A 115343-nucleotide genomic window follows, 5' to 3' on the forward strand; every position below is an offset into this window, starting at 1 on the left:
TCGGCGGCGTTGACCCACAGGTAGACGCCGTCCGGCAGCTCGGCGCGCAGCCGGCGGGCGGGCGCCAGGTGGTCCGGCTCGCCGACCACGCCGACGCTGTACCGCACGCCGAGCGCGGTCAGTTCCCGGCACTTGGCCAGGAAGCGCTCCTGGCTCACCTGGCCCGGGTGGTAGGTGACCCAGAACGCCAGCCGCTCCGGGTCGCCCTCGGCCACCCAGTCGCTGCGGCAGCTGAAGTTGGTCTGGATCGCCACCCGCCGCAGGTGCGGCAGCCGGCTCAGCTCCACCATCGCCCGCCGGTACCAGGAGCGGACCAGCCCCTCGCCCCACGGGGTGAACAGCACCGACAGCTCGCCGTCCCGGTACGCCGCCGCCCAGGCCGCGAAGCGCTCCAGTGCGGCCCGGTCGGCCCGCAGCTGCTCCGGGCTGTCGCGCCGCTTGGCGAACGGGCAGTACGGGCAGTCGTAGTCGCAGGAGGCGAGCGGGCCGCGGTAGAGCACGGTCAGATGCGGCGTCATTTCGGCAGGTACCCCGCCATCCGCTCGGCCACCCGCGGCGAGAACAGCCGCGGGCCGATGGCGTCCGAGTGCGCCAGGCCCTCCGGGGTGAGCACCAGGTGCGGCCCCTGCTCGGCCAGCCAGCCGCGGGCGGCGAACTCGGCCAGCTCGACCGGGAAGTCCTCGGCCGGGGTGGTGCCGAACCGCCGCCGGTAGCCGTCCACCTCGACCCCGTCGGCCTGCAGCAGCGACTGGATCAGGTGGCGCCGGCGCTGCTCCCCGGCGTCCATCTCCCAGCCCAGCTCGGCCCGGGAGAACTCCTCGGTGGCCACGTAGTCGTCGATGATGCCGCGCACCTCGCGGGCGTCCACCGCGTAGTCGAAGGAGTAGTGCAGCCGGGAGGTGTAGGAGCGGGCGCCGCAGCCGAGGCCGACCATGCCGTCGGTCTGGCAGGCGTACTCCCCGGCGCTCGCCGATTCTGCGCCGATCCGGCGGAACATCCGCATCGACACCTGCTGGTAGCCCTCGGCCAAGAGGTGGTCGCGGCCGGCCCGGTAGAGGGCGAGGCGCTGGGCGTCCCACTCGGGTGAGGGTTGGTCGGCCCGGCGGCCGAGGCCGGTCAGCGGCCGGACGTACAGCGGGTAGAGGTACAGCTCCTCCGGCCGCCAGGCCAGGGCGGCGTCCAGCGAGCGCAGCCAGCTGGCCTCGGTCTGGCCGTCGATGCCGTAGATCAGGTCGATGTTGAGCACCGGGAAGCCGGCCGTGCGGATCCGGCCGAGCGCGGCCTCCACCGCCGCCCGCTTCTGCGGGCGGACGGCCGAGCGGGCCTCCTCGTCCAGGAAGGACTGCACGCCGAGGCTGAGCCGGGTGGTGCCGCGCTCGGCCAGGACCGCGAGCCGGTCGGCGGTCGCGGTCTCCGGCGAGGCCTCCACCGAGAGCGGCACCGCCCGCAGGTCGGCGCCCATCCGCCGCTCGGCGATGTCGCACAACCGCTCCAGCTCGCCGGCGGTCAGAAAGGTCGGGGTGCCGCCGCCGAACGCGGCCAGCGCGAACCGGGCGTCCTCGTCCAACGCTGCCCGGACGGCCACGGCCTGGCGCTCCAGCGCGTCCAGGTAGGCGGTGGTCAGCCCGTCCGGCGCGCCGATCCGGGTGAACAGGTTGCAGAAGCCGCAGCGCACCTCGCAGAACGGGATGTGCAGGTAGAGCGAGAGCGCGTGCTGCCGCTCGCCCGCCCACAGCCCGTCCAGCGCCGGCCGGTCGGGCAGCGGGCGGTACGCGGTCTTGTGCGGGTAGGCGTAGACGTAGGAGCGGTACGGGGAGTCGGCCGTCGCGGCGGTCATGCGTCGCCTCCCTGCTGCGGGACGGTGAAGTGCGCGTACGGGACCGTCCAGACCACCTCGTGGCCGATCCGGTGGCCGGTCCAGCCGTCCTCGCCGTACGCGGTGCCGTGGTCGGAGCAGACGATCGCGAAGCACGGACGGCGCCGGCTCATCGCGGTGAACAGCCGGCCGATGTGCGCGTCCACGTACTCCAGCGCGGCCGCGTGGCTGGCCCGGCTGTCGCCGTGCTCGCGGGTGGCGCCGGGCAGGTGGAACCAGTTGGGCTGGTGCAGCGCCGAGACGTTGACGAAGAGGAACAGCGGCTGGTCCGCCGCCTGCTCGGCGGCCACCCGCTCGGCGCGGGCCACCTGTGCCTCGAACGAGGTGGGGGAGGGCACGCCCATCTCGGGCTCCCAGTGGCTCTCCTGGAACATCCCGGGCAGCACCGAGCCGAGCGGGCCCTGCTTGTTGAAGAAGCCGACCCCGCCGATGCAGACCGTCCGGTACCCGGCCGCGGCCAGCGCGCCCGGAAGGTCCGGGGCATCGAACACCCAGGTGCGCGACTCGGTGCTCTCCGAGCCGGCGAAGCGGGCCGCGAACAGCCGGGGGTGCGGGCCGTCCGGCGAGGCCGGGGTGGGCAGGAAGCCCGCCAGCATCGCCTGGTGCGAGGCGTACGTGAAGCTGCCGGGTGAGTGCCGGCGCTCCCAGCGGCCGCCGGGCAGCCAGGCCGCCAGGTTCGGCAGCCGGCCGTCCGCGGCCAGCTCCTCGGCCACGTCGAAGCGCAGCGTGTCGAGGGTGACCAGCAGCAGGTCGTGGCTGCCCACGACGGCGTTCATGTCGGGTATCGGGTGGCTCATCGGGCGGCTTCCGGGTGGTGCGGGAGGGGGACGGGGACGGTGACCCGGGACGGGTCGGCGAGCAGGAGCAGGTCGCTGAGCAGGGCGGCGATCTGGGCACCGTACGTGTCCAGCCCGGCGGCGGGGCCGCCGGGCAGGCCGGTGAGGTTCGGCAGCAGGTCGCCGAAGGCGTTGACCTCGCCGACCAGCGCCCGGCGCCACCCGGCGGCGGGCAGCACGTCCACCCCGACCATCGGGGCGTGCGGGAAGCAGGCGGCGGCCCGCTCGGCGGTCTCCAGCAGCGCCGGCCAGGCCGGTCCGGCGGCGGCGCGGGCCAGGTCCAGGTCGCCACGGGCCCCGCCGAGGTGCAGGTTGGTCATCGGGTGGCTGCTGGTGCGGACCACCGCGTGGGTGGCACGGCCGGCGACCACCACCACCCGCAGGTCCGCCGCCCGGCCGGACAGCCCGGCCTTCGGCACCCACTGCTCGACGTGCAGCCCGTCCGGCGCCAGCCGGTCGACCAGCGCGGCGACCTCCGCCTCCGAGCGGTAGCGGCGCACCCGCAGCGAGTTGTGCAGCCCGTCCGGGCCGAGCTCGACCGAGGTGGTGGCCTGGACCCGGCCGAGCGGCCCGAACTCCACGGCGAGCACCCCGGAGGCCGAGGAACCGTGCGCGGGCTTCACGAACACCCGGCGCAGCCCGGCCGCGCCGAGCCGCTCCCGCAGCTGTGACCAGTCCCGCGGCGGCGGGCCGCCGAGCGCCCGCGGCACCGGGACGCCCGCTGCGGAGAGCAGTGCGTGCGCCCGCGGCTTGTCGAACATCACCGCGATCTCCGCCGGATCGCCGAGCAGCCGGACGCCCGGGCGGGCCGCCAGAGCGCGCAGTGCCGCCGTCACCCCGGCGTACCAGGCGGCGCCGCCCTCGACCCGGGTCGGCGCGTACCCGGCGCCGAGCACCGGGCCGCGCAGCAGCTCGTCCACCGCCGCGTCCTCGCCGGGCGACTCGATCCGCAGCAGCGTGCCGGGCGGCAGCTCGTACCGGCCGCGCAGCACGTCGAGCCAGGGCAGCACGGCCGGTTCCGGCAGCCCGGCGGCCTGGGCGGCGGCGGCGAACAGCGTCACCCGCCGGTGGCCCGGGCTGCCGAGGACGGTCAGCGCGAGGGACACCGGCTACTCGGCGACCGCGACGTAGCGCCAGTTGTCGTCCGGCTTCTGCTGGTCGGACAGGTCGACGGCCACCCCGGGCAGCGCCTCGCGCAGCCGCTGCTGCATCTCCTCGCTCAGGTAGTGGTGGTGCAGGTCGAGGGTGGCCAGGTGGGTGAGCGGCTGGCCGGCCAGCAGGGCGGCGGCGCCCTCGTCGGTGAGCGCGCCCATCGACAGTGCCAGCCCGGTCAGCCGGGCGACCACCGGCGCCTGCGCGGCCAGCGCGGCGATCTCGTCCTGCTGCTCGGCGTTCTGCAGGCCGAGGTGGCGCAGCGCGGGCAGGGACGCGCCGCTGAGGAAGGGAGCGAGGTCGGCGGTCGTCCAGTCGCCGCCGTAGTTCGCCACGCCGAGCCACAGCTCCAGCCGCTCCAGGGCCGGGAAGTCGCACGCCGCGACCGCCCGGACGACGGTGCTGGGCAGACCGCCGGCCTCGAAGCGCAGCGCCCGCAGCCGCTCGTGCCGCAGCGGGGTCAGCGACAGGCCGCCCGCGCCCTCCCAGTCCGGGGCGGCGCCGCGCACCACCAGCTCCTCCAGCTCCGGGAAGCTCCGGAAGACCGGGGTGATGTCGCACATCTGGAGCCAGGAGATCTCGCACTCCTCGTACGTGATGTCGCCGATGAACAGCGCCCGCAGGGCGGGCAGCCGGTCGGCGGCGGCGAGCACCGCGGCGAGCGGCTCGGCGAGGGAGTCCGGCTCCTCCGGCGCCCAGTTGCCGATCACCACGGCCGTCACCTCGGCGACGTCGACCGTGTCGAGGAACTCCTGCCAGGCCTGGGCGAAGTCCAGCGGGGAGTCGTACTCCAGCCCGATCTTCCAGGCGACGGCGGACGCGGCGGGCAGCTCGGTGCCCTCCGCCCGGCCGGCCAGGAAGTCGTGGACCGGGAGGCCGTGGAACTCCCCGATGTGCTCGTTGACCGTCATGCGCTGCTCCTCGCGAGGTGTGGGGCCGCCCTCTGTCTACCAGGCCGGTCCGACAGCGGCTCGAACGGGGGACGCGCTGTCAGAGCCGCCTCCTAGCTTTCGAATCGGGCGTCCGACAGGGGTCGGGCCGAGGACGGAGGAGGTCCGCCGTGTACCGCCAGGGCGATGTGCTGATCGTGCCGGTCGAGGAGACCGCGGTGCCGGCCGCGGTGGTCGCGCCGGCCCCGCAGCCGCGGGACGGCCGGGGCCGGCTGGTGCTGGCGCTCGGCGAGGTGACCGGGCACGCCCACGCCGTGGTGGGGCCCGGCGAGCTGCGACGGGAGGCCGGTCCGTTCGGCCCGGCCTGGCTGCACCTGCCGGAGGGCGGGCGGGTGGTGCACGAGGAGCACGCGGTGATCGCGCTGCCGCGCGGCTGGTACCGCGTGGTGCGGCAGCGGGAGTACGTGCCCGGTGCGGTGCGCATGGTCGCGGACTGACGGGAGCGGGCGGTGGCGGCGACGAGTGGCACGGCGACCGGTGGGACGGCGATCGGTGGGACGGCGGAAGTGGCGGAGACGGTGGACGGTGTGATGACGGACAGTGCGGCGGAAGCGGCGGCGGACGGTACGGCGCCCGGCGAGGTGGCGGCCCGGTGGCGGAGGGCGGCGGTGGCGACCGGGCCGGCCGACCGCGCCGCGGTGGAACGGGCGGTGCGCGCCGCGTACCGGGCGGCCGGACTGGCCGAGCCCGAGCGGGTGGTGTGGTTCGACTCGCCGCTGGCGGCGCTCGGCGAGGTGGCGCGGATCCGGGCCGGCGGCGCGCAGGCCGCGGCGGCCGGGGCGAGCGTGCGCGAGGCGGTGCGCACCCGCCCGTGGGAGCGGGCCAGGCAGCGGGCGTACGGGCGGCTCGGTGCGGTGGGCTGGGCCGAGCTGTGGGCGCTGACCGGCGCCGAGCTGGTGCCGACCGCGCAGCTGCCGGCCGACCGGATCCGGGCCGCGCTGCTCGACCGGCTGGCCCCGGAGGCGGAGGCGGCCGCCGCCCGCGAGGAGCGCGCGGCGGCCGCCTCCGCCCGGGCGGCGGTCCGGGTGGCGTTGCTGGACGCGGTGCTCGGCCAGCACGACGCGCCGTGGCTGGCCGCGTTCGAGGCGGCGGGCGAGCTGTCCGGGCCGTCCGCGGGGGCCGGGCTCGCCGCGCTGGCCGAGGTGGCGCGCGGGGCGGGCTGGTGGTGGCCGTACGAGCGGGTGGCGCTGGTCAGCGAGCGCCCGCTGGAACTGCACCGGGACGAGGCGGGCCGGCTGGACCGGGCCGACGGCCCGGCGCTGGCGTACGGCGACGGCTTCGCGCTGCACGCGTGGCGCGGCATGCCGGTGCCGCCGGACTTCCTGGCCGGGCTGGTCGGCCTGACCCCGGAGCGGATCCGCGCCGAGGAGAACGCCGAGCTGCGCCGGGTGATGCTGGAGCACTACGGCTTCGACCGCTACCTCGCCGACTCGGGGGCCGAGCCGGTGCACCGGGACGACACCGGCGTGCTGTGGCGGGTGGTCCTGCCGGACGACGAGCCGGTGGTGATGGTGGAGGTGGTCAACGCCACCGCCGAGCCGGACGGCACCTTCCGTACGTACTGGCTGCGGGTGCCGCCGGCCACCCGGACGGCGCGGGCCGGGGTGGCCTGGACGTTCGGGGTGGGGGAGCAGGAGTACCGGCCGCTGCAGGAGACCTGAGCGGCGCCCGGCTCGCCGGAGCGGTTCCGTCGCGGGACCCACGCCCGGCGGGCGTTGTCAACGGTGCGGGCGGCCGATTCGACCGCGGTCGGGCCTGGGTGAATTGATAGAAATTCCACCAGGTGAGACCACTGTTCCGCAGGGCGGAAGAGTTGATATACCTCGGACCCTATGACGGGTGAGGTGTGCGCCTCGCCCGCCCTGCGACGAACCAGGTGGTGATGGGCAGTGAAGCTCCTCCGTGTGGGACCCGCGGGTGCCGAGCGTCCGGTCGTGCTGGCCGCGGACGGCACCGCGTACGACCTCTCCGGCCGTACCCGGGACATCGACGGCGCCTTCCTCGCGGGCCTGGACGCGGCCGAGCTGGCCGCGGCGGTCGCCGCCGGCGAGCTGCCGCCGACCGACATCGACGGGCTGCGGATCGGCGCGCCGGTGGTCCGGCCCGGCAAGGTGGTCGGCATCGGCCTGAACTACCGCGACCACGCCGCCGAGGCCGGTGCCCAGATCCCCGCCGAGCCGGTGGTCTTCCTCAAGCCGAGCAACACCGTGGTCGGCCCGAACGACGAGGTGCTGGTACCGCGCGGCAGCGAGAAGACCGACTACGAGGTCGAGCTCGCCGTGGTGATCGGCCGTCAGGCCCGCTACCTGGACGGCCACCCGGAGGCCGCCGCGGTGATCGCCGGCTACGCGGCGGTCAACGACGTCACCGAGCGCGCCTTCCAGTTCGAGCGCGGCGGCCAGTGGGACAAGGGCAAGTCCGCGGAGACCTTCACCCCGCTCGGGCCCTGGCTGGTCACCGCCGACGAGGTGGCCGACCCGCAGGCCCTGGCCCTGCGGCTGTGGGTCAACAGCGAGCTGCGGCAGAACGGCAGCACCGCCGAGATGATCTTCCCGGTGCTGGAGATCGTCCGCTACCTCAGCCACTTCATGGTGCTGGAGCCCGGCGACGTGATCGTCACCGGCACCCCGGCCGGCGTCACCCTCGGCCACCCCGGCACGCCGTTCCTCCGCCCGACCGACGTGGTCGAGCTGGAGGTCGAGGGCCTCGGCCGGCAGCGGCAGGTGCTCGGCAAGGCCTGACCGCCACCCGGGGCGCGGGTGCACATGGGTGTCCGCGTGCGCCCGCGCCCCGGGTGCGCCGCCGTCAGCCCCAGACCGCCCGCAGCCGGGCCAGCAGCACACCGGCCGGACTCTCCGCGGTCTCCAGGGCGAGCAGCGCGTGCAGCACCTCCGCCGTCTGCGGGTCGTGCACCGCGGCCGCTCCGGCCATCGCCACGAACTGGTCGACCAGCCAGGCGCACAGCGCCTCCGGCGGGATCTGCCGGCCCTCGTCCAGCCAGCTCAGCGCGGACGCCTCGACCACTGATATCCACGAGCGGACCAGCAGGGTCAGCCGCGGCCCCGCCGTCCGCACGCCGAACTGCCGCAGCGTGCGGCGCAGCGCTTTCCGGCGGACCTCGTCGATGATCGCCGAGGTCCGGGACGTCTCCACCACCGAGCCGCCGCGCAGCAGCGCGCCGTACCCGGCGTCGTGCTCGGCGACGAACGCGAAGTAGCGGGCGAGCACCTGGGTCAGCTGCTCGGTCGGGGTACCGGTCCCGGCCACCGAGAAACGGCCGATCAGCTCCTCGGCGGCGCTGCGCAGCGCCGCCTCGTACAACTGCTGCTTGCCGCCCGCGAAGTAGCGGTAGACCAGCGGCCGGGAGGCGCCGGCCGCCTCGGCCACGTCGTCCAGGGTGACCGCCTCGGGCGGTCGGGAGCCGAAGAGTTCCAGGGCCACCGAGATGAGCTGTTCGCGCCGCTGCTGCACGGGCAGCCGCCGGTAGCCGGCGCGGCGGGGCCGCTCCGGGCCGGCAGCGGGGCGCGCTGGGGAACCGGGGGCCTGGTCGGCGGCCCGGGACCGGTCGGCGGTGGGGGACGCCTGGTCGGTGCTGGGGGTGGAGCTCGCTGCCATGGCGGTCAGCGTAATCGTCCTGCGCCGATCCGGAACCGGTCGTGCGCCGGCGCTTCCACCGGGGTACCCTCCGGTCGCGTCCCGGCGGGTCGCTCCGGGCCGATCGCCGGACCGGCCCATGATGTGACCGTGGCTCAGGGCCCGGGGCGCGATCGGAGCGGCGAGGTGCGGCAGGACGTGCGGCGGACGGCCAAGGGGGCGGCCAGGGGGACGGCCCGGACGGGGAGCGCCTCGCGGGCCGCCCGCGCACGGCACGCCGTGTGGGCCTGGATCGGGGCGGCGCCCGGCACCTACCTGTGGCTGCTGGTGCTGGCCGGCACCAGCTTCGTCGTCTCCCGGCTCAGCCCCGAGACGCTGGAGTGGTTCCTGGCCAAGCGCAGCACCAACATCGACCAGCTCACCTCGCGGCCGGTCCACGCCCTGCTGGCCAGTCTGATCTGGACCGAGCAGGCGAACTTCCTGTTCTACTTCGTGGTCTTCCACCTGTTCCACGTCCCGGCCGAACGCTGGCTGGGCACCGGCCGCTGGCTGACCGTCGCGCTCACCGCCCACGTGCTGGCCACCTACGCCAGCGAGGGCGTGGTCGCCTGGGGCGTCCACCGGGGTGCGCTGCCGGCGAACATGGCCGACACCGTGGACGTCGGCGTCTCGTACGCGCTGGCCGGAGTGGAGGGCGTGCTGACGTACCGTCTGACCCGCCCCTGGCGCTGGATCTACGGCGGCGCGCTGCTGGTCTTCTACACGGTGCCGCTGGTCGCCTCGCACACCTTCACCGACCTCGGGCACTTCTGCGCGGTGCTGATCGGCCTGGCCTTCCAGCCGATCACCCGGGGGCTTCCGACCTGGGATCCGGTACACGCCGTGCGCGACCGACTGCAGCGCCGTCGCTCCAGCGCGTGAGCCTGGCCAAAGGGGCTTGAATTCGCACCGCGCTGCGACAGGATGGCCGAATGGCTCATGAACTGATCACGACGGACACAGCCGGCACCACCCCGCGCCGCATTGCCGACTCCTACGTCCACGCCCTCGCCGAACTGGACCCGCTGACCGCGGTCTACCTCGGGCTCAACCCGGAGGACGACCGGATCACGGACCTCTCGCCGGCCGGCTACGAAGCGCTCGCCGACCTCGCCCGGCGCACCCTCGCCGACCTGGACGCCGCCGAGGCCGCCGGCGCCGCGGACAGCGAGGCCGAGCGCCGCTGCGCCCGCCTGCTGCGCGAGCGCCTGACCGCCGAACTCGCCGTGCACGAGGCGGGCGAGGACTTCGTCTCGGTGCGCAACCTCGGCTCCCCGGTGCACAACGTGCGCGAGGTCTTCCCCCTCATGCCGACCGAGACCGAGGAGCAGTGGCGGCTGGTCGGCCGTCGGCTGGCCCGTGTCCCGGAGGCGATGGCGCAGTACCGCGAGACGCTGACCGAGGGCATCGCGCGCGGGCTGCTCTCCGGTCCCCGGCAGGTCACCACCGTGGTCGGCCAGATCGCCGAGTGGCTGGAGGGCGACGCGCCCGGCGGCTGGTTCGGCGCCTTCGTGCAGGACGCCCCCGAGTCCGTCCGCGCCGAGCTGGACGAGGCCGCCGCGGTGGCCGGCACCGCCCTCGCCGAGCTGCGCGACTGGCTCCGCGACGTGTACGGCCCGGCCGCCGCCGCCACCCCCGACACCGTGGGCCGCGAGCGCTACGTCCGCTGGGTCCGCTACTGGACCGGCGCCGAGCTGGACCTGGACGAGGCCTACCGCTGGGCCTGGGAGCAGTTCCACGACCTGGACGCCCAGATGCGGGTGGAGGCCGAGAAGGTCCTGCCGGGCTCGACCCCGATGCAGGCGATGAAGTGGCTGGAGACCGACGGCCCCGCCATCGAGGGCGCCGAGGCGGTCCGGGAGTACCTCCAGGGTCTGATGGACCAGGCGATCACCGACCTCCAGGGCACCCACTTCGACCTGGCCGAGCCGCTGCTCAAGGTGGAGTCACGGCTCGCCCCCTCCGGCAGCGCCGCCGCGCCGTACTACACCCAGCCCTCGCTCGACTTCTCCCGTCCGGGCCGCACCTGGCTGCCCACCCTCGGCCGCGAGTCCTTCCCGGTCTGGGACCTGGTCTCCACCTGGTACCACGAGGGTGTCCCCGGTCACCACCTGCAGCTCGCGCAGTGGACGTACGTCGCCGACAAGCTCTCCACCTACCAGGTCACCCTGGGCGGCGTCAGTGCCAACCTGGAGGGCTGGGCGCTGTACGCCGAGCGCCTGATGGACGAGCTGGGCTACCTGACCGACCCCGGTCAGCGGCTCGGCTACCTCAACGCCCAGATGATGCGCGCGCTGCGGGTCATCGTGGACATCGGCATGCACGCCGGCCTGGAGTTCCCGGCCGACTCGCCGTTCCGGCCCGGTGAGTCGATGGAGCCGGACGCCGCCCGCGAGTTCTTCGGCCTCTACTGCGGCCTGTCCGCCGACTTCCTGGACAGCGAGCTGGTCCGCTATCTGGGCATGCCCGGCCAGGCGATCGGCTACAAGCTGGGCGAGCGGGCCTGGCTGCGTGGCCGGGCCGCCGCCCGGGCCGCCGCCGAGGCGCGCGGCGAGGAGTTCGACCTCAAGGCCTGGCACATGGCCGCGCTCTCCCAGGGCTCGCTGGGCCTGGATGACCTGGTCGAGGAACTGGCCGCACTCTGAGCCGGTCCGTCGGTCGGCCGGTCCGCTGGTCGGCCTGGGTCCCGGGACCCAGGCCGACCAGGACATTCGTCCCAAATCGTGCCGTACCGGCACAAACCGCCTTGTGCGTCCCCGGCTCGCGGGTTTCCCTGGAGAGAGCGCTGCGTGCGCGCAGCCCGTCCCCGAGTCCCCGAGGAAGGCGGCCCACGGTGACCTCCCAGCACGCCCCCGACGACACCGCGGCGGACCCCCGCCGGTGGTGGGCCCTGGCGGTCATCGCCATCGCCCAACTGATGATCGTCCTCGACGCGACCATCGTGAACATCGCCCTCCCGTCCGCGCAGAAGGACCTGGGCATCTCCGACGCCAACCGCCAGTGGGTGATCACCGCCTACCTGCTGGCCTTCGGCGGACTGCTGCTGCTCGGCGGCCGGATCGGCGACCTCTACGGCCGCAAGCGCACCTTCATGGTCGGCCTGCTCGGCTTCGCCCTCGCCTCCGCCCTCGGCGGGTTCGCCTCCGGCGGCGGGATGCTGTTCGCCGCCCGCGCCCTCCAGGGCGCCTTCGGCGCACTGCTCGCCCCCTCGGCGCTCTCGCTCCTCTCCAACACCTTCGGCGACCCGCGCGAGCGCGCCACCGCCTTCGGCGTCTTCGGCGCCCTGGCCGGCGGCGGCGCGGCGATCGGCCTGATCACCGGCGGCCTGCTGACCGAGTACCTGAGCTGGCGCTGGTGCCTGTTCGTCAACGTCCCGATCGCCCTCGTCACCGCCGTCGGCGCGTCCTACGTGCTCACCCGCGACCACATCGACAAACGCCACCGCATCCCACTCGACCTGCCCGGCGCCGTCCTCGGCTGCGGCGGCCTGCTCGCCATCGTCTACGGCACCTCCGAGGCCTCCACCCGCGGCTGGAGCGACTGGCTGGTGCTGACCTTCCTCTGCCTCGGCGCGGCCCTGCTCGCCGCCTTCGTCCTGGTCGAACGGCGCACCACCCACGCGCTGCTGCCCCTGCACCTGATCCGCGACCGCAACCGCGGCGGCGGAGCGCTCGCGGTCGGCCTGGCGATCATCGGCATGTACGGGCTGTTCCTGTTCCTCACGTACTACCTGCAGGGGATCAAGGGGTACTCGCCGGTGATGGCCGGCGTCTCCTTCCTGCCGATGACCGTCGCCATCATCCTCAGCGCCACCGGCATCGCCTCCCGGCTGATGACCCGGGTGCCCTCCCGCAACCTGGTCGTCCCCGGCCTGCTGCTGGCCGCCACCGGCATGATCCTGCTGACCCAGCTCAAGGTGGACAGCTCGTACGCCGCCCTGGTGCTGCCCGCCGAACTGCTGCTCGGCGCCGGCATGGGCCTGGTCTTCATGCCGACCATGAGCCTGGCCACCCTCGGCGTCGCCCCCGACGAGACCGGCGCCGCGTCCGCCATCATCAACAGCGCCCAGCAGGTCGGCGGCTCCATCGGCACCGCCCTGCTCAACACCATCGCCGCCAGCGCCACCGCCACCTGGCTCGCAACCGCCGGCCGCGACCCCGGCAACCCGGCGATCCAGGCCCAGGGCGCGGTGCACGGGTACGCGGTCGCCACCGTGGTGGCCGCGGGCATCCTGCTGCTCGCCGCCGTCATCGCCTACCTGATGATCGACCACCGGCCGGCACCCGGGGAGTCCACCGGGGAAGGCGCGGAGGCCACCGCCCGCGCCGTGGTGTGAAGGAACCGCGGCAGCGCGGCACGGCGCGGCGCGATGCGGAACGGCACGACGCGGAACGGCACGACGCGGAACGGCGCGGCACAGCGCGGCACAGCGTGGCGCAGTCGGAAATCTCACGAGTCTCTCAGGGGCACATCACCCCGTTTCCAGCCCGGCACCGCATAGTTTGAGTGTTCACGTCGACTCGGCCCGGCTCGGCGTGGGTAACCGAACGACTGGTGGGCAGGAACGAGGCACCCGATGGGACGTCACCGCAGGAGGCGAGTACGGCTCGCACTCCGACCCGTAGCCGTCACCTCCGTGCTCGCCGTCGGCCTGATCGGCGCGATAGCCGGTGCCACCGAACTGACCACGCACTTCGCGCTCGCCGACCGCCCCACCGCCGAACTCCCGGTCACCGCCTCGGTGCTCCCCGGGGCCACCGCCACCGCCCCGCCGTCCGCCACCCCCACCCCGGAGGCGACCGCCAGCGCCAGCGCCACCGCCACCGCCACCGCCGGCGACGGTACGGTCGTGAGGTCGACCGCGACCGTGGACCCGCACCTGGCCACCGTCCCCTCGTACTCGCCGCCCCCCGAACTCGGGAAGACCGCGACCGCCCCCGACGGAGCCGAATCCGCCCGGGTCGGCGCCCTGTTCACCGGCAGCGTCGCCGCCGGCAACCACTTCTGCACCGCCTCCGTGCTGCACAGCACCGGCAAGGACCTGATCCTCACCGCCGCACACTGCCTCTCCAGCACCGACAACGTCCGGTTCGTCCCCGGCTACCGCGACGGCCAGGCCCCGTACGGCAGTTGGAAGGTCACCCGGATCTTCACCGCCGACGGCTGGCAGAACGGCTCCGACCCCGACGAGGACTTCGCCATCCTCCAGGTCGCCCAGAACGGCGGACGCGACATCGAGGACGTCGTCGGCGCCAACACCCTCGGCCTGAACGCCGGTTGGAGCGACCAGGTGCGGCTCTACGGCTACCCCGGCGACACCGAGATGCCGATCCTGTGCACCAACGCCACCACCAAGCAGGACACCTTCCAGCGCACCATCTCCTGCCCCGCCTTCCCGGGCGGTACCAGCGGCGGCCCGTGGATCGACACCACCACCGGGCAGGTGATCGGCATCATCGGCGGCTACGAGCAGGGCGGCGACAGCGACGACGTCTCGTACAGCGCCTACTTCGACCACACCATCGGCGACCTCTACCGCAAGGCGGACGCCGCGACCTCGTGACCGGCCCGGTCACGCCCGGCCGGCGTCGTAGATCTCCAGCGGGTCGGTCATCCGGCTCTCCCGGCCCTTCCCGTCCGCCGGGACGGTGATCACCGAGGTGCGGACCGCCTTCGACTTCCAGGCGATCCTGAGCCGGTGCGGCTGCGCACAGCGGTTGTGGAAGTACACCGTGGCCTCCCACAGCCAGTCGTCGCCCCAACTCCAGGCGAAGCATCCGTTCACGCCGCGGTGGACGTGCGGGTCCGCGGCGCCCGGCGCTCCGGGGTGCGCCGGTTTCGGCGGTGCGGACGGTGCCGCGTCTGCCGGTACGGCCGGCCCCGCCGCCGCGAGGAGCACCGCCGCCAGCGCCACCGCCGCACCCCGCGGACCCCGTCCGCCGTACCGTCCCCGCATCGGACCCTCCTCGTTCCTGTACGCCCTTGCCCCCGTACGCCCTCGCACGCACAACCGGCCCGCCCCGCACCCCGTTCCGCCGATTCACCCGGCCGGACGCCCACCGGCCGGTGTTCCCGCCGACGGCGGGCAGGCGCAGAATGATCCCGTCGTCTGCAGTGATGGTCCGTGCGTGGGGTCGGAGGCCTGGTGTTTCGCCGCTGGTGGTTCGTCAGACTGCTGTCCGCCCCGCCGGACGAGCCCGGTCGGCGCCTCCCCGAGCGGGAACGGCGCGAACTGGTGCTGCGCGAGTGGGAGGTCCTGCGCGAACGGCTCGCCCGGATCGCCGCAGAACGGGTCACCGCCGCCGGCGAACTCTTCCGCGCCGCCGAACTCCGCCTCCCCGCCGAGGCGTCCGCCTCCGGCGCCGAGTCCCCGGCCGACTCCGCCGCCCGCACCGCGTACCTCTGGGCCCTGGAGGCGTACGAGGCCGCCGGCCGCCTGCTCGACCAGGCCGACGACCCGCACACCGACCTCCCCGACCTCGCGGCCGCCGTCGTCCTCGCCGAACAGGCCGTCGAACGCCTCGCCGCAGCCCACACCCTCTACGCCGGGGCCCGCCCCGCGCCCCTGGCCGTCCGCTGCTTCTACAACCCGCTGCACGGCCCGGCCGTCCCTGCTGCCGCCCCCGACCGGCCCGGGAAGAAACAGCGCCAGCGCCCCACCCGCGGCGCCCGCGAGGCAGCCGCCGACCGCCGTCCCGCCTGCCGGTCCTGCCGCCGCGCCATCCTGGCCGGCGAGACCCCCGACGTACTGCCCGCCCTGCTCCCCGCCAAGGCCGCCGGCCGCCGCACCGGGCCCGTCCTGGTGCCCTACTACACCATCCCCCAGCAGTGGTCCCCCTGGTCCGCCACCGCCTGCGGCGCCTACGACCCCGACGCCCCCGCCCTCGTCCTCCGCGGCGCCCACCACCGCCACCCACCCCACTGACCCCGCCAGTCGGCGTGGCCACCGCCCCCGCAGGGCTCGCCCGTCGGCTACCGGCCGAACAGCCCGCGCAGCCCGCGGCGGCGAGGCGGCTCCACCGGCTCCGCCGGCTGTGTCTCCGGCTCGGGCTCCGGCCGCGGTCCCGTCCGCGCGTACGGCTCGGCCGGCTCGGTGAGCAGGACCTCCACCGCCGCGACGAAGGCGTCGCGCTGCGCGGCGGGGCCGGGGCCGAGGTTGATGTGGCTGCGGTCGGCCCACTCGGCGAGCACCGTGTACGCCTGCCCGTCGAGCGGGCTCACGCCGTGCTCCAGGGTGAAGCAGCGGCAGTGGTCGGCCCCGGCCGGCTGGGCGACGGCGACGAGGTACGCCTCGGCCGGGGCCGACGGGCGCGGCAGTTCCACCAGCAGCATCCGGTGGCCGCCCCGGTCGACCAACTCGGCGGACAGCCCGTCGCCCGGCAGCCGTTCACCCTCGGGCAGCGTCTCGCCCAGCCCCTGCCAGAGCGAAGCCAACCCGGTGGTGAAGCCGCCCCGGGGCTCGTTGTCGAGCATCTGCGGACCGAGGTCCCGGGCCAGCCCGGGCAGCACCTGGTGGGCGAAGCGGTAGTGGTGGGCGCGCGGGCCGTCGGGCCGGGCGGTGTCGGTAGTCATGCGTCGCAGTATGACGATCATGTCGCCCGCCCCGCCGCGGCTTTCCCGGCTGTTCGCCCCGCCGTCTACAGCCGGACCAGCACCGCCGTCGCGTCGTCCTGCGCCTTGCCGCGCGGGTGGGCCCGGCCGAGCGGGTCGGCCGCCTCGGCCCGCCGAACCTCGGCGATCAGCGCCGCCGGCCCGCGCTCCCGCAGCAGGGCGAGCGCCCCCGTCCAGTCGGCCAGCGCAAAGGTGTCGACCAGACGCGAGGCACCGTCGCTGAGCAGCGCAAAGCCGGTGACGTCGGCGAGCGGCACGCTGCCGGTCAGCGCGGCGTACGCGGCGGCCGGGTCGGCAGCCGCCACCCAGAAGCCGTCCGCGCGGTTGCGCCGTCCCCGCATCGCCTCGACATAGCCGAGCAGCGCCGCCGCATGCTCCGGCGTTCCGGCGTCCAGCCGGTCGAGTCCGCCGCGCAGCGGCCCGCCGACCACCGCCTCGCGGTCGTCCGTGATCGCCACCGGCGGCACCCCGCCGACGTGGTCCAGCACCAGCACGGAGTCGGCCAGCACCAGGTACTCCAACACCTCGGCGGTCACCCGGACGGCGACCACCGTCGCGGACGGAGTGCCGGGGTGGCCGAGGTCGCAGCCGCCGCCGTGCGCCTCGGCGGTCGCCGCGACGGCGTCCGCCAGGCAGTCGGTCAGCGCCCGGTCCGGCTCGCGCACCGCGCGGGCCAGCAACTCGACGCCGAGCCGAGCGCTGAACCACGCCACGCCGTGGTCGCAGCCCGACTCCGCGCCGTCCGGCGTACCGGCGCCGTCCAGCAGCACCACCACACCGGGCGCCGCGCCCACGAAATCCTCGTTGCCCCGCCCCGGCCGGGCCGGCTCACTCGCGATCGCCCACTCCACCCGGTCAGTCTGCCCGCCGGCACCGTCCCGCCACCGGCGACACTCCCCGAACTCCCGCTGCACAGCGAATGACCGGCCGGCACCGCCGCCGGACCACTACCGCTCCGCCGCCGGACCGCCACGCGTGACGCCGCGCGTCAGCGTGCGCTCGCCACGAACCCACCCCGTGCCCGACCACCGGTGAACAGCTCGCTCCAGTCGAAGCCGTCCGCCAACCCGTCGACCGACACCACCACCGCGCCGCCCGCCTCCTCGACCGCCGAGCACCAGGCGCCGATCTCGTCCAGCCCGTCCGCCCCGCCCACCGTGGGCACCACGCACCCGTGCTCGCCCGGACCGTCCACCACGCAGAACGTCAACTGCGCCACGACCTGCCACCCCTCCACGACCGGCATCAGCCCGTCCACCAGCCGCAGTTCCGGCAACACGTCATGGATCGGCGGCCGGTCCAGCACCAGGATCGGGTGGGGGTTCAGCACGAACCGGGCGTTCTCACGGGGCACCAACATGCCCGCCAGCATTCCAGACCGCCCCGGCCCGTCCGGCCCTGGCCCTCCTCCCGCTGCCTGCGGCAGGATGACCGCATGACGAGCGACCGAAAGGCCCATGCCGCGTAGGCGTCCCGGCGCACTCCGCGCCGCCCGTGACCTCGAACCGCACCGGATCGCCTCCTGGCAGCGCGACCTGCCGCCGATCGACCGGCTGTCCCGCACGACGAGCGCCCTGGTCCGCAACGCCGAGGCCGCCCGGCCCGGCTACCACGTGCACCCCGGCAGCGTCCGCACCAATCTCGCCCGCTACCGGGCGTTCCTGCGACTGCCCGGCGAGAAGCTGCGCCTACCGACGTCCGGGTGCCTCTCCTGCCCCGGCTGCCAGTACGACGACATCGCGTACGTCCGGGACGCCCTGCAGGACGCGCTGATGCTCCTCCCCCTCCCCGCCCGCACCGAACTACGCCGCCTGCTCGACACCCTCGACACCCGATTCCGTCGGCGCACCATCCCCGACCGCTGGTCCTCCCGGACCGACTGGCTCGGCGAATCGCTGCCCTGGTGGCACCGCCGCGTCTACACCGACGTCCGCGGCGCGGAGTGACGGGATGCTTGGGACTCAGCGATCCCCGCCTCTCCTGCCGCGACTGACTGATGCGGTCCTGGGGCGGCCTGGGCGGCCCCAGTCCAACTGCAGCCGGAGGGTTGCCTCGGCCCGTGTTCGCCGACCGCATCAACCCGAAACCCCTGGCGTCGGTTGCCCTCTGCTTCGGGGAAAGTACGGCGAGTCGCTTCGCGGTGACTCTCCGGGCAGCCAGACAATGCGGCTTCAGAGCGACATACCCCGCAGCAGGCGAGCAAGGGCGGCCATGAGCAGCGCAACCGAACGAGACGGCCGGCCCGTGCACCGGGGAAAGACGATGAGCTGGCTGTCGAAGGTGTTCGAGCTCAACCGCGCGGGCGTGAACTGGCGGCGAGCGGTGGTGTTCCTGGACGTCGGGCTGGTGCCGCTGATCGTCTTCTGGGCGATCGGGCATGAGCAGTATCTGCTCAGCGCCCTGTTCGGCATGCTGTTCACGTCGCTGGCCGACCCGGGCGGCGGGTTCGGGTACCGCGCGTCGCGCACCGCCGGCTTCGCGCTGATCGGCGCGGGGATCACTGCGCTGGCGTTCGGGATCGGGGGCGAGGCCTGGGGATGGCTGGCGTTCGCGGCCTTCGTGGTCACGCTGGTGGCCGGCCTGTGCCTCACGTTCGGGGTGCACAGGTTCGTCAACGCCATGCTGCTCAACGTCTGGTTCATCGTCGCCGTCGGGCTCGCGTTCAACCTCCACCATGCCGCCCGCATCACCAACTACGCCTGGGCCCAGGTGGTCGCCTGGGCGGGCGGGGCAGCGCTGTGGATCCTGATGACGTTCGTGGAATGGCTGATCCGCGGCCGCCAGGACCTGCCCCAGCCGTTCGCCGAGATCCCCGGAGACACCTCGCGCAAGCAGCTGACCCCACCGATCATCGTGTTCGTGGCGCTCCGCGCCCTGGTCATCGCCGGCACCGTCGCCCTCGCGTTCGGGCTGGACCTGCAGTACGGCTACTGGATCCCGATCGCGGCCATCATCGCGATGAAGCCGAATCTGGAGCAGAGCACCCTCGTCTCCGCCCAGCGCCTCTCGGGCGCGTTCATCGGCGCCATCGCGGCCGCGCTGCTGCTCCTGCTGCCTGCCAGTGAGACCGGTCTCCGACTGTTCGCGATGACGCGCGGACTGGAAGTCGTCGCACTCGTCCTGTTCGTGCACGCCGTCGGGATCCGCTTCCTGAACTACGCCGTCTACTCCGCCGCCATCGCCGCCGGCGCGCTCATCCTGGCCGACCTGCCGCAGCCCTCCCACTACGCCGCCGAGGGCTACCGGGTGCTGTGGACGGTGTGCGGCGCCGGTATCAGCCTGCTCGTCCTGCTGCTGGCCGGCCTGCTCGCCAAGCGCACTGCCAAGCAGCCGCAACGACCGACCTGAATGCGCCGGCCTCCGGCCCGGTCGCAAGCGGATCCCTGGCCCGCGCGCCGGTTTGCCTTCTGCGCCGCCGTCCGCTGTGTCCGCTCCGGCAACGACGAAGGCCCATTACCGACTTCGCGATGAAGCACCCCCGGTAGGAGTCGAACGAACGCACCCGCCTCTGGAGGGCAGCAGGTACTTGCCCTGCGTGACCTGCGCCGATGCCACCAGCGAACCGGCCCGCTGGTGCCCGGCCGACTGGGTGTCGGCGACGCAGCCCGCTGCTGATGTGTCCCGATTGGCCGTGGTTCACCGCTCGCCACCGCTGGTTATGGCACGGAAGGGGCACTGTTCAGGCAATGCCACATGACTGCGACGTTGCTTCGCTCGGCGTCTCCAGAGGCTTGATCGGTTGGGTAACGGCCGGGGAATTCGGGTCCGCCTCGGGTCTGACCGACTCCCACCAGGCCTTGATCGCCGCCGCCTGCTGATCAAAGTCGGGGTTGACCTGCTTCGAGACTCCATCGATCGGGGTGGCGAGATAGATCTTCCGCCCACCCTTGACCGTGACTCTGACCTGTCGGCGCCGTTGAACCTTTCCCCTTCGCACAACCACGACTCGGTCGACCTTCGCCCACGGGATCGTGTACCCCACCCCGGGCCATCTCTGAGTGATCCCTTTCGGGCCGACCATTGTCGATCCGCACATTCCCCACAGCACGAGTAGGCCCAATGCGCCGGCCGCGAAGCCGAACCCGTGGACCAGCACGCCGTACGGGTTGAATACGTCCGGCACGCCGAATGGATTGAACACGTCCGTCGTGATCAGGACAGCGGCGACTGCCCTGCAGGACAGTGCGTAGACCGCACTGATGACACGGCGGCGCGTCGCAAGCTTGATCGTTATCGGCTGCATGCGCAGATCCTAGGGATGGCCGCTCATCCTCTGGAACTGTCGAGGAGGGGGCCACCTGCGCCCCGACCGCGATCCCCTGATTGCCCGTGGGACAGACGCCGAGACTCGAAGGCCCGGCGACGGAAACCGCCGGCCGAACTGTGAGCAGGAGCGGCCACCGAACGTGTCTGGCACGGGTTGAACTCCGGCCCCGGGAACGACGAAGGCCCAGGGCTGTGGATGAACTCCACTGGCCTGGGCCTTTGTTGGCGCTTCTTGCGAAGTGCCCCCGGTAGGATTCGAACCTACGCACCCGCCTCCGGAGGGCGGTGCTCTATCCCCTGAGCTACGGGGGCCTGCTCGGTGTCGCGTTGTTGCTCGGTGCGACGTGGAGAACACTACCAGGCCACACAGGCGGTCCGTGCATGGGTTTCGGGCGGGCGGGTCGGTGGGGGTGGCGCGACCGTGGCGCGGGGGTGGGCGGCGGGGGAGCGCGGAAGTGGGGAAAGGCCGGACGGGGTGGTGGGTGCGCGGCTACCCTCGGTGATGTGCCGGGAATGTCCGGGCGGGTCCTCGTGGTGGACGACAGCGAGGTGATCCGCCAGCTGATCAGAGTCAACCTGGAGCTCGAGGGCTTCGAGGTGGTGACTGCCGCTGATGGCGCCGAGTGTCTGGAGGTGGTCCGGCGGGTCGCTCCGGACGTGGTGACGCTGGATGTGGTGATGCCGCGGTTGGACGGTCTGCGGACGGCGGCGCGGCTGCGTGCGGCGCCGGACACCGCGCGGTTGCCGATCGCGATAGTGAGTGCGTGCACCCCGGCGGACCTGGTCCGCGGCGAGTCGGTGGGCGTGGACGGGTATCTGGCGAAGCCGTTCGATCCGGCGGATCTGGTGACGCTGGTCCACCGGTTGATGACCTTGGGTGATGCCGCGGGCGAGCGGGGCGGTGCGGGTGGTCGCGGCTACGCGTACGGGTTCGGTGCGCCGGTGTGGCAGGGCCCGGGACCCGAGCGGCCGATTCAGCTCTGAGCGAACGCGGCGTCGATGATCCCGACGTTCACCCTGATACGCGCCGTCTCAACGGGTAAACCGGGTGGCGGCCGGGTACCCCGTCTCGCCTACGCTTGGCGTCGTGACACCCGCAGAACTCTCCCAGGCAGTCCTGGTCGCCGTGAGCGCCGCCGTCGAGGCGGGCGAGCTGACCGTCGCCGTGCCCGAGCACGTGACGGTCGAGCGACCCAAGAACAGGGACCACGGCGACTACGCCACCAACGTGGCCCTCCAGCTCGCGAAGCCGGCCGGTATGCCGCCGCGAGCCGTCGCGGAACTGCTGGCCGCCCGCCTGCGAGAGATCACCGGCGTCGCCAAGGTCGACATCGCCGGTCCGGGCTTCATGAACATCACGCTGGACGCTGCCACGCAGGGCGAGCTGGCCCGCACCATCGTGGAGGCCGGCGAGGCGTACGGCCGCAACGAGGCGCTCAAGGGTCTGAAGATCAACCTGGAGTTCGTCTCGGCCAACCCGACCGGCCCGATCCACATCGGCGGCGTCCGCTGGGCGGCCGTCGGCGACTCCCTCGGCCGGATCCTCAAGGCGACCGGTGCCGACGTCACCACTGAGTACTACCTCAACGACGCCGGCGTGCAGATCACCAAGTTCGCCGCCTCGCTGCAGGCCGCCGCCAACGGGCGCGAGGTGCCCGAGGGCGGGTACGTCGGCGAGTACATCGTCGACATCGCCAAGGCGATCACCGAGGGCGCTCCGGGCGTGCTCGACCTGCCCGAGGACGAGCAGCTCCAGGTCTTCCGCACCGAGGGCCTCAAGCTCATGGTCGCCGAGATCAAGCGGTCGATGGACGAGTTCGGCGTCCACTTCGACACCTACTTCTCCGAGAAGACGCTGCACGACTCGGGCGCCGTGGAGCAGGCCATCACCCGGCTGCGCGAGCAGGGGCACGTCTTCGACCAGGACGGCGCCATCTGGCTGCGCACCACGGACTTCGGTGACGACAAGGACCGGGTCCTGATCAAGGCCGACGGAGAGACCACCTACTTCGCCGCCGACGCCGCGTACTACCTGAGCAAGCGCGACCGGGGCAGCGAGGTCTCGGTCTACATGCTCGGCGCCGACCACCACGGCTACGTCAACCGGCTCAAGGCCATCGCGGCCTGCGCGGGTGACGACATGGACCGCAACATCGAGGTCAAGATCGGCCAGTTCGTGAAGATGCTTCGCGACGGCGAAGAGGTCCGCATGTCCAAGCGGGCCGGCAACATCATCACCATCGACGACGTCGTCGACTGGATCGGCGTGGACGCCGCCCGCTACACGCTGGCGCGCTCCTCCACCGACTCCACGATCACGCTGGACATCAACATCCTGACCAGCCAGACCAACGAGAACCGCGTCTTCTACGTCCAGTACGCGCACGCTCGGATGTCCTCGCTCCACCGCAAGGCGGAGGAGCTCGGCATCACGCGGTCCACGGAGTTCAAACCGGAGCTGCTCGCCACGGAGTGGGAGGCCGACCTGCTCGGCCAGCTCGGCGAGTTCCCGCGAGTGATCGCCGCCGCCGGCGAGCTGCGGGAGCCGCACCGGGTCGCCCGTTACCTGGAGGACCTGGCCGGTGCGTACCACCGGTTCTGGGACAACTGCCAGGTCCTGCCCAAGGGCGACGAGGAGGTCACGGACCTCACGCACGCCCGGCTCTGGCTCGTGGAGGCGACGCGAACGGTGCTCGCCAACGGGCTGGACCTGCTCGGCGTCTCCGCCCCCGAGCGGATGTAGGAAACACCCCCATGCGCACAGCGGGGGCGGCGGACCGGTCGACGGAGACCGGTCGCCGCCCCTCGCCATAAGCCAAGGAAGTCGCAACGATGAGTCGCTCCGCACACCCCGCAGGCCCCCGGCACGGAGACGTGCTGCCCGAGGGGCACTACCTGGCCCCGCCGAGCGACCTGAACGCGCTCGACCCCAAGGTCTGGTCGCAGACCGTGTCCCGCAACGGCGAGGGTGTCGTGACCGTGGGCGGGGTGGACGTGCAGTCCCTCGCCGCGGAGTTCGGCACCCCGGCGTACGTGATGGACGAGGACGACTTCCGGGCCCGGGCCCGGGCCTGGCGGGACGCCTTCGGCGCCGACGCGGACGTGTACTACGCGGGCAAGGCGTTCCTGTCGAAGGCGATCGTGCGCTGGCTGCACGAGGAGGGGCTGAACGTCGACGTCTGCAGCGCGGGCGAGCTGCACGTGGCGCTGACCGCGGGGATGCCGGCCGAGCGGATCGCGCTGCACGGCAACAACAAGTCGATGCACGAGCTGGAGCAGGCCGTGAAGGCCGGGGTCGGGCACATCGTGGTCGACTCGTACCAGGAGATCGAGCGGCTGGCGGCGATCGCCGGGGCGCAGGGCGTGCGGCAGCCGGTGCTGATCCGGATCACGGTCGGCGTGGAGGCGCACACCCACGAGTTCATCGCCACCGCGCACGAGGACCAGAAGTTCGGCCTCTCGCTGAACGGCGGCGCGGCCGCCGAGGCGGTCCGCCGGGTGCTGGCGCACCCCGCGAGCCTGGAGCTGCGCGGCATCCACTCGCACATCGGCTCGCAGATCTTCGACACCGCCGGTTTCGAGGTGGCGGCCCGCCGGGTGGTCGGCCTGCTGGCCGAGATCCGGGACGAGCACGGGGTCGAGCTGCCGGAGATCGACCTGGGTGGCGGCCTGGGCATCGCGTACACCAGCGAGGACGACCCGAGGGAGCCGTCCGAGATCGCCGTCTCGCTGGCCGAGATCGTCCGCCGGGAGTGCGCGGCCGCGAACCTGCGGGCCCCGCGGCTGTCGGTGGAGCCGGGCCGGGCGATCGTCGGTCCGACCGCGTTCACGCTGTACGAGGTCGGCACGGTCAAGCCGCTGGACGGGCTGCGCACGTACGTGAGCGTGGACGGCGGCATGTCGGACAACATCCGCACCGCGCTGTACGACGCCGAGTACTCGGTGGCGCTGGTCTCCCGGACCAGCGACGCGGAGCCGATGCTGGTCCGGGTGGTGGGCAAGCACTGCGAGTCGGGCGACATCGTGGTCCGGGACGCCTTCCTGCCGGCCGACCTGGTGCCGGGCGACCTGATCGCGGTGCCGGCCACCGGCGCGTACTGCCGCTCGATGGCCAGCAACTACAACCACGCCCTCAAGCCCCCCGTGCTGGCCGTCCGCGACGGTTCGGCGCGGGTCGTCGTCAGGCGCGAGACGGAGGAGGATCTCCTGCGGCTCGATATCGGCTGACGAAATTCTTGTCTCATACCGTGGACCGGCCGTAGATCCGGCCGAAAAGTCCCGGAGACTGGTAGTGACCGAATGCCGTCGGGGCCGCCCCAGGCCCCGCCGGGGACCGAAGAATGCAGAGCGGAGTCGGATGATGCGTACGCGCCCGCTGAAGGTGGCGTTGCTGGGTTGTGGTGTGGTGGGCTCCGAGGTGGCGCGCATCATGACGACGACGGCCGACGACCTCGCCGCGCGGATCGGCGCCCCGGTCGAGCTCGCCGGGATCGCGGTCCGCCGGGCCGGCCGCCCGCGCCCGGGGGTGCCCGAGCACCTGCTCACCACCGACGCCGAGGCCCTGGTCGGCCGCGGCGACATCGACGTGGTGGTCGAGGTGGTGGGCGGCATCGAGCCGTCCAAACACCTCATCCTGAAGGCGTTCGAGAACGGTGCCGCGGTCGTCTCGGCCAACAAGGCGCTGCTCGCCAAGGACGGCGCCGAGCTGCACGCCGCGGCCGAGCAGGCCGGCGTGGACCTCTACTACGAGGCCGCGGTGGCCGGCGCGATCCCGCTGATCCGCCCGCTGCGCGAGTCGCTGGCCGGCGACAAGGTCAACCGGGTGCTGGGCATCGTCAACGGCACCACCAACTTCATCCTGGACAAGATGGACACCACCGGCGCCGGGTACTCCGAGGCGCTGGAGGAGGCCACCGCGCTGGGTTACGCCGAGGCCGACCCGACCGCCGACGTCGAGGGCTTCGACGCCGCCGCCAAGGCCGCGATCCTGGCCGGCATCGCCTTCCACACCCGGGTGACCGCGGCCGAGGTGTACCGCGAGGGCATCACCGAGGTGACCGCCGCCGACATCGCCTCCGCCAAGCAGATGGGCTGCGTGGTCAAGCTGCTGGCGATCTGCGAGCGCTCCGCCGACGGCGAGTCGGTCACCGCCCGGGTGCACCCGGCGATGATCCCGCTGTCGCACCCGCTGGCCTCGGTCCGCGAGGCGTACAACGCGGTGTTCGTCGAGGCCGAGGCGGCCGGGCGGCTGATGTTCTACGGCCCGGGCGCCGGCGGCTCGCCGACCGCCTCCGCGGTGCTGGGCGACCTGGTCGCGGTCTGCCGCAACCGGATCAACGGTGCCACCGGTCCGGCCGACTCGGTGTACACCAAGCTGCCGGCCAAGCCGATGGACGAGGTCGTCACCCGCTACCACGTCAGCCTGGACGTGGACGACCGCGCGGGTGTGCTCGCCCAGGTGGCGTCCGTCTTCGCCGAGCACGGGGTGTCCATCGACACCGTGCGCCAGCAGGGCCGCGACGGCGACGCCTCGCTCGTCGTGGTCACCCACCGCGCCACCGACGCCGCGCTGTCGGCGACCGTGGACAAGCTCCGCGCACTGGACAGCGTGCGCGACGTGGCCAGCATCATGCGGGTCGAAGGGGAGTAGAGAGAGCCATGAACGCCGTCATCTCCAGGGGTGCCCACACCCACCAGTGGCGCGGTCTCATCGAGGAGTACCGCGACCGGCTGCCGGTCAGCGACACCACGCCCGTGGTCACCCTCCTCGAGGGCGGTACGCCCCTCGTGCCGGCCCAGGTGCTCTCCGAGCGCACCGGCTGCGAGGTCTACCTCAAGGTGGAGGGCGCCAACCCGACCGGGTCCTTCAAGGACCGCGGCATGACGATGGCGATCTCCAAGGCCAAGGAGGACGGCGCCCAGGCCGTCATCTGCGCCTCCACCGGCAACACCTCGGCCTCGGCCGCCGCGTACGCGGTGCGGGCCGGGATGGTCTCGGCGGTGCTGGTCCCGCAGGGCAAGATCGCGCTCGGCAAGATGGGCCAGGCGCTGGTGCACGGCGCGAAGATCCTCCAGGTGGACGGGAACTTCGACGACTGCCTCACGCTGGCGCGCGAACTGTCCGAGAAGTACCCGGTCGCGCTGGTCAACTCGGTGAACCCGGTTCGGATCGAGGGCCAGAAGACCGCCGCCTTCGAGATCGTCGACATGCTCGGCGACGCCCCCGACATCCACGTCCTGCCGGTCGGCAACGCGGGCAACATCACCGCGTACTGGAAGGGCTATCGGGAGTACGCCGCGGACGGGCTGGCCGCCCGCACCCCGCGGATGTGGGGCTTCCAGGCGTCCGGCTCGGCCCCGATCGTGGACGGCGCCCCGGTGCTCAAGCCGCAGACCATCGCCACCGCGATCCGGATCGGCAACCCGGCCTCCTGGGACTTCGCGCTCGCCGCGCGGGACGAGTCCGGCGGCCTGATCGACAAGGTGACCGACCGTCAGATCCTCGCCGCCTACCGGCTGTTGGCCGCGCAGGAGGGCGTCTTCGTGGAGCCCGCCTCGGCCGCCTCGGTGGCCGGCCTGCTGGCCAAGGCGGAGGCCGGCCTGGTCGACCCGGGCCAGCGGATCGTCTGCACCGTCACCGGCAACGGCCTCAAGGACCCGGACTGGGCCGTGGCGGGCGCGCCGCAGCCGCAGGTCGTCCCGGTCGACCCGGAGGCCGCTGCCCTGCGCCTCGGGCTGCTGGGCTGACGGAGCGTCACCGACGGGCCGGCTCCCTTTCCCGGGGGTCGGCCCGCGTCCGTCGATTATCCGCACCATTCCCGTCAATTCCCTGACGGGACGGCGTCCGTTTTCCGGCCACAATTGGCAACACGGGCGATCGAAGGGGAGCGGGGTGTACCGCTCTGGAACCTCTCTTCGATACTCTGGTCTTCGGCGGGCCGCGCCTTCGCAGTCGTGCGCGCATTCTGTCCCGCCGCCGTACCACCCCAGGCCCGCCCCACGTCCGGGCCTTCCTCACTCCCAGGAGAGTTCACCGCATGGCCGGTCCCGCGTTCCGCGCCGCCGCCGTCCGGGTCCGGGTTCCCGCGACCAGCGCCAACCTCGGCCCCGGCTTCGACGCCTTCGGACTCGCCCTGGGTCTCTACGACGACGTCGTGGTCCGGGTCGCCGACACCGGGCTGACGGTGGACATCGCCGGCGAGGGCGCCGACAACCTCGCCCGCGACGAGCGCCACCTGGTGGTCCGCTCGATGCGCGCCGCCTTCGACCGCCTCGGCGGACAGCCGCGCGGCCTCGAGGTGGTCTGCGCCAACCGCATACCGCACGGCCGGGGCCTCGGCTCCTCGTCCGCCGCCATCTGCGCCGGCATCGTCGCCGCCCGCGCCGTCACCATCGGCGGCGCCTCCGCGCTGGACGACGACGCCGTGCTCGCCCTCGCCTCCGAGCTGGAGGGCCACCCCGACAACGTCGCCGCCTGTCTGCGCGGCAACTTCACCGTCGCCTGGACGGAGGAGGACGGCGCCCGCACCATCACGCTGGAGCCCTCCGACCGGGTCGTCGCGGTCGTCTTCATCCCGTCCACCGAGGTGCTCACCGAGACCGCCCGCGGCCTGCTGCCGAAGACCGTGCCGCTGGCCGACGCCGCGCTCAACGCCGGCCGGGCCGCCCTGCTGGTCGAGGCCCTCACCCGCCGTCCCGAGCTGCTGCTCACCGCCACCGAGGACCGGCTCCACCAGGACTACCGCGCCTCGGCCATGCCCGACAGCGCCGCCCTGGTGGCCGCGCTGCGCAACGAGGGCGTGGCGGCCGTCATCTCCGGCGCCGGTCCGACCGTGCTGGCGCTGACCGACGAGGCCGGCGCCGACAAGGTTCTGAACTTCGCGGGTCCGCAGTTCGCGGCGCACCGCCTGGAGCTCGACCGCGCCGGCGCGACCGTCCTCCCTCTCGACATGTGAGACGGACACGATTGACAAGGACAGGGCTGGGGAATGTGTCAGGGGGTCGGTAGTGTTAACCTCATTGCTGCACCAGATGCCCTCCGGGGCCCGGTGCGACGCGTCCCGATCCCGATCCCCCGTCCACGCGGGGGCCGGAAGCACGGGACCACGATTCTCCGGGAGTCCGCCACACCGCGTACGCAGCCTGCCTGCGCGATTGCGGCCCATCCCGAAGCCGTGACGGCACCAGACTCCCCCCGGCGGCAGCCTCCCAGTTGAGGCACGGCCGGGCAGGGGCCCGAGGTTCCGGCATGCGGCGGGGGCCCGGGTATCAAGGCGCAGCGGGGTCGGCACGAGAACCGGCCATCCGCGCCAACTTCGCACCACAGTGCACATCCAGCACTTCGCAGCTCTCCCGACGGGATCAGCCTTTCGGGGGAATCCAGCCCCTGACCAGCGCGAAGAGACGTTGATCAGGACAGCACAACCGGTCGCCGAGCCAGACAGGCCGACGTCCGCTCCAGGGAAGGACCCTTAGTGAGCGACACCACCGATCTGATGGGCGCGCGCCCGGACGCAGAGGCGTCGGACGCAGCCGCCACCCCTGCGGCTCCGGCGCGACGCCGTCGTACCGCTGCCGCCGGCCTGGACGGCCTGGTTCTGGCCGAGCTCCAGAAGCTCGCCTCGACCCTCGGGATCAGCGGTACCGGACGCATGCGCAAGAGCCAGCTGATCGAGGCCATCAAGGAGAAGAGCGGCGGAGACCCGCTGCTCGCCGGTGCCGCCGCGCCCGCCGCGCCGGCCGCCAAGCGTGCGACCAAGGCCGCCGCCCCGGCCGAGACCGCCGAGGCCCCGGCCGAGGCCGCCGAGACCAAGCCGGCCCGCCGCACCCGTGCCGCCGCCGCCACCGAGCCGCAGCCGCAGGCCCAGATCGAGATCCCGGTCCAGGCTGCCGCCGAGGCCGCCGCGACCGTGCCGGCGCGTGCCGAGCGCACCCGCCGCCGGGCCACGTCCGCCGCGGGCGCCCCGACCGCCGAGGCCGCCGCCGCCGAGCCGGCCGCCGCCGAGGCCAAGGCGGACACCCGCCAGGCCGAGCGCACCGCGGACGGCGAGGCCCGTACCGAGCGCCGTGACCGTCGGGACCGCCGCGACCGCCGCGAGGGCACCGTCGAGCAGCGCGCCGAGGGCACCGAGAGCGACGCCGAGGTCCGCGAGTCCCGCCGTGACCGCCGCAACCGCCGTGAGCGCGACCGCCAGGGCGGTCAGGGCGGTCAGGGCGGCGGCCAGCAGCAGGGCGGCCAGGAGGCCCAGCAGCCCCGCCAGGGCGGCGGCCAGCAGCCGGCCGCCCAGCAGCAGCAGGGCGGATTCGACGACGACGAGTTCGGCGACGGACGCCGCGGCCGGCGCGGCCGCTACCGCGACCGCCGTGGCCGTCGCCGCGAGGGCTTCGAGGGCGCCGGCCCCGAGGTCCCGCTGGCCGACGACGACGTGCTGATCCCGGTCGCCGGCATCCTGGACATCCTGGACAACTACGCCTTCGTCCGGACCTCCGGCTACCTGCCGGGCCAGAACGACGTCTACGTCTCGCTGGCCCAGGTCCGCAAGCACGGCCTGCGCAAGGGCGACGCCATCACCGGTGCCGTCCGCCAGCCGCGGGACGGCGAGCGCCGCGAGAAGTTCAACGCGCTGGTCCGCCTGGACTCGGTCAACGGCATGGACCCGGACAGCGGCCGCGGCCGTCCCGAGTTCGGCAAGTTGACCCCGCTGTACCCGCAGGAGCGCCTGCGCCTGGAGACCGACCCGGGCGTGCTGACCACGCGGATCATCGACCTGGTGTCGCCGATCGGCAAGGGCCAGCGCGGTCTGATCGTCGCCCCGCCGAAGACCGGCAAGACGATGATCATGCAGTCGATCGCCAACGCGATCACGCACAACAACCCCGAGTGCCACCTGATGGTCGTCCTGGTCGACGAGCGTCCGGAAGAGGTCACCGACATGCAGCGGTCGGTGAAGGGCGAGGTCATCTCCTCGACCTTCGACCGCCCGGCGGAGGACCACACCACCGTCGCGGAGCTGGCCATCGAGCGCGCCAAGCGCCTGGTGGAGCTGGGCCACGACGTGGTGATCCTGCTGGACTCGATCACCCGCCTGGGCCGCGCCTACAACCTGGCGGCGCCCGCCTCCGGCCGCATCCTGTCCGGTGGTGTCGACTCGACCGCGCTGTACCCGCCGAAGAAGTTCTTCGGTGCCGCGCGCAACATCGAGAACGGCGGCTCGCTGACCATCCTGGCCACCGCGCTGGTCGAGACCGGCTCGCGGATGGACGAGGTGATCTTCGAGGAGTTCAAGGGCACCGGCAACATGGAGCTCAAGCTCGACCGGAAGCTCTCGGACAAGCGCATCTTCCCCTCCGTCGACGTGGACGCCTCCGGCACCCGCAAGGAGGAGATCCTGCTCGGCAACGAGGAGCTGGCGATCGTCTGGAAGCTCCGTCGCGTGCTGCACGCGCTGGACTCGCAGCAGGCGATCGAGCTGCTGCTGGACAAGATGAAGCAGACCAAGTCCAACGCCGAGTTCCTGATGCAGATCGCCAAGACCACCCCCGGTTCCAGCGACTGACGCCGACCCGGCACCTGACGGAGCCCCGGACCGCACCCGCGGTCCGGGGCTCCGGCGTTTCCCGCCGCCCCACCAGGCCGCCCACCAGGTGGTTCTCATCCGCCCCGCCGAACCGTCGAGGCCGTCCCGGGCGTCACTTATGCTCGAATGGGCGCACAGCGGGAGAAATGGGGCGATATGGCAGAGCAGGAGAAGGTCCGCAGTCCGCGGCGCCGGGCGCTGCGCATCGCGCTGTTCACGCTGTCCGGCCTGGTCCTGCTCGCGGCCGGGGTCGGCGGCTACGCGTACTGGAAGCTCAACAGCAACCTCAAGAGCGTCGACATCAACGGCCAGCTGGGCAGTGCCCGGCCGCCCGCGGCCACCGACGGCTCGTTCAACGTGCTGGTGCTCGGCTCCGACTCCCGGGCCGGCTCCAACGGCAGCCTGGCCGGCGGCGACACCGGCGCCACCGCCCGCTCGGACACCGCGATGGTGGTCCACGTCAACCAGTCGCACAGCGCCGCGTCGGTGGTCTCCATCCCGCGCGACACCCTGGTCACCAGGCCCGTCTGCACCGGGAGCGACGGCAAGACCGTGCCCGCGGCACGCAGCGCGATGTACAACTCCGCCTTCGAGGTCGGCGGACCGGCCTGCGCGGTGAAGACCACCGAGCAGCTCACCGGACTGCGGATGGACCACTACGTCCAGATCGACTTCGCCGGGTTCGCCGGCCTGATAGACGCGATCGGCGGGGTGGACGTGACCACCACGGTGCCGATCGACGACAAGGACAGCGGCCTGCACCTCGCGGCCGGCACCCACCACCTGGGCGGCGCCCAGGCGCTCGCGTTCGTCCGCACCCGGCACGGCGTCGGCGACGGCAGCGACCTGGGCCGGATCGAGCTGCAGAAGCAGATGATGAAGTCGATCATGGCGCAGATCGGCTCGATCGGGCTGACCTCCAACCCGGCCACCCTCTGGTCGGTCGGCGACAAGCTCACCAAGGCCCTGACCACCGACTCCGACCTGGGCTCGGTCAACGCGCTGGTCGGGCTCGCGGAGCGGCTCAAGGGCATCGGCCCGAACCAGATGACCATGGTCACCCTGCCGGTGGTCACCGCGGCGGCCGACGCCAACCGGGTGGTCGAGAAGAAGCCCGAGGCCGACCAGCTCTGGGCCGCCCTGCGGGCCGACCAGGGCGTCCCGCGGACCGTGGTCGCCTCCCAGCCCGCCAACCCCGCGGAGGCCACTCCGGGGGCCACCGCGGGGGCCAGGGCGGGGGCCGTCGCGAGCCCCGCGAGCCCGGCGCCGACCGCCTCGGCCGGCCGCAGGTAGGGCCGCCGTGGCCGTGGAATAACGACGGGCGGCCGCCGGTTTGGGAAGAAGCGGTCAGTGCTGGCACACTGGTCCGTCGGTCCCGGTTCACGCGTGGCTGCCCGGCCACCGACCCGGTGCCCTCCCGAACATCTAGGAGAACCCCTTGAAGCCCAACGTTCACCCCGAGTACGTGGTCACCAAGGTGACCTGCACCTGCGGCGCCGAGTTCACCACCCGCTCGACCGAGACCAGCGGCGAGATCCGCGCCGAGGTCTGCTCGCAGTGCCACCCGTTCTACACCGGCAAGCAGAAGATCCTCGACACCGGTGGCCGCGTGGCCCGCTTCGAGGCCCGCTTCGGCAAGAAGCTCAGCGGCAACAAGGCCTAGCGCTTCCGCGGCGCCGGTCTCAGGCGTCCCCGCGTACTCGTGGGGGCGTTTGGGCCGGCGCCGTTCGCATCCCCCCGCACCACCGCGGTCCCCCTCGCAGTCCCCGCCCCTCTCTCCGGGAAGTAGGCCCCCCAATGTTCGAGGCAGTCGAAGAGCTCCTCGTCGAGCACGCCGACCTCGAGAAGCGGCTGGCCGACCCGTCGGTCCACGCCGACCAGGCCAACGCCCGCAAGCTCGCCAAGCGCTACGCCGAGCTCACCCCGATCACCCGCACCTACCTGGCCTGGCGCCAGGCCGGCGAGGACATCGAGGCGGCCCGTGAACTCGCCGCCGAGGACCCGGACTTCATCGCCGAGGTGAAGGACGGCGAGGCCCGCCGCGAGGTGCTGACCGAGGAGCTGCGGCTGCTGCTGGTGCCGCGCGACCCCAATGACGACAAGGACGTCATCCTGGAGGTCAAGGCGGGCGAGGGCGGCGAGGAGTCCGCGCTGTTCGCCGGTGACCTGCTCCGGATGTACCTGCGCTTCGCCGAGCGGGTGGGCTGGAAGACCGAGCTCATCGACGCCAACGAGTCCGACCTCGGCGGCTACAAGGACGTCTCGGTCGCCGTGAAGACCAGGGGCAGCACCGAGCCCGGCCAGGGCGTCTGGGCCCGGCTGAAGTACGAGGGCGGCGTGCACCGCGTGCAGCGCGTCCCGGCCACCGAGTCGCAGGGCCGGATCCACACCTCCGCCGCCGGCGTGCTGGTCACCCCGGAGGCCGAGGAGGTCGAGGTGGAGATCCACGCCAACGACCTGCGGATCGACGTGTACCGCTCGTCCGGCCCGGGCGGCCAGTCCGTCAACACCACCGACTCCGCGGTCCGGATCACCCACCTGCCGACCGGTATCGTGGCCTCCTGCCAGAACGAGAAGAGCCAGCTGCAGAACAAGGAGCAGGCGATGCGCATCCTGCGTTCGCGGCTGCTGGCCGCCGCGCAGGAGGAGGCCGAGCGGGAGGCCTCGGACGCCCGTCGCAGCCAGGTCCGCACGGTCGACCGCTCCGAGCGGATCCGGACCTACAACTTCCCGGAGAACCGCATCTCGGACCACCGCACCGGCTTCAAGTCGTACAACCTGGACCAGGTCCTGGACGGCGACCTGAACGCGGTGATCCAGTCCTGCGTGGACGCCGACGCCGCGGCCAAGCTGGCCGCCGCGCAGGAGAACTGATCCTGTAAGGGGATGTACGGATGAACCTGCTGCTCGCCGAGGTGGCCCAGGCCACCCAGCGGTTGGCCGCGGCCGGCGTACCGTCGCCGCGCTTCGACGCGGAGGAGCTGGCGGCCCACATCCACAACGTCAAGCGCAGCCAGCTGCACACCGTCCAGGACGGCGACTTCGACGCGCGCTACTGGGAGGCGATCTCCCGCCGCGAGCAGCGCGAGCCGCTGCAGCACATCACCGGGCGGGCCTTCTTCCGCTACCTGGAGCTGGAGGTCGGCCCGGGCGTCTTCGTGCCCCGGCCGGAGACCGAGTCGGTGGTCGAGTGGGCGATAAACGCGGTCCGCGACATGGACGTCGCCGAGCCGCTGGTGGTCGACCTGTGCTCCGGCTCGGGAGCGATCGCCCTCGCCCTGGCGCAGGAGCTGCCGCGCTCCACCGTGCACGCCTTCGAGCTCGACGAGGGCGCGCTGCCGTACACCCGCCGCAACATCGCCGCCTCGCCGGACCGCGGCCGGGTCACCCTGCACGAGGGCGACGCCACCCGTGCGTTCGAGCACGAGCACGGCTGGGACGGCCGCTTCGACCTGGTGATCAGCAACCCGCCGTACATCCCGCTCACCGAGTGGGAGTACGTCGCGCCCGAGGCCCGCGACCACGACCCGCAGATCGCGCTGTTCAGCGGCGAGGACGGGCTGGACACCATCCGCGGCATCGAGCGGGTGGCCGCCCGGCTGCTGCGGCCCGGCGGCGTGGTGGTCATCGAGCACGCCGACACCCAGGGCGGCCAGGTGCCGTGGATCTTCCGCGAGGAAGCCGGCTGGACCGACGCCGCCGACCACCGCGACCTGAACAACCGGCCCAGGTTCACCACTGCCCGCAGGGCTTCACTGTGACTTCCGGAAGGGGACTGCACCGATGAGCCGCCGTTACGACTGCTCCGACGCCGGGGACCGCGCGAGCGGCCTGCGTGAGGCCGCCTCGGCCATCCGCCGCGGCGAACTCGTCGTGCTGCCCACCGACACCCTGTACGGCGTCGGCGCCGACGCCTTCTCGCCGGAGGCGGTCGCCGCCCTGCTGGACGCCAAGGGCCGCGGTCGCAACATGCCCTCGCCGGTGCTGGTCGGCTCGCCGACCACGCTGCACGGCCTGGTCACCGACTTCTCCGAGCAGGCCTGGGAGCTGGTCGACGCGTTCTGGCCCGGCGGGCTGACCCTGGTCGCCAAGCACCAGCCCTCGCTGCGCTGGGACCTGGGCGAGACCCGGGGCACCGTCGCGGTCCGGATGCCGCTGCACCCGGTCGCACTGGAGCTGCTGAACACCACCGGGCCGCTGGCCGTCTCCAGCGCCAACAAGACCGGCGGCCCCTCCCCGGCGACCTGTGACGAGGCCGAGGGCCAGCTGGGCGACGCGATCGCCGTCTACCTCGACGGCGGCACGGCCGACCACGCGACCGCGTCGACCATCGTCGACGTCACCGGGAAGGTGCCGGTCGTGCTGCGGGCGGGCGCGGTCACCGTCGAGCAGCTGAGGGAGGTCGTTCCGGACGTGGAGGCCGGCAGTTGACAGCCGCCTCGCTGTACGCGGCCGACCCCGGCATAGCCGGGTCGGTGGCGGTGGTGTCACGTCCGCTCGACACGTTCCGGATCCTCTTCGTCTGCACCGGCAACATCTGCCGCTCGCCGATCGCCGAGCGGCTGACCCGGCTCGAGCTGGAGTCCCGGCTCGGCCGGGACCTGGCCGGACGGATCGTGGTGGAGAGCGCCGGCACCTGGGGGCACGAGGGCGCGCCGATGGAGGCGCACGCGGCGACGGTGCTGGGGGAGTACGGCGCGGACAGCGCGGACTTCATCGGCCGGGAACTGCTGGACGAGCACGTCGTCGAGGCCGACCTGGTGCTCACCGCCACCCTCGACCACCGCGCCCAGGTGATCTCCATGGGCCACTCCGCGGGGCTGCGCACCTTCACGCTGAAGGAGTTCACCCGCCTGGTCGCCCGGGTCGACCCGCGGACCCTGCCCGACCCCCGGGACGGCGCGCGGCTCACCGAGCGCGCCCGCGCACTGGTCCGGGCGGCCGCTGCGCTGCGCGGGTGGTTGTTGGCCTCGACCCCGGAGTCGGACGAGCTGCACGACCCCTACGGCGCGCCGATCGGGATGTTCCGCAACTGCGGCGAGGAGATATTCGACGCCCTCGACCCGGTCGTCACCGCGCTGACCGGGGTGTCCCGGTGAACCCATGGTGAAGACTGTGTGATGAACCCGTGCTCGGGCAGTGCCGGTTGGTCGGGCGTGCTCTGACGGCGGTACGCCGGTGTGTGCGGACGGGCCGCAGGCCCGGTGCGGACCTACCCTGGGAGGTGCCCCAAGCCCGCCGCTGCCCGGGAGCCACGCGATGACGGTCACCGATGCCGTGCAGACCCACTGGGAGGCCTCCGCGGCCCTGAGGCAGGCGGATCCGCTGGTCGCCGACCTGCTGTCCGCCGAGGCCGAGCGCCGCGCCGACAGCGTCCAGCTGCTGGCCGGCGAGAACCTGGTGAGCCCCGCCGTCCTGGCCGCGCTCGGCGGCCCGCTGGTCGACAAGTACGCCGAGGGCTACCCCGGCCACCGCCACCACACCGGCTGCGCCCCGGCCGACACCGTGGAGGTGCTCGCGGTCGACCGGGCCTGCCAGCTGTTCGACGCCCCGCACGCCAACGTCCAGCCCCGGTCCGGGACTTCGGCGATGCTGGCGGCCTACGCGGCGCTGCTGCGGCCGGGCGACGCGGTGCTGGCGCTCTCGCTGGAGCACGGCGGACACCTCAGCGCCGGCTCGCGGTCCAACTTCTCCGGACGCTGGTTCGACTTCGTCGGCTACGGGGTGCGCGAGGACGACGGCCTGATCGACCTCGACCAGGTGCGCGAACTGGCCCACCGGCACCGCCCGAAGGCGATCATCGCCGGCGGCATCTCCTACCCCCGGCACTGGGACTGGGCGGCCTTCCGGGAGATCGCCGACGAGGTGGACGCCTATCTGATCGCCTCCGCCGCGCAGACCACCGGCCTGGTCGCGGCCGGCGCCGCGCCGTCGCCGGTGCCGTACGCCGACGTCACCGTCGCCGCCACCCACAAGCTGCTGCGCGGCCCGCGCGGCGGCCTGCTGCTGTGCACCGCCGAACTGGCCGACCGGATCGACCGGGCGGTGTTCCCGTTCTGCCAGGGCGGCGCGGCGATGAACGAGGTGGCCGGGAAGGCCGTCGCGCTGGCCGAGGCGGCCACCCCCGAGTTCGCCGCCTACATCGGGCGCGCGGTGGACGGCGCCCGGGCGCTGGCGGCGGCGCTGGGGGAGTCCGGCGCCCGGCCGATGACCGGCGGCACCGACACCCACCTGGTGACCGTGGACGTCAGCCCGCTCGGCCTGAGCGGCCTGGAGGCCGAGCGGCGGTGCGCGGCGGCCGGGGTGATGCTCGGCAAGTGCGCGCTGCCGTACGACCCGGCGCCGCCCACCGAGGCGTCCGGCATCCGGCTCGGCACCGGGACGGCCGCCGCCCAGGGCATGGGGGAGGAGGAGCTCGGCGAGATCGGTCGGCTGGTCGGCGGGTTGCTCGGGGACGGGACGGACGGCGCCGTCCGGTCCCGGATCCAGGAGCTGGCCAGGGCGTTCGCGGGCCGGCGATGAGCACGCCGCCGCCTTGCTTCCCGTATTGCCTCCGGTCCGGGGCGAACCGCGATGCGCGCGGGGAGCGTCGGACTCAATAAGGTGTGCTCCGTGGCGACGCACCTCGAACCCCGAAACACGACGGGAGTACCCTGCGTACTCGACTGTCGGAGCGTGAACCAGGAGGCCAGTGGTGCGTGAGTATCTGCTGGTCCTGTTCGTGTCCGCAGCGGTGACCTACCTGCTGGTCAGCCCGGTCCGGAAGTTCGCCATCGCGGCCGGTGCGATGCCGGCGGTGCGCGCCCGTGACGTCCACCGGGAGCCCACCCCGCGGCTCGGCGGCATCGCCATGTTCGGCGGTCTGCTCGCCGGTCTGCTGGCCGCCTCGCAGCTGACCAACCTCGGTCGCCTGTTCGACCAGACCGCCGACGTGAAGGCGCTGCTCTCCGGCGCCGGGATCATGTTCGTGCTGGGTGTGCTGGACGACAAGTGGGGCGTGGACGCCCTGGTGAAGCTGGGCGGCCAGATGGTCGCCGCCGGTGTGATGGTCTGGCAGGGCGTGACGGTCATCTCGATCCCGGTGCCCGGCTACGGCCAGGTCGCGCTCACCCCGACCCAGGGCATGCTGATCGCGGTCGCCCTGGTGGTCGTCATGGTGAACGCGGTGAACTTCATCGACGGCCTGGACGGCCTGGCGGCCGGCATGGTCTGCATCGCCGCGATGGCCTTCTTCCTGTACTCCTACCGCCTCTGGCTCGGGTACGGGATCAACGACGCGGCGCCCGCGGCGCTGTTCAGCGCGGTGCTGATCGGGATGTGCCTGGGCTTCCTGCCGCACAACCTGCACCCGGCGCGGATCTTCATGGGCGACTCGGGCTCGATGATGCTCGGCCTGATGCTGGCGGTCAGCGCCATCTCGATCACCGGCCGCGTCGACCCCGACCTGATCACCTACCAGACCGGGTCCAAGACGGCCACCGTCCACGCCCTGGTGCCGATCTACATCCCGCTGGTGCTCCCGCTGACCGTGATCGCGCTGCCGCTGGCCGACCTGCTGCTGGCCGTGGTCCGCCGCACCTGGGCCGGCAAGTCGCCGTTCGCCGCGGACAAGCAGCACCTGCACCACCGCCTGCTGGAGGTCGGCCACTCGCACAGCCGGGCCGTCCTGATCATGTACTTCTGGGCGGCGCTGATCGCCTTCGGCACCGTCGCGGTCTCGGTCACCAACACCGGCCGCGCGGTGGTGCTCACCATGGCCGGGCTCTGCCTGGTCGGCATCGTGGTGCTGCTGATGCCGCGCTTCCGTCCGCACGCGCCCCGGGCCGTGCAGGCCTTCGTGCCGCCGCGCTACCGCAAGGGCGAGCCGGCCGTCGCGGAGCGGGCCGAGGTGCTCGCGGAGACCGCCGGGGCGACCGTCGAGGACGCCCCGCAGACCCCGGCGATGGCCGAGCTCTCGGCCGAGGACAAGGCCCTGCTGGGCCGGCTGGGCACCGGCGCGCACGCGGTCGGCCCGCGCGTCGACCAGAAGGGCTGACCGTACGTCAACTGGCTTCGCCCGTACGGCGGGCACTGCTGGGCCGTTGGTGTGACAGGTACCACACGTTCATGGTAAAGCTCTCATCAAATAGTTTGTGATACCGTTCACGAGTACCGAGAACACGCCGAAGACCTCTAGTGGCCGGCCGTTCACGTTCTCGGCCTTCCCCCGTCACTACGACATGCCGCCGGAGTTGCCGACATGCCGTCCCACGACGCCCGGATCCTCCGCGGCGCCGCAATCCCCACTGCGGTCGCCGGACTGATCGCCATGGCGATCTCCACCGGAGTGGTGGGGTCGAAGGGGCTGCTTGGCGCGCTCTTCGCGACACTGCTGGTGATCGTGTTCTTCGGGTCCGGTCTGATCGCCCTCGACCGGCTGACGAGGAACAACCCGCAGATGCTGATGCCTGCGGCGCTGATGGTCTACACGACGCAGATCCTGCTGGTCGGCATCGTCCTCGCGCTGTTCAAGGACACCACGCTCTTCGACACCAAGGTGTTCGGCTTCACCCTTCTCGGTCTGGTGCTGATCTGGACGGCGTTCCAGGTCAGGGGTGCGTTGAAGGCGAAGATCTCCTACGTCCAGCCGGACGTCGACCGCGACGACAAGCCGAAATCCGGGCGTCAATCGTGAGCGGGGCGCACCGTCCCTCTCGCGAGGGGGGCGGTGTTTATGCCCCTCTGACGGACTGCTATCGTCCGTCCCAACGGCGGAGTACGGGAAGCGGCCAGGTCCCTCCGATGATCGGACGGATCGCCCCCCGACTCCACGAAGTCTTCGAAGATCCCGCAGCGGCGATAGCGGCCGCGCGGGGTCAGCGAGAAATCCAACAAGTCCCAGTGCCGCACCGTGGCCGCAGGCCACGCCGACACACCGAGGTTGCCGTAACCATGCGTCATGACGAAGGAGTCTGTGGTGGGTGCTGACTTCCAGCTCGCCTCCGAGGCCGGGTGCCACCTGAACTCCGGCTGCGGCTTCCCGGCCCCTGGCCTGAACGAGTTCGACTTCAAGCCGATCTTCACCGTCGGCGGGGTCGACTTCACCAAGCCGATGCTGCTGTCGATCATCTGCGCGGTTCTGGTGGTCGTCTTCTTCTGGGCCGCCTTCGCCAAGCCGAAGATCCTCCCCGGCAAGCTGCAGCTGGTCGGCGAGATCGGCTACGACTTCGTCAAGCGCAGCATCGTGCTGGAGACGATCGGCAAGAAGGGCGAGAAGTACGTCCCGATGCTGGTCTCGATGTTCTTCTTCGTGTGGATCATGAACATCATGTCCATCATCCCGTTCGCCCAGTTCCCGGTGATGGCGAAGATCGCCTTCCCGGTGGGCCTCGCGGCGGTTGTATGGGTCACGTACATGACCCTGACGTTCAAGAAGCACGGCTTCGTCGGCGGTCTGAAGAACCTCTGCTGGCCCTCGGGCATCCCCGGCTGGGTCATGTTCATCCTGGTCCCGATCGAGTTCATCTCGAACATCTTCGTGCGCCCGTTCACCCTCGCGGTCCGAGCCTTCGCGAACATGTTCGCCGGCCACCTGCTGATCGTGGTGTTCTCGGTCGCCTCCTGGTACCTGCTCAGCCCGAGCATCGGCGCCCTCTACGGCTCCGTCTCCTTCGTGGTCGCCGTCGCGCTGACCGGCTTCGAGCTGCTGGTCCAGTTCCTGCAGGCCTACATCTTCGTGATGCTCGCCAGCAGCTACATCGCCGGTGCCCTCGAAGAGGCTCACTGAGCACCGCAGCCCAACGGCTGCGCCCCGAACTCCCGGTGGCCAACACCCACCGGTACTCCATCCCGCAAAGGATTAGCTGAGATGTCCGTTCTCGCCGAAGGTGTCCACGGTTCCGTCGCGTCCATCGGTTACGGCCTCGCCGCGATCGGCCCCGGCATCGGTGTCGGCCTGATCTTCGGTAACGGTGTGCAGGCCATGGCCCGTCAGCCCGAGGCTGCCGGCCTGATCCGTTCCAACATGTTCATCGGCTTCGCGCTGACCGAGGCGCTCGCGCTCATCGGCATCGTCATGCCGTTCGTCTACGGCAAGTAAGTCTGGCCCACCGGTAGCCAGTTTCGACGAAAGGTTCTGATATGTACCCCGAGGTCATCCTCGCGGCGGAGGAGCAGATGAACCCGCTCCTCCCCGCGTGGCCCGAGGTCATCATCGGCCTGCTCTGCTTCTTCATCGTCTTCGGCCTTCTCGGTAAGAAGCTCCTCCCCAGCATCGAGAACGTGCTGGCGGAGCGCCGTGACGCCATCGAGGGCGGCATGAAGCGCGCGGAAGCTGCTCAGGAGGAGGCTCAGGCCCTTCTCGAGCAGTACCGCGGCGAGCTGGCCGAGGCGCGTCACGAGGCCGCTCGGATCACCGAGCACGCCCGTGAGCAGGGTGCCGCCCTGATCGCAGAGATGCGCGAGGAGGGCCAGCGTCAGCGCGAGTCCATCGTCGCCGCCGGCCACGCCCAGATCGAGGCCGACAAGAAGCAGGCGACTGCCGCCCTGCGCCAGGACGTGGGTTCGCTGGCCTCCCAGCTGGCCTCCCGCATCGTGGGTGAGTCCCTCGAGGACCACGCCCGGCAGAGCGGCGTGATCGACCGCTTCCTCACCGAGCTCGAGGCCAAGGCCGCTGCCTCGGCGGGCGCCAAGTGATCGGCGCCAGCCGTGAGGCGCTGGCCGCCGGCCGCGAGAACCTCGAGAGCCTGACCGACAACACCTCGGTGGACGCGGCCAAGCTCGCCGAGGAACTCGCCGCGGTCACCGTGCTGCTGGACCGCGAGGTCTCGCTGCGCCGGGTGCTGACCGACCCGTCCCGGTCGGGCCAGGACAAGGCCCAGCTGGCCGGCTCGCTGCTGTCCGGCCAGGTCTCCGGCGAGACCGTCGACCTGGTCTCCGGCCTGGTCCGCTCCCGCTGGTCGGGCGCGCGTGACCTGGTCGACGCGGTCGAGGAGCTCGGCGCCTACGCCGAGGTCATCGCCGCCGACAAGGCCGGCTCGCTGGACGACCTCGAGGACGAGCTGTTCCGGTTCGGCCGCGTGGTCGCCGGCTCGCACGAGCTGCGCGCCGCGCTCACCGAGCCGAAGGCCGGCACCGCCGCCAAGGCGGAGCTGATCAAGAAGCTGCTCGGCGGCCGCGCCAACGCGGGCACCGTCCGCCTGGTCACCGCCCTGGTCACCAACCCGCGTGGCCGTAGCCTGGAAGGCGGCCTGGAGTCCTACTCCAAGCTCGCCGCCGCCCGTCGCGGGCGCGTGGTGGCCCTGGTCACCACCGCGATCCCGCTCTCGGACCGGCAGAAGGAGCGGCTCGCCGCCGCCCTGGCCGGCCTCTACGGGCGCCAGGTGCACCTGAACATCGACGTGGACCCCGCGGTCCAGGGCGGTGTGCGGGTGCAGATCGGTGACGAGATCATCGACGGCACCGTCGCGAGCCGCCTCGAGGGCGCTCGCCAGGGCCTCGAAGGCTGAGCACCAAGCACCATCCGACCCTCGGTCGGGCGTCGGTTCACACCGAGTGAACCGGCAAAACGTACGGCCGGTTCACCCGACCCGGCCGAGAGTCGAGTACTTGCGGCCCTCAATGGCGGGCCGAGGATCGCAAACTAGGAGAGCAGGGAAGCCTGATGGCGGAGCTTACGATCCGTCCGGAGGAGATCCGGGACGCGCTGGCCGACTTTGTCCAGTCGTACCAGCCGGACGCGGCCTCGCGTGAAGAGGTCGGCACGGTCACCGAGGCCATGGACGGCATTGCCAAGGTCGAGGGTCTGCCCTCGGTCATGGCCAACGAGCTGCTGAAGTTCGAGGACGGCACCCTCGGCCTCGCGCTGAACCTCGACACCCGCGAGATCGGTGTCGTCGTCCTCGGTGAGTTCTCGGGCATCGAGGAGGGCCAGACGGTGCAGCGCACCGGCGAGGTCCTCTCCGTCCCGGTCGGCGACGGCTACCTCGGCCGCGTCGTGGACCCGCTGGGCAACCCGATCGACGGCCTGGGCGACATCGCCACCACCGGCCGCCGCGCCCTGGAGCTGCAGGCCCCCGGCGTCATGGTCCGCAAGTCGGTCCACGAGCCGATGCAGACCGGCATCAAGGCCATCGACGCGATGACCCCGATCGGCCGCGGCCAGCGCCAGCTGATCATCGGCGACCGCCAGACCGGCAAGACCGCCGTCGCGATCGACACCATCATCAACCAGCGTGACAACTGGCGCTCGGGCGACCCGAAGAAGCAGGTCCGCTGCATCTACGTCGCCGTGGGCCAGAAGGGCTCCACCATCGCGTCCGTCCGCGGCGCCCTGGAGGAGGCCGGCGCGCTGGAGTACACCACCATCGTGGCTGCTCCCGCCTCCGACCCGGCCGGCTTCAAGTACCTCGCCCCGTACACCGGCTCGGCCATCGGCCAGGAGTGGATGTACGACGGCAAGCACGTCCTGATCATCTTCGACGACCTGTCGAAGCAGGCCGAGGCCTACCGCTCCGTCTCCCTGCTGCTCCGCCGCCCGCCGGGCCGCGAGGCCTACCCGGGTGACGTCTTCTACCTGCACTCCCGCCTGCTGGAGCGCTGCGCGAAGCTCTCCGACGAGCTGGGCGCCGGCTCGATGACCGGTCTGCCGATCATCGAGACCAAGGCCAACGACGTCTCGGCGTACATCCCGACCAACGTCATCTCCATCACCGACGGCCAGTGCTTCCTGGAGTCCGACCTGTTCAACGCCGGCATCCGCCCGGCCGTGAACGTCGGTATCTCGGTCTCCCGCGTCGGTGGCTCCGCCCAGATCAAGGCCATGAAGTCGGTCGCCGGCCGCCTGCGCCTGGACCTGGCCCAGTACCGTGAGCTGGAGGCGTTCGCCGCCTTCGGTTCCGACCTGGACCCGGCCTCCAAGGCCCAGCTGGAGCGCGGTGCGCGCATGGTCGAGCTGCTGAAGCAGGGCCAGTACCAGCCGTTCCCCGTCGAGGAGCAGGTCGTCTCCATCTGGGCCGGCACCACCGGCAAGCTGGACGACGTCCCGGTCGCCGAGATCCGTCGCTTCGAGCGCGAGTTCCTCGACCACCTGCGCCTGGAGCACAAGGGCATCCTCGCCGGCATCGTCGAGACCCAGAAGCTCGAGGACGGCACCATCGACGCGCTGACCAGCGCGATCGAGGGCTTCAAGCAGGGCTTCACCACGGCTGACGGCAAGCTCCTGTCCGAGCAGGCCTGAGTCCGGTAACGAGGGAAAGGACGTAACGACCCATGGGAGCACAGCTTCGGGTCTACAAGCGCCGGATCCGCTCTGTCACCGCGACGAAGAAGATCACCAAGGCGATGGAGATGATCTCCGCGTCGCGCATCGTCAAGGCGCAGCGCGCGGTGGCCGCCTCCACTCCGTACGCCGATGAGCTCACCCGGGCGGTGACGGCGGTGGCCACCCGGTCCAACGCCAAGCACCCGCTCACCACCGAGAACCCGAACGCCACCAAGGCCGCCGTGCTGCTGATCACGGCGGACCGCGGTCTGGCGGGCGGTTACTCGACCAACGCCATCAAGCAGGCCATCGCGCTCAGCGCGAAGCTCCGCGACGAGGGCAAGGACGTGGTGACGTACATCGTCGGCCGCAAGGGCGTCTCGTACTACAACTTCCGCAACCTGTCGGTCGCGGGGTCGTACACGGGGTTCTCGGACAAGCCGACCTACGGTGACGCGAAGGCTGTCGCGGCCGAGCTGATCGAGGCCTTCACGGCCGAGACCGGCGGCGTGGACGAGCTGCACCTGGTGTCGACCAAGTTCGAGTCGATGCTGACGCAGACCGCCCAGGACGCCCGGCTGCTGCCGCTGAAGCTGGACGAGGTCCAGCTCAGCGACGAGACGCCGGCCAAGCACCAGATCTTCCCGCTGTACGACTTCGAGCCGTCGGCGGAGGGCGTCCTCGACGCGCTGCTGCCGCGGTACGTCGAGAGCCGGATCTACAACGCGCTGCTGCAGTCGGCCGCTTCCGAGCACGCCGCCCGCCGCCGCGCGATGAAGAGCGCGACGGACAACGCCGGCGAGCTCATCAAGTCGCTCACGCGGCTTGCCAACTCGGCCCGTCAGGCCGAGATCACCCAGGAAATCAGCGAGATCGTCGGCGGTGCCAACGCGCTCGCAGACGCTAGCCGCGGGAGCGAATGAGTATGACCACCACTGTTGAGCCGACCACGGCGACGGGCCGCGTCGCGCGGGTCATCGGCCCGGTCGTCGACGTGGAGTTCCCCGTCGACGCGATTCCCGACATGTTCAACGCCCTGCACGTCGAGGTGGACAACCCCGACGGCACGGGCAAGAAGACCCTGACCCTCGAGGTTGCCCAGCACCTCGGCGACGGCCTGGTCCGCGGCATCTCGATGCAGCCGACCGACGGCCTGGTCCGTGGCGCGACCGTGACCGACCTCGGCGAGGCCATCTCCGTCCCCGTCGGCCAGATCACCAAGGGCAAGGTCTTCAACGCCCTCGGTGAGGTGCTGAACGTCGACAAGGCCGAGTTCGAGTCGCAGGTCGAGGTCCGCTGGCCGATCCACCGCAAGGCGCCGGAGTTCAAGGACCTCGAGTCGAAGACCGAGATGTTCGAGACCGGCATCAAGGTCATCGACCTGCTCACCCCGTACGTGACCGGTGGCAAGATCGGTCTGTTCGGTGGTGCCGGTGTCGGCAAGACCGTTCTGATCCAGGAGATGATCTACCGCGTCGCCGAGAACTTCGGTGGTGTGTCGGTCTTCGCCGGTGTCGGTGAGCGGACCCGTGAGGGCAACGACCTCATCCACGAGATGGTGGACTCGGGCGTTCTGGACAAGACCGCGCTGGTCTTCGGCCAGATGGACGAGCCGCCGGGCACCCGTCTGCGGGTCGCGCTCTCCGCGCTGACCATGGCGGAGTACTTCCGCGACGTCGAGAAGCAGGACGTGCTCCTCTTCATCGACAACATCTTCCGGTTCACCCAGGCCGGTTCCGAGGTGTCGACCCTGCTCGGCCGTATGCCCTCCGCGGTGGGCTACCAGCCGAACCTGGCCGACGAGATGGGCCTCCTCCAGGAGCGCATCACCTCGACCCGCGGTCACTCGATCACCTCGATGCAGGCGATCTACGTCCCCGCGGACGACCTGACCGACCCGGCGCCGGCCACCACCTTCGCCCACCTGGACGCGACCACCGTTCTGTCGCGCCCGATCTCGGAGAAGGGCATCTACCCGGCCGTCGACCCGCTGGACTCCACGTCCCGCATCCTCGACCCGCGGTACATCACGCAGCTCCACTACGACACGGCCGTCCGTATCAAGGGGATCCTGCAGAAGTACAAGGACCTGCAGGACATCATCGCGATCCTCGGTATCGACGAGCTGTCCGAGGACGACAAGATCACGGTGCACCGCGCCCGTCGCATCGAGCGCTTCCTCTCGCAGAACACCTACGTGGCGAAGCAGTTCACCGGTGTCGAGGGTTCGACCGTGCCGCTGTCGGAGACCATCGAGGCCTTCAACAGCATCGCGGACGGCAAGTACGACGCCGTTCCGGAGCAGGCCTTCTTCATGTGCGGTGGCATCGAGGACCTCGAGCGCAACGCCGCCGAGCTGGCCAAGAAGTAATCGCCCGGCCGGCTGACGGCTGACCGAACCGTTGAGGGGTGGTCCCCGGCACCTGGGGGCCACCCCTCACGGTCAGGTACGGCTGTGATCCCGGTCATTTCCGAGCCCTTGGTTTCATTCCGGGGGCACGGGCCCGTTATTCTTACCGAAACTGTCGAGAAATTGGCGCCAGTGTCGATGTCTCGGCAAGAGCCTAGGAGCCCACGTTGGCTGAGCTGCACGTCGAGCTGGTCGCAGCCGACCGCAAGGTGTGGTCCGGTGCGGCCACCATCGTTGTCGCCCGTACGGCCTCCGGTGACACCGGCATCATGCCGGGCCACACCCCGGTGCTGAGCGTGCTGGAGACCGGTCCGGTCACCATCCGCACCACCGATGGCGGCACCGTCATCGCCGCGGTGCACGGCGGCTTCATCTCCTTCGCCGACAACAAGCTCTCGATCCTCGCCGAGATCGCCGAGCTGGCGGACGAGATCGACGTCGCGCGCGCCGAGCGGGCGCTCGAGCTGGCCCAGTCCGAGCTCGACGCGCACGCCGAGCGTCGCGCCGAGGTTCGCCTGCTGGCCGTCCGCGGCCTCAAGGCGCACGTCTGAGCGTAGCTTCACCGACGGTCCCGGGGACGCGTGAGCGTGACCCCGGGACTGTCGTATCAGTTGGTAGGACAGTGCGGTCGCCTCGGTCGTCGAGACGGTCGGCAACGGGGATGAAGGTAGCGAGGAGGTCGGTGAGCATGGTCCTCGCCCTTGTGGTGTGCGCGGTGGTCGTCGCCGTCGGCGTGGCCGGGTTGGTCGGATTCGCCGTACGACGCCGCCTCATCCAGCGCGTCGGCGGGACCTTCGACTGTTCCCTCCGCCTCAAAATGCCCGCCGACGCGTCCACGCAGCCCGACCTCGACGAGCACGGACAGCCCACCTCCGCCCCGGTCCCGGTGACCGACGGCAAGGGGTGGGTTTTTGGTATCGGGCGGTACAGCGGCGACTCCATCGAGTGGTTCCGGGTCTTCTCGTACGCGCCCCGCCCGCGACGCACCCTGCCCCGCACCGACATCGAGGTGCTCGGCCGCCGCTACCCCGAGGGCCAGGAAGAGCTCGCCCTGCTCTCCGGCTCCGTCGTCCTGCGCTGCCTCCACCACGGCGCCCCCCTCGAGCTCGCCATGAGCGAGGACGCCCTCACCGGCTTCCTCGCCTGGCTCGAAGCCGCACCCCCCGGCCAGCGCGTCAACGTCGCCTGACCCGATCACCCGTTCCGGTGGTTCGCCTGTGAACCACCGCCGCCCGCCTGGCTCGTTGTGCAGACTCGCCTCGGCCGTTCAAACTGGCGGAGGAGGTGGGTTCCGCATGACCGCTCTGGCCCATGAGGCAGATCTCGACTTCGAAGACGCTCCCGACCTCGACGAGGTGCTGTGGCAGGCGTGGAAAACCCTCGAACTCCCCGAAGGCTTCCGAGCCGAGATCGTGGAGGGGTGCATCGAGGTGTCACCGACTGGCGGAGGCGAGCACGCGCTGGTCGCCAACATGCTGCGGCGAGAACTGGACCGGTTCCTGTCGGGGGGAGAGGCAGCGGCCTACCAGGACACCAATGCGATCTTCGGGCGCAAGGTTTGGATCCCGGATGTGCTCGTCACCGCCGCTGACCTGCGCTCGGTACTCGATGGCGACAGGCTCGGCGCGTTGGCCGAGCACATCGGGCTGATGGCCGAGGTGGTCTCTCCCGGACACGACGCTCGCAAGCGCGACCTGGTGCGCAAGCGCCGGGCGTACGCGCGGGCCGGTGTCCCGGTGTACGTGATCATCGACGACTTCGACGGGGTGGGGCACGTGACGGTGCTGTCCGCGCCGAACGCCGAGAAGGCGAGCTACGAGGCCGAGGTGCGGATGCCGTACGGGACGGAGGTCGTCGTGCCGGACGGGCCGGCGAAGGGGTTTGTGATCGGCGTCGCAATCACGGGTGAGCCGCGCGGGGCGTGAGTACGCTGCGGGCATGGTGAATCTGACGCGTATCTACACCCGGACCGGGGACGACGGCACGACGGCGCTGGGCGACATGAGCCGGACGACCAAGACCGACCCGCGACTGATCGCCTATGCGGACACCAACGAGGCCAATGCCGCGCTGGGTGTCGCGATCGCGGCGGGCGGGCTGCCGGAGGACGTCTCGGTGGTGCTGACCCGGATCCAGAACGACCTCTTCGATGTGGGCGCGGACCTGGCGACGCCGGTGGTGGAGAACCCGGAGTACCCGCCGCTGCGGGTGGTGCAGTCGTACATCGACCGGCTCGAGGCGGACTGCGACCACTACCTGGCGTCGCTGGAGAAGCTCCGCAGCTTCATCCTGCCGGGCGGCACCGCCGGTGCGGCCTACCTGCACCTGGCGTGCACGGTGGTCCGCCGGGCCGAGCGCGCCACCTGGGCGGCGATCGAGACGCACGGCGACACCGTCAACCCGCTGACCGCGAAGTACCTGAACCGCCTCTCCGACCTGCTGTTCATCCTGGCCCGGACGGCCAACAAGGAGCGCGGCGACGTCCTGTGGGTGCCCGGCGAGAACCGCTAGGACCTACGCCTTCGGGCGCTTGGGGAAGAGCGTGTAGCTGGCGGCGATCGCCAGGTTGATGCCGGCGACCAGGGCCATCCGCGGGTACCAGGGGTCGAGGCCGGCGGTGCGGGCCGGGGCGTCGACCAGCCACTGGATGGCGGCGATCAGGGCGACGGTGATGGCGCAGGCCAGCGTGGTGAGGCCGGCGACGGTCCACTCATGGGCGGCGCGGGGCCGCCCGTAGCGCGGGGCGCGGGGCGGCTTCGGGCCGCCGGCGAGGCGGTGGGCGGCGTGGGCGTCGGCGCGGGTGACCAGGCGGTGGCCGAAGACGACGGTGAAGCCGACGTACGAGGCGGCGAGGCCGTGGGTCCAGTCGGCGGTCGCGCCGGCGCGCAGGTCGGCGACGGTGGCGACGAGGACGGCGAGGTCGACCGCGGGCAGCAGCAGGAGCAGGGCGGCGCCGACCCGCCGCCACTTCAGCAGGTAGCGGGCGGCCAGTCCGAGCGCGAGGACGACCCAGAAGCCGACCTCTCCGGCGACGATCAGGGAGACCATGGCTCCGATCGTGCCGGGAGCGGGGGCGCGGGTCGTCGTCCGCGGCGGCGGACCGGGGTGCGACCTTCGATGTACGGCGGCTCGTTCCCGGGGTCGGTCCGGCCCGGGGCGACGGATGGTGGGATGGGGGAATGACGCTCTCCCCCCGGCAGCAGGACCTGGCGATCGCGCTGGCCGGTCTGCTCGCCGGCCTGCTGCTGGTGTCGGTCGGCGCCTACGACCGGAACGAGGACGTGCCGGCGTGGCTGGCGATGGTGCCGGTGGTGGTGATGGCGGGGCTGGAGGTGATGCGGCGCTCGCACACCGTGTGGACGGTCAGCGTCGGCGGGGTGGTGTTCGGCGTCGGGGTGTTCTACGGCTCGGTGCTGGCCATGGTGGTGATGTACACGGACCTGCTGTACGCGGGCGTGCTGTACGGGCGGCCGCGGATGGGCAAGGTGCTGCACCTGACCGGCGGCGCCACCACGCTGGTGCTCTCCAGCCTGACGCTGCTCTACGCGGACGTGCCGAACGCGCTGGTGGTGGCGGGCTTCTGCGGTCTGATCTTCATCGCGCCGGTGTGGACGGCCGACCTGGTGCGCCGCCACCGGGACCGGGCCGAGACGGAGCGGCTGCGCGCCGAGCAGACCGCGCTGCTGGCGGAGCTGGACCGGCGCGGCGCGGTGGTGGCGGAGCGGGCCCGGATGGCCCGCGAGCTGCACGACGTGATCGCCAACCACCTGTCGGCGATCGCGATCCACGCCACCGGCGCGCAGTCGGTGGCCCGGCGGCAGGAGCGGACGGCGGACGATCCGCTGGTGGAGGCGCTGGCGGTGATCCGGGAGAACAGCGTGCAGGGGCTGGCCGAGATGCGCCGGATGATCGGCCTGCTGCGCGAGGACAGCCCGGAGGGCCCGTACGCGGCGCCGCGGCTGGACGCCCTGGACACCCTGCTGGCGCAGGCCCGGACGACGGGTCGGGGCGCCGGGCTGGCCTTCGAGGCGTACGAGGAGGGCGAGCGTGGCGAGCTGCCGGCGCCGGTGGAACTGGCCGCCTACCGGATCGTCCAGGAGTCGCTGACCAACGCGCTCAAGCACGCCGCGCCGGGCACGGTGCGGCTGCGCATCGGATACCGTCCGGACGAGGTGGAGATCACCGCGGAGAGCCCGCACCGGGAGGGGCAGGGCCGGAAGCTGCAGGGAGCGGGGGCGGGACTGGTGGGCATGGGGGAGCGGGCGCAGCTGCTCGGCGGCAGCTTCACGGCCGGGCCGGCGGACGGGTTGTGGCGGGTGCGGGCGGTGCTGCCGCGCGAGGCGAAGGGGGAGCAGCCGTGATCCGGGTGCTGGTGGCGGAGGACCAGGCGGCCGTCCGGGCGGCGCTGGTGATGATCCTGCGGTCGGAGCCGGGCCTGGACGTGGTGGGGGAGGCCGCGGACGGCGAGGAGGCGGTGCGCCTGGCCCTGGAGCTGCGGCCGGACGTGGTGCTGATGGATGTTCAGATGCCCCGGCTGGACGGGGTGGCGGCGACCCGGCAGGTGGTGGCGGCCGGGGCGGCGCAGGTGCTGGTGCTGACCACCTTCGACCTGGACGAGTACGTGTGGGGGGCGCTGCGGGCGGGGGCGGCCGGCTTCCTGCTGAAGGACCTGGAGGCGGACGCGCTGGTGGAGGGGATCCGGACGGTCGCCCGCGGGGACGGCATGCTGGCCCCCTCGGTGACCCGCCGGCTGATCTCCTCCTTCGCCCGTCCGGAGCAGGCCCCGCCGCCGCACGACCTGGCCGGGCTCACGCCGCGGGAGCGGGAGGTGCTGGGCTGCCTCGGTGCGGGCCTGTCCAACGGGGAGATCGCCGCCCGGCTGGACATGGCGGAGGCCACCACCAAGACCCACGTCAGTCGGATCCTGGCCAAGCTGGCGCTGCGCAGCCGGGTGCAGGCGGCGATCCTGGCGCAGGAGCTCGGCGTACGCCCACCCGACTGACCGTCAGGTGACGACGCAGATCACACCGCCGAATGGCACCACGCGGGCGCTTCGGGCACTAAAGTCCCGTGCACGAGCGGCGCGGCTCCGGGGGTGACCCCTGCCCGGGGCCGCATTTCGGACGGCACTCGGGAGACCCAGTCATGAGCAACGCAGCCCCCCAGCAGATCGCCGTGGTCGGTGCCGGCCTCATGGGCGCGGGCATCGCCCAGGTGTCGGCGCAGGCGGGCCACGCCGTGGTGCTGCGGGACGTGACCGACGCCGCCCTGCAGCGCGGCCTGGACGGCATCAAGGCCTCGTACGACAAGTTCGTGGCCAAGGGGAAGCTGACCGCCGAGGACGCGGCGGCGGCGCTGGGCCGGATCACCACCACCACCGACCTGGGCGCGGTCTCCGAGGCCGACATCGTGATCGAGGCCGTCTTCGAGAAGCTCGAGGTCAAGGAGGGCGTCTTCCGCGAGCTCGACAAGCTGGCGAAGGACGGTGCGGTGCTGGGCTCCAACACCTCCGCCATCCCGATCACCCGGATCGCCGCGGTCACCGAGCGCCCGGAGTCCGTGGTCGGTGTGCACTTCTTCTCGCCGGTGCCGCTGATGAAGCTGGTCGAGCTGGTCCGCGGCTACAAGACCAGCGACGAGACGCTGGCCCGCGCCCGCGCCTTCGCCGAGGGCGTCGGCAAGGAGGTCGTGGTGGTCAACCGCGACGTGGCCGGCTTCGTCACCACCCGCCTGATCACCGCGCTGGTGGTCGAGGCGGCCAAGCTGTACGAGTCGGGCGTGGCCTCGGCCGAGGACATCGACACCGCCTGCCGACTGGGCTTCGGTCACCCGATGGGCCCGCTGCAGACCGCCGACCTGACCGGGGTGGACATCCTGCTGCACGCCGCGCGCAACATCTACGCGGAGACCCAGGACGAGAAGTTCGCCGCCCCGGAGGTCATGGCCCGCATGGTCACCGCCGGCGACCTCGGCCGCAAGAGCGGCCGCGGCTTCTACGGCTACGAGGGCTGAGCGGCTCGTCCGTGTCCGTCCGTGTCCGGGTGGTGGACGCGCCGTCCGTCACCCGGACGCCCGCCCGGGCGGCCGCCGGCCGGGTGAGTTTGCTCACGGTCACGCCCCGGACGGGTGATTTGGGCGGGAATCGAGCGTGGGTATGGGCACTTCCTGCGTATATTCCCTCGGACGGGTGAAGTTGGTTCAGAGTCCGCCGGGTGGCAGCAACCTGCGGAGATGGTTCACCGTCAGATGAGGGGGGGCAGGGCCGTTCGGCGGGCCCGGCCGCGCGTGACGCGGCACCGCGCCGGGACGGGTGACTCCCGCCCGAGCAGGATCCCCGGAACACCCGGCAGACGGCCGAGGAGGAGGACAGCGTGCGTATCACCGGCGACCACACCGGCCTGGCCATCGAGGGCCGCCTCGACGTCCGCAGCGCCGCCGACGCCCGCGCCCGCCTGCACGCCGCCGTCGACGGCGGCCAGGGCGACCTGGTCCTGGACCTCGGCCGCCTCGAGTTCTGGGACGCCACCGGCCTCGGCGTCATCATGGGCACCCACCGCCGGGCCGGCCGGCTCGGCCGCCGCCTGGTCCTGCGCGACGTCCCGCTGCAGTTGCAGCGCCTGCTGGTCGCCACCCGGCTGCACCGCATCCTCGCCGTCGAGGGCGCCGTCCCCGACGCGTACGGCACCACCCTCCCGGCGCTCGGCTGACCCGTCGCGCCCCGCCGCGACCCGGCGCGGAGCCGGTGCATGACACCCACCTGTTGACCTCGTCACAAGGTGTGGGAAAGTCTGCGCTCAGGAACCGGTGGTGATGAGACGGGGAGCAACGACGTGGAACAGCCAGGCGGCGACTTCCGGCAGGACGGCGTGCGCCCGCGGACCGGTGAACTGGTAAGCGGCGAAAGGCTGCTGACCGTCGGAGGCCCCGACGGCTCGGAGGCCCGGCCGTGCCCCGAGGACTGGCGGCCCGCCCCGCGCCGGATCCGCAGCCTGGTCCAGGCCCGCCCGCAGCTCGGCCCCACCCCTGCGGTCGGCCCGCTCGCCCTGGGCAGCGGCCCCGGCGACCTGCCGCTGCTGGACCGCGAGGCCGACGTCGCCCAACTGCTCGCCCTGCTCGCCGAGGGCCGCTCGGTCCGTCTGGTCGGCCAGCCCGGCTCCGGCCGCAGCGCCCTGCTGGCCGCCGTCGCCGAAGCCGCCACCGAACTCGCGCCGGACGGCGTGGTCCGCCTCAGCGGCCACCGCCGCGGCGTCGACGACCTGCTCCAGGACCTGTTCGCCGCCACCCATCACGCCCCCGAGTTCCGCCCCGACCGGCGCCAACTCGCCGGGCTGCTGGGCGGCGTCGGCGCGGTCGTCGTCATCGACGACGTCGAACCGGCCGGCGACGAGCTGGAGGAACTGCTCGCCGCCGCACCCGAGTGCGCCTTCCTGATCGCCGACCGCCCCGGCAACGCCCAGCCCGCACCCGGCTCCCGGCTGCGCGACCACCTGGTGGCCGGTCTCTCCCGGTCCGCCTGCCTCACCCTGGCCGCCCGGCTGGCCGGCCGCGCCCTGGACGAGGCCGAGCGCGCCTGGGCGGTGGACCTCTGGTTCGAGTCGGAGGGCCTGCCGCTGCGGTTCGTCCGCGCCGCCGCCCTGCTGCGCCACCGGGACGTCACGGTCGACGCCCTGGTCGCCGCCCAGGAGGACCGGGTCGACCTGTTCGGCTCGGTCCAGCACGTCCCCGAACCGGACGACCCCGCCCTGCTGGAGGCGGAGCTGCGCCGCGGGGTGCCGCTGCCCTCCGTCGCGGCGAGCGCCGCACCCGCCGTGCTGCTCGCCGAGGGCCTCGGCGAGCAGGCCCAGGAGGTGCTGCGGCTCGCCCTCGCCCTGGACGGCGAGTGCCCGACCGCCCCGCACCTGCCCGCCCTGATCGACGTCAGCCACGGCGAGAGCGCCCTGCAGGAACTGATCGACTGCGGCCTGGCCGTCTCCGTCGGCGGCCACCACCGCCTCACCGAGGGCGTCACCGCCCAACTCGCCCCGCACTGGCCGCTCGGCGACATCGCGTACGGCGCCGCCGAGCACTTCTCCTGGTGGGTGGGGCACAGCTCGGTCTCCACCCGGCAGATCGCCGCCGAGGGCGAGGTCCTGGTCGCCGCGCTGCGCGCGGACCGCGACGCCGGACGCCCCGAGGCGGTCCTGCGCCTGGCCCGGGCGGCCGCGCCCGCGCTGGCCCTGTCCCTGCGCTGGGGCGCCTGGGAGCGGGTGCTGCAGCTCGGCCTGGAGGCCGCCCGGACGCTCGGCGCCAGCGCCGACGAGGCCTGGTTCCACCACGAGTTGGGCGTGCTGGCGCTGTGCGTCGGCGCCCCGCAGCGGGCCTCGACCGAACTGGACGCGGCGGTGGCGCTGCGCGCCGCCCTCGGCGAGCCGCGCGGCAACGCCTCGGCCCGCCGGATGCTCGACCTGCTGAAGGCGGACATCATGCCGGTCGTCGCGCCCGCGGAGCTGCCGGCGGTCGGGCGGCGGCCGGTGATCCGGGCGATCGCCCAGGTGCCGTATCGTTTCCGCGCCATGCCGCGGACCAGCGGGGACACCCGGCGCACGGTGCTGGCCGCATCCGCGGCGGTGCTCGCGGTCGGGGTGCTCGGCGCCGCGATCGGGCTGAGCGTCACCGGCACCCACGGCTCCTCGGGCGGCGGCCTCCACCCGGGCAACTCGGTCGAGGACGGCGCCGTCCCGGGCGACATGTCCTTCTCGGCCACGCCGTCGGACACCCCGACCGACGCCACCACCGACTCGGGCACCCCGAGCGCCACCGACTCGCCGAGCGCCACCGCGACGACCACCCGCAAGCCCACCCCGAGCAAGTCGCCGACGGCGAAGACCACCACGACGGCCCCGGCGACCACGCCGCCGGTCACGAGCACGACGCCTGCGGGGACACCGACCGCGCCGACCTCGACGGCCACGACGCCCACGGCCACGCCGTCGACCGCAACTCCGACGACGACGGGGCCGACGACGCCCTAGAAGAGCTTCAGCTTGTCGTCGTCGATGCCGCGCAGCTCGTCGTAGTCCAGCACCACGCAGCCGATCCCACGGTCGGTCGCGAGGACGCGGGCCTGCGGCTTGATCTCCTGCGCGGCGAAGACGCCCTTCACCGGCGCGAGCAGCGGGTCGCGGTTGAGCAGTTCCAGGTACCGGGTGAGCTGCTCGACGCCGTCGATCTCGCCGCGCCGCTTGATCTCGACGGCGACCGTGGCGCCGTCGGAGTCGCGGCACAGGATGTCGACGGGACCGATCGCGGTCGGGTACTCGCGGCGGATCAGCTGCCAGCCGGAGCCCAGCACCTCCATCCGGTCGGCGAGCAACTCCTGCAGGTGGGCTTCGACGCCGTCCTTCACCAGTCCGGGGTCGACGCCGAGTTCGTGCGAGGAGTCGTGCAGCACCTCCTCCAGCGTGATGATCAGCTTTTCGCCGGCCTTGTTGGTCACCGTCCAGGTCCCGTCGGCCTCCTTGAGGCTGCACGGCGGGGACATCCAGTTGAGCGGCTTGTAGGCACGGTCGTCGGCGTGGATGCTGACGGACCCGTCGGCCTTCACCAGGATGAGCCGGGTGGCGGACGGGAGATGGGCGGACAGCCGACCGGCATAGTCGACGGAGCAACGGGCAATTACGAGACGCACGGTCGACCACGCTAGCCCACCGAGGCCAGTTGATGCGATTCCGCGACAGCCGGGTGAAGAAAGCGCGGAGGCGGCGAACCATGGTGACCGTACCCTCACCCGCCGTGTCCGGCCGAGGACGGCGCGTACGGTTCGGAGGGGAGCGCAACGGGGATGGAGACATGCGATGAACGGTCCGACAGGATCCGGCCAATCTGACGTTACCGGCGGCGTTTTCGACGGGAATCGGCGGATTCACCGACACTGCCCGCACATGGCTGACACCCTTGTGTGAACCGGCTGCCCACCGCGCCGGACTGAGCTTCCGTCAACCCTCCCCGGCCCATCCGCCGGAGGCGGGTGACCCCCGGCCGCACCACCCTGTGTGAGAACGGCACGGCACCATCCGCAGCTACCGCACCACCGCCCGGGCCGGTCCGTGCCCGGGCGGACCGCGAGAGGAGAACCCATGTCGCTCGACGTCTCACCGGCCCTGCTCGAGAAGGCCGAACGAGGCGAGGTCGACGAGACGGAGTTCGTCGACTGCGTCCGCACCTCCCTGCCCTTCGCATGGGAGATGATCAGCTCGCTGGTCGCCCAGATGAAGGTCGACGGCACCGATTTCGCCGACAACCAGGTACCGCCGCCCAGCGAGCAGGCCCGCGGCCAGCTGCTGCGCGCCATGGCGAGCGACGCGATCCGCGGCGCCCTGTCACGGCACTTCGGCGTCCAGCTGGCGTTCCAGAACTGCCACCGGGTCGCGGTCTTCGGACCGTCCGAGAAGAACAAGGAGCGCTACCAGCGCTTCACGTCCGTCCGCGCCCAGCTGCTCAACCAGTCGCCGGAGCTCCGCGACTGCTGACGGCGACGGCGTCGGCGTCGGACATCGAACGCGCCGCAGGAGCCGCATGTGGGCCGCCCCCGGGACTGTCGGACCGGAGGCGGCCCACGGCTGTCCGCGCCGGGCGGGTGGGGTCAGTTCAGCTGCGGCAGCACCTCGGCGCCGAGCCGGGCGATGTTGTGCAGGGTGCCCTCGGTGTCACCGGATCCCTCGGCGAGCAGCGCGAACCGTCGGATGCCGGTCCGCTCGGCGGTGGCCAGCAGCCGGTCCGCGCACTGCCGCGGGGTGCCCACCGCGTGCAGGTCGCACAGCAGCTCGGTGTACGCCCGCGGGTCGCGCATGGTGCGGCCCTGGCCGTCCACGGTGCGGTGCGCGCCGAGGCCGTGCTCGAAGAAGTCCGGCATCGCCCGCAGCAGGCTGGCCCGCGCGGTCGAGGTACGGTCCTCGACCTGCGCCACGCCCGCCGCGACGTGCTCCCGCTCCACCCGGGCCAGCTGCTCCTCGCCGCGGCCCGAGGCCCGCCAGGCGGCCCGGTACGCGGCCAGCATCTCGCGCTTGTCGTCGTCGCCGGAGTGCATGCCGAGCAGCATCGGCAGGCCGCGCTCGGCGGCGGTGCGCACCCCGTTCGGCGAGGTGCAGGCGACCACCACCGGCGGGCCGCCGGCCGTCCCGCCCTCCTGGCGCTGACGGGGGAAGGAACGCAGCGGCGAGGCGTCGAGCCCCAGCCAGTCGGACAGGTCCGGCGGCCGCGGCGGCTCGGTCGCCCGCGGCACCACCGCCACCTCCGGGAAGTCGAACTGCGGCCCGCTGCCGCCGACCCGGCTGCCGCGCAGCCAGCGCAGCAGCAGGTCGAGCCGCTCCGGGAAGCCCTGCTCGTACGCCTCGATGCCGGTGCCGAAGACCTTCAGGTCGATCCACGGGCCGCCGCGGCCCACCCCGAGGGTGAACCGTCCACCGGAGGTCAGGTGCAGCAGCGCGGCCTGCTCGCCCAGCGCCACCGGGTGGGTGGTGGACAGCACGCTGACCGCGGTGCCCACCCCGATCCGCCGGGTGCGGCCGAGCAGCAGCGCCGCCAGGGTCGCCGCGTTCGGGCAGACGCCGTACGGCACGAAGTGGTGCTCGGCGAGCCAGACGCTGTCCAGCCCGGCGGCCTCCGCGGCGGTCGCCGAGGCGACGGTGCGCTCCAGCGCCTCGCCGTGCGACTGGCCCGGGAACTGGGCGGACAGCAGGAAGGCGCCGACCCGGATCGCGTCGGTCCCGGTCGGCTGTCCCGGGACCGGGCGGACGGCCGGGGCGGGCACCCGTGGGGCGACGGGCGCCGCGGCGGACGTGACGGCGGTACGGGAGTCGGGCCGGGGGGTGGTCTTGGTCATCGGGAGGCCTCCTCGGGTGCACGCAGGGACTGCGAGCCCCGCCTTGTCACCTCGTGAGTAACCCATGTCATGTGCCAATGGCACGCGGATTCACCAATTTCCCAAGAGATCGGGTGGATCTCAGCAGAAACAGTGGAGGCCCGGACCGGGCCGTGATAGTGGCCCGGAGGGCTCGCTGACGGCCCGCTGACGGCCCGTACTCTAGGAAGTGCAACGCTCCGGCCCGAGAGGTAGTCACCGTGTCACCCCGCCGAAACCGGACGAACGGTTCCGATCCCCGACCCGAGGCGGCGGCCGCCCCGCTCGGCGGCTCCCTGCGCCGCGTGGAGAGCTACCGCGGCGAGGACTGGGTGGTGCAGACGGTGGCCGGCACCGCCGGACGGTTCTACCGCTGCCCCGGCTGCGACCAGGAGATCCCGCCCGGCGTCGGCCACGTGGTCGCCTGGCCCGACCACGGCCCCGGCGTGGACGACCGCCGGCACTGGCACCGGGCGTGCTGGAGCGCGCGGGAGCGCCGTGGCTCCAACATCCAGCGGGGCCGGGGCGCTCCCAAGTACTGACCGTCCGGGTACCCGGCCGGTCGGTGGACCGGCGGGCCGGCTCAGGCGTCGCGCTTCTTCAGCACCAGCGCCCCGCCTGCCAGCGCCGCCAGCGTCCAGAGCAGGCAGATGCCGAAGCCCGCCCACGGCCCGTACGGCTGATCGTTCTGCTCGTACACCAGCAGCATTCGCGAGCCCGCGTAGTCCGGGAACCAGTGCGCCAGGGTCTTCACCTTCGGCACCGCCGAGAGGATCGGCGAGAGCAGGAAGAAGAACGGCACCAGGATGCCCAGGGCCAGCGTCTGGTTGTGCAGCATCGCGGTGACCCCGGCCGAGAACAGGCACAGCAGGGTCAGGTAGAGCGCCGCCCCGACGACCGCGCGCAGCACGTGCTGGGCGCCGATGGTGGTGGAGTGGTCGCCCAGCAGCGACTGGCCCACGAAGAAGGTGACGAACGCCGTCACCAGCGAGACCGCCAGCGCCAGCGCGCCCAGCACCACCGACTTGCCGACCAGCAGGGTGCCGCGCTGCGGCACGGCCGCCAGCGAGACCCGGATCATGCCGCTGCTGTACTCGTTGCCGATCGCCAGCACGCCGAAGACGATGATCGCCAGCTCGCCCAGCATGATCCCGGAGAAGGCCGTCCGGGTGGCGTCGAACGGCCCGGTCTCGCCGCGGGTGAACTCGGCGAAGTTCTTGTTGGTGAGCAGCGAGAGCAGCGCGCCCAGGCCCAGGGTGACCACGAAGGTCAGCGCCAGGGTCCAGACGGTGGAGCGGACGCTGCGGATCTTGGTCCACTCGGACTGCAGGATCGCCGGAAACGCCGCCATCTCAGTTCCCCTTCCGCTTCGGCTGCCAGCCCTCGCCCCAGGCGGACGCGCTCTCCGTGGGCGGCTCGCCCCGCGTCGGGCTCGATGCCCGGCTCGGTCCGTCGCCCGCGTGGTACTCCACCGAGTCCGCCGTCATCTGCATGAACGCCTCCTCCAGCGACGCCTGCTGCGGGCTCAGCTCGTGCAGGGTGATGCCGTGCTTGGCGGCCAGGTCGCCGAGTGCGGCGAGGTCGCCGTCCTCCACCTCGTACGCGCCGTCCGGACCGGGCTGCGGCCGCAGGCCGGCGCCGCGCAGCGCGTCCAGCAGCTGCTCCACCTGCGGGGTGCGGATCCGCACGGCCGAGCGGGAGTTCTGCCGGATGAACTCGGCCATCGGCAGGTCGGCCAGCAGCCGGCCCCGGCCGATCACCACCAGGTGGTCGGCGGTCAGCGCCATCTCGCTCATCAGGTGCGAGGAGACGAAGACCGTGCGGCCCTCGGCGGCGAGCCGCTTCATCAGGTTGCGGATCCACAGGATGCCCTCGGGGTCGAGCCCGTTCACCGGCTCGTCGAACATCAGGATCTCCGGGTCGCCGAGCAGCGCCGACGCGATGCCCAGGCGCTGCCCCATGCCGAGCGAGAAGCCCCGGGCGCGCCCCCGCGCGACCGAGGTGAGCCCGACCAGTTCGAGCATCTCGTCCACCCGACGGCGGGGGATGCGGTTGGACTGGGCCAGCCAGAGCAGGTGGTCGTACGCGGTGCGGCCGGGGTGGACCGCCTTGGCCTCCAGCAGGGCGCCGATGTACTTCAGCGGCTCCTGGAGCTGGCCGTAGCGCTTGCCGTCGAGGACGACCCGGCCGCTGGTGGGCCGGTCGAGGTCGAGGATCATCCGCATGGTGGTGGACTTGCCGGCGCCGTTCGGGCCGAGGAAGCCGGTGACCACGCCGCGGGGCACCTGGAAGGTCAGGTCCTGGACGGCCAGCTTCTCGCCGTAACGCTTCGTCAGCTGATGCAGCTCGATCATCGGCCCTCCTTGATCCCGTCCGACCGTCAGACTATGACATCTCGGACATTACGGAAGGGGTGAGCCGAAGGGTGTCGGGGCCATACGGTGGCAGCATGACCTTTCCCAGCGCGCAGACCGTCCACGAGAACGGCACCGGCACCCCGCTCGTCCTGCTGCACGCCTTCCCCCTCTCCGCCCGGATGTGGGCGTGCCAGCTGGAGCGCATCCCCGGCCCGTCCGGTGACCACGCCCGGGTGATCGTCACGGACCAGCGCGGCTTCGGCGCCGCCCCGCTCGGCGCCGACGAGCCCTCGCTGGACGCCGTCGCCGACGACGTCGCCCGGCTGCTGGACGCCCTCGGGGTGGAGCGGGCGGTGGTCGGCGGCCTGTCGATGGGCGGCTACGCGGCGATGGCCTTCGCCCGCCGCCACCCGCAGCGCCTGTGCGGACTGCTCCTCGCGGACACCAAGGCCACCGTCGACACCGACGCCGCCCGCACCAACCGGGAACGGATCGCCGCCGCCGTCGTGGCCCGCGACAGCGTGGCCCTGCTCGCCGAGGAACGCATCGAGGACGGGCTGCTCGCCCCCGGCACCGCGCCCGAGCTGGTCGCCGACGTCCGCGCGATGATCGCCGAAGCGCCGCCGAAGGCCGTCGCCTGGGCGCAGCGCGCGATGGCCGCCCGCGGCGACTCGCTGGACGTACTGGCCGGGCTGGACGTGCCCGCCGCCGTCATCGTGGGCGAGCTGGACGCGGTGACGCCGCTGGCGGAGGCCCGGCTGATGGTGGGCGCGCTGCCGGATGCGGAGCTGACCGTCATCCCGTCGGTGGGGCACCTGTCGTCGCTGGAGGCGCCGGAGACGTTCAACGCGGCGGTACGGGCGCTGCTCAAGCGCGTGAAGGGGTGACCACAGGGGCGCGGAGGCTGGGCTGTCGCGCAGTTCTCCCCCAGCCTTCGGCCGGGAGGTGCCCCCACGCGCCCCTGGTGGTGGCCGTCAGCCCAGCGGGACGGTGTACTCGTCGATCCGGGTCGGGGCGTTGTTCGGGACGATCGCGCCGTCCTTGAAGCCGTCGACGCCGAAGTCGTTGTCGTTGACCAGGAAGAGCCGGGCCGTGCCGTGCTTGCCGGGCAGCACGGCGACGCCCTCGACCTTGCCGTTGTCCAGGCCGGCCGCGGCGGCGTCGAGGACCAGCCGCTTGGCGCCGGGCGTCACGCCGGACGGGTCCAGCTCCAGGGCCGGCGTGGTGGCCACGTCGTCCCACTTGGTGCCCAGCAGGTCGGTGGCCTTGCGGAAGTCCACCTCGAAGAACTGGGTGTGCGCGGTCGGCCGGGCGGCGTCCCGCTCCTCGACCAGCAGGCGGTCCGGGCCCAGCCAGCTGATGGTCGACGTCGACCAGCCGCCGTCGGTCGCGCTGTCCGGCTCGCGCAGGAACGCGAACTCGCCGGACATCCTCGGCGTCCGGCCGGAGATGTCGATCCGGAACACCCGCTGCACCCGGGACTTCTTCGCCGCCTTGGAGTCCGGGTTGGACAGCTGCGTCTGCTGCGCGGCGTACAGGGTGCGGCCGTCGGCGGAGACGGTCAGGCCCTCCAGCCCCTTGTTGTTCTTCTGCTTGGCCTCGATCGCGGGCAGGATCGGCAGCACCGTCGCCCCGGGCGCGCTGTACGTGGAGCCGGCGGGCACCAGGACGGTCTCCAGGACGCCGTGCGCGGAGAAGTGCAGGATGCTCGACCCGTACTCGCTGCTGACCCAGAACGAGCCGTCGTGGGCCCGCACCAGGCCCTCGCTGTCCACGCCGTACGGGTCGTTGGGCAGCACCGTGCCGGCGGCGTCCACCGGGCGCTCGGCGGTCAGCGCGGCCGGGGGCAGGCCGGTGATGTTGCGGGTGCCGGTGACCGGGTCGGTGCGGCCCTCGGGGGTGCGCAGCGGGATCCGCTTCAGGACCTGGATCGTGTGGTCGCGGCCGAGACGGACCTTGAGGATCTGCGGGGTGTAGTCCGGCTTCAGGAAGATCTTGTCGGTGTCGGCCGGCGCGTCGGCGTTGGGGCCGCGGTCGGTGACGGTCCAGAACTCGCGGCCGGAGGAGTCGGCCGGGACGAGGTCGCTGAAGCCGCCGAGCTTCAGACCCCGGCTGCCGAGGTCGGCCGGGTTCAGGTACGTCCAGGTGCCCTCGTGCGACGGCGCCGCGGGCGCGGCGGAGGCGGTCGGGGCGAACAGCGCAACGGACGCGGCGGCGGCCGCGAGGGGCGTCAGACGGGAGAGTCGCATGAGCCGACAGCATCGGCCCGGGACCGGACCGCCGTCGCGGATTCGGACTGAATCCCTGATGAACGGTCAACCATGAAGGGGCGCGGGGAACTGCACGCCCGGCCATCCGCTCAGGTCGAGCGGTGGTCGGTCGCGCAGTTCCCCGCGCCCCTCGAAAAACTAGCGCGACTGCTGGGCCGGGACGCCGAGCGAGTCGTCGGTCGGCAGCGAGGCCGCGGCGACGGCGGCGCCGGTCAGCGTGGCGAGCATCTCGCGCACGTTGGTGAGCTGCGCGTTGATCGAGTCGCGGCGGTTGGTGAGCGCCGCGAGCTCGCGCTCGGATTCGCTGCGGATCCGGTCGGCCTTGGCGTTGGCGTCGGCCACGATGTCCTCGGCCTGGCGCTGGGCGGTCTCCACCGTCTGGCGGGCGCGGCGCTCGGCGTCGGTGCGGAGCTTCTCGGCCTCCAGGCGGAGCTGCTCGGCGCGGTGCTCGATCTCGGCGAGGCGCTTCTCGGCCTTGGCCTGACGGGCAGCCAGGTCGCGCTCGGACTGCTCGCGGCGCTTGGCCAGGTTGGTCTCGAACTCCAGCGCGGCCTGGGCGGCCTTGGTGCGGGTCTCCTCGAAGAGGGCGTCCGCCTCCTCGCGCTTGTTCTGGGCGTCCTTGTTGGCCTCGGCGCGCAGCTGGGCGGAGTCGCTGTTCGCCTTGTCGACGATGCGACGGCCCTCGTCCTCGGCCTTCGCCTTGCGGTCCTTGGCGTAGTTCTCGGCCTCGGTGCGGACCTGCTGGGCGGCGGCCTCGGCCAGCTCGCGGTGCTGCTCGGCGGCGCGGTGCGCCTCCTGGCGCAGCTCGGCGGCCTCCTCCTCGGCGAGGCGGAGGATCTTCTCCACCCGGGCGCCGAGGCCGGCGTACGACGGCTCCTGCTCGGTGACCTGGGCCTGGGCGGTCTGGGTCTCCAGGTGGAGTTCCTCGATGCGCTTCTCGAGCGCGCTGATCCGGGACAGCGCGGAGTCGCGGTCGGCTACCAGCTTGGCGATCCGCTCGTCGACCTGGGCGCGCTCGTACCCACGGCGTACCAGATCGAAGCCGTGCGGGGAGTGACTGTCGCTCATGGGAGTTCTGGGCTTCCTGTCGTCAAACCGCTGAGTGGTTGGAGGGAATCCTGACACGGTACCGGAGTGTCATCGACGAAACGCCGAACGTTCGCGGACAATGTCCGCTCAATCGGGTGGCGCGCCCCCGGAGCGATTGCCACCCGATCGAGGAGCGCCCACTCCGGCACCGGCCTTGGGCGCTCCGTCCTTCTTGCTTCCCCCGTTGTTCTGGGTGACCCCCGACGGAGCCTCGAACGCCTCCAGCGCCGACAGCACGTCCTGGACCCGAGAGATCTCGGTGTTGATGTCCTTGCGCCGTCGGACCAGTTCGTCCAACTCCCGTCGGCCCTCGTCGGTCACGCGCTTGGCCTCGGCCTTCGCCTCGGCGCGGATCCGCTCGGCCTCCTCCTCGGCCAGCCGCAGCTGGTCCTCGGCCTCCCGGCCGGCCCGGCGCAGACGCTTCTCGGCCTCGAGCGAGGCGTCCTCGAGCTTGCGCTCGGCGTCGTCCTCGGCCGTCTGGAGCTTGGCCTCGGCCTTGATGATCAGCGCCTCGGCCCGCGTGGTGGAGTCGGCGAGCTTGGTCTCGGCCTCCTTGAGCAGGCCCTCGGCCTTGCGCACGGCGGCGAGCCGGACCTTGGCGGCCTCCGAGGAGGCCTCGGAGGTGAGCTCGGCGGCCCGGTCCTCGGCGGCCTTGACCAGCTTCTGCGCGGTCTCCTCGGCGTCGGCGACGGCCTTGGCGGCCTGCTCCTCGGCCTCGGTGAGCTGGTCCTGGGCAGCCGTCACCAGGGCGTCCACCCGCTCGCCGGCCGACTTCATGGCCTGCGCGTTCTCCTTGCGGGCCCGCTCGTGCAGCGCCTCGATCTCGGCGTCGGTCCGTTCGCGCAGCTCCTCGGCGCGCTCGCGGATCGCGGTCGAGTCCCGGCGGGCCTCGGAGAGCAGCGCGTCGGCGTCGGCGCGGGCCTTCTCGACCTCGGCCTTGCCGGATGCCTCGCCGGCCGCGACCAGCCGCTCGGCCTCCTTGCGGGCGGCCGCGACCATCGCGTCGGCCTGCTCCTCGGCGGCCGCGGTGGTGGCCAGCGCCGTGCTCTGGGCGTCCTCGCCGAGCTGCTCGGCGTCGGCGAACGCCTTCTCCAGCACGGTCTTGGCCTGCTCCCGGGTCGCCTTGTCGTAGCTCTCGGCGGCCTCGCGGGTCTCGGTGTCGTACGCCTCGGCCCGACGGCGCAGGTCGGCGTCGAAGTCCTCGGCCAGCGTACGGGTGGCCAGCGCGTACTCCTCGGCCTCCGCACGCAGCTGGGCGGTGAACTCCTCCGCCTCGACGAGCAGGGCGGCGGACCGCTCCTCGGCCTCGGCGACGGTCCGGCGGCCCTGCTCCTCGGCCTCGGCCCGGTGCTGCTCGGCGAACTCCTCGGCGGACCGCTTCTCGGCCTCGGCGGCGGCGCGCACCTCGGCGGCGTGCGCCTCGGCCTCCTCGCGCTGCCGGGCGATCTCGGCGGCCGCGGACTCCCGGTCGGCGGTCAGCTCGGCGGTGACCTTCTTGCGCCGCTCGGCCAGCTCGGCCTCGACCGCGGACCGCAGCGCTGCGGTCTCCCGCTCGGCGGTGGCCCGCTGCTCGGCGACCTCGGCGTCCACGGTGGCGCGCAGCTCGGCGTCGTACGCGTCGGCCGCGGTGCGCAGCTCGCTGTCGTACGCCTCGGCGGCGGCCCGCAGCTCGGCGCTCTCGCGCTCTGCGGTGGCCTGCCGTTCGGCGATCTGCTGGGAGGCGGACTCGTGCAGGCCGGCGACGGACTGGCGGACCTCGGCGGCCTCGTCCTCGGCGGCGGAGACCAGTTCGGCGGCCCGGCGCTCGGCGGCGGCCCGGCGCTCGGCGGTCTCCGCGGCGGTCCGCTCGGTCAGCTCGGCGGCGTCCCGGCGGGCCTGCTCGGCCTGCTCGGTGGCGGCGGCCAGGTCGGCCGCGCCCTCGGCGCGCAGCGCCTCGGCCGCGGCGGCGGCCTCCTCGCGCAGGGTGCGCGCGGCGGTCTCGGCCTCGGCCAGCTGCTCGGCGGCGCTCTCCTCGGCGGCGGCCAGGGCCTGCTCGGCCTCGGTGGCCAGCCGCTCGGCCTCGACCCGGGCGGCCTCCACGGTCATGGCGGCGTCGGTCTCGGCGGCGTCCCGGTCGGCCTTGGCGGCGGCCAGCAGCTCCGCGGTCTCCTCTTGCTCGCGCAGGAGCCCGGCGGAGGCCTCCTCGCGCTCGCGGCGGCTCTCCTCGCGCAGCGCCTCGGCGGCGGTCCGCGCCTCCTCCCGGACGGCCTCGGCAGCGGCCGCGGCCTCCTGGGCGAGCGCCTCGGCGGCGGCCGCGGCCTCGGCCTCGACGGACCGGGCGGCGGCCTCGGCCTCCTCCCGCACGGTGCGGGCGGCGGCCTCGGCCTCGGCCTCCAGGGCCTGGGCGGCGGCCTGGGCCTCGCGGCGCAGCTCGGCGGTCTCCCGCTCGGCGGCGGCCCGGTTCTCGGCGGCGGCGGCCTTGGCGGCGGCCAGCGCCTCCTGGCCCTGCTGCTCGGCGGCGGCGGTGAGCTTCTGGGCCTCGGTACGGGCCCGGTTCAGGGTCTGCTCGGCCCGGCCCTGGACCTCGGTGGCGTGCGCCTTGGCCTCGGCGCGGACCTGCTCGACCTCGGCGGCGGCACCCGCCCGCAGCTGGTCGGCGTCGGTCTTGGCGCCGGTGAGCAGCTCCTCGGCCTGCTTGGCCGACTCCTCGATCTGCACCACGGCCTGGCGGCGGGACTCGGTCCGGACCCGCTCGGCCTCGGCCGCGGCGTGGGCGCGCAGCTCCTCGGCCTCGGCGCGCAGCGCCGCGGCCTCCCCGTGCATCCGCTCCATCTGCTCGCGGACGGAGGCGGCGTCGTCCAGCGCGGCGTTCTGCGCCTGCTCGACGGCGGCCTGGGCCTGCTCGCGCAGCCGCTCGGCCTCGGCGGCGGCCTCGGTCCTGATCCGCTCCGCCTCGGTGGCGGCCTCGGTCCGGGTGGACTCGGCGTCGCGGGCGGCGCGGCCGAGCACCTCCTCGGCCTGCTTGGCGGCCTTGGCCAGGTGGACGGCGGCGTCCTTGGCGCCCTCGGTGCGGCCGGCCTCCTCGGCCTCGGCGCGGACCCGCTCGGCCTCGATACGGGCCTGCTCGCGCAGCTCGGAGCTCTCCCGCTCGGCGGTGGCGCGCAGCTCGGCGATGGCCGCCTCGGCCTCGGTGCGGAGCTCGTTGGCGACCGACTCGGCGGCGCCGCGCAGCCGCTCGCTCTCCTCGGCGGCGGCGGCCTTGGCGGCCTCGGCCTCGGCCATCCGGTTGGCGGCGTCGGCCTTGATCAGGTCGGCCTCGCGGGTGGCGGCGGTGACCATCTTGGCGATCTCGGCCCGGGCGGTGGCCGAGCGCTGCTCGCTGGCGGCGGCGCCGTCGGCGACCTTCCGCTCGGCCTCGGCGGTGGCCTCCTGCTGCAGTGCGGCGGCGGCGGCCTCGGCCTCCTCGCGCATCCGGACCGCCTCGGCCCGGGCCCGCTCGGCCTCGGCCATGGCCTGCTCGCGCAGCCGCTCGATCTCGGCCTGGGCGCGGGACAGGGCGGCGGCGGCCTGCTCCTGGTCGGCCAGCGCCTGGCGCTTGAGGGTGGTGATCTCCTGCTGGGCCTCGGCGAGCCGGCGCTCGGCGGCGGCGTGCGCCTCGGCGACCTGCTGCTGGGCCTCGCCGGCGGCCTGGCCGCGCAGCTCCTCGGCCTGCGCGCTGGCCTGCTGGGCCTGCTCGGAGGCGGCCCGCAGCAGGCGCTCGGCGTCGGTCTGGGCGCGCTGGAGGGCGGCCTCGGCGGCGGCGCGGGCCTCGCCGCGGGCGGCGTCCACGTCGGCGGCGGTCTGGGCGCGGGCCTGGTCGGCGAGCGCGGCGGCCTCGGCCCGGACGGCGGCCATCATCCGCTCCGCCTCGACCCGGGCCTCCTGCAGCAGGCGCTGGGCCTCCTGCTCGGTGCCGGCCCGGGTCTGCTCGGCCCAGCTGACGTTCTCGTTGACGTGGCGCTCGGCGGCCCGGCGGAACTCGCCGAGCTCCTCCTCCAGCTGCCGGCGGCGGGCGTTGAACTCCGCCTCCAGCTGGGAGGTCCGCTCGGCGGCCTCGGCCAGCAGGCGCTGGGTGGCCGCCTGGGACTCCCGCAGCTGCCGTGCGGCGTCCTGACGGATGGCCTCGGCCTGCATCTCCGCGTTGCGCAGGAGCTGCTCGGCCTGGCCCGAGACGGAGTCGAAGGCGCGCGGCTGGGCGAGCTGCCGCCGGGCCTCGTGAAGCTTGGCCCGGAGCACCTCCACCTGGTAGGCGAGGTCGTCGGCGTGCTCGAGAGTCTTGTCCCGGTCCTTGCGGGCCTTCTCCAGCTCGGCCTCGAACTTGGAGAGGTGATCCTCAACCTCGTAGCGGTCGTAGCCCCGCACTCCGCGGTCCCATCCATCTCCTGGTCGGATCTTCGACCCCGCCGCTCCCGTCCCGCCGCAGCGGGACCTGGATCGGCTGGTCCTTGCATCGCTCCGCCGTCCGGGTGGACTCCTGAGCGAACTCTTGCCTCCGGAGAATGGTGACAGATCCGAACCGCGACCGTTCAGCCGTGCCCGCGTAATGGACTGACTCCCCTGGGGCGCCTAGCGCACCTGGGCATTGTAATGGGCCGCGCTGCCCGGGGAATGGGGACGTCGGGGTTTTCCCAAGTTACCGACGGGTGTACCAACGGTCGGCGCGGCCCGCGCTCAGTGCTCCGGGTGCTCGGAGGGCGCGGCCGAGGTCACCAGCTCGGTCAGTACGCCGCCGCAGTCCTTGGGGTGCAGGAAGGTGATCCGCGAGCCCATCGAGCCGATCCGCGGCTCGTCGTAGAGCACCCGCACGCCCTTGCCGCGGATCGCCGCCGCATCGCCGTCCACGTCCGCCGTGCCGAAGGCGATGTGGTGCACGCCCTCGCCGTTCTTGGCAAGCCACTTGGCGACCGTGGAGTCGTCCCGGGTCGGCTCCAGTAGCTGCAGGTACGAGGCCCCGCCGTCACCGGTGTCGTTGATCTTCAGCATCGCCTCGCGGACGCCCTGCTCCTCGTTGACCTCGGAGTGGAAGACCTCGAAGCCGTAGGTGTTCCGGTAGAACTCGACCGTCCGGTCGAGGTCGAAACAGGCGATGCCGATGTGGTCGATGCGGGTCAGCACGACGGCCTCCGTGGTGGGGTTCGGATGAGGGTGGGTCCAGTGCAGCGCATCCGGCTCGCGCGGCGCCACAACGGAGCGTGCGAGGCTGGTCACAGTGCCCGTAAGGGGCTGACACGGTGTTCACTGGTGAGTGCCAGTGCCGCTGATCACACCTTTGCGCCGGTGACGCAAGGGTTACAGGTCAGTACATTGAGCCGCATCCCCACACCCTCCTGGTCTGACGCGCGAAGGGGCTCGTCCCATGACTACTTCAGTGATCGTCGCCGGTGCCCGCACCCCGATGGGCCGCCTGCTCGGCTCGCTCAAGGGCTTCTCCGGTGCGGAGCTCGGCGGCATCGCCATCAAGGCCGCGCTCGAGCGGGCCGGCATCACGGGCGAGCAGGTCCAGTACGTGATCATGGGCCAGGTGCTGCAGGCCGGCGCGGGCCAGATCCCGGCCCGCCAGGCCGCCGTCAAGGCCGGCATCCCGCTGAACGTCCCCGCGCTGACCATCAACAAGGTCTGCCTCTCCGGCCTGGACGCCATCGCGCTGGCCGACCAGCTGATCCGCGCCGGCGAGTTCGACGTGGTCGTCGCCGGCGGCCAGGAGTCGATGACCAACGCCCCGCACCTGCTGCCGAAGTCCCGCGAGGGCTTCAAGTACGGCGCGATCGAGATGCTCGACGCGATGGCGTACGACGGTCTGACCGACGCCTACGAGAACATCCCGATGGGCGAGTCCACCGAGAAGCACAACGCCCGCCTCGGCATCGCCCGCGACGTCCAGGACGAGATCGCCGCCGCCTCCCACCAGCGCGCCGCCAAGGCCCAGGCCGACGGCGTCTTCGAGGCCGAGATCGTCCCGGTGGCGATCCCGCAGCGCAAGGGCGACCCGGTGCTGTTCAGCCAGGACGAGGGCATCCGCGCCGACACCACGGTCGAGGGCCTCGGCAAGCTGCGCCCGGCCTTCGCCAAGGACGGCACCATCACCGCCGGCACCTCCTCGCAGATCTCCGACGGCGCCGCCGCCGTGGTCGTGATGAGCAAGGCCAAGGCCGAGGAGCTGGGCCTGACCTGGATCGCCGAGATCGGCGCCCACGGCAACGTGGCCGGCCCGGACAACTCGCTGCAGTCGCAGCCGTCCAACGCCATCAAGCACGCCCTCGCCAAGGACGGCCTGGAGGTCTCCGACCTCGACCTGATCGAGATCAACGAGGCCTTCGCCGCCGTCGCCTTCCAGTCCATGAAGGACCTCGGCGTCTCCTCCGACATCGTCAATGTCAACGGCGGCGCCATCGCGCTCGGCCACCCGATCGGCATGTCCGGCGCCCGCGTGGTGCTGCACCTGGCGCTGGAGCTGCAGCGCCGCGGCGGCGGTGTCGGCGCGGCCGCCCTGTGCGGCGGCGGCGGCCAGGGCGACGCCCTGATCGTCCGCGTCCCGTCCCAGGGCTGATCCGCCCGACCCACCGTCGGGGCCGTGAGCCGCACCCGCGCCCGGCCCGCCGTACGACCCGGCCCTGCCGGTCCGCCGCACCCGCGGCCGACCGGTGGGGCTGCGGCCGTCTCGGCGGGCGGCGGCGTCCGGGCCGGCCGCGGCCTCCACGCCTGCGGCGGGAGACGACCGCAGGCCGATCGAGGAGCTGAACGATGGTCGATGTGGCGACGCTGGTCGAGCAGGCCCGGGAGGGCCGGCCGCGCGCGGTGGCCCGGCTGATCACGCTGGTGGAGAACGCCGCCCCCGAACTGCGCGAGGTGATGGCGGCGCTGATGCCGTACACCGGGCAGGCCTACACGGTCGGGCTGACCGGCTCGCCCGGCGTGGGGAAGTCCACCTCGACCTCCGCGCTGGTCTCCGCCTACCGCCGGCTCGGCAAGCGGGTCGGCGTGCTGGCGGTCGACCCGTCCTCGCCGTTCTCCGGCGGCGCGCTGCTCGGCGACCGGGTCCGGATGCAGGACCACGCCACCGACCCCGAGGTGTTCATCCGCTCGATGGCCACCCGCGGCCACCTCGGCGGCCTGTCCTGGGCCGCCCCGCAGGCCCTGCGGGTGCTGGACGGCGCCGGCTGCGACGTGATCCTGGTGGAGACCGTCGGCGTCGGCCAGTCCGAGGTGGAGATCGCCGCCCAGGCCGACACCACCGTGGTGCTGCTCGCCCCCGGCATGGGCGACGGGATCCAGGCCGCCAAGGCCGGAATCCTGGAGATCGGCGACCTGTTCGTGGTCAACAAGGCCGACCGGGACGGCGCCGACGCCACCGCCCGGGAGCTCAACCACATGCTCGGCCTCGGCGAGGCCCGGCAGCCCGGCGACTGGCGCCCGCCCATCGTCAAGACCGTCGCCGCCCGCGGCGAGGGCGTCGACGAGGTGGTCGAGGCGCTGGAGAAGCACCGCGCCTGGCTGGCCGAGACCGGCGAACTGGCCGCCCGCCGCCGGCGGCGCGCCGCCGAGGAGGTCGAGGCGATCACCCTGGCCGCCCTGCGGGCCCGGATCGGCGACCTGCGCGGCGACCGCCACCTGCACGCGCTCGCCGAGCGTGTCGCCGTCGGCGAGCTCGACCCGTACGCGGCAGCCGACCAGCTGATCGCCGAACTCACCGGCTGACGCCCGGCCAGCCCGGACGTCGTCGAACCCCCGACCTGCCCTTCGGACGGACGGCGGGGGTTCGAGGGCGGCTTACGAGCGGCCGCGGAGGGCGCGGAGGTGTTCGGCGATCGGGGCGAGCGCCGCGTAGAGGGCGTCGAGCTGATCCGGGGCGAGCCGGTCGATGAAGTGCTCGCGCACGCTGCGGACGTGGTCCGGGGCGACCTTGCGGAGGGTCTCCCAGCCCTGCTCGGTGAGGTGGGCGTAGAGGCCGCGGCGGTCGCCGGGACACTCCTGGCGGAGCACCAGTCCGGCGCTCTCCATCCGGGTGATCTGGTGGGAGAGCCGGCTCTTGGACTGGAGGGTGGCGGTGGCCAGGTCGGTCATCCGCATCCGTCGCTCGGGCGCCTCGGAGAGCACCACGAGGATCTCGTAGTCGTTGATGGCCAGGTTGTGCGGCCCCAGCTCCCGGCCGAGCTGGTACTCGAGGAGCTTGCTGACCTCGAGGTGGGCGCGCCAGAATCGCTGTTCACGGGCGTCGAGCCAAGGGGTCTCCTCCTCGGCGTTCGAGGAGGAGACCTCCGGCGCTGCGGTCACATGCGTATCCATGCGGTCAAGCATAGCCCAGGTTGTTCAATATTGGACAAATCTAGAAACCGAACCGCCGTCCCAGGTCGCCCAGGTTCACGTTGCCCAGCCCGGGGACGTTGACGTTCGGCAGCTGCTGGCCGCCGTGCCCGCCCGGCTGGTGCGGCACCCCGCTGCCCGGCACACCGGCCTCCGCGTGCACCTGGCCGACCGAGCGCTCGGCCATCAGCGTCTCGGTCGACTGCAGCAGCACCTGCCCGGCCCCGATGAACTCGAACTGGTGCTCCTCGCCGGAGGCCCCGCCGAGACCGGTGAGGTGGCGCAGCCCGCCGATCAGACCGTGCATGTAGCTGTGGTCGTAGTGGTGGCAGGGGGCGGGACAGTCCGCCCAGCCGACCAGCGCCTGCGGGTCGACCCGGATCGGCGGCTCGACGAAGTGCACCGGGCCGTTGGAGGCCGCGACGAACTTGCCGGTGCCGATCAGGGTGAGGAAGCCCGGGATGATCGACTGCTTGAGCTGCAGCGTCGGCTCGAAGGCCAGCAGGTTGCCGGAGCGGACGGTGAGGTTGCCGTTCTCCAGGTCGTAGGAGTTCAGGTCGAACGCCCTGTCGGCCAGCAGCAGCTTGCCGCGGCCCTCCGCGACCACCCAGTCCGAGGCGTGCAGCGGGGAGTTGAAGTTCCGCTCCAGCATCTGGTCGATGACGCCGCGGCCGATGCCCGAGAAGCGTATCTCGCCGTAGTAGGCGATCATCTTGCCCTTCTGCAGGTAGTACGAGCCGTTGAGGTCGACCGAGAACGCGTACGGGTTGACGTTGTCGTTGACCGGCAGGCTGTTCACGTCGTGGACGGTCGGCCCGGCCCCGCCCGCGGCCTGCGGCAGCGGCGCGCCGAACTGGCCCTGCGGCGGCATCTGCATGGCCGCCTGGGTCTGCTGGTACGCCTGCTGGTACTGCTGCTGGCCCTGCGGCGGGTACGGCTGACCCTGCGGCGGATAGGGCTGCCCCTGCGGGGGGTACGGCTGGCCCTGCGGCGGGTACGGCTGCTGCCCGTACGGGGGCTGCTGCGGCGGGTAGGACATCAGAGCTTCACCTCACTCGCCTGCACGTACACCATGCCGTGGCCGGACAGCTCCAGCTGGAACGCCTCGCCCGAGCCGCGGCCGATCATGTCGCGCCACCCCAGGGCGCTGGACAGCTTGTTGGTCACCTGGCCGCGGTGCGCCACGTACGCCTGCGGGTCCACGTGGACCGGCTGGCCGGGGGAGATCGGCAGCTCGATGACGCCGCCGTGGGCCATCACCGCGACCGAGCCCTGGCCGGTCAGCTGGGTGGTGAACAGGCCCTGCCCGGTCACCTGGCCGCGGACGATGCCCATCACGCCGCCCTGCTGGCCCATGAACATGGTCGACTGCTGCAGGGTGCCGTCGAAGGCGAGCAGCCGGTCGGCCTCCACACAGAGGGTGTCGCCGGCGAGGTCGATCACGTGCACGTGGTGGCCGCCGTGGCCGAACATCACGCTGCCCTGGCCCTCGACGGTCATCAGCGGGGTGTCCTCGTTGGCCACCCGGCGGCCGATCATCGACATCACACCGCCCTGGCCGCCCATCACGTTGGGCTTGAAGGTGACCTCGCCGGTGTACGCGAGCATCGCGCCGCGCTGGCTGAACAGCCGCTGCCCGGGGAAGACCTTGGCCTCGATCATCTTGTTGTTGATCTTCGTGAACGGCATCAGACGTCACCCCCGAAGGTCATCTTCTCGGACGGCTGGACGTACACCAGGCCCTCGCCGGAGAACTCCACCTGCATCGCCTCGCCGCCGCCCTCGCCGATCAGCGTGGTCCAGCCGGCGCCCGACTTGAGGTTGCGGTTGAGGTTGCCGGTGTGCGCGACGTACGCGCCCGGGTCGACCCGCAGCGGCATGCCCTGCGAGACCCGCAGGATGATCGCCGGGCCCTTCGAGGTGAGCGCCGCCCAGCCGTGCCCCTCCACCTTGGTGGTGAACAGGCCGTTGCCGGACGCCATCCCGTTGAGCCCGGTGAAGCTGGTGCCGGTGTGCAGGGTCGCCTCGGTGCAGAGCAGGTTGTCCGACTCGACGTAGAGCGTCTCGCCGTTCAGCCGCACCAGATTGACCTCGGTGGCCCGGTCGGCGAAGTAGCAGGTGCCCTGCCCCTTCACCTCCATGACCTCCATCTGCTCGCCCGTCAGCCGCCGGGTGACCATGCCGCGCAGGCCGTCACCACCGCCGGACATCTTCTTGAAGTTCATCTGCCCGGTGTAGGCGACCATGGTGCCGTTGCGGGCCTTGACCGAGTCGCCCGCCATGTCCACGGCGAGGACCTTTGACCCCTGGAGTCGAAACTGTGCCACGCGGTGAATGTAGCGGCAGGTGGCGACCCCGGGGGAGAGGCGGGCGGCCCACTGGTACCGAGCCGGTACATTGTCAGGCTTCGGTGAGCACCGTCCCGGCGGCCTCCTCGACCTCCAGCAACGAGGCCGAGTGGCGCTCCGCCTCGAACGCCTCCAGGCCGCCGCGCAGGCCGAACAGCCGCTTGGAGAGCAGGATCCAGAGCACCGCCAGGATGTTCAGCACCAGCGTGCAGATCTTCAGCACGCTGACGTGCTCGGTGAGTTCGTACACCTCCAACGGCAGGAACGCCGCGGTGGCGACCACCGTCAGGTACTCCGCCCACCGCTTGCCCCACCACAGGCCGAACGCCTCGATGATCTCGATCGCCGCGTAGACCAGCAGCGCCCCGGCCACCAGCACCAGGGTGTTGTGGTGGTAGTCGAAGGTCTTGCGGATGGTGTCGACGATCGGCGAGTGCTCCAGGTCCCAGTGGAAGTGGTCGGTGACCGGCCGGAAGACCGTGAGGTTCTCGTCGAAGATCCGCTTCATCGCGTCCTGGCTGTTGGAGAACTTCCACACCGCCCAGGCCGCGATCACCACCAGCAGGCCGCGCAGCAGCCGTTCGACCGCCAGGAAGCGCAGGATGAACAGGTCCCGCAGCGCCTTGCCGCGCGGCACCAGCGGCGCGTCCTCGGCCGGCCCCGTGCCGTGCGGCGCGCCCAGTGCGAAGTCCCCGCAGCGCAGGCAGCGCCAGGCCTCGCCCAGCGCGGTGCGCGCGTGCAGCCGCTCGCGCAGCGCCGCCTCGTCGGGCGCGTAGGTGATGTGGCCGCGGCGCGCGCAGGTGCGCCGGTCCCAGTCGAGCTTGAGCATGTGGTCGCCCACCCCCGTTGTCGTGATCTGTGCCGCACAGGATAGGGGCACCCGGGGACGCGGGCGTGAGGTCGGTGATAATGGACGGCGGCTTGTGCACCGGTTCACAAGCCCACCGGCCGAAAACTGTGAGGTACCCCCGTGAAGTCCAGCGCCGCCGTGCACCGCCTGCGCCTCGTCTCGGCCCCCGAGGGCCTGTCCTTCATCCTGCTGCTGATCTGCTCCGTGCTGAAGCGGACCACCAGCTTCGACGCGGTTTTCCCGATGGGGCTGATCCACGGCTCGCTGTTCCTGATGTACGTGGGCTTCCTCGCCGTGGCCCGGCAGCAGCAGCGCTGGGACAACAAGCGCACGCTGGTGCTGTTCCTGCTCTCGGTGGTGCCGACGGGCGGCTTCTTCGCCGAGCGGATGCTCGCGAAGGAGGAGCGCGGCGAGGAAGCCGCCGTCGTCACCGCCTGACCCGGGTCAGGCCGCCGGGGTTCAGTTGACGTTGACCCCGCTCCAGGTCGCGGCCACCGCCTTGTACTCGGCCGAGGTCGAGCCGTACAGGTCGATCGCGGCCTTGAGGGTCGCCGTGCGGGCCGCCTTGTAGTTGGTGGTCGAGGTCATGTAGACGGTCAGCGCGCGGTACCAGATCTTGGCGGCCTTGTCGCGGCCGATGCCGGTGAGCTTGGCGCCGTTGGAGGTGGGCGAGTTGTAGCTGACGCCGTTGATGGTCTTGGCGCCGCTGCCCTCCGACAGCAGGTAGAAGAAGTGGTTGCCGACGCCCGAGGAGTAGTGGACGTCCTTGTTGCCGACGCCGGAGGACCAGTAGTCGGCCGAGGCGCCGTCCTTGGAGGGCTTGTCCATGTACCGCAGCGGGGTGCCGTTGCCGTTCAGGTTGAGGCGCTCGCCGATCAGGTAGTCCGGGGTGTCGGTGGGCAGGTTGGCGTAGAACTCCACCATGGTGCCGAAGATGTCGCTGGTCGACTCGTTGAGGCCGCCGGACTCGCCGGAGTAGTTCAGGCCCGCGGTGTTGGAGGTCACACCGTGGGTCATCTCGTGGCCGGCCACGTCGATGGCGGTCAGCGGGTGGTTGTTGCCCGAGCCGTCGCCGTACGTCATGCAGAAGCAGCCGTCGTCCCAGAACGCGTTGACGTAGTTGGACCCGTAGTGGACCTTGCTGTAGGCGCCGACGCCGTCGCCGCGGATGCCGCTGCGGCCGTGCACGTTCTTGTAGTAGTCCCAGGTCTTCGCGGCGCCGAACTGGGCGTCCACCGCGGCCGACTGGCCGTTGGACGCGAGGCCGTTGCCCCAGACGTTGTCGGCGTCGGTGTAGAGGGTGCCGTTCTTGTCCACGGTGTACTGGCCGCCGCGGGTGTTGTCCTTCAGCTGGTAGGTCGAACCCGTGTAGTTGGTGGTCAGGGTGACCGTGCCGTCGAAGACGCCCTTGCCGGTGCCGGTGGCGTTGGAGGTCTGGATCTGCTCGTGCGAGTCGAGCAGCTCGCCGGTGGCGGCGTCGGTGACCAGCAGCTGGCGGCTCGGGGTGCCGTCGGCGCGCATGCCCTCGACGGTGGTCCGGTAGGCGAGCCGCGGGGTGCCGGAGGCGGCCCAGACCACCAGGGTGGCGGTGCCCGCGCCGGAGACCGAGGCCAGGGCGGCCTCGTCGGCGTCGTGGGCGCCGCCGACCAGTGCCCGGACCGCGCCGGTCGCCGTGGTGGCGGCCTGCTCGGCGGTCAGCTTCGGGGAGAGGGTCGCCGGGGCGATCGAGCCCTCGACCGCGCGGTCCACGCTCACCGCGCCCTTGGCGCTGGTGTGCACGACGAGGTCGCCGCCGAGCACCGGCAGGCCGGCGTAGGTGCGCTCGTAGCGGAAGTGGCGGGCGCCGTCGGCGTCGACCACGGCGTCCTTGACGACCAGCTTCTCCTGGCCGGTCAGGCCCAGCAGGCGGGCGTCGGAGACGGATTCGGCGCCGGCCCGGGCGAGCAGGTCGGCCCGCTGCTGGGCGGCGATCGGGGCGGGGGAGGCCTGGGCGGTGCCGGCGGCGACCTGGATCGCTCCGGCCAGCAGGGCCGAGGTGGAGAGGACGGCTCCGACTGTCAGCATGCGCTTCACGTTCCGGTTCCTTCCGGATCAGCCGCGGGTACGCGGCCGCACCCGTCCCGGGGCACCGGATTCGGCGCCGACTTGGGGCGGAACGGGCGCTGACGTGCTGGTGGTGCTGCTCCGTGCGGATCGGGGCGCCGCGGCGAAGGTGGGGTGGCCGGCAGGCGCCGTACGGGGCTTTGCAGAAGCTTGGCAAGCCGATGGCAAAAATGACAGGCCCATGCCAAAGGTTGGCCGGAATCCGCCACGCCCCGGGAATTGGTACGCGGCCGCTGGGCTCCCCTCCGGAGGGCCCAGCGGCCGCGGGTCTGTCAGGCCGGGCGGTCGTTACGTCAGTTGACGTTGACCCCGGACCAGGCCGCCGCGACGGCGTTGTACTCGGCCGAGCCGGCCCCGTACAGGTCCTTCGCCGCGTTCAGCGTGCCGGTGCGGGCACCGGCGTAGTTGGTGGTCGAGGTGAAGTACACGGTCAGCGCGCGGTACCAGATCTGCGCCGCCTTGTCGCGGCCGATCCCGGTCAGCGTGGAGCCGTTGTACGTCGGCGAGTTGTAGCTGACGCCGTTGATGGTCTTGGCGCCGCTGCCCTCGGCCAGCAGGTAGAAGAAGTGGTTCGCCACACCCGAGGAGTAGTGGACGTCCTTGCTGCCGACGGTGGAGGACCAGTAGTCGGCCGAACCGCCGTCCTTGGAGGGCTTGTCCATGTAGCGCAGCGGGGTGCCGTCGCCGTTGAGGTTGATCAGCTCGCCGATGAGGTAGTCGGGCTTGTCCTTCGGCGCGTTGGCGTAGAACTCCACCATCGTGCCCATGATGTCCGAGGTGGCCTCGTTCAGGCCGCCGGACTCACCCGAGTAGTTCAGGCCGGCCGTGTTGGCGGTGACGCCGTGGCTCATCTCGTGGCCCGAGACGTCCAGTTCGGTCAGCGGGTGGGTGTTGGAGGCGCCGTCGCCGTACGTCATGCAGAAGCAGGAGTCGTCCCAGAACGCGTTGACGTAGTTGCGGCCGTAGTGGACCCGGCTGAAGGCGCCGACACCGTCGTTGCGGATGCCGTTGCGGCCGAAGGTGTTCTTGTAGAAGTCCCAGGTGACCGCCGCGCCGTACTGCGCGTCGACCGCCGCGGAGGCGGCGTCGGAGACCGCGCCGTTGCCCCAGGCGTTGTCGCTGTCGGTGAAGAGGGTGCCGTTGCCCGAGGTCCTGTTCTTCAGGTTGGTGGTGTACTGGCCGCCGCGGCTGGCGTCCTTCAGCTGGTACGTCGAACCCGTGTAGTTCGTGGTCAGCGGGACGCTGCCGACGAACAGGCCGTTGCCGGTGCCGGTCGCGTTGGCGGTCTGGATCTGCTCGTGGGTGGAGAGCACCGCACCGGTGGCGGCGTCGCTCACGATCAGCTGGCGGCTCGGGGTGCCGTCGGCGCGCATGCCCTCGACGGTGGTGCGGTACGCCAGGCGCGGGGCGCCGTCGGCGGCCCAGACCACCAGCTCGGCGCCGCGGGCCTGGGTGACCGAGGTGAGCGCGGCCTCGTCCTTGTCCTGGGTGATGCCCACGGTGGACTGCACGGCGCCGGTCGCCTTGGCGGCGGCCTGGTCGGCGGAGAGCTTCGGGCTCAGCGAGGCCGGGGCGATGGAGCCCTTCACGGCGACGTCGCTGGTCTTCACCGCGCCCTTGGCGTCCTGGTGGACGACGAGGTCGCCGCCGAGCACCGGCATGCCGGCGAAGGTGCGCTCGTAACGGAAGTGGCGGGTGCCGTCGGCGTCGACGACGGCGTCCTTGACGACCAGCTTCTCCTGGCCGCCGAGGCCGAGGGCCTTGGCCGCGGCGGGGGCCTGGGCGTTGGCGAGAGAGAGGAGTTCACCGCGGTGCTGGGCGGCCGCAGACTGGCCGACGGGGGCGGGGGCGGCCTGGGCGATACCGGCGCTCACCTGGATCGCGCTGGCGAGGATGGCCGAGGCAGAGAGAACGGCGCCGACTGCGAGCTTGCGCTTCACGTACGGGTTTCCTTCCGGACCAACCGCGTGTGGGCGGTCGCGCGCCGCTCCGGGGCACCGGGGTTAGTGCCTGCTGGGGCGGAACGGGCGCTGACGTGCTGCTCCGTGCGGTCAACCGACACCTGGCGGCGGGTGGGGGGCCGGCGGGTGTCGAACGGGGCTGGCCAGAAGCATGACAATCACTCAAATGAAATGACAGCGTTGCGGCAATAGTTGGCAAACTCTCGCCAGCACCCGATGTATGCAGGTCAACCGAGTCGGCTGGTTTCACCGCGAACGAAGGCTCTGCGGTCTGCGCAGACGCCAACTCTGGTTATTTCACTGAATATTGCCCGAATATCCGGCGTAGGGATTCGCCAGTTCGGCCCGCCGAAGATCGTTGGCGTGATCCCGCCAAGTACCGGCCCTTGTCCAGCATCGTGGACACCTGCTACCCCGCCCCTCACCCGCCGGTACGGTGGAAAGGTGCCCAAGCCCCTCGCCCTCGACTTCGACCCGATCGCCCGCGCCGACGAGCTGTGGACCCGCCGCTGGGGCGGCGTCCCCTCGATGGCGGCGATCACCTCGGTGATGCGCGCCCACCAGATCCTGCTCTCCCGCGTCGACGCGGTGGTCAAGCCCTACGGCCTGACCTTCGCCCGCTACGAGGCCCTGGTGCTGCTCACCTTCAGCCGCACCGGCGAGCTCCCGCTCTCCAAGATCGGCGAACGGCTGATGGTCCACCCCACCAGCGTCACCAACACCGTCGACCGCCTGGAGCGGGCCGGCCTGGTCGCCCGCCGCCCCAACCCGCTCGACGGCCGCGGCGTCCTCGCCACCATCACCGACCGCGGCCGCGAGGTGGTCGAGCAGGCCACCCGCGAACTGATGGCCATCGACTTCGGCCTGGAGGGCTACGACGCCGACCAGTGCCAGCAGGTGTTCGACCTGCTGCGACCGCTGCGCGTGGCCGCCGGCGACTTCGCCCCGCACAGCGGGGCGCACGCTGCGGCGCACGGCGAACCGGGTGAGCAGGGCCACGGCGGGGGAGCGGTGTAGGGGCGGTTACCCTCGATGCCATGAAGCAGAGTGTGCTGACCCGCTACCGGGCGCTGGCCTACATCACCGGTGTCCTCCTGATCCTGCTCACCCTCGGGGTGATCGCCAAGTACGTCCTGGACATCTCCGGTGCGGCCGGTTTCACCACCGCGGTCGGCATCGCGCACGGCTGGCTGTACGTGGTCTACCTGGTGCTCGCCTTCGACCTGGGCACCAAGGCCAAGTGGCCGCTCCCCAAGCTCGCCTGGATCCTGCTCGCCGGCACCATCCCGACCGCCGCGTTCTTCGTCGAGCGCAAGGTCTCCCGCGAGGTCGCCCCGCTGATCGTCGCCCCGGAGCCCGCCGCCGTCTGACCGGCCGCCGCCACCCTCTGCCGGCGCCCCTCCCGTACCGCACGGGAGGGGCGCCTTTTGCGTTGATGTGACCTCCGGCGGCGCGGGTTGCTGTCGACAGATAGTAGGACGTCCGAGTAAATTGGTAGGACGTCCTAGTAGTAGCCGTCCCCGACGACGTGGCGGCCGTACGGAGTGGAGTTCGGTTCGATGGACGCCGACGAGATCGAGGCCGGCCGGCAGCGCTGGCAGCAGCGGTACGACAAGGCGCGCAAGCGCGACGCGGACTTCACCACGCTGAGCGGCGACGACGTGGAGCCCGTGTACGGCCCGCCGGCGGGGCAGCCGGTGGAGGGCTTCGAGCGGATCGGCTGGCCGGGCGAGTACCCGTACACCCGCGGTCTGCACCCGACCGGCTACCGCGGTCGCACCTGGACCATCCGCCAGTTCGCCGGCTTCGGCAACGCGGAGCAGACCAACGAGCGCTACCGGATGATCCTGGAGGCGGGCGGCGGCGGCCTCTCCGTCGCCTTCGACATGCCCACCCTGATGGGCTACGACTCGGACGACGCCCGGTCGCTCGGCGAGGTCGGCCACTGCGGCGTGGCGATCGACTCGGCGGCCGACATGGAGGTGCTGTTCCGCGGCATCCCGCTCGGCGAGGTCACCACCTCGATGACGATCAGCGGCCCGGCCGTCCCGATCTTCTGCATGTACCTGGTGGCGGCGGAGCGCCAGGGCGTCGACCCGGGCGTCCTCAACGGCACGCTGCAGACGGACATCTTCAAGGAGTACATCGCGCAGAAGGAGTGGCTGTTCGCTCCCGAGCCGCACCTGCGCCTGATCGGCGACCTGATGGAGTACTGCGCCGAGGGCATCCCGGCGTACAAGCCGCTGTCGGTCTCCGGCTACCACATCCGCGAGGCGGGGGCGACGGCCGCGCAGGAGCTGGCGTACACGCTCGCCGACGGTCTGGCGTACGTGGAGCTGGGCCTGTCCCGCGGGCTGGACGTGGACGTGTTCGCGCCGGGCCTGTCCTTCTTCTTCGACGCGCACCTGGACTTCTTCGAGGAGATCGCCAAGTTCCGCGCGGCCCGCCGGATCTGGGCCCGCTGGATGCGCGACCACTTCGGCGCGAAGACGGACAAGGCGCAGTGGCTGCGCTTCCACACCCAGACGGCGGGCGTCTCGCTGACCGCGCAGCAGCCGTACAACAACGTGGTCCGCACCGCGGTCGAGGCGCTGTCGGCGGTCCTCGGCGGCACCAACTCGCTGCACACCAACGCGCTGGACGAGACCCTGGCGCTGCCGAGCGAGCAGGCGGCGGAGATCGCGCTGCGCACCCAGCAGGTGATCATGGAGGAGACCGGCGTCACCAACGTCGCGGACCCGCTGGGCGGTTCGTGGTACGTGGAGGCGCTGACCGACCGGATCGAGGCGCAGGCGGAGGAGATCTTCGCCCGGATCATGGCGAAGGGCTCGGCGGACCACCCGATCGGCCCGATGACCGCCGGCATCCTGAAGGGGATCGACGACGGCTGGTTCACCGGGGAGATCGCCGAGGCGGCGTTCCAGTACCAGCGTTCGCTGGAGAAGGGCGACAAGCGGGTCGTCGGCGTCAACTGCCACCCCCGCTCCGTCACCCCCGAGCTGGAGATCCTCCGGGTCAGCCACGAGGTCGAGCGCGAGCAGGTGCGGGCGCTGGGCGCCCGCAAGGCGGCCCGCGACGAGGCGGCGGTCCGGGCCGGCCTGGACGCCATGCTGGCGGCGGCCCGCTCGGGCGAGAACATGATCCCGCCGATGCTGCAGGCGGTCCGCGCCGAGGCGACGCTGGGCGAGATCTGCCACGCGCTGCGCGCGGAGTGGGGCGTCTACGTGGAGACCGCCCGGTTCTGAGCCGGGCAGGAGCCGCAGAGCCGTACGGGGCGTCGGGAGAACCCTCCCGGCGCCCCTGCGCGTTCCCGGGGAGCGGCTAGCAGGTGGTCCCCGGGAAGGCGTTCAGCAGCAGGGTCGCGAAGCGGTGGATCCACTCCTGGGTGACCGGGCGGCCACTGACCAGCAGGCGGTGCTCGACGGTGCCGGCGATGGTGTCGAAGATGATGTCGATCTCCTCGCAGGCGGCGTGCTCGTCCTCGTCGGGGACCATCTCGCCGCGCGCCTGGGCGTTGGCCCGGCCCTGCTGCACGAGGACCTTCTGCGGTTCGACGATCTGTTCCTGGATGCGCCGGCGCAGCTGCGGGTCGCGGCTGCCCTCGGCGAACAGCGCCAGCAGCGCGGCCTGGGTCTCGGGCCGGCTGAGCAGGTCGGCGAACTGGGCGACCACGGCCTCGACGTCGGCCTGGAGGCTGCCCATGTCGGCGACCTCGAGCTGGTCGAACAGGATCGCCATGGCGTCCACCACCAGCTCGTTCTTGGACGGCCAGCGCCGGTAGAGGGTGGTCTTGGCGACGCCCGCGCGGGTGGCGACGTCGCCCATGGTCAGGCCGCCCCAGCCCAGTTCGGCGAGGGCCTGCCGGGTCGCCTCCAGGATCGCGAGGTCGGCGGCAGCGCTGCGGGGCCGGCCCTTGCCGCGGGTGGGGGCGGCGGGCTCGGCGGGCTGCTGGGTGGTGGGGGCCACCGAGCCTCCTTGCGGTTTACCGGGAAGTAACTTGGGACTGACACCGTAGCGAGCGGGTGGGGCTTCCGGCATCGGGCCGCGCCGGGAAAGTGGGACAGCTCACGTCCCCGATGCGTCCGAAGGGCTTGCGGGACGGGCCCCCGGGGCAGATACGCTACGACCAGTAGCGAAAGAGCGACGACCGAACGCGCCTTCCCACGGGATCGGGAGGGCGCCCGGCGCGGGTGGGGATCCGCGCCGCACACGGCAGCACGACGCGCGGGGCATCGGCCCGATACGACCTTTTCCGGGCGGATGGCGCCCGTTAGCGCCGCCGACGGGGGAGGATGGTGCCATGCAGTCACGGAATACGCGTCTCAACAGCTCCGCCCTGCGCGGCGCGGTGGACCTCGCCGCGGTGAAGGCGGCCGGAGAGGCCGCCCACAAGGCCGAGCAGGCCCGGGCCGAACGGGCCCGCCAGGCGGAGGCCGGCGGCGGCGAACCGGCCGACGCCCACCAGCTCGTCCTCGACGTCACCGAGGAGACCTTCGAGACCGAGGTCGTGCAGCGCTCGACCGAGGTCCCCGTCGTGGTCGACTTCTGGGCCGACTGGTGCGGCCCGTGCAAGCAGCTCAGCCCGATCCTGGAGCGCCTGGCCGAGGAGTACGCCGGCCGGATCGTGCTCGCCAAGATCGACGTCGAGGCCAACCAGCTGCTGGCCCAGCAGTTCGGCATCCAGTCCATCCCGGCCGTGATGGCGGTGGTGGCCGGCCAGCTCGTCCCGCTGTTCCAGGGCGCGGAGAGCGAGGCCAACGTCCGCAAGGTGCTGGACCAGCTGATCGCCGTCGCCGAGCAGCGCTTCGGCGTGGTCGGCCTGAACGTCGCGGGTGGCGAGCGGCCCGCGGCCGCCCCGGTGGCGCCTACCGACCCGGTGCTGGAGGCCGCGCACGAGGCGCTGGACCGCGGCGACCTGGGCGGCGCCATCCAGGCCTACCAGAACGTGCTGTCCGAGCGGCCGGGCCACCAGGAGGCCAAGCTCGGCCTGGCCCAGGCCCAGCTGCTGCACCGGGTGGAGGCGCTGGACCCGCAGGAGGTGCGGGCCGCCGCGGCGCAGGGCCCCAAGGACGTCGAGGCGCAGCTGCGCGCGGCCGACCTGGACCTGGTCGGCGGGCACGTCGAGGACGCCTTCGGCCGGCTGGTCGACACGGTCTCCCGGACGTTCGGCGAGGACCGCGACACGGTCCGGCTGCGCCTGCTGGAGCTGTTCGAGGTGATCGGCCCGGACGACCCGCGGGTGATCGCCGCGCGCGGTGCGCTGGCGCGGGTGCTGTTCTAGCCGGGGATCCGTCACCGGCCCCCGGTGGCACGGCAGATGACCTGCGGTGTCGCGGGGATTTGACGACAATCGGGCGCAATCCACACAGCTTTATCAAATCTTGATAACACCGACCGCCGGTCACCTCGGGTGATCGGCGGTGGTGTTTCGTCCGTGTTTCGCCCGGATGGCGATGGGTCTCCAGGGGGCGAATCTCACGCAGAGTGATGACGAGCCCGGGTTCATGATCGACGACATCCATTGTTGGATTACCCGTCAGTAACGCACCCCTTGTGCTTCGCCCGGGATTCAAGCACGATCGGCCACGCCCGGTCCCTCCCGTTCGGAGGGATCCCCACCGGGTGACCGCCGGCCCCGGTCGGCGGTTGTGAGGACAGGGGGGTAGCCGCAGATCCCACACCGCGGTTCCTGTCCTCTGGTGGTCGCGCATCCCGCGCGGCCGCACGGTTGTCGCTCGGGGGTGATCGCCGACGTCGGAGACGACGCGCCGGCGCTCTCCGCTACCGAGGACGTAGCTCTCTCCCATCCCGGGCCGGGCCCTGTGCGGGACGCACCGGACATCCGGCCGGAGATGTACGTCCTAGAAGGAGGACATGCATGTCCCAGTCTTACGGCAAGACCCGCTGGAAGCGCTTCGCCCTGGTGATGGTGCCCAGCGTCGCCGCGACGGCCGCGATCGGCATCAGCCTGGCGAACAGCGCGCTCGCCGCCTCGTTCAGCATCTCGGGCCAGAGCTTCAAGGTCACCACCGACGACCTGCACGGCTACGGCTTCACGCAGTTCGGCGGCGTGGACGCCTCGGCGCCGGACAGCAAGGGCGTCAAGACCTACCACCCGGTCGCGATCTCCGGCTTCGACAGCGCGACGATCAAGAACCTGTGCCAGTCGGTCGACACCAACCTCGGCCCGCTCGGCCACTGGACCCTGGTGCTCAACGCCGGCCAGGGCGACAAGCAGGTCGAGGCGACCAACCTGATGCTGGACGTCGAGCAGCTCAACGCCGACGCGACGTTCTACGACATCAACATCGGCCAGGACGCGTCCACCCTCAAGGGCGGCGCGGTCGACAAGTACAAGGCGGACGGCAACGCGCTGCCGACCGGCGCCCAGGGCTTCGCCCAGGCCGCCCGCGAGGCGCACCTGACCGGTGTCCAGCAGACCGCGTGGGCCACCTCGGCCGGCACGTTCAAGCTGGCCGGCCTGAAGCTCAACATCAAGCAGGGCAACGGCGCGGGCGTCGAGTGCTACTGATCCGGAACTGACGCCGCGCCGATTGGCGTGACGTCATGACGGACCCCTTGGCCGGAGGCGGCTCGCCGCCTCCGGCCGAACCAACAGGTACCTCCCCCTCGTACACATCATCGAGGAGTGCATCATGTCCAGCGCTACCGCCGAGGCCTTTCCCGAGCCGGTCAGGACGGACGGAAAGTTTCGCGCCTGGCGTCGCACCCGGCCGTTCTGGGGTGGCCTGCTGGCCATGATCGCCGGCGTCCCGATCCTCTACCTGCCGTACGCGCACCTCTCCCTCAACGGCATGTCCATCGCGATGTCGACCACCGCGGGCGCGGGTTCGCTGATCATCGGCATCCTGATCATCGCCCTCGGTCTGACCGTGTGGTTCCAGCCGCTGGTCCGGATCTTCTGCGGTGTCGCCACCAGCGTGCTGGCCCTGGTCTCCATCCCGGTCTCCAACCTGGGCGGCTTCGGGCTCGGCCTGATCCCCGGCCTGATCGCCGGCGGCCTGATGGTCGCCTGGGCGCCGCTGCCGGTCGTCGAGGCCGTACCGGCCGACGGGACGGCCGAGACCACAGCGACCGCCGAGATGGCCGCCGAGCAGCCGGCCGAGCAGACCGTGCCGCTGCCCACCCAGTCCACCACCGCACCGCTGGCCACCGAGCCCGGGGAGCAGAAGTGACCGACCGAGACGAGCCGCAGCTGCCGGGTCCCCGGCACGCCGCGCCCCGGGTCGGCGTCCGCAGTCGGCTGCGCGGCCGGGCGCTGGCGATCGCCGCCGTCCCGACCGCCCTGCTGGTCGGCGCGGCCTACACGCCGACCCTGGCGTCGGCCGACACCACGGCGGGCAAGGCCTGCGCCTCCACCCCGGACCGGGTGCTGGAGGAGACCCCGGTCCCCAAGAGCGAGATCAAGGTGCTGCCCGACTCGGGCACCAGCACCGCCGCCGCGGGCAGGACGGCCGGCACCGGCTCCACGGTGACCAAGTCGGCGGTCCAGCCGGGTACGGCCGCCGCCGTCCCCGCGGTCTTCACCGGCACCACCGGGAGCTCCACGGGCACGGTTCAGCAGGCCGGTCTGATCGACGACCTGCTGAACGGGATCATCCACCCGGGCGGTACGCCGACCCCGACGCCCACCCCGTCGGCCAAGACGGCCACCGCCACCCCGGCGCCCACCCCGTCCGCCCCTGCCGGGTCGACCGGCGCCACCGTCCCCTCGGCTCCGGCCGCGTCGGCCCCCGCCGGGCGGGCCGCCACGCCGGCGCCGAGCGCCGACGCGAAGAGCGGTACCTCGGGGAAGGCGGCCGCCGCACCCACCGCTTCCGCCTCGGCCGACCCGAACTGCATGGTGAGCGCCCGCGGCCTGACCGCGAAGGCGGCCCCCTCCGGCCACGTCGTCCCGGACCAGAACTGGGTGCTGCACTCCAGCAAGCTGGCCCTGCACGGCTCGGTGTTCAACGGCATCTACGACGTGAAGACCGAGTCCGGCACCAAGCGGGTCCTGAAGTTCACCACCGCGTCGGTGGACATCGGCGACCTCGACATGTCGACCATCGAGATCCCCGGCAAGACCTTCCACGTGAAGGGCCGGCCCGGCTCGACCTCGACCATGCGCAACGGCCCGATCACCATGTACGTGGAGAGCCTCTCGGGCCACCTGTCGGCGATCTACGGCCTGCCGATCCCGATCGACCTGGGCGAGATCACCCTCACCCCGGACACCCTGCCGAAGTGGCTGTGGGACCTGATCGGCGCGATCCCGATCCCGCTGGACATCACCCTGGACCAGGCCAAGGCCGTCCAGGCCGGCCAGTTCGGCGGCGACCTGACCATCCCCGGCATGAAGCTCTACAACGACGAGACGCCGTACGACGGCTGAGCCGGACGGATCGGCACGCCAGAGGGGCGGCCCTCCCGGATCACCGGGAGGGCCGCCCCTCGGCCGTGCGGCGTCCGGCTCAGCCGGCGGCGCGGGTGCCCAGGTGGTGGACCTGGACCATGTTGGTGGTGCCGGGGATGCCGGGCGGCGAGCCGGCGGTGACGATCACGGTGTCACCCTCGGCCAGGCGGTTCATCCGCTGCAGCTCCCGGTCGACCTGGGCGACCATCTCGTCGGTGGTCTCCACCTGCTCGGTCACGTACGCCTCGACGCCCCAGCTCAGCGAGAGCTGGTTGCGGGTGGCGGCGTCCGGCGTGAACGCGATCACCGGGATCGGCGAGCGGTACCGGGACAGGCGGCGGGCGGTGTCACCGGACTTGGTGAACGCGATCAGCGCCTGGCCGTTCAGGAAGTCGCCCAGCTCGCACGCGGCGCGGGCGACCGAGCCCGACTGGGTGCGCGGCTTGCGGCCCGGGTTGAGCGGCTGGAGGCCCTGCGCGAGCAGCTCCTCCTCGGCCCGCTCGGCGATCCGGCTCATGGTCTTGACGGTCTCGACCGGGTACTTGCCGACGCTGGACTCGGCGGAGAGCATCACCGCGTCGGCGCCGTCCAGGATGGCGTTGGCGACGTCGGAGACCTCGGCGCGGGTCGGACGCGAGGCGTGGATCATCGACTCCATCATCTGGGTGGCGACGATCACCGGCTTGGCGTTGCGGCGGGCGAGCGTGATCAGTTGCTTCTGGACCAGCGGGACCTTCTCCAGCGGGTACTCCACCGCCAGGTCGCCACGGGCCACCATGATCGCGTCGAAGGCGAGGACGATCTCCTCCATCGCCTCGACGGCCTGCGGCTTCTCGATCTTGGCGATGACCGGGACGCGGATGCCGACCTCGTCCATCACCTTGTGCACGTCGTGGATGTCCGCGGCGTTGCGGACGAAGGACAGCGCGACCATGTCGACGCCCAGGCGAAGGGCGAAGCGGAGGTCGTCCTTGTCCTTCTCGGAGAGCGCGGGGACGTTGACCGCCGCGCCGGGCAGGTTGATGCCCTTGTTGTTCGAGAGCACGCCGCCCTCGATCACCACGGTCTTCACCCGCGGGCCGTCGACGCTGACGACCTCCAGGGCGATGACGCCATCGTTGATCAGGATCGGGTCGCCGGCCTTCACATCGCCGGGCAGGCCCTTGTAGGTGGTGCCGCAGATGTGCTGGTCCCCGGGCACATCCTCGGTGGTGATGGTGAAGAAGTCACCGTTGTCGACGGTCACCGGGCCGTTGGCGAAGGTCGCCAGGCGGATCTTCGGGCCCTGCAGGTCGGCCAGCACACCGATGGTGCGACCGGTGTCCTCGGCGACCTGCCGGACCTTGAGATAACGCTCCTCGTGGTCGGCGTGGTTGCCGTGGCTCATGTTCAGGCGGGCGACGTTCATGCCCGCTTCGACGATGGCCTTCAGCTGTTCGTAGGAGTCCGTGGCAGGACCCAGGGTGCAGACAATTTTCGCTCGGCGCATATCCGTGAGTCTATCCGTTCGGGTTATCGGTGCATTCTCCGCAGAACGTCAGATATCGCCAACGAACATTCCGAGGGGTGGGATACTGACGGGTAGTCATTTCACGCCGCGCGGACCAGGGCGAAGGCCTGCTGGGCGATCTCCAGTTCCTCGTCGGTGGGCACCACCGCGACCGCCACCCGGGCGTACGGCGGGGAGACGATCCGGGCCGCCCCGGAGCGCACCGAATTCAGCTCCGGATCCAGCTCGATCCCCAGCTCCTCCAGCCCCGCGCAGGCCGCCGCGCGCACCGGCGCGGCGTTCTCGCCCACGCCCGCGGTGAACGCGATCGCGTCCACCCGGCCGAGCACCGCGTAGTAGGCACCGAGGTACTTGCGCAGCCGGTGGACATAGGCGTCGAAGGCGAGCCGGGCGTCCGGGTCGCCCTCCTCGGCGCGGCGCATGATCTCGCGCATGTCGTTGTCCCCGCACAGGCCCAGCAGCCCGCTGCGCCGGTTGAGCAGGTCGTCGATCTCATCGACTGTCATCCCGCCGACCCGGTGCAGGTGGAACACCAGGCCCGGGTCCACGTCGCCCGAACGGGTGCCCATCACCAGGCCCTCCAGCGGGGTCAGCCCCATCGAGGTCTCCACGCACACCCCGCCGGCCACCGCCGAGGCGGAGGCGCCGTTGCCCAGGTGCAGCACGATCACGTTCACCTCGGCCGGGTCGCGGCCGAGCAGCCGGGCGGTGGCCCGCGAGACGTACTGGTGGGAGGTGCCGTGGAAGCCGTAGCGGCGCACCCGGTGCTCGTCGGCGACCGCCCGGTCGATCGCGTACCGGGCCGCGTGCTCGGGCAGCGTCGCGTGGAAGGCGGTGTCGAAGACCGCGACCTGCGGAAGGTCGGGCCGCAGCGCGCGGGCGACCTCGATGCCGGTGATGTTGGCCGGGTTGTGCAGCGGAGCCACCGGGATCAGCCGGCGGACCTCCGCCACCACCTCGTCGGTGATCAGCGTCGGGGCGGTGAACCGCTGCCCGCCGTGCACCACCCGGTGGCCGATCGCGACCAGCTCCGGCGAGTCCAGGCCCAGCCCGTCCGCGGCCAGCTCCTCGGCCACCGCCTTCAGCGCGGCCGAGTGGTCCGCGAAGACCTGGACCTGCTCGCGCCGCTCACCGTCGTGCGGGGTGTGCACCAGCCGCCCGCCGCCCTCGCCGATCCGCTCCACCAGGCCGGCCGCCCGCCGGGAGCCGTCCAACATGTCGATCAGCTGGTACTTGACCGAGGAGGAGCCGGCGTTCAGGACCAGGACGTGGGTGCCTTCGCTCACTGCGCTGCTCCTTCGAGGCCCTGGGCCTGGACGGCGGTGATGGCGACGGTGTGGACGATGTCCTCGACCAGGGCGCCGCGGGACAGGTCGTTGACCGGCTTGCGCAGACCCTGCAGCACCGGGCCGACGGCCACCGCCCCGGCCGAGCGCTGCACCGCCTTGTAGGTGTTGTTGCCGGTGTTCAGGTCCGGGAAGACCAGGACGGTCGCCCGCCCGGCCACCGCGGAGCCCGGCAGCTTGGTCGCCGCGACGTGCGGGTCCACTGCCGCGTCGTACTGGATCGGCCCCTCCACCAGCAGGTCCGGGCGCAGCTCGCGGACCAGCTCGGTGGCCCTGCGGACCTTGTCCACGTCCGCGCCGCTGCCCGAGGTCCCGGTCGAGTACGAGAGCATCGCCACCCGCGGCTCCACGCCGAAGCGCGCCGCCGTGGTGGCCGACTGGATCGCGATGTCGGCCAGCTGCTGGGCGTCGGGATCCGGGTTGACCGCGCAGTCGCCGTACACCAGCACCCGGTCGGCCAGGCACATGAAGAAGACCGAGGAGACGATCGCGGCGCCCGGCGAGGTCTTGATCACCTCGAAGGCCGGGCGGATGGTCGCCGCGGTGGAGTGCGCCGCGCCGGAGACCATGCCGTCGGCGATGCCCTCCTCGACCATCAGGGTGCCGAAGTAGGAGACGTCGGCGACCACGTCCAGGGCGCGCTCGACGGTCATGCCCTTGTGGGCGCGCAGCTTGGCGTACAGCTCGGCGAACTGCTGGCGCAGCGGGCTGGTCGCCGGGTCGACGATCCGCACCTGGGCCCGGTCGGCGCGCTCGTCCGGGGCCGGCAGGACGATGCCGAGCGCGGCCGCCCGCCGGTGCACCGCCTCCGGATCGCCGAGCAGGGTCAGGTCGCAGATGTTGCGGCGCAGCAGCACCTCGGCCGCGCGCAGCACCCGGTCCTCGGTGCCCTCCGGCAGCACCAGGTGCTTGCGGCGGGCCCGGGCCTTCTCCAGCAGCTCGTGCTCGAACATCATCGGGGTGACCCGCTCGGACCGGACCAGTTCGATCCGCTTGGTCAACTCGGCGGTGTCGACGTGGAGTTCGAACAGGCCCAGGGCGATCTCCGCCTTCCGCGGGCTGTTCGGCCCGATCCGGCCCTCCAGATGGGTCAGGGTCGCCGCGGTCGGCCAACTGCCACCCGGCACCACCGCCACCGGCGTACCGGGCGCCAACCGGGCGGCCAGCGCCATCACATCGGGCCCCGGGTGCTGGCCCAGCGTCAGCAGCACACCGGCGATCGGCGGGGCACCGGCCGCGTGCGCCGCCAGCGCACCGATCACCAGGTCGGCCCGGTCCCCGGGGGTGACCACCAGCGCGCCCTCGGTGAGCGCGGGCAGGAAGGTCGGCAGCATCGCGCCGCCGAACACGAACGAGCGCACGTCCCGGGCCAGGCCCGCCGCGTCGCCCAGCAGCACCTCCGCGCCGGTCGCCTCCACCAGCTGCGCCACCGTCGGCGCGGCCAGCGCCAGCTCCTCCGGGATCACGTACGCCGGCACCGGCAGCTTCTCCGCGAGCGCGCCCAGCACCTGCGGCTTGGCGTCCGGCGCCACCCGGTTGGCGATCATCGCCAGGGTGGAGCAGCCCAGGTCGGCGTAGGCGCGGTGGGCGTTGCGGACCTCGGCCACCACCGCCTGCGGGTCACCGTTCTGCCCGCCGACCACCGGCAGCACCCAGGCGCCGAACTCGTTCGCCAGCCGGGCGTTGAACGCCAGCTCGTCCGGGATGTTGGTGTCCGCGAAGTCGGTGCCCAGCACCAGCACCGCCTGGCAGCGGCGCTCCAGGGCGCGGAACCGGTCGACCAGGGCGGACACCAGCTCGTCCTGCCCCTGGGCGGCCTGCAGGGCGGCCGCCTCCTCGTACGTCAGGCCGTACAGCTCGGCGGGCGGCAGGTCGAGCCGGTACCGGGTGCGCAGCAACTCCACCACGTGGTCGGTGCCGGACTCGCCGGGCGCCTGCGCGTGCACCAGCGGGCGGAACACCCCGACCCGGTCCACCTGGCGGGTGAGCAGTTCCATGACCCCGAGTTCGACGGCCTGGCGCCCGTCGCCCCGATCGATGCCGGTCACGTACACGCTGCGCGCCACGTGGATCTCTCCGTCCCGTCGTCCAGCCGCTGCCGTACCGACCCTACCCTCGCACCTCGTACAGGCGTGCGCACCCAGGGTCGGGTCGGCAGGCGGCGGCCGGAACGCCGGCGGCCGGGCGGTCAGCCCGCCGGGCGGAGCCAGACGGTGGAGAGCGGCGGCAGGACGACCTCGGCGCTGCGCGGCTGGCCGTTCCACGGGGTGGCCTCGGCCTTCACCGGGTGGGAGTTGGCCACGCCGCTGCCGCCGTAGCGGGCGTCGTCGGTGTTGAGCGCCTCCTCCCACAGCTGCTCCGCGCTGTCGAGGCGGGGCAGGCCGACCCGGAGGTTGTGCCGGACCACGGGGGAGAAGTTGCAGAGCGCGACCAGCGGCGAGCCGTCGGCGGCGAACCGGACGAAGGAGAACACGTTGTCGTCGGCGGCGTTGCCGTCGAGCCAGGTGAAGCCGTCGGGGGTGGTGTCCTGCTCCCACAGGGCGGGGGTGGCGCGGTAGGTGTGGTTGAGGTCGGCGACGAGGTCCTGGACGCCGCGGTGTTCGGCGGCGGCGGGCCACTCGTCGGCGAGGACCCACCACTGCGGGCCGTGTTCGTGATCCCACTCCGCACCCTGCGCGAACTCCTGCCCCATGAACAGGAGTTGCTTGCCCGGATGCGCCCACATGAAGCCCAGGTACGCGCGGTGGTTGGCCCGCTGCTGCCACCAGTCACCCGGCATCTTCGCCGCCAGCGACCGCTTCCCGTGCACCACCTCGTCGTGCGAGATCGGCAGGATGTAGTTCTCCGAGTACGCGTACACCATCGAGAACGTCATCTCGTGGTGGTGGTACTTGCGGTGCACCGGCTCCTTGCCCATGTACACCAGCGAGTCGTGCATCCAGCCCATGTTCCACTTCAACCCGAAACCGAGCCCCCCGGCATCGGTCGGCCGGGTCACCCCGTCCCACGCCGTCGACTCCTCCGCCACCGTCACCACCCCCGGGCAGCGCCGGTACACGGTCGCGTTCATCTCCTGCAGGAACGACGCCGCGTCCCAGTTCTCCCGACCCCCGTGCCGGTTCGGCGTCCACGCACCGTCCTCACGCGAGTAGTCCAGGTACAGCATGGAGGCCACCGCGTCCACCCGCAGACCGTCGACGTGGAACTCCTCGCACCAGTACACCGCGTTCGCGACCAGGAAGTTCCGCACCTCCGTGCGCCCGTAGTCGAACTCCAGCGTCCCCCAGTCCGGATGCTCCGCCCGCAAAGGATCCGCCGGCTCGTACAACGGCTCACCGTCGAACCGGGCCAGCGCGAAATCGTCCTTCGGGAAGTGCGCCGGCACCCAGTCCACGATCACCCCCACCCCGGCCCGGTGCAGCGCGTCCACCAGATACCGGAAATCGTCCGGCGAACCCAACCGGGCCGTCGGCGCGTAGAACCCCGACACCTGGTAGCCCCACGAACCACCGAACGGGTGCTCCATCACCGGCATGAACTCCACATGCGTGAAGCCCATCCCGGCCAGATAGCCGGGCAGCACCTCCGCGATCTCCCGGTACGTGGCCAGATCCGGCCGCCACGACGGCAGATGGATCTCATACACCGACATCGGCGCCCGGTGGTGCACCGCCCCCGCCCGCGCCGCCATCCACGCCCCGTCACCCCACACGTAGCCGGAGGTGTGCACCACCGACGCGGTCGCCGGCGGGCACTGCGCCGCGCGGGCCAGCGGGTCGGCCTTCTCCAACACCCAGCCCTGCCGGGTCCGGATCTGGAACTTGTACGTCGCACCGTCCGCCAGGTCCGGGACGAACAGCTCCCACACCCCCGACGAGCCGAGCGAGCGCATCGGATGCCCGGTGCCGTCCCAGTGGTTGAAGTCACCGATCACCCGCACCCCGACCGCGTTCGGCGCCCACACCGCGAACGACACCCCCGCCACGCCCTCGACCGTGCGCACATGCGCACCCAGCGCCGTCCACAACCGCTCGTGCCGACCCTCCGCGATCAGATGCAGATCCAACTCCCCCAACGTCGGAGCCATCCGGTACCCGTCCTCCTGCACCATCGGCTCACCCCCCGGATACGACACCCGCAACCGGTAGGCAGGGAACTCGCGGCCGGGCAGCAGACCGGTGAACAGACCGCCGTGCTGGTGGGTCAGCTCCGCCGGACCCTGGTCGGTCTCGATCACGATCCGCTCGGCGAACGGCCGCAGCACCCGGATCGCGGTGCCCTCGGTGGTGAGGTGGGCGCCGAGCAGGGCGTGCGGGTCGTGGTGGCCGCCGGAGACCAGCCGGTCGACCTCGCTGGGCGGCAGCGGGGCCTCGGGGAGGCGGAGCACCGTGTCCGGGTGCTCGGCCCGCCGCGGCGCCACGGGCTCGCGCCGCCGGGCCGCCCGAGCGGGGGCCGGCCGCCCGGCCGTGCCGTTCAGGAAGGTGGCGGGCACGGGGGTGGTGCGGTCACGCTTCGGGCCGAGCGGTGTCACGGCGGATCCTCCAGGAAGGGGGGTTCGAGGGCTCGTCAGACGGTCAGGGCCAGGCGGTTGATGGCGGCGAGCGGGATCGGGAGCCAGCTCGGCCGGTGGCGGGCCTCGTACACGACCTCGTACACCGCCTTGTCGATCTCCAGGGCGCGCATCAGCTCCGGCGACGCGGTCGGGTCGTCGCCGCCGCCCGCGGTGTAGCCGGCGCAGTACGCCGCCCGGTTGCGGGCCGCCCAGGCGGAGGCCAGGTGGGCCAGCTCCGGGTCGGGGCCGGGGGCGCCGGCCAGCAGGTGGGCGGCGGCGTAGTCGAAGGAGCGCAGCATCGCGGCCACGTCCCGCAGCGCGGGCTGGGGCAGCCGGCGCTCGGCCAGCGGCTTGGCGGGCTCGCCCTCGAAGTCGAGCAGCACCCAGCCCTGCGGCGTGCGCATCGCCTGGCCGAGGTGCAGGTCGCCGTGGATCCGCTGGACCTGGAGTCCGTCCAGGTGGTCGGCGGTCAGCTGCTGGAAGGCGGCGCGCAGCGCGGAGCGGTAGCGCAGCAGCCCGGGGACGGCGGCCACGGCGGAGTCCAGCCGGTCGGCCATGGCGCCGGCCAGCAGTTCGATCCGCTCGCGGTCCAGCCGGGCGGTCGGCATGGTGCGCGCCAGCACCCGGTGCACCTCGGCGGTGGCCCGGCCGAGGCGGTGCGCCTCGATGGCGAAGTTGCCCGGGGAGGGGTCGCCCTTGAGCCGGGCGACCTGGTCCAGGGCCAGCTCCCAGCCGTCCTCGGCGTCCGGCAGGTAGCGCTGGAGCAGGCCGAGGGTGGCCGGTTCCGAGCGCTCCAGCCGGGACTCGAACCAGGCGGCGACGCGCGGGATCCGGGTGGAGCCGGCGCGGGAGAGCGCCAGGGAGAGTTCGAGGTCCGGGTTGGTGCCGGGGCTGATCCGTCGGAAGAGCTTGAGGATGAAGGAGGTGTCGTAGATGACCGAGCTGTTGGACTGCTCGGCGGTGGAGGCCCGGCCGGGGATGTTGCTGGGCAGGCCGGAGCCAGGGGTGCGGCGGAAGGAGAGGGAGCCGAAGCGGTCGCCGGTGGCCAGGTGCTCCAGCAGCCGCCCGGTCAGTTCGGGGTCGTGCACCGCGTCGTAGAGGGTCGCGCCGTCGTACGTGCCGCCGGCCAGTCGGCCGAGCACCGCCTGCGGGCCGATGCCGGTCGGCGGCTGGGAGCGGATGCCGAGCAGCAGCTGGTAGATGTCGCCCTGGGCGGCCGCGCCGCCGCCGTGTTCGACCCTGAGCAGCAGGTGCAGCAGGGCGGGGTCGCCGACCTGCAGCGGGGTGCCGACCACCGGGTGCAGCCCGGTGATCGCCCGGCCCTTGCCGGCGTACCAGCGCTGGGTGGGGAGCCACGCGGAGATCAGCGGCAGCGCCACCTGGACGAGCTCGCTGACCCCCGCGGCGGTTCTCCGGACCCCGGCCGTGCGGGTCCCCACCGGCGCGGGGGCGCCATCGGGTGACTCGCGGTGCACGTGGGCTTGAGAACGGGAGGTTTCGGACATGACTCCCTTTCCCCGGAAGCGGGCCGACTGCCCGACGGGTCGTGGGCCGGGCCCGTCAGTCTTCCGGATTTCGGCGGCGCGGCGGCGACGGCACGCGAGCGGGGCTCGGGTGTCACGCCTTCGTGTGGGTGGCCGTTGGGCTGTTCTCCGTACGCGGTGGTGCGAAGACCCCCCGGGGGCGCGCGGTTGGGGTGCGCGCCCGCGGAGGGTGCGTGCCGTGAGGAGCCTGGCGGATCGTTACTTCGTGGACTTACCGGTGGCTCCGGGCTTGCGCAGCTGGAACCAGTAGAAGCCGTGGCCGGCCAGCGTGAGCAGGTACGGCCATTCGCCGATGGAGGGGAAGCGCACGCCGCCGATCAACTCGACCGGGTACCGCCCCCCGTACCGCCGCAGGTCCAGTTCGGTCGGCTGCGCGAACCGCGAGAAGTTGTTCACGCACATGACCAGGTCACCCTCGTACTCGCGCACGAAGGCCAGCACTGCGGGGTTGCTGGAGGACAGCTCGGTGTAGCTGCCGAGGCCGAACGCAGGGTTGAGCTTGCGGATCTCGATCATGCGACGCGTCCAGTGCAGCAGCGAGCTCGAACTGCTCTGCTGCGCTTCGACGTTGGTCACCTGATAGCCGTACACCGGGTCCATAATGGGCGGCAGACTGAGCCTGCCCGGGTCGGCCGAGGAGAAACCCGCGTTGCGGTCGGGCGTCCATTGCATGGGTGTGCGCACACCGTCCCGGTCGCCCAACCAGATGTTGTCGCCCATGCCGATCTCATCGCCGTAGTACAGCACGGGCGAGCCGGGCAACGAGAGCAACAGGGCCGTGAAGAGTTCGATTTGATTTCGATCGTTCTCCAGCAGCGGCGCGAGGCGGCGGCGGATGCCCACGTTGGCCCGCATCCGCGGGTCCTTCGCGTACTCCGCGTACATGTAGTCGCGCTCCTCGTCGGTGACCATCTCCAGGGTCAACTCGTCGTGGTTGCGCAGGAAGATGCCCCACTGACAGCCGGCCGGGATGGCCGGCGTCTTGGCCAGGATCTCCGACACCGGGTAGCGGGACTCCCGGCGGACCGCCATGAAGATCCGCGGCATCACCGGGAAGTGGAACGCCATGTGGCACTCGTCGCCGCCCGAGGCGAAGTCGCCGAAGTAGTCGACCACGTCCTCCGGCCACTGGTTGGCCTCCGCCAGCAGCACGGTGTCGGGGTAGTCGGCGTCGATCTCCTTGCGGACGCGCTTGAGGAACTCGTGCGTCTCCGGCAGGTTCTCGCAGTTCGTCCCCTCGCGGGCGTAGAGGTACGGCACCGCGTCCAGCCGGAAGCCGTCGATGCCGAGGTCCAACCAGAACCGCAGGGCCGCGATGACCTCCTCCTCGACCCGCGGGTTGTCGTAGTTCAGGTCCGGCTGGTGCGAGAAGAAGCGGTGCCAGTAGTACTGCTTGCGGACCGGGTCGTACGTCCAGTTCGAGGTCTCGGTGTCGACGAAGATGATGCGCGCGTCCGGGTACTGCTTGTCGTCGTCCGCCCACATGTAGAAGTCGCCGTACGGGCCGTCCGGATCCGTCCGCGAGGACTGGAACCACGGGTGCTGGTCGCTGGTGTGGTTGACCACGAAGTCGATGATCACCCGCATGCCCCGGAGGTGGGCCGCGTCCACGAACTCCACGAAGTCCGCCAGGTCGCCGAACTCCGGCAGCACCGACTTGTAGTCCGCCACGTCGTAGCCGCCGTCCCGCAGCGGCGAGGCGAAGAAGGGGGGCAGCCAGAGGCAGTCCACGCCGAGCCACTGCAGGTAGTCCAGCTTCGAGGTGAGCCCCTTGAGGTCGCCCACGCCGTCGCCGTTGCTGTCCTGGAACGACCGGACCAGCACCTCGTAGAACACCGCCCGTTTGAACCACTCGGGGTCGAGGTTCTTGGTCGGAGTGTCGGCGAAGGTGTCGGGGACGGGCTCGTTGACTGTCACAGAGAATTCCTCCGAACTGTGAGGAGGTGGGCCGGCTCGGCGGCCGGGTCGAGCCGGACGTAGTTGTGCCGGCCCCAGGTGTAGGTGGCACCCGTGAGTTCGTCGTGCACCGTCAGCGGTCCGTCCGCGTCGAGGGTGACGGTGGCTTCCTGCGGGTGGTGCGGGTCGAGGGTCACCACGGTGATGACGCGGTCCTCGAGGCCGTCCTCGGTGCGGGCGGTCTTGGAGAAGGCGAGGATCTGCGGGTTGTCGGTGGCGTGGAACTCCAGGCCGCGCAGCTGCTGGAGGGCGGGGTGGCGGCGGCGGAGCCGGTTGATCGCGGTGAGCAGCGGGGCGAGGGTGTCGGTGCGGGTCCAGTCGCGGGGGCGCAGTTCGTACTTCTCCGAGTCGAGGTACTCCTCCGAACCCGGGTGGGCCGGCTCGTTCTCGTACTGCTCGTAGCCGGCGTAGATGCCGTAGCTCGGGGACAGCGTGGCGGCCAGGATCGCCCGGATCGCGAAGGCGTTCTTCCCGCCCACCTGCAGGTACTCGTGCAGGATGTCCGGTGTGTTCGGGAAGAAGTTGGGGCGCATCCAGGCGGCGGCGTCGCCGGTGAGTTCGGTGAGGTATTCGGTGAGTTCGGCCTTGTCGTTGCGCCAGGTGAAGTAGGTGTAGGACTGGTGGAAGCCGATCTTGCCGAGGGTGTGCATCATCGCGGGCCGGGTGAACGCCTCGGCGAGGAAGATGACGTCGGGGTCGGTGCGGGCGATGTCGGCGAGCACCCGTTCCCAGAAGTTGACCGGCTTGGTGTGCGGGTTGTCGACGCGGAAGATCCGCACCCCGTGGGACATCCAGTACCGCAGGATCCGCACGGTCTCCTTGACGATGCCGTCGAAGTCCTGGTCGAAGTTGACCGGGTAGATGTCCTGGTACTTCTTCGGCGGGTTCTCCGCGTAGGCGATGGTGCCGTCCGGGCGGTGGGTGAACCACTCGGGGTGCTTGTTGACCCACGGGTGGTCGGGGGAGCACTGCAGGGCGAAGTCGAGGGCGACCTCCAGGCCCAGCGCGCCGGCCTCGGCGACGAAGTGGTCGAAGTCCTCGATGGTGCCCAGGTCCGGGTGGACGGCGTCGTGCCCGCCCTCCGGCGAGCCGATCGCCCACGGCGAGCCGACGTCGTACGGGCCGGCGGTCAGGCTGTTGTTCGGGCCCTTGCGGAAGGCGCGGCCGATCGGGTGGATCGGCGGCAGGTACACCACGTCGAAGCCCATCGCCGCCACCGCGGGCAGCCTCTCCGCGGCGGTGCGCAGGGTGCCGGAGATCGGCGGCGCGACCCCGGACGGGTCCACCACCGCCCCCTCCGACCGCGGGAAGAACTCGTACCACGCCCCGAACAGCGCCCGCTCGCGGTCCACCTGAAGGGGCAGCGGACGGGACGCCGAGACCAGCTCGCGCAGCGGGAAGCGGGCCAGCAGGTCGGTCACCTCGGGGGCCAGCGCGGCGGCGTACCGGCTGAGCGGCGGCAGGCCCGGGTCGCGCAGCGCGTCCACCGCGGCCAGCACGTGCGCCCGGCCGTCCTTCTTGGGCACCCCGGCGGCGGCCCGCTCCAGCAGGGCGGCGCCCTCCTCCAGCACCAGCGCGGTGTCGATGCCGGCCGGCAGTTTCACGGCGGCGGTCTTCCGCCAGGTGGCGACCGGGTCGCTCCACGCCTCGACGGCGTACGTCCAGCGGCCGGCCGCCGTCGGGGTGACGTACGCGCCCCAGCGGTCGGTGCCCTCGGCGAGTTCGCGCATGGGGGTCCACGGCCCGCTGCGGCCGCGCGGATCGCGCAGGACCACGTTGGCGTTGACGGCGTCGTGGCCCTCGCGGAAGACGGAGGCGGAGACCAGGAAGCGTTCCCCGACCACGGCCTTGGCCGGACGCCGGCCGGCGTCGACGATGGGGGAGACGTCCAGGACGGGGATGCGGCCGATCACGGTGTCGCTCTCTGTCTTGCGGGTCGGGCTCTTGCGGGGTGTGGTGGTAGCGGTGGCGCCGGTCCTGCGGGCGGTCGCGGTCTTCTTCGGCGCCGCCGCCGTGCGTTGGCTCGTCGCCGCGGCTTTCTTCGGCGCCGCCGCGGTCGCCTTCCGCGGAGTGCGCGGAGCCGGCAGCGGCGGCTCCGCGGTTGACGGGGAGTCGGGGACGTCCGTCGGCAAGGTGGACTGGTCCCGCGTGTCGCCGTGCATGCCAAGCTCCTGCCCGAGATCGGCGGCGGCTCCCTGGGGCCGAGACGCCGGGGGAGTGCCGGAGGACTGCTGGGTGAGGAAGGACGTGCGACCGGAGCCTGCCCGCACCGACGAACCCGGCGACCTGACCACCGACCCGCGGCCGCGGCCTCTGCTCCCGAGCGTGCGCGCGTGTCCCGGCGCGCGCCGCTCAGGGCACGCCCCGGAGTGACCCAACCGACCCGAAAACGACGGGGCGGAGGAGGAGGACACGCGAACGCGCGGGAGCTGGGGCCGAATGGGCTAAACAGGACGAGGGTTCGTCGACGAGGAAGGCTCCGGACGTGGGCAGCGGGGCGCCAACCGGCTCACGTTCCCCGCGGCACCAACGACCTTTGTGCATCCTCGCACCACGGGCAAGCCCTACGCATGGGTAAGCGCGTGATTTCGGACGGTAGCCAGAGGTGAATCAGACACCGGAAATGTCGCCGTCTCGGAGTGTTCATGCGCCCAGGGCGCGCCCGTTGGCGGTGCGCGCCTCCCGTGCGCCCCCGCTCGCCCCCGCGCGCCAGAAAAGATTCCGATCAATGGGCCGAATGGGTGTGGCGCCCATGAAGTGACGACCCGTCAGGGCATGGAGGGGCACTAGGCTTCAGATCGTGAAGGCAATCCGCAGATTCACCGTCCGCACTGTCCTGCCCGAACAACTGCAGCCGCTGCACGAGCTGGCGCTGAACCTCCGATGGTCCTGGCATCCCGAAACGAGGGAGCTCTTCCGCTCCGTCGACCCGGAGGTCTGGGCCGCCGTCGGCGAGGATCCGGTGCGCCTGCTCGGCGAGGTGCCGGCACCCCGGTTGGCGGCACTCGCCACCGACCGGCGCTTCCTGCGCCGCCTCGGCGACCTCGCCGACGACCTGCGCGACTATCTCGCCGGGCCGCGCTGGTACCAGTCCGCCGCGGCTGCCGACGCCCGGCCGCTGCCCGCCGCCATCGCCTACTTCTCACCCGAGTACGGCATCGCCGCCGCGCTGCCCCAGTACTCCGGCGGGCTCGGCATCCTGGCCGGAGACCACCTCAAGGCCGCCTCCGATCTCGGCGTGCCCGTCATCGGCGTCGGCCTCTTCTACCGGCACGGCTACTTCCGCCAGTCGCTCTCCCGGGACGGCTGGCAGCAGGAGCGGTACCCGCTGCTCGACCCGGACGAACTGGCCGTCACCCTGCTCCGCGAGCCCGACGGCACCCCCTGCGAGATCGACCTCGCCCTCCCCGGCGGCCGCCGGCTGGCCGCCCACATCTGGCGCGCCCAGGTCGGCCGCGTCCCGCTGCTGTTGCTCGACTCGGACATCGAGGCCAACGCCGTCGCCGAACGCGGTGTCACCGACCGGCTCTACGGCGGCGGCAGCGAGCACCGGCTGCTGCAGGAAATACTGCTCGGCATCGGCGGCGTCCGCGCCGTCCGCACCTACTGCCGGCTCACCGGACACGCCGAGCCCGAGGTGTTCCACACCAACGAGGGACACGCCGGCTTCCTCGGCCTGGAGCGGATCCGCGAACTGGTCGCCGCCGAGGACGGACTCGGCTTCGCCGCCGCCCTGGAGGCCGTCCGGGCCGGCACCCTGTTCACCACCCACACCCCGGTGCCCGCCGGCATCGACCGCTTCGACCGCGACCTGGTCGCCCGGCACTTCGGCGGCGACGCCGCACTGCCCGGTGTCCCGGTCGACCAGGTGCTGACCCTCGGCGCCGAGACCTGGCAGGGCGGCGACCCCAAGCTCTTCAACATGGCCGCGATGGGCCTGCGGCTCGCCCAGCGGGCCAACGGCGTCTCCACCCTGCACGGCGAGGTCAGCCGCTCGATGTTCAGCGGGCTCTGGCCGGGCTTCGACGCCGCCGAGGTGCCGATCACCTCCGTCACCAACGGCGTCCACGCCCCGACCTGGATCGACCCCGCGGTGGTCCGGCTCGGCGCCGAGGAGATCGGCCACGAACGCGCCGAGGACGCCATGGCCGTCGGCGACGCCAAGCGCTGGACCGGCCTGGAACGGATCGGCAACGGCGAGATCTGGGAACTCCGGCGCTCCCTGCGCGCCCAACTCGTCGACGAGGCCCGGCGCCGGCTCCGCGCCTCCTGGCGCCAGCGCGGCGCCGGCGACGCCGAACTCGGCTGGGTCTCCTCCGTGCTCGACCCGGACGTGCTCACCATCGGCTTCGCCCGGCGGGTCCCCTCGTACAAGCGGCTCACCCTGATGCTCCGCGACCCCGTCCGGCTGCGGGCCCTGCTGCTCCACCCGACCACCCCGGTGCAGATCGTGGTGGCCGGCAAGGCCCACCCCGCCGACGACGGCGGCAAGCGGCTCATCCAGCAGCTGGTCGCCTTCGCCGACGACCCGGCGATCCGGCACCGGATCGTCTTCCTGCCCGACTACGACATGGCCATGGCCAAGCTGCTCTACCCCGGCTGCGACGTCTGGCTGAACAACCCGCTCCGGCCGCTGGAGGCCTGCGGCACCTCCGGGATGAAGGCCGCGCTCAACGGCTGCCTCAACCTGTCGATCCTCGACGGGTGGTGGGACGAGTGGTACGACGGTCAGAACGGCTGGGCCATCCCGACCGCCGACAGCGCCGGCAACGGGCGGCTCGACCCCGAGAGCCGCGAGGCCGAGCGCCGCGACGACATCGAGGCCGCCGCGCTGTACGACCTGATCCAGCACCAGGTCGCCGCCCGGTTCTACGACCGCGGCGCGGACGGGCTGCCGCACCGCTGGATCGCCATGGTCCGGCACACCCTGGTCACCCTCGGGCCCAAGGTGCTGGCGGGACGGATGGTCCGCGAGTACGTCGAGCGGCTGTACGTTCCGGCGGCGGACGCGCGACGCGAGCTGGTGGCCGGGGCCGCGGCTTCCGACGGGGGCGCGTACGCCGGGGCGCGGGAGCTGGCCGGGTGGAAGGCCCGGGTCCGCGACGCCTGGCCGGCCGTCCGGGTCGAGCACGTCGAGGCGGACGGGCCGGGCGAGGCACAGGAGCTCGGGACGACCCTCGCGCTGCGGGTGCAGGTCTCGCTCGGGACGCTGCAGCCCGAGGACGTCGAGGTCCAGGTGGTGTCCGGGCGGGTGGACGAGAGCGACGGGATCTCGGACGCCGCCGTGCTGGCGCTGAAGCCGGCCGGCGGGGGAGGACCGGACCTGGACGGGCGGCTGCGGTACGAGGGGCTGCTGGAGCTGGGGCGGACCGGGCCGTTCGGGTACACCGTACGGGTGCTGCCGGACCATCCGCTGCTGGCTTCGCCGGCGGAGATGGGGTTGGTGGCGCTGCCGGCGGAGATGTCGGGGATGGATTCCGGCATGCTGCGCTAGCCCCTCGGGGGCGCGAGGAACTGCGCGACCGGCCATGCACTCACGTAGAGCGTTGGCTGGTCGCGCAGTTCCTCGCGCCCCTTTTGGCAGTACGGAACCGTGACCAGGGGTGAGCGTCGCAGTTCCCCGAGCCCCTGAAGAATTAGCTCTGCCAGGTCTCCCAGAGGGCCGCGTACGGGCCGGCGGCGGTGACGAGGGCGTCGTGGGTGCCGAGTTCGGTGAGGCGGCCGGCTTCCATGACGGCGACGCGGTCGGCGTCGTGGGCGGTGTGGAGGCGGTGGGCGACGGCGATGACGGTGCGGCCTTCGAGGACGGCGGCGAGGGCGCGTTCGGTGGCGCGGGCGGCGCCGGGGTCGAGCAGGGCGGTGGCCTCGTCGAGGATGACGGTGTGCGGGTCGGCGAGGACGACCCGGGCGAGGGCGAGCTGCTGGGACCGGGCGCCGTCCAGGCGGTGGGCGCCGGCGCCGAGTTCGGTGTCGAGGCCGTCGGGCAGGTCGTGCTGCCAGCCGACGGCGGTGAGGGCGGCTTCCAGCCGGGCGTCGTCGGCGGTCGGCGCGGCGATGAGCAGGTTGTCACGGAGGGTGCCGAGGAAGACGTGGTGCTCCTGGGTGACCAGGACGACCTGGCGCCGCAGCCGGTCGGGGTCGAGGTCGGCGACGGGGACGCCGCCGACGGTGACGCTGCCGGCGCGGGGGTGGTCCATGCCGGCGAGCAGGCGGCTGAGGGTGGTCTTGCCGGAGCCGGACGGGCCGACCACGGCGAGCCGTTCGCCGGGACGGATGGTCAGGTCGACGCCGTGCAGGACGTCGTCGCGGCCGTCGTAGGCGTACCGGACGCCGGTGACCTCGATCCGGTCGTCCTGCGGCTCGGCGGAGCGGGCGGCGACGGCGCGCGGTGCGTCTGCGAGCCCTTCGACCCGGGCGAAGGAGGCGCCGCTGCTCTGCAGCTGCTCGATCCAGACCACGATGGTGTCGAGCGGTGACTCCAGCTGGCGGACGTACAGGGCGGCGGCGACGGCGGCGCCGAGGCCGACCATGCCGTGGGCGTGCAGCAGGGCGCCGACCAGCAGGACCACGACGACGGGGACGGTGTAGGAGACGCTGACGGTCGGGAAGAAGACGCTGCGCAGGAAGAGGGTCCGCTCGCGGGTGCGGCGGCAGTCCTCGACGGCCCGCTCGCCGGTGGCGGTCCGCTCGGCCTGCAGGCCGAGGGCGTCGACGGTGCGGGCGCCGGTGGCGGTGGCGGCGAGGACCTCGGCCAGGGCGGAGTTGGCGGCGCCCTCGGCGAGGTAGGCGGCGCGGGCGCGGCGCAGGTACCAGCGGGCGCCGAGGGCGATGCCGGTCATGCCGATCACCCCGCAGGCACCGAGCAGCGGTTGGACGGCGAAGGTCGCGCCGAGGATGAACAGGCACTGCAGGACGGCGATGAAGACGTCCGGGGCGGCATCGCGCAGGGCGCCTCCGACGGCGGAGACGTCGGTGGTGCCGCGGGCGGTGAGGTCGCCGGTGCCGGCCCGTTCGACGGTGCCGGCGGGAAGGGCGAGGGCGCGGTCGACGAACTGCTCGCGGATCCGGGCCGAGGTGCGCTCGCCGAAGCGGTGGGCGACGTACCGGCCCTGGCGGGAGAGCAGCAGCTGGGCGAGGGCGCAGCCGAGGATGGCGAGGGCCAGCCGGTCGACGGTGTGGGCGCCGGCGCCGGTGGTGACGCGGTCGATGATCCGGCCGAGCAGCCAGGGGCCGGCCAGGCCGGTGAGGGCGGCCAGCGCGTTGAGGGCGAGCAGGGCGGTGAAGCCGCGGAGGTCCTGGCGGATCAGCGCGACGGTGGCCCGGCGGACCCTGGCCGCGGTGGCGACGGGGAGATGGGTGCTCATCGGACGGCCTCCTCGGCGGGGCGGGGCGCGGGCAGGGCGGCGCCGGTGCTCTCCTCGCGGGAGACCAGGGCGCGGTAGCCGGGGTGGTCGCGGAGCAGCTCGCGGTGGCGGCCGGTGGCGACGACCTTGCCGTCGACCAGCAGGTGCACGGTGTCGGCGTGGTCCAGCAGCAGCGGGGAGACACTGGTGAGCAGGGTGGTGCGGCCGGTGCGGGCGCGGCGCAGGCCGGCGGCCATGGCGGCCTCGGTGTGGGAGTCGACGGCGGAGGTGGGTTCGACGGCGAGCAGCACCTCGGGGTCGGCGGCGATCGCGCGGGCCAGCCGCAGGCGCTGGCGCTGGCCGCCGGAGAGGTTGCGGCCCTCGGCGGTGACGGCGGAGTCCAGGCCGTCGGGCAGGCCGCGCAGCACGTCCAGGGCGGCGGCGGCTTCCAGGGCGGCGAGCAGGGCGTCGTCGGGGAGGGTGCGGCGGCCGGAGAGGACTTCGCGCAGGGTGCCGGCGAACAGGGCGGCCTCGTTGTCGGCGACCAGGATCCGGTCCCGGACGGTGCGGAGGGCGACGGAGTCCAGGCGGGCGGTGCCCCACTCGGCGGGGCCGTCGGCGAAGCGGCCGAGCCGGTCGACCACGGCGGCGCTGTCGGCGGGGCGGGCGCAGGCGAGCACGGTGAGCCGGCCGGGCGTCGCCTCGACGCCGGACTCGGGGTCGCGCAGCGTGGCGGGTCGGTCGGGGCCGGGGCCGCCGGCGGCCGGGTCGGTGCCGGGGTCGAGGGCGAGGAAGCGGACCACCCGGGCGGCGGCGACCAGGCCGCGGCTGATGTCCTGTCCGCTCTCCAGCAGGAACTGGACCGGGACCACCAGCACGGCGACGTACCCGTAGACGGCGACCAGTTCGCCGACGGTGATGTCCCCGGCGGCGGCCATCCGGGCGGCGAGCCAGGTGACACCGGCCAGGAAGAGGGTGGGCAGGCCGATCCCGAAGGACTGCAGCCAGCTGGTCACCGCGCCGACCCGGTAGCCGTCGGCCTGCAGTTCGCGGGAGTCGCGGCGGTAGCGTTCGGCGTACTCCTCCTTGCCGCCGAGGCCGTTCAGCACCCGCAGTCCGCCGACCATGTCCTCGAAGCGGGAGGACAGCCGGCCCTGCCGTTCCCGGTAGCGGCCCTCGGTGCCGCGCAGCCGGCCGAGCAGCGGGCCGACCACGACGGCGGTCAGCGGGACGCCGAGCAGCACCACGGCGGCGAGCAGCGGGGAGATGGCCAGCAGCAGGACGGCGATGGTGAGGTACGCGACCACCGAGCCGATGCCGGGGCCGACGAAGGTGAGGGTGCGGCTGATCTGGCCGACGTCGCCGATCCCGATGGTGACCACCTCGCCGGCGGTGACCAGCCGGGGCAGCGCGGCGCCGAGCCGGACGGACTGGCGGGTGACCACCCGGACGGTGCGGAAGGTGGCGTCCATCCGGACCCGGGTCATGGTGCGGTGCCGCAGCAGGCCGATGCCGGCGTTGATCACGCCGCTGACCAGTAGGACGGCGGTCCAGCCGAGCAGCGCGGCCGGGTGGCGGGCCTTCAGGCCGTCGTCGATCGCGCGGGAGAGCAGGTACGGGGTCAGGGTCAGACCGAGCATCCAGACGGTGCCGAGTACGGCCCCCGCGCCCACCCGTCCGCGCTGGCTGACCGTCAGCCAGAGCAGGTAGCGGCCGGCACTTCGGATGTCCGGTGTCCCCGGATCGGCGCTCAGGTCGTTCACGCACCGCACCCTAGCGGCCAACCCGCTTGGCGGGCCGCGAATTACCCGTTATCGTCACTCTGACATTATCTGAGAGAGGGGTGACGCCGTGAGCTGGACCGAACTGCTCGGCTTCGTCACCGGGGCGATCGGCGTCTGGCTCACCGTCCGGGCGAACATCTGGAACTTCCCGGTCGGCATCGCCAACAACGTCTTCTTCCTGGTGCTGTTCACCGGCGCCAGGCTGTACGCCGACGCCGCACTGCAACTGGTCTTCCTGGTGCTGGCCGTCCACGGCTGGTGGCAGTGGCTGCGCGGCGGCGAGCGCCGGGCCGGCCGGGAGATCCGGTCGGCCGGCGGCCCGACCCTCGGCCTGCTGCTGGTCCTGCTGCTCCCGGTGACCTGGGCGCTGACCGTGGTGCTCGCCCGGGCCGGTGACAGCGCGCCGTTCTGGGACGCGCTCACCACCGCGCTGTCGCTGGCCGCCCAGTGGCTGCTGAACACCAAGCGGATCGAGAACTGGTACTTCTGGATCGCCGCCGACCTGGTCTACATCCCGCTCTACCTGGCCAAGGGGCTGGACCTGACCGCCCTGGTCTACCTGCTGTTCCTCAAGATGTGCCTGGTCGGCCTGCGGAGCTGGCGCCGGCAGCAGCCGGCCGGCGCGGCGGCGGTGGCGGCATGAGCGACTTCCGGCACGGACTGGTGATCGGCAAGTTCTACCCGCCGCACGCCGGACACCACTTCCTGATCCGCAGCGCCGCCGACGCCTGCGACCGGGTCACCGTGGTGGTGATGGCGGCCGACGTGGAGTCGATCCCGCTGGCCGCCCGGGTCGGCTGGATCCGCGAGGCGTGGGCCGGCGACCCGCACGTGCGGGTGGTCGGCACCGCGGACAACCTGGAGGTCGACTACGACAGCGAGGAGGTCTGGGCCGGGCACGTGGCCCTGATGCGCGCGGCGGTCGGCGACCTGGCCCCGGCGGTCGACGCGGTGTTCAGCTCCGAGCCGTACGGCGTCGAGCTGGCCCGGCGGTTCGCGGCCGCCCCGGTGGTGCTCGACCGGGCCCGGGACACCTTCCCGGTCTCGGGGACGAAGGTGCGCGCCGACCCGGTCGCGCACTGGGCGGACCTGGAGCCGCCGGTCCGGGCCGGCCTGGCCCGGCGGGTGGTGGTGCTCGGCGCCGAGTCGACCGGCACCACCACGCTCTCCCGCGACCTCGCCGAGGCGCTCCGGGCCCGCGGCGGGGTGCACGCGCTGACCGGCTGGGTGCCCGAGTACGGCCGGGAGCTGACGGTGGCCAAGCTCGCGGTGGCCCGCGCGCGGACGGCGGACGGCCCCGAGCCGACCGTCTTCGACCTGGAGTGGACCGACCGCGACTTCGAGGTGGTCTGCCGGCGGCAGACCGAGGCGGAGGAGCGGGCGGCCAGGGCCGGCGGCCCGGTGCTGGTCTGCGACACCGACGCGCTGGCCACCACGGTCTGGCAGGAGCGGTACGTCGGCGCGGTGACGCCCGAGGTCGCGGCGCTGGCCGGGGCGCTGCCGCCGCGCGCGCTCTACCTGCTCACCTCGGAGGTGGGGGTGGACTTCGAGGACGACGGGCTGCGCGACGGCGAGCACCTGCGGGCCTGGATGAACGGGCGGTTCCGCGAGGTGCTCGCCGGCCGGGGCGTGCCGTGGCTGGAGCTGGCCGGGTCCCGGGCGGAGCGCCTGGAGCGGGCGCTGGCCGCGGTGGACCGGCTGCTCACGGACGGTCCCGGGCTGGCCGATCCGCTCGGCTGAGCGGGCGGCGCGCGGTCAGGACAGGGTCAGGACGGGCAGGCGGTGCCGGCCCGCAGCGGGAAGCGCTCGACCTCCAGGTGCCAGTTCTGCAGGCCGAACGAAGCGTCCCGGCTGGCCCGGACCTGGATCCGGGTGGTGGCGTCGCGGCCGTCGAACTGCGGGGCGAAGCAGGCGGTCCGGGTGTAGCCGTGGGCGCTCCACTCGGGCCTGCCGCGGGCGGTGACGAAGCGGGCGTTGGTGTCGCCGGGGGCGGCCACCTGCCCGCCGACCAGCACGCGGACCGAGCAGACCGCGTTGTCGACCGGCGACTCGCAGATCGCGTCGGCGTCGAAGTGGACCACGAAGACACCGTCGAAGCCGACGCCGCGGCCGGTGGAGTCGGGGACGACGGCGCCCGGCAGGTCGGTCCAGTCCTGCGCGGAGGTCTCGAACCGGTCGGCGTTCCAGAGGGTGGCGACGGCCGGGGTGCCGGTTCCCTGGACGGGGGCGGCGGGCACGGCGCGGGTGGCGGACTCGGCCGCCGGGGCGATCAGCGCCACGGCGCCGAGCGCGCCGACGGCCAGCGCCGCGGTGAGCAGACGGGGGCGGGACATGGCGTCCTCCTGGGACGGGGGAGGGCCGCCCGGGAGCCCGCGCTCCCGGGCGGTCACAAGGACCTAGGGGATCTGCCCACCGGAGGGCTTGGCCTCCAGCTTGATCCACTTGGCCGCGCTGGGGACGCCGGCCGAGTCGAGCAGGAAGAGCATGTAGTACCCGGGCGGCGCGGCCGCCGCCAGCGGCGGTGCCTGGAGGGTGAGTTGGCCGCCGTTGCGGTTGTTGATCCGCAGCTCCAGGTGGCGCTGGCTGGTGTCCACCGAGTGGGTGGAGGTGATCGGCGCCAGCAGGACCGCCCGGCTGACCTTGCTCGGCGTCGAGGTGGAGACCTGGAACTCGGTGTTGAACCGGACCGGGGTGGTCGGCGCGGAGTCGAGCGCCGGACGGTTGCCGGTCTGCAGGTACGGCGGCTCGTAGATCTCGATGGTGCCGTTCATGCCGGACTTGATGTCCGGGTTGTTGGCGATCTGCTGCAGCTCGTCGCCGGTGATCATGACGCGGCCGTCGGGGAGGATCACCGCGTTGGAGTGGTAGCCGCGCGGCAGCCGCTGGACCGGCCCGAGCTTCCAGTTGCCCTGGTCGTCGCGGAACTCGGTCTGGCGGTACTTCAGGTCGGCGTTGGGGTTGTACGGCCCGTTGCCGTAGTCGCGGATGTCGAAGGCGCCGTTGACGGTGAACAGCTTGCCGTCCGGGAAGATCAGGGTGTCGTCCTGGGTGCGCCCGAAGGCGCGCGGCTTCAGCATGCTCCACTGGCCGCCGGCGAGCTGGTAGGTGTTCGGGTCCTTGCGGTTGCCGCCGAGCACCAGCACCGAGTCCGGACCGTTGACGCCGCCGGGCAGGGCCACCGCCGAGCCGTAGTTGCGCCACGGGGCGTCGGCGGGCAGCTTGTCCAGGTCCGGGCGGGCGGGCAGGTCGGCGCGGGTCTCGGCCTTCGGGTCGAAGACCCACTGCTCGCCCGGCACCCGGCCGAGGCCGTAGACCTTGCCGTCGTTCAGCGAGAACAGCTGCGGGTAGTCCTGGGTGAACGGCGCGTCGGCGCCGAAACGGTCCACCGGCGCGTTCGGCACCTTGCCCGGGTCCTTCTCCGGGGCGACCGACTTGGCGGGGAAGCGCTCAACGATCGGCGTCGGGGTGCCCCAGCCGAGCTCGGACTGCCCGGACATGATCAGCTGTCGGCCGTCCGCGCCGGTCACCACCGACGGGTACCAGCGCCCGACCTGCATGTCCGGGTTCTGGGTCCACTGCTCCTTCCACGGGTCGAAGATCAGCGACAGCTTGGCGCCGGCACCGCCGTTGCCGCCCAGGTTGCCGCCGAACACGCCGACCATGCCGTTGGGCAGGTACGAGTGGCCCGCGCAGAAGAACGGCGCCGGGCGGTTGGCGCCGGTGCCGTCGTCCAGCACCACGTTGGGCGGGGGCACAGCCTTGAAGGCGTCCGCGCCGGTGCCCTTCGCCGGGTCCCACAGGTACGCCCGGCCGGCGTTGGCCAGGCCGATGACGTTGGTGGGCGCGGGTTCCTTGGTCGGGTCGGTCTCGACCGCCTCGAACGAGAAGACCAGCACCTTGCCGGTGGGCAGCAGGGCGATGTGGTCGCCGTAGTCGGGGGAGGGGAAGTAGTCGGTGAACTTTCCGAAGACCGCCGGGTCGAAGGCGCCGTTGGTGGCCTTCTGGCTGTCCGTCAGCGCCTTGAGGCGGTTGATCCGCATCGGGTTGGGATAGCCGTTGTCCGGGCCGCCCTCGGCCCGCCGGGAGCCCTGGGCGGCCCGGCTCTCCAACCGGATCCAGGCCCGCTGGGCGGCCTCGTCGTGGCCGAGCGCGGCGAGTTCGGCCGGATCGATGGCGGCGTCCACCTGCTCGGCGGTGAAGGCGGCCCCGGCGTCCGGGCCAGCGGCGGACGCGGGAGCGGCGCAGAGCAGGGAGGCGGTGAGGCTGGAGGCGAGGACGCAGGCCGCCGCCGCGGCGGCCAGCCGGGCGCGGGAGGGTGGTGCGGTACGGGACATGGACTTCCTTCAGGACGGAGAGTGACCGGCGCCGGCCGGGGAGGCGGACCGCGCGAGGGGACGCGGTCGGGTCGCCGCAGGTCGTTCGTCAACGGATGAGCCACAGTCTGGGCGTTGCCATGACGTCGTGTCACGTCGCCGCGCGCGGACGGATGGTGTCGGGCGCGCCTGTCGCGATCATGAAGTTCGGATACATACCATGCCCCTGGCTGTCACGGAAGGTAATCACACTGGAGGGTGCATGGCGACCGATCTGCCGCTGCGCGAGAACGACGACATCCAGGGGGACGTCCTCGCCGGCTTCAAGAAGGACCACACGGTCCTGCTCTTCCTCACCTTCGAGGACCCGGTCAAGGCCCGCGGCTGGCTGCGCCGGCTCACCCCGAGGATCGCCACCACCCGGCAGGTGGCGGCCTTCAACAAGGCGTACAGCGAGGCGCGCAAGCGCTCCGGCGGCGATCCCACCGGTCTGCGGGCGACCTGGCTGGGCGTCGGCCTCACCTATCCGGGGCTGGCGGCGCTGATCGACCGGGAGCCGTACCCGCCCGTCCCGGCCGAGCGGGACGACACCCTGCGCGCCTTCCAGCAGGGGCCGGTGGCCCGGGCCGGGATCCTCGGCGACGAGGGCGACAGCCACCCCAGCACCTGGATCTTCGGCAACAACCGCACCGAGGAGTCGCTGCACGCGGTGCTCACCGTCGCCGCCGACACCGTCGAGGACCTGCAGGCCGAGCTGACCGCGCAGCGCGAGGCGGCGGCCCAGTGCGGGGTGTCGATCGTCTTCCAGCAGAACTGCGCCACCCTGCCCGGCAGTCGCCGCGGCAAGGAGCACTTCGGCTTCAAGGACGGCGTCAGCGAGCCCGGCGTCCGGGGCTTCGACGAGCCCGACCCGCTGCGCGAGGAGTGGGTCAGGGACCACCCCGGCACCCGGCTGATCCCGGCCGGGGAGTTCGTCGTCGGACACCCGAGGGTGGAACCGGGCGTCATGCCGCCGACCGCGGCGCCGTGGGCGCACAACGGCTCCTTCCAGGTGGTCCGGCGGCTCGCCCAGGACGTGCCGGGCTGGTGGGCCCAGCTCGCCCGGACGCTGCCGGTCCTGAAGGAGCGCAAGGCCGTTCCGCAGGACGCCACGGTGGAGTGGCTGGCCGCGCGGGTGGTGGGCCGGTGGCGCTCGGGGACACCGGTGGCCAAGTGCCCGCACGCCGACACGCCGTTCAACACGGTCGCCGCCAACGACAACGAGATCAGCTTCCGGGACGACCCGGACGGGCACACCACCCCGCTCTTCTCCCACCTGCGCAAGACCAACCCGCGGGACGGGCTCCGGGAGGCGTCCGGCGAGCCCCCGCTGCCGGAGAACCCGGTGATGGACCGCCGCCGGATCATGCGCCGCGGCAGCCCGTACGGCCACCCGTTCGACCCGGCCGCCGAGGGTCCGGGCGGGCCGGACGCCCCGCGCGGGCTGCTCTTCGTCTCCTACCAGGCCGACCTGGTCACCCAGTTCGAGTTCATCCAGAACATGTGGATGGACAGCCCGGGCTTCCCGCCGGGCCGCAAGGCACCCGAGGGCCGTCCGCCCAGCCCCGGCCCGGACGCGATGGTCGGCGCCGACGGCACGGTGTACTGGGAGCACGCCGACGGCGAGCCGGTCGAGCTGGAGTTCCGGCGCTTCGTGCGGACCGAGGGCGCCGTGTACGCCTTCGCCCCGTCGATCACCGTGCTCCGGGCGCTCGGCGACGGCGTGCTGCCCGGGGAGGACACGACCGAGCCCGGTCGCCCGGTCGACACCTTCCTGCCCGTCCCGGACCGCCAGCGGGACGCCGGCAAGAGCTGGTACTGGGCCTTCCGCACGGTCGGCGGCAAGCAGGTGTTCCGGGTGGTGTCGATCGCCGACGGCAGCGAGCACACCGACGTCCGGGAGGTGGACGACCGGCCGGTCGACGAGTGGGACTCCTTCGCCGGGATCCACCGGGTCGACCTGCTGCTGCCCTTCCCGGACGGACAGCGGGTGGACGGCAAGACCTGGTACTGGCTGTTCCACACCCGCACCGACGGGCGCCAGGTGTACCGGGTGGTCTCGATCGCGGACGGCAGCGCGCACGAGGACGTCAAGGAGCGGGACGACGCCGACCTGACCGCCTGGCGCTCGCTGGCCGGCGCCGGCCGGATCGACGTGGTGCTGCCGGTGCCGGACCTGCAGCGGGTCGGCGGGAAGAGCTACTACTGGGTCTTCCACTCCCGGGAGGGGGAGCAGCTCTACCGGGTGGTCTCGATCGCCGACGGCACGCGCCACGAGGACGTCCTGGAGGTGCCGGACCGGCGGATCTCCGAGTGGGACTCCTTCGCCGGCATCACCCGGATCACCGAGATCCTGCCGGTGCCGGACCGGCAGCGGGTGGACGGCGTGTCCGCCTACTGGGTGTTCCACGGCGACGACTACCGGATCGTCACCGTCGACGACGGCAGCGCGCACGAGGACCGGATCGTGGTCGGGGACCGTCCGGTCACCCGGTGGAACTCGCTGGCCTGAGAGCCGTGGAGCCGTCCGGCCCGGGCCCCGTGCGGGACCCGGGCCGGACGGCGGTCGTACCGGCGGTCAGACCAGGCTGTCGCGCCAGGTCCGGTGCAGGGCGGCGAAGCGGCCGGTGCCGGCGATCAGCTCGGCCGGGGTGCCGTCCTCGACCACCCGGCCCAGGTCCATCACCAGGACCCGGTCGGCGATCTCCACGGTGGACAGCCGGTGGGCGATGATCACCGCGGTCCGGCCGGCCAGGACGGTCCGCATGGCGCGCTGCACCGCCTGCTCGCCGGGCACGTCCAGCGAGGAGGTGG

99 protein-coding genes and 1 tRNA gene (2 of these 100 running past the window's edge) are annotated in these 115343 nt (G+C 72.4%); 59 read left to right on the forward strand and 41 right to left on the reverse strand.

What is annotated here, in order from left to right; all coding sequences use genetic code 11:
- The 5 genes in view from FHR36_RS03290 to FHR36_RS03310 are tightly spaced (at most 17 nt apart) and all read right to left on the reverse strand, a layout consistent with a single transcriptional unit that may run on beyond the window.
- Window positions 1-518, reverse strand: partial view of an STM4011 family radical SAM protein gene (locus tag FHR36_RS03290; RefSeq protein WP_253793593.1) — the 5' portion only. 334 nt of this gene lie to the left of the window's left edge; the window shows 518 of its 852 coding nt (coding positions 1-518); it begins with the start codon at window positions 516-518; its stop codon lies off the left edge, out of view.
- Window positions 515-1837, reverse strand: coding sequence for an STM4012 family radical SAM protein (locus tag FHR36_RS03295; protein WP_253793595.1), 1323 nt, complete (start codon window positions 1835-1837; stop codon window positions 515-517). Before FHR36_RS03295 ends, FHR36_RS03290 begins: the two co-directional genes overlap by 4 nt.
- The gene (locus FHR36_RS03300; protein ID WP_253793597.1) at window positions 1834-2652 is read right to left on the reverse strand and encodes an STM4013/SEN3800 family hydrolase; all 819 of its coding nucleotides are present in this window, start codon (window positions 2650-2652) and stop codon (window positions 1834-1836) included. Before FHR36_RS03300 ends, FHR36_RS03295 begins: the two co-directional genes overlap by 4 nt.
- A 17-nt stretch (window positions 2653-2669) precedes the next feature.
- Complete coding sequence (locus FHR36_RS03305) at window positions 2670-3818, reverse strand: STM4014 family protein (protein ID WP_253793599.1); 1149 nt, start codon at window positions 3816-3818, stop codon at window positions 2670-2672.
- Between the two features lie 3 nt (window positions 3819-3821).
- Window positions 3822-4775, reverse strand: coding sequence for an STM4015 family protein (locus tag FHR36_RS03310; protein ID WP_253793601.1), 954 nt, complete (start codon window positions 4773-4775; stop codon window positions 3822-3824).
- Window positions 4776-4924: 149 nt separating this feature from the next.
- Between FHR36_RS03310 and FHR36_RS03315 the strand changes: the two genes are divergently transcribed.
- The 3 genes from FHR36_RS03315 (at window position 4925) to FHR36_RS03325 (ending at window position 7555) form a co-directional block, all read left to right on the forward strand.
- Entirely contained in the window at window positions 4925-5251 is a 327-nt protein-coding gene (locus FHR36_RS03315; protein ID WP_253793603.1) for a DUF8820 family protein, read from the forward strand.
- A 93-nt stretch (window positions 5252-5344) separates the two neighbouring features.
- Window positions 5345-6475, forward strand: a complete 1131-nt coding sequence (locus FHR36_RS03320) for a DUF6745 domain-containing protein (RefSeq protein ID WP_253794698.1) — start codon at window positions 5345-5347, stop codon at window positions 6473-6475.
- A gap of 228 nt (window positions 6476-6703) precedes the next feature.
- Entirely contained in the window at window positions 6704-7555 is an 852-nt protein-coding gene (locus FHR36_RS03325; RefSeq protein ID WP_253793605.1) for a fumarylacetoacetate hydrolase family protein, read from the forward strand.
- A 64-nt stretch (window positions 7556-7619) separates the two neighbouring features.
- On the opposite strand, the gene FHR36_RS03330 is transcribed toward FHR36_RS03325, so the two are convergent.
- Window positions 7620-8429, reverse strand: coding sequence for a TetR/AcrR family transcriptional regulator (locus FHR36_RS03330; protein ID WP_253793607.1), 810 nt, complete (start codon window positions 8427-8429; stop codon window positions 7620-7622).
- A gap of 129 nt (window positions 8430-8558) precedes the next feature.
- Here FHR36_RS03330 and FHR36_RS03335 point away from each other — a divergent pair, with 129 nt between their 5' ends.
- The 4 genes from FHR36_RS03335 (at window position 8559) to FHR36_RS39160 (ending at window position 14010) form a co-directional block, all read left to right on the forward strand.
- Window positions 8559-9329 (forward strand): rhomboid-like protein, encoded by a 771-nt coding sequence (locus FHR36_RS03335; protein ID WP_253793609.1) that lies wholly within the window; start codon window positions 8559-8561, stop codon window positions 9327-9329.
- Between the two features lie 50 nt (window positions 9330-9379).
- Window positions 9380-11092 carry a DUF885 domain-containing protein gene (locus tag FHR36_RS03340; protein ID WP_253793610.1) on the forward strand — a complete coding sequence of 571 codons (1713 nt, stop codon included), beginning with the start codon at window positions 9380-9382 and terminating at the stop codon, window positions 11090-11092.
- A 188-nt stretch (window positions 11093-11280) separates the two neighbouring features.
- On the forward strand, window positions 11281-12783 hold the full coding sequence (locus FHR36_RS03345; RefSeq protein ID WP_253793611.1) for an MFS transporter: 1503 nt from the start codon (window positions 11281-11283) through the stop codon (window positions 12781-12783).
- Between the two features lie 240 nt (window positions 12784-13023).
- The gene (locus FHR36_RS39160; protein ID WP_301329694.1) at window positions 13024-14010 is read left to right on the forward strand and encodes a trypsin-like serine peptidase; all 987 of its coding nucleotides are present in this window, start codon (window positions 13024-13026) and stop codon (window positions 14008-14010) included.
- A 9-nt stretch (window positions 14011-14019) separates the two neighbouring features.
- Here FHR36_RS39160 and FHR36_RS03355 read toward each other — a convergent pair whose 3' ends face one another.
- Entirely contained in the window at window positions 14020-14403 is a 384-nt protein-coding gene (locus FHR36_RS03355) for a hypothetical protein (protein ID WP_253793612.1), read from the reverse strand.
- A gap of 189 nt (window positions 14404-14592) precedes the next feature.
- On the opposite strand from FHR36_RS03355, the gene FHR36_RS03360 reads away from it, so the two are divergent.
- Window positions 14593-15372, forward strand: coding sequence for a hypothetical protein (locus FHR36_RS03360; protein WP_253793613.1), 780 nt, complete (start codon window positions 14593-14595; stop codon window positions 15370-15372).
- A 47-nt stretch (window positions 15373-15419) separates the two neighbouring features.
- Here the strand turns inward: FHR36_RS03360 and FHR36_RS03365 are convergent, their stop codons facing one another.
- The 3 genes from FHR36_RS03365 to FHR36_RS03375 all read right to left on the reverse strand — a co-directional run bounded on the left by FHR36_RS03365 (window position 15420) and on the right by FHR36_RS03375 (window position 17418).
- Window positions 15420-16019, reverse strand: a complete 600-nt coding sequence (locus FHR36_RS03365; protein ID WP_253793614.1) for a hypothetical protein — start codon at window positions 16017-16019, stop codon at window positions 15420-15422.
- A 65-nt stretch (window positions 16020-16084) separates the two neighbouring features.
- The gene (locus tag FHR36_RS03370) at window positions 16085-16909 is read right to left on the reverse strand and encodes a protein phosphatase 2C domain-containing protein (RefSeq protein WP_253793615.1); all 825 of its coding nucleotides are present in this window, start codon (window positions 16907-16909) and stop codon (window positions 16085-16087) included.
- A gap of 137 nt (window positions 16910-17046) precedes the next feature.
- Entirely contained in the window at window positions 17047-17418 is a 372-nt protein-coding gene (locus tag FHR36_RS03375; protein WP_253793616.1) for a hypothetical protein, read from the reverse strand.
- 97 nt (window positions 17419-17515) lie between these two features.
- Between FHR36_RS03375 and FHR36_RS03380 the strand changes: the two genes are divergently transcribed.
- Together FHR36_RS03380 and FHR36_RS03385 are read left to right on the forward strand one after the other, a co-directional pair.
- A complete protein-coding gene (locus FHR36_RS03380) occupies window positions 17516-18004 on the forward strand; it encodes a hypothetical protein (protein WP_253793618.1) in 489 nt (162 codons plus the stop codon).
- Between the two features lie 316 nt (window positions 18005-18320).
- Window positions 18321-19406 carry an FUSC family protein gene (locus FHR36_RS03385; RefSeq protein ID WP_253793620.1) on the forward strand — a complete coding sequence of 362 codons (1086 nt, stop codon included), beginning with the start codon at window positions 18321-18323 and terminating at the stop codon, window positions 19404-19406.
- Between the two features lie 331 nt (window positions 19407-19737).
- On the opposite strand, the gene FHR36_RS03390 is transcribed toward FHR36_RS03385, so the two are convergent.
- Together FHR36_RS03390 and FHR36_RS03395 are read right to left on the reverse strand one after the other, a co-directional pair.
- Window positions 19738-20301 (reverse strand): hypothetical protein, encoded by a 564-nt coding sequence (locus FHR36_RS03390; RefSeq protein ID WP_253793622.1) that lies wholly within the window; start codon window positions 20299-20301, stop codon window positions 19738-19740.
- A gap of 263 nt (window positions 20302-20564) precedes the next feature.
- A tRNA-Arg gene (locus tag FHR36_RS03395) sits at window positions 20565-20636 on the reverse strand.
- Window positions 20637-20837: 201 nt separating this feature from the next.
- On the opposite strand from FHR36_RS03395, the gene FHR36_RS03400 reads away from it, so the two are divergent.
- The 27 genes from FHR36_RS03400 (at window position 20838) to FHR36_RS03530 (ending at window position 49062) form a co-directional block, all read left to right on the forward strand.
- Window positions 20838-21308 carry a response regulator gene (locus FHR36_RS03400; RefSeq protein ID WP_253794701.1) on the forward strand — a complete coding sequence of 157 codons (471 nt, stop codon included), beginning with the start codon at window positions 20838-20840 and terminating at the stop codon, window positions 21306-21308.
- 103 nt (window positions 21309-21411) lie between these two features.
- Window positions 21412-23067 (forward strand): arginine--tRNA ligase, encoded by a 1656-nt coding sequence (gene argS / locus FHR36_RS03405; protein ID WP_253793624.1) that lies wholly within the window; start codon window positions 21412-21414, stop codon window positions 23065-23067.
- A gap of 89 nt (window positions 23068-23156) precedes the next feature.
- On the forward strand, window positions 23157-24551 hold the full coding sequence (lysA, locus tag FHR36_RS03410; protein WP_253793626.1) for a diaminopimelate decarboxylase: 1395 nt from the start codon (window positions 23157-23159) through the stop codon (window positions 24549-24551).
- Between the two features lie 130 nt (window positions 24552-24681).
- Window positions 24682-25974 carry a homoserine dehydrogenase gene (locus FHR36_RS03415; RefSeq protein ID WP_253793628.1) on the forward strand — a complete coding sequence of 431 codons (1293 nt, stop codon included), beginning with the start codon at window positions 24682-24684 and terminating at the stop codon, window positions 25972-25974.
- A gap of 8 nt (window positions 25975-25982) precedes the next feature.
- Window positions 25983-27071, forward strand: coding sequence for a threonine synthase (gene thrC, locus FHR36_RS03420; RefSeq protein ID WP_253793630.1), 1089 nt, complete (start codon window positions 25983-25985; stop codon window positions 27069-27071).
- Between the two features lie 290 nt (window positions 27072-27361).
- Window positions 27362-28279: a homoserine kinase gene (thrB, locus tag FHR36_RS03425; RefSeq protein ID WP_253793632.1), complete on the forward strand. Its 918-nt coding sequence runs from the start codon at window positions 27362-27364 to the stop codon at window positions 28277-28279.
- Between the two features lie 519 nt (window positions 28280-28798).
- Entirely contained in the window at window positions 28799-30880 is a 2082-nt protein-coding gene (gene rho, locus FHR36_RS03430; protein WP_253793634.1) for a transcription termination factor Rho, read from the forward strand.
- A gap of 177 nt (window positions 30881-31057) precedes the next feature.
- On the forward strand, window positions 31058-32194 hold the full coding sequence (locus FHR36_RS03435; protein WP_253793636.1) for an LCP family protein: 1137 nt from the start codon (window positions 31058-31060) through the stop codon (window positions 32192-32194).
- Between the two features lie 145 nt (window positions 32195-32339).
- Entirely contained in the window at window positions 32340-32564 is a 225-nt protein-coding gene (gene rpmE, locus FHR36_RS03440; protein ID WP_253793638.1) for a 50S ribosomal protein L31, read from the forward strand.
- Between the two features lie 134 nt (window positions 32565-32698).
- Window positions 32699-33775, forward strand: a complete 1077-nt coding sequence (gene prfA, locus FHR36_RS03445; protein ID WP_253793640.1) for a peptide chain release factor 1 — start codon at window positions 32699-32701, stop codon at window positions 33773-33775.
- Window positions 33776-33795: 20 nt separating this feature from the next.
- Window positions 33796-34662, forward strand: a complete 867-nt coding sequence (gene prmC, locus FHR36_RS03450) for a peptide chain release factor N(5)-glutamine methyltransferase (RefSeq protein WP_253793642.1) — start codon at window positions 33796-33798, stop codon at window positions 34660-34662.
- A 22-nt stretch (window positions 34663-34684) separates the two neighbouring features.
- Complete coding sequence (locus FHR36_RS03455; RefSeq protein ID WP_253793644.1) at window positions 34685-35332, forward strand: L-threonylcarbamoyladenylate synthase; 648 nt, start codon at window positions 34685-34687, stop codon at window positions 35330-35332.
- A complete protein-coding gene (locus FHR36_RS03460) occupies window positions 35329-36000 on the forward strand; it encodes an arsenate reductase/protein-tyrosine-phosphatase family protein (protein WP_380232215.1) in 672 nt (223 codons plus the stop codon). Before FHR36_RS03455 ends, FHR36_RS03460 begins: the two co-directional genes overlap by 4 nt.
- A 160-nt stretch (window positions 36001-36160) precedes the next feature.
- Complete coding sequence (locus tag FHR36_RS03465) at window positions 36161-37423, forward strand: serine hydroxymethyltransferase (protein ID WP_253793646.1); 1263 nt, start codon at window positions 36161-36163, stop codon at window positions 37421-37423.
- Between the two features lie 172 nt (window positions 37424-37595).
- The gene (locus tag FHR36_RS03470; protein WP_253793648.1) at window positions 37596-38936 is read left to right on the forward strand and encodes an MraY family glycosyltransferase; all 1341 of its coding nucleotides are present in this window, start codon (window positions 37596-37598) and stop codon (window positions 38934-38936) included.
- Window positions 38937-39140: 204 nt separating this feature from the next.
- Window positions 39141-39575: a Cg1360 family ATP-synthase-associated protein gene (locus tag FHR36_RS03475; protein ID WP_253793650.1), complete on the forward strand. Its 435-nt coding sequence runs from the start codon at window positions 39141-39143 to the stop codon at window positions 39573-39575.
- Window positions 39576-39839: 264 nt separating this feature from the next.
- Window positions 39840-40667: a F0F1 ATP synthase subunit A gene (gene atpB / locus FHR36_RS03480; RefSeq protein WP_253793652.1), complete on the forward strand. Its 828-nt coding sequence runs from the start codon at window positions 39840-39842 to the stop codon at window positions 40665-40667.
- 81 nt (window positions 40668-40748) lie between these two features.
- Entirely contained in the window at window positions 40749-40979 is a 231-nt protein-coding gene (gene atpE, locus FHR36_RS03485) for an ATP synthase F0 subunit C (protein WP_253793654.1), read from the forward strand.
- A gap of 41 nt (window positions 40980-41020) precedes the next feature.
- The gene (locus tag FHR36_RS03490) at window positions 41021-41575 is read left to right on the forward strand and encodes a F0F1 ATP synthase subunit B (protein WP_253793657.1); all 555 of its coding nucleotides are present in this window, start codon (window positions 41021-41023) and stop codon (window positions 41573-41575) included.
- The gene (locus FHR36_RS03495; RefSeq protein WP_253793658.1) at window positions 41572-42387 is read left to right on the forward strand and encodes a F0F1 ATP synthase subunit delta; all 816 of its coding nucleotides are present in this window, start codon (window positions 41572-41574) and stop codon (window positions 42385-42387) included. Before FHR36_RS03490 ends, FHR36_RS03495 begins: the two co-directional genes overlap by 4 nt.
- A 155-nt stretch (window positions 42388-42542) precedes the next feature.
- Complete coding sequence (gene atpA / locus FHR36_RS03500; protein ID WP_253793660.1) at window positions 42543-44117, forward strand: F0F1 ATP synthase subunit alpha; 1575 nt, start codon at window positions 42543-42545, stop codon at window positions 44115-44117.
- Between the two features lie 32 nt (window positions 44118-44149).
- On the forward strand, window positions 44150-45064 hold the full coding sequence (locus tag FHR36_RS03505) for a F0F1 ATP synthase subunit gamma (protein ID WP_253793662.1): 915 nt from the start codon (window positions 44150-44152) through the stop codon (window positions 45062-45064).
- A 2-nt stretch (window positions 45065-45066) separates the two neighbouring features.
- Entirely contained in the window at window positions 45067-46512 is a 1446-nt protein-coding gene (gene atpD / locus FHR36_RS03510; protein ID WP_253793664.1) for a F0F1 ATP synthase subunit beta, read from the forward strand.
- Window positions 46513-46718: 206 nt separating this feature from the next.
- Window positions 46719-47102 carry a F0F1 ATP synthase subunit epsilon gene (locus tag FHR36_RS03515; RefSeq protein WP_253793666.1) on the forward strand — a complete coding sequence of 128 codons (384 nt, stop codon included), beginning with the start codon at window positions 46719-46721 and terminating at the stop codon, window positions 47100-47102.
- Window positions 47103-47239: 137 nt separating this feature from the next.
- The gene (locus FHR36_RS03520) at window positions 47240-47740 is read left to right on the forward strand and encodes a DUF2550 domain-containing protein (RefSeq protein ID WP_253793668.1); all 501 of its coding nucleotides are present in this window, start codon (window positions 47240-47242) and stop codon (window positions 47738-47740) included.
- A gap of 106 nt (window positions 47741-47846) precedes the next feature.
- The gene (locus tag FHR36_RS03525) at window positions 47847-48476 is read left to right on the forward strand and encodes a Uma2 family endonuclease (protein ID WP_253793671.1); all 630 of its coding nucleotides are present in this window, start codon (window positions 47847-47849) and stop codon (window positions 48474-48476) included.
- 13 nt (window positions 48477-48489) lie between these two features.
- On the forward strand, window positions 48490-49062 hold the full coding sequence (locus tag FHR36_RS03530) for a cob(I)yrinic acid a,c-diamide adenosyltransferase (protein WP_253793673.1): 573 nt from the start codon (window positions 48490-48492) through the stop codon (window positions 49060-49062).
- Between the two features lie 3 nt (window positions 49063-49065).
- Here FHR36_RS03530 and FHR36_RS03535 read toward each other — a convergent pair whose 3' ends face one another.
- Window positions 49066-49599 (reverse strand): hypothetical protein, encoded by a 534-nt coding sequence (locus tag FHR36_RS03535; protein WP_253793674.1) that lies wholly within the window; start codon window positions 49597-49599, stop codon window positions 49066-49068.
- Between the two features lie 131 nt (window positions 49600-49730).
- Between FHR36_RS03535 and FHR36_RS03540 the strand changes: the two genes are divergently transcribed.
- The 5 genes from FHR36_RS03540 to FHR36_RS03560 all read left to right on the forward strand — a co-directional run bounded on the left by FHR36_RS03540 (window position 49731) and on the right by FHR36_RS03560 (window position 55562).
- A complete protein-coding gene (locus FHR36_RS03540) occupies window positions 49731-50912 on the forward strand; it encodes a sensor histidine kinase (RefSeq protein ID WP_253793676.1) in 1182 nt (393 codons plus the stop codon).
- Window positions 50909-51553, forward strand: coding sequence for a response regulator (locus FHR36_RS03545; RefSeq protein WP_253793678.1), 645 nt, complete (start codon window positions 50909-50911; stop codon window positions 51551-51553). Before FHR36_RS03540 ends, FHR36_RS03545 begins: the two co-directional genes overlap by 4 nt.
- Before the next feature lie 143 nt (window positions 51554-51696).
- Window positions 51697-52563, forward strand: a complete 867-nt coding sequence (locus FHR36_RS03550; RefSeq protein ID WP_253793680.1) for a 3-hydroxyacyl-CoA dehydrogenase family protein — start codon at window positions 51697-51699, stop codon at window positions 52561-52563.
- Window positions 52564-52922: 359 nt separating this feature from the next.
- Window positions 52923-53258, forward strand: a complete 336-nt coding sequence (locus tag FHR36_RS03555) for an STAS domain-containing protein (RefSeq protein WP_253793682.1) — start codon at window positions 52923-52925, stop codon at window positions 53256-53258.
- Between the two features lie 123 nt (window positions 53259-53381).
- The gene (locus tag FHR36_RS03560; protein ID WP_253793684.1) at window positions 53382-55562 is read left to right on the forward strand and encodes an ATP-binding protein; all 2181 of its coding nucleotides are present in this window, start codon (window positions 53382-53384) and stop codon (window positions 55560-55562) included.
- Here the strand turns inward: FHR36_RS03560 and nucS are convergent.
- Window positions 55559-56218, reverse strand: a complete 660-nt coding sequence (nucS, locus tag FHR36_RS03565) for an endonuclease NucS (RefSeq protein WP_253793686.1) — start codon at window positions 56216-56218, stop codon at window positions 55559-55561. The genes FHR36_RS03560 and nucS overlap by 4 nt on opposite strands.
- A 448-nt stretch (window positions 56219-56666) precedes the next feature.
- Between nucS and FHR36_RS03570 the strand changes: the two genes are divergently transcribed.
- Window positions 56667-57059 carry an SCO5389 family protein gene (locus FHR36_RS03570; protein WP_253793687.1) on the forward strand — a complete coding sequence of 131 codons (393 nt, stop codon included), beginning with the start codon at window positions 56667-56669 and terminating at the stop codon, window positions 57057-57059.
- A gap of 113 nt (window positions 57060-57172) precedes the next feature.
- On the opposite strand, the gene FHR36_RS03575 is transcribed toward FHR36_RS03570, so the two are convergent.
- Window positions 57173-58285, reverse strand: coding sequence for an LLM class flavin-dependent oxidoreductase (locus FHR36_RS03575; protein ID WP_253794705.1), 1113 nt, complete (start codon window positions 58283-58285; stop codon window positions 57173-57175).
- A gap of 365 nt (window positions 58286-58650) precedes the next feature.
- Between FHR36_RS03575 and FHR36_RS03580 the strand changes: the two genes are divergently transcribed.
- Window positions 58651-58971, forward strand: a complete 321-nt coding sequence (locus tag FHR36_RS03580; protein ID WP_253793688.1) for an Rv1322 family protein — start codon at window positions 58651-58653, stop codon at window positions 58969-58971.
- Window positions 58972-59012: 41 nt separating this feature from the next.
- On the opposite strand, the gene FHR36_RS03585 is transcribed toward FHR36_RS03580, so the two are convergent.
- Together FHR36_RS03585 and FHR36_RS03590 are read right to left on the reverse strand one after the other, a co-directional pair.
- On the reverse strand, window positions 59013-59780 hold the full coding sequence (locus tag FHR36_RS03585; protein ID WP_253793689.1) for an ABC transporter permease subunit: 768 nt from the start codon (window positions 59778-59780) through the stop codon (window positions 59013-59015).
- Window position 59781: 1 nt separating this feature from the next.
- Window positions 59782-60783, reverse strand: a complete 1002-nt coding sequence (locus FHR36_RS03590) for an ABC transporter ATP-binding protein (RefSeq protein ID WP_253793690.1) — start codon at window positions 60781-60783, stop codon at window positions 59782-59784.
- 95 nt (window positions 60784-60878) lie between these two features.
- Here FHR36_RS03590 and FHR36_RS03595 point away from each other — a divergent pair, with 95 nt between their 5' ends.
- Window positions 60879-61673 carry an alpha/beta fold hydrolase gene (locus FHR36_RS03595; protein WP_253793691.1) on the forward strand — a complete coding sequence of 265 codons (795 nt, stop codon included), beginning with the start codon at window positions 60879-60881 and terminating at the stop codon, window positions 61671-61673.
- An 87-nt stretch (window positions 61674-61760) separates the two neighbouring features.
- On the opposite strand, the gene FHR36_RS03600 is transcribed toward FHR36_RS03595, so the two are convergent.
- The 4 genes from FHR36_RS03600 to mce form a co-directional block, all read right to left on the reverse strand.
- Window positions 61761-63035, reverse strand: a complete 1275-nt coding sequence (locus FHR36_RS03600) for an esterase-like activity of phytase family protein (protein ID WP_253793692.1) — start codon at window positions 63033-63035, stop codon at window positions 61761-61763.
- Window positions 63036-63194: 159 nt separating this feature from the next.
- Complete coding sequence (locus FHR36_RS03605; protein ID WP_253793694.1) at window positions 63195-64124, reverse strand: coiled-coil domain-containing protein; 930 nt, start codon at window positions 64122-64124, stop codon at window positions 63195-63197.
- A gap of 108 nt (window positions 64125-64232) precedes the next feature.
- Window positions 64233-68525, reverse strand: a complete 4293-nt coding sequence (locus tag FHR36_RS03610; protein ID WP_253793695.1) for a polarized growth protein Scy-related protein — start codon at window positions 68523-68525, stop codon at window positions 64233-64235.
- Between the two features lie 309 nt (window positions 68526-68834).
- The gene (gene mce / locus FHR36_RS03615; protein ID WP_253793696.1) at window positions 68835-69278 is read right to left on the reverse strand and encodes a methylmalonyl-CoA epimerase; all 444 of its coding nucleotides are present in this window, start codon (window positions 69276-69278) and stop codon (window positions 68835-68837) included.
- A 241-nt stretch (window positions 69279-69519) separates the two neighbouring features.
- On the opposite strand from mce, the gene FHR36_RS03620 reads away from it, so the two are divergent.
- Window positions 69520-70710: an acetyl-CoA C-acetyltransferase gene (locus FHR36_RS03620; protein ID WP_253793697.1), complete on the forward strand. Its 1191-nt coding sequence runs from the start codon at window positions 69520-69522 to the stop codon at window positions 70708-70710.
- 194 nt (window positions 70711-70904) lie between these two features.
- Window positions 70905-71858, forward strand: coding sequence for a methylmalonyl Co-A mutase-associated GTPase MeaB (meaB, locus tag FHR36_RS03625; RefSeq protein ID WP_253793698.1), 954 nt, complete (start codon window positions 70905-70907; stop codon window positions 71856-71858).
- A gap of 72 nt (window positions 71859-71930) precedes the next feature.
- Here meaB and FHR36_RS03630 read toward each other — a convergent pair whose 3' ends face one another.
- From FHR36_RS03630 to FHR36_RS03650, 5 genes are all read right to left on the reverse strand, one after another.
- The gene (locus FHR36_RS03630) at window positions 71931-72446 is read right to left on the reverse strand and encodes a MarR family winged helix-turn-helix transcriptional regulator (protein WP_253793699.1); all 516 of its coding nucleotides are present in this window, start codon (window positions 72444-72446) and stop codon (window positions 71931-71933) included.
- 40 nt (window positions 72447-72486) lie between these two features.
- The gene (locus tag FHR36_RS03635; protein WP_253794706.1) at window positions 72487-73341 is read right to left on the reverse strand and encodes an AIM24 family protein; all 855 of its coding nucleotides are present in this window, start codon (window positions 73339-73341) and stop codon (window positions 72487-72489) included.
- Between the two features lie 161 nt (window positions 73342-73502).
- On the reverse strand, window positions 73503-74153 hold the full coding sequence (locus tag FHR36_RS03640; protein WP_253793700.1) for an AIM24 family protein: 651 nt from the start codon (window positions 74151-74153) through the stop codon (window positions 73503-73505).
- Complete coding sequence (locus FHR36_RS03645) at window positions 74153-74791, reverse strand: AIM24 family protein (RefSeq protein WP_253793701.1); 639 nt, start codon at window positions 74789-74791, stop codon at window positions 74153-74155. The genes FHR36_RS03640 and FHR36_RS03645 overlap by 1 nt, the downstream gene beginning before the upstream one ends.
- Before the next feature lie 73 nt (window positions 74792-74864).
- A complete protein-coding gene (locus tag FHR36_RS03650; protein ID WP_253793702.1) occupies window positions 74865-75641 on the reverse strand; it encodes a DUF2127 domain-containing protein in 777 nt (258 codons plus the stop codon).
- Between the two features lie 141 nt (window positions 75642-75782).
- Here FHR36_RS03650 and FHR36_RS03655 point away from each other — a divergent pair, with 141 nt between their 5' ends.
- Complete coding sequence (locus FHR36_RS03655) at window positions 75783-76100, forward strand: DUF3817 domain-containing protein (protein ID WP_253793703.1); 318 nt, start codon at window positions 75783-75785, stop codon at window positions 76098-76100.
- Window positions 76101-76121: 21 nt separating this feature from the next.
- On the opposite strand, the gene FHR36_RS03660 is transcribed toward FHR36_RS03655, so the two are convergent.
- Together FHR36_RS03660 and FHR36_RS03665 are read right to left on the reverse strand one after the other, a co-directional pair.
- The gene (locus FHR36_RS03660; RefSeq protein ID WP_253793705.1) at window positions 76122-77726 is read right to left on the reverse strand and encodes a M4 family metallopeptidase; all 1605 of its coding nucleotides are present in this window, start codon (window positions 77724-77726) and stop codon (window positions 76122-76124) included.
- Between the two features lie 332 nt (window positions 77727-78058).
- Window positions 78059-79705 (reverse strand): M4 family metallopeptidase, encoded by a 1647-nt coding sequence (locus FHR36_RS03665; RefSeq protein WP_253793706.1) that lies wholly within the window; start codon window positions 79703-79705, stop codon window positions 78059-78061.
- Window positions 79706-80170: 465 nt separating this feature from the next.
- Between FHR36_RS03665 and FHR36_RS03670 the strand changes: the two genes are divergently transcribed.
- The 3 genes from FHR36_RS03670 to FHR36_RS03680 all read left to right on the forward strand — a co-directional run bounded on the left by FHR36_RS03670 (window position 80171) and on the right by FHR36_RS03680 (window position 82971).
- Window positions 80171-80743: a MarR family winged helix-turn-helix transcriptional regulator gene (locus tag FHR36_RS03670; protein WP_253793707.1), complete on the forward strand. Its 573-nt coding sequence runs from the start codon at window positions 80171-80173 to the stop codon at window positions 80741-80743.
- Between the two features lie 20 nt (window positions 80744-80763).
- On the forward strand, window positions 80764-81096 hold the full coding sequence (locus FHR36_RS03675) for a DUF3817 domain-containing protein (protein WP_253793708.1): 333 nt from the start codon (window positions 80764-80766) through the stop codon (window positions 81094-81096).
- Between the two features lie 189 nt (window positions 81097-81285).
- Window positions 81286-82971, forward strand: coding sequence for a coenzyme B12-dependent isobutyryl-CoA mutase large subunit (locus FHR36_RS03680; protein WP_253793709.1), 1686 nt, complete (start codon window positions 81286-81288; stop codon window positions 82969-82971).
- A 76-nt stretch (window positions 82972-83047) separates the two neighbouring features.
- On the opposite strand, the gene FHR36_RS03685 is transcribed toward FHR36_RS03680, so the two are convergent.
- Window positions 83048-83692: a TetR/AcrR family transcriptional regulator gene (locus FHR36_RS03685; protein WP_253793710.1), complete on the reverse strand. Its 645-nt coding sequence runs from the start codon at window positions 83690-83692 to the stop codon at window positions 83048-83050.
- Between the two features lie 334 nt (window positions 83693-84026).
- On the opposite strand from FHR36_RS03685, the gene FHR36_RS03690 reads away from it, so the two are divergent.
- From FHR36_RS03690 to FHR36_RS03705, 4 genes are all read left to right on the forward strand, one after another.
- On the forward strand, window positions 84027-85007 hold the full coding sequence (locus tag FHR36_RS03690; protein ID WP_253793711.1) for a tetratricopeptide repeat protein: 981 nt from the start codon (window positions 84027-84029) through the stop codon (window positions 85005-85007).
- A gap of 597 nt (window positions 85008-85604) precedes the next feature.
- A complete protein-coding gene (locus FHR36_RS03695; RefSeq protein WP_253793712.1) occupies window positions 85605-86258 on the forward strand; it encodes a DUF6230 family protein in 654 nt (217 codons plus the stop codon).
- A 124-nt stretch (window positions 86259-86382) separates the two neighbouring features.
- A complete protein-coding gene (locus FHR36_RS03700; protein WP_253793713.1) occupies window positions 86383-86922 on the forward strand; it encodes a DUF6114 domain-containing protein in 540 nt (179 codons plus the stop codon).
- A complete protein-coding gene (locus tag FHR36_RS03705) occupies window positions 86919-88121 on the forward strand; it encodes a hypothetical protein (protein ID WP_253793714.1) in 1203 nt (400 codons plus the stop codon). Before FHR36_RS03700 ends, FHR36_RS03705 begins: the two co-directional genes overlap by 4 nt.
- Before the next feature lie 79 nt (window positions 88122-88200).
- Here FHR36_RS03705 and pyk read toward each other — a convergent pair whose 3' ends face one another.
- The 7 genes from pyk to FHR36_RS03740 form a co-directional block, all read right to left on the reverse strand.
- Window positions 88201-89631, reverse strand: a complete 1431-nt coding sequence (gene pyk, locus FHR36_RS03710) for a pyruvate kinase (protein ID WP_253793715.1) — start codon at window positions 89629-89631, stop codon at window positions 88201-88203.
- 101 nt (window positions 89632-89732) lie between these two features.
- The gene (locus tag FHR36_RS03715; RefSeq protein WP_253793716.1) at window positions 89733-90938 is read right to left on the reverse strand and encodes an acetate kinase; all 1206 of its coding nucleotides are present in this window, start codon (window positions 90936-90938) and stop codon (window positions 89733-89735) included.
- On the reverse strand, window positions 90935-93064 hold the full coding sequence (pta, locus tag FHR36_RS03720) for a phosphate acetyltransferase (RefSeq protein WP_253793717.1): 2130 nt from the start codon (window positions 93062-93064) through the stop codon (window positions 90935-90937). The genes FHR36_RS03715 and pta overlap by 4 nt, the downstream gene beginning before the upstream one ends.
- A gap of 122 nt (window positions 93065-93186) precedes the next feature.
- A complete protein-coding gene (glgB, locus tag FHR36_RS03725) occupies window positions 93187-95616 on the reverse strand; it encodes a 1,4-alpha-glucan branching protein GlgB (protein WP_407660797.1) in 2430 nt (809 codons plus the stop codon).
- Window positions 95565-97055 carry a maltokinase N-terminal cap-like domain-containing protein gene (locus FHR36_RS03730; protein ID WP_301329696.1) on the reverse strand — a complete coding sequence of 497 codons (1491 nt, stop codon included), beginning with the start codon at window positions 97053-97055 and terminating at the stop codon, window positions 95565-95567. Before FHR36_RS03730 ends, glgB begins: the two co-directional genes overlap by 52 nt.
- A gap of 237 nt (window positions 97056-97292) precedes the next feature.
- Window positions 97293-99011 (reverse strand): maltose alpha-D-glucosyltransferase, encoded by a 1719-nt coding sequence (gene treS / locus FHR36_RS03735; RefSeq protein WP_253793719.1) that lies wholly within the window; start codon window positions 99009-99011, stop codon window positions 97293-97295.
- A complete protein-coding gene (locus FHR36_RS03740) occupies window positions 99008-100963 on the reverse strand; it encodes an alpha-1,4-glucan--maltose-1-phosphate maltosyltransferase (protein WP_253794710.1) in 1956 nt (651 codons plus the stop codon). The genes treS and FHR36_RS03740 overlap by 4 nt, the downstream gene beginning before the upstream one ends.
- An 887-nt stretch (window positions 100964-101850) precedes the next feature.
- On the opposite strand from FHR36_RS03740, the gene glgP reads away from it, so the two are divergent.
- A complete protein-coding gene (gene glgP, locus FHR36_RS03745) occupies window positions 101851-104544 on the forward strand; it encodes an alpha-glucan family phosphorylase (protein WP_253793721.1) in 2694 nt (897 codons plus the stop codon).
- Between the two features lie 142 nt (window positions 104545-104686).
- Here the strand turns inward: glgP and FHR36_RS03750 are convergent, their stop codons facing one another.
- On the reverse strand, window positions 104687-106414 hold the full coding sequence (locus FHR36_RS03750; RefSeq protein WP_253793723.1) for an ABC transporter ATP-binding protein: 1728 nt from the start codon (window positions 106412-106414) through the stop codon (window positions 104687-104689).
- Complete coding sequence (locus FHR36_RS03755) at window positions 106411-108156, reverse strand: ABC transporter transmembrane domain-containing protein (protein ID WP_253793724.1); 1746 nt, start codon at window positions 108154-108156, stop codon at window positions 106411-106413. Before FHR36_RS03755 ends, FHR36_RS03750 begins: the two co-directional genes overlap by 4 nt.
- Before the next feature lie 88 nt (window positions 108157-108244).
- On the opposite strand from FHR36_RS03755, the gene pnuC reads away from it, so the two are divergent.
- Window positions 108245-108820, forward strand: a complete 576-nt coding sequence (gene pnuC, locus FHR36_RS03760; RefSeq protein ID WP_253793725.1) for a nicotinamide riboside transporter PnuC — start codon at window positions 108245-108247, stop codon at window positions 108818-108820.
- Window positions 108817-109917 carry an AAA family ATPase gene (locus FHR36_RS03765; RefSeq protein WP_253793726.1) on the forward strand — a complete coding sequence of 367 codons (1101 nt, stop codon included), beginning with the start codon at window positions 108817-108819 and terminating at the stop codon, window positions 109915-109917. Before pnuC ends, FHR36_RS03765 begins: the two co-directional genes overlap by 4 nt.
- A 26-nt stretch (window positions 109918-109943) precedes the next feature.
- Here the strand turns inward: FHR36_RS03765 and FHR36_RS03770 are convergent, their stop codons facing one another.
- On the reverse strand, window positions 109944-110510 hold the full coding sequence (locus FHR36_RS03770) for a hypothetical protein (RefSeq protein WP_253793728.1): 567 nt from the start codon (window positions 110508-110510) through the stop codon (window positions 109944-109946).
- Between the two features lie 63 nt (window positions 110511-110573).
- Window positions 110574-112511, reverse strand: coding sequence for a galactose oxidase early set domain-containing protein (locus FHR36_RS03775; protein WP_253793730.1), 1938 nt, complete (start codon window positions 112509-112511; stop codon window positions 110574-110576).
- Between the two features lie 241 nt (window positions 112512-112752).
- Here FHR36_RS03775 and FHR36_RS03780 point away from each other — a divergent pair, with 241 nt between their 5' ends.
- Window positions 112753-115041 (forward strand): Dyp-type peroxidase, encoded by a 2289-nt coding sequence (locus tag FHR36_RS03780; RefSeq protein ID WP_253793732.1) that lies wholly within the window; start codon window positions 112753-112755, stop codon window positions 115039-115041.
- Window positions 115042-115107: 66 nt separating this feature from the next.
- Here the strand turns inward: FHR36_RS03780 and FHR36_RS03785 are convergent, their stop codons facing one another.
- A protein-coding gene (locus FHR36_RS03785; protein WP_253793734.1) for an ABC transporter ATP-binding protein crosses the window boundary here: on the reverse strand, window positions 115108-115343 show its end. The gene runs 1624 nt beyond the window's last position; the window shows 236 of its 1860 coding nt (coding positions 1625-1860); the start codon falls outside the window, past its right edge; it ends in the stop codon at window positions 115108-115110.

It is taken from the genome of Kitasatospora cinereorecta (genome assembly GCF_024172095.1).
Lineage (GTDB): Bacteria > Actinomycetota > Actinomycetes > Streptomycetales > Streptomycetaceae > Kitasatospora > Kitasatospora cinereorecta.

Bases quoted from the DNA above. Each gene is read 5' to 3' on its own strand.
- FHR36_RS03295 (WP_253793595.1), bottom strand. From the start codon at position 1,837: ATGACCGCCGCGACGGCCGACTCCCCGTACCGCTCCTACGTCTACGCC.
- FHR36_RS03300 (WP_253793597.1), bottom strand. From the start codon at position 2,652: ATGAACGCCGTCGTGGGCAGCCACGACCTGCTGCTGGTCACCCTCGAC.
- FHR36_RS03310 (WP_253793601.1), bottom strand. From the start codon at position 4,775: ATGACGGTCAACGAGCACATCGGGGAGTTCCACGGCCTCCCGGTCCAC.
- FHR36_RS03320 (WP_253794698.1), top strand. From the start codon at position 5,345: ATGACGGACAGTGCGGCGGAAGCGGCGGCGGACGGTACGGCGCCCGGC.
- FHR36_RS03330 (WP_253793607.1), bottom strand. From the start codon at position 8,429: ATGGCAGCGAGCTCCACCCCCAGCACCGACCAGGCGTCCCCCACCGCC.
- FHR36_RS03340 (WP_253793610.1), top strand. From the start codon at position 9,380: ATGGCTCATGAACTGATCACGACGGACACAGCCGGCACCACCCCGCGC.
- FHR36_RS39160 (WP_301329694.1), top strand. From the start codon at position 13,024: ATGGGACGTCACCGCAGGAGGCGAGTACGGCTCGCACTCCGACCCGTA.
- FHR36_RS03355 (WP_253793612.1), bottom strand. From the start codon at position 14,403: ATGCGGGGACGGTACGGCGGACGGGGTCCGCGGGGTGCGGCGGTGGCG.
- FHR36_RS03365 (WP_253793614.1), bottom strand. From the start codon at position 16,019: ATGACTACCGACACCGCCCGGCCCGACGGCCCGCGCGCCCACCACTAC.
- FHR36_RS03375 (WP_253793616.1), bottom strand. From the start codon at position 17,418: ATGTTGGTGCCCCGTGAGAACGCCCGGTTCGTGCTGAACCCCCACCCG.
- FHR36_RS03380 (WP_253793618.1), top strand. From the start codon at position 17,516: ATGCCGCGTAGGCGTCCCGGCGCACTCCGCGCCGCCCGTGACCTCGAA.
- FHR36_RS03385 (WP_253793620.1), top strand. From the start codon at position 18,321: ATGAGCTGGCTGTCGAAGGTGTTCGAGCTCAACCGCGCGGGCGTGAAC.
- FHR36_RS03390 (WP_253793622.1), bottom strand. From the start codon at position 20,301: ATGCAGCCGATAACGATCAAGCTTGCGACGCGCCGCCGTGTCATCAGT.
- FHR36_RS03400 (WP_253794701.1), top strand. From the start codon at position 20,838: ATGTCCGGGCGGGTCCTCGTGGTGGACGACAGCGAGGTGATCCGCCAG.
- lysA (WP_253793626.1), top strand. From the start codon at position 23,157: ATGAGTCGCTCCGCACACCCCGCAGGCCCCCGGCACGGAGACGTGCTG.
- FHR36_RS03415 (WP_253793628.1), top strand. From the start codon at position 24,682: ATGATGCGTACGCGCCCGCTGAAGGTGGCGTTGCTGGGTTGTGGTGTG.
- thrC (WP_253793630.1), top strand. From the start codon at position 25,983: ATGAACGCCGTCATCTCCAGGGGTGCCCACACCCACCAGTGGCGCGGT.
- thrB (WP_253793632.1), top strand. From the start codon at position 27,362: ATGGCCGGTCCCGCGTTCCGCGCCGCCGCCGTCCGGGTCCGGGTTCCC.
- FHR36_RS03435 (WP_253793636.1), top strand. From the start codon at position 31,058: ATGGCAGAGCAGGAGAAGGTCCGCAGTCCGCGGCGCCGGGCGCTGCGC.
- prfA (WP_253793640.1), top strand. From the start codon at position 32,699: ATGTTCGAGGCAGTCGAAGAGCTCCTCGTCGAGCACGCCGACCTCGAG.
- prmC (WP_253793642.1), top strand. From the start codon at position 33,796: ATGAACCTGCTGCTCGCCGAGGTGGCCCAGGCCACCCAGCGGTTGGCC.
- FHR36_RS03455 (WP_253793644.1), top strand. From the start codon at position 34,685: ATGAGCCGCCGTTACGACTGCTCCGACGCCGGGGACCGCGCGAGCGGC.
- FHR36_RS03465 (WP_253793646.1), top strand. From the start codon at position 36,161: ATGACGGTCACCGATGCCGTGCAGACCCACTGGGAGGCCTCCGCGGCC.
- FHR36_RS03475 (WP_253793650.1), top strand. From the start codon at position 39,141: ATGCCGTCCCACGACGCCCGGATCCTCCGCGGCGCCGCAATCCCCACT.
- atpB (WP_253793652.1), top strand. From the start codon at position 39,840: ATGACGAAGGAGTCTGTGGTGGGTGCTGACTTCCAGCTCGCCTCCGAG.
- atpE (WP_253793654.1), top strand. From the start codon at position 40,749: ATGTCCGTTCTCGCCGAAGGTGTCCACGGTTCCGTCGCGTCCATCGGT.
- FHR36_RS03490 (WP_253793657.1), top strand. From the start codon at position 41,021: ATGTACCCCGAGGTCATCCTCGCGGCGGAGGAGCAGATGAACCCGCTC.
- atpA (WP_253793660.1), top strand. From the start codon at position 42,543: ATGGCGGAGCTTACGATCCGTCCGGAGGAGATCCGGGACGCGCTGGCC.
- FHR36_RS03505 (WP_253793662.1), top strand. From the start codon at position 44,150: ATGGGAGCACAGCTTCGGGTCTACAAGCGCCGGATCCGCTCTGTCACC.
- atpD (WP_253793664.1), top strand. From the start codon at position 45,067: ATGACCACCACTGTTGAGCCGACCACGGCGACGGGCCGCGTCGCGCGG.
- FHR36_RS03520 (WP_253793668.1), top strand. From the start codon at position 47,240: ATGGTCCTCGCCCTTGTGGTGTGCGCGGTGGTCGTCGCCGTCGGCGTG.
- FHR36_RS03525 (WP_253793671.1), top strand. From the start codon at position 47,847: ATGACCGCTCTGGCCCATGAGGCAGATCTCGACTTCGAAGACGCTCCC.
- FHR36_RS03530 (WP_253793673.1), top strand. From the start codon at position 48,490: ATGGTGAATCTGACGCGTATCTACACCCGGACCGGGGACGACGGCACG.
- FHR36_RS03535 (WP_253793674.1), bottom strand. From the start codon at position 49,599: ATGGTCTCCCTGATCGTCGCCGGAGAGGTCGGCTTCTGGGTCGTCCTC.
- FHR36_RS03540 (WP_253793676.1), top strand. From the start codon at position 49,731: ATGACGCTCTCCCCCCGGCAGCAGGACCTGGCGATCGCGCTGGCCGGT.
- FHR36_RS03550 (WP_253793680.1), top strand. From the start codon at position 51,697: ATGAGCAACGCAGCCCCCCAGCAGATCGCCGTGGTCGGTGCCGGCCTC.
- FHR36_RS03570 (WP_253793687.1), top strand. From the start codon at position 56,667: ATGTCGCTCGACGTCTCACCGGCCCTGCTCGAGAAGGCCGAACGAGGC.
- FHR36_RS03585 (WP_253793689.1), bottom strand. From the start codon at position 59,780: ATGGCGGCGTTTCCGGCGATCCTGCAGTCCGAGTGGACCAAGATCCGC.
- FHR36_RS03590 (WP_253793690.1), bottom strand. From the start codon at position 60,783: ATGATCGAGCTGCATCAGCTGACGAAGCGTTACGGCGAGAAGCTGGCC.
- FHR36_RS03595 (WP_253793691.1), top strand. From the start codon at position 60,879: ATGACCTTTCCCAGCGCGCAGACCGTCCACGAGAACGGCACCGGCACC.
- FHR36_RS03600 (WP_253793692.1), bottom strand. From the start codon at position 63,035: ATGCGACTCTCCCGTCTGACGCCCCTCGCGGCCGCCGCCGCGTCCGTT.
- FHR36_RS03605 (WP_253793694.1), bottom strand. From the start codon at position 64,124: ATGAGCGACAGTCACTCCCCGCACGGCTTCGATCTGGTACGCCGTGGG.
- FHR36_RS03620 (WP_253793697.1), top strand. From the start codon at position 69,520: ATGACTACTTCAGTGATCGTCGCCGGTGCCCGCACCCCGATGGGCCGC.
- meaB (WP_253793698.1), top strand. From the start codon at position 70,905: ATGGTCGATGTGGCGACGCTGGTCGAGCAGGCCCGGGAGGGCCGGCCG.
- FHR36_RS03630 (WP_253793699.1), bottom strand. From the start codon at position 72,446: ATGGATACGCATGTGACCGCAGCGCCGGAGGTCTCCTCCTCGAACGCC.
- FHR36_RS03635 (WP_253794706.1), bottom strand. From the start codon at position 73,341: ATGCAGATGCCGCCGCAGGGCCAGTTCGGCGCGCCGCTGCCGCAGGCC.
- FHR36_RS03640 (WP_253793700.1), bottom strand. From the start codon at position 74,153: ATGCCGTTCACGAAGATCAACAACAAGATGATCGAGGCCAAGGTCTTC.
- FHR36_RS03650 (WP_253793702.1), bottom strand. From the start codon at position 75,641: ATGCTCAAGCTCGACTGGGACCGGCGCACCTGCGCGCGCCGCGGCCAC.
- FHR36_RS03660 (WP_253793705.1), bottom strand. From the start codon at position 77,726: ATGCTGACAGTCGGAGCCGTCCTCTCCACCTCGGCCCTGCTGGCCGGA.
- FHR36_RS03675 (WP_253793708.1), top strand. From the start codon at position 80,764: ATGAAGCAGAGTGTGCTGACCCGCTACCGGGCGCTGGCCTACATCACC.
- FHR36_RS03680 (WP_253793709.1), top strand. From the start codon at position 81,286: ATGGACGCCGACGAGATCGAGGCCGGCCGGCAGCGCTGGCAGCAGCGG.
- FHR36_RS03690 (WP_253793711.1), top strand. From the start codon at position 84,027: ATGCAGTCACGGAATACGCGTCTCAACAGCTCCGCCCTGCGCGGCGCG.
- FHR36_RS03695 (WP_253793712.1), top strand. From the start codon at position 85,605: ATGTCCCAGTCTTACGGCAAGACCCGCTGGAAGCGCTTCGCCCTGGTG.
- FHR36_RS03700 (WP_253793713.1), top strand. From the start codon at position 86,383: ATGTCCAGCGCTACCGCCGAGGCCTTTCCCGAGCCGGTCAGGACGGAC.
- pyk (WP_253793715.1), bottom strand. From the start codon at position 89,631: ATGCGCCGAGCGAAAATTGTCTGCACCCTGGGTCCTGCCACGGACTCC.
- FHR36_RS03730 (WP_301329696.1), bottom strand. From the start codon at position 97,055: ATGTCCGAAACCTCCCGTTCTCAAGCCCACGTGCACCGCGAGTCACCC.
- FHR36_RS03750 (WP_253793723.1), bottom strand. From the start codon at position 106,414: ATGAGCACCCATCTCCCCGTCGCCACCGCGGCCAGGGTCCGCCGGGCC.
- FHR36_RS03765 (WP_253793726.1), top strand. From the start codon at position 108,817: ATGAGCGACTTCCGGCACGGACTGGTGATCGGCAAGTTCTACCCGCCG.
- FHR36_RS03770 (WP_253793728.1), bottom strand. From the start codon at position 110,510: ATGTCCCGCCCCCGTCTGCTCACCGCGGCGCTGGCCGTCGGCGCGCTC.
- FHR36_RS03775 (WP_253793730.1), bottom strand. From the start codon at position 112,511: ATGTCCCGTACCGCACCACCCTCCCGCGCCCGGCTGGCCGCCGCGGCG.
- FHR36_RS03780 (WP_253793732.1), top strand. From the start codon at position 112,753: ATGGCGACCGATCTGCCGCTGCGCGAGAACGACGACATCCAGGGGGAC.